At 63.4% G+C, this 115,343-nt stretch carries 111 protein-coding genes and 4 pseudogenes (1 of these 115 running past the window's edge); 70 read left to right on the forward strand and 45 right to left on the reverse strand.

Features of this window, described 5'->3' with window-relative positions; genetic code table 11:
- The first annotated feature begins 277 nt into the window (after positions 1–277).
- The gene (gene hemW / locus EPN51_RS19760) at positions 278–1,450 is read left to right on the forward strand and encodes a radical SAM family heme chaperone HemW (protein WP_293045798.1); all 1,173 of its coding nucleotides are present in this window, start codon (positions 278–280) and stop codon (positions 1,448–1,450) included.
- 4 nt (positions 1,451–1,454) lie between these two features.
- On the opposite strand, the gene EPN51_RS19765 is transcribed toward hemW, so the two are convergent.
- Complete coding sequence (locus EPN51_RS19765) at positions 1,455–2,690, reverse strand: sodium-dependent bicarbonate transport family permease (protein ID WP_293045801.1); 1,236 nt, start codon at positions 2,688–2,690, stop codon at positions 1,455–1,457.
- Between the two features lie 279 nt (positions 2,691–2,969).
- Positions 2,970–3,182: a hypothetical protein gene (locus EPN51_RS19770; RefSeq protein ID WP_293046347.1), complete on the reverse strand. Its 213-nt coding sequence runs from the start codon at positions 3,180–3,182 to the stop codon at positions 2,970–2,972.
- A 344-nt stretch (positions 3,183–3,526) separates the two neighbouring features.
- Here EPN51_RS19770 and EPN51_RS19775 point away from each other — a divergent pair, with 344 nt between their 5' ends.
- Positions 3,527–4,879 (forward strand): salicylate synthase, encoded by a 1,353-nt coding sequence (locus tag EPN51_RS19775; RefSeq protein ID WP_293045804.1) that lies wholly within the window; start codon positions 3,527–3,529, stop codon positions 4,877–4,879.
- A 164-nt stretch (positions 4,880–5,043) separates the two neighbouring features.
- Positions 5,044–6,060: an acyl-ACP desaturase gene (locus EPN51_RS19780; protein ID WP_293045806.1), complete on the forward strand. Its 1,017-nt coding sequence runs from the start codon at positions 5,044–5,046 to the stop codon at positions 6,058–6,060.
- Between the two features lie 346 nt (positions 6,061–6,406).
- Here the strand turns inward: EPN51_RS19780 and EPN51_RS19785 are convergent, their stop codons facing one another.
- The 6 genes and pseudogenes from EPN51_RS19785 to EPN51_RS29055 form a co-directional block, all read right to left on the reverse strand.
- Positions 6,407–7,321: a MerR family transcriptional regulator gene (locus tag EPN51_RS19785; RefSeq protein ID WP_293045809.1), complete on the reverse strand. Its 915-nt coding sequence runs from the start codon at positions 7,319–7,321 to the stop codon at positions 6,407–6,409.
- 14 nt (positions 7,322–7,335) lie between these two features.
- Positions 7,336–8,841 carry an NAD(P)/FAD-dependent oxidoreductase gene (locus tag EPN51_RS19790; protein WP_293045812.1) on the reverse strand — a complete coding sequence of 502 codons (1,506 nt, stop codon included), beginning with the start codon at positions 8,839–8,841 and terminating at the stop codon, positions 7,336–7,338.
- Positions 8,838–9,758, reverse strand: coding sequence for a ferritin-like domain-containing protein (locus EPN51_RS19795; RefSeq protein ID WP_293045815.1), 921 nt, complete (start codon positions 9,756–9,758; stop codon positions 8,838–8,840). The genes EPN51_RS19790 and EPN51_RS19795 overlap by 4 nt, the downstream gene beginning before the upstream one ends.
- Before the next feature lie 24 nt (positions 9,759–9,782).
- Positions 9,783–10,625 carry an SDR family NAD(P)-dependent oxidoreductase gene (locus EPN51_RS19800; RefSeq protein ID WP_293045818.1) on the reverse strand — a complete coding sequence of 281 codons (843 nt, stop codon included), beginning with the start codon at positions 10,623–10,625 and terminating at the stop codon, positions 9,783–9,785.
- Positions 10,626–10,627: 2 nt separating this feature from the next.
- A pseudogene (locus EPN51_RS19805) lies at positions 10,628–11,365 on the reverse strand (alpha/beta hydrolase); the annotation flags it as partial.
- A gap of 132 nt (positions 11,366–11,497) precedes the next feature.
- Positions 11,498–11,746 (reverse strand): annotated as a pseudogene (locus EPN51_RS29055) (acetyl hydrolase); the annotation flags it as partial.
- Positions 11,747–12,158: 412 nt separating this feature from the next.
- Here EPN51_RS29055 and EPN51_RS29060 point away from each other — a divergent pair.
- The 7 genes from EPN51_RS29060 to EPN51_RS19835 all read left to right on the forward strand — a co-directional run bounded on the left by EPN51_RS29060 (position 12,159) and on the right by EPN51_RS19835 (position 19,246).
- Positions 12,159–12,551, forward strand: coding sequence for a lipoprotein LpqH (locus EPN51_RS29060; RefSeq protein WP_366509466.1), 393 nt, complete (start codon positions 12,159–12,161; stop codon positions 12,549–12,551).
- Positions 12,552–12,611: 60 nt separating this feature from the next.
- On the forward strand, positions 12,612–13,793 hold the full coding sequence (locus EPN51_RS19810; protein WP_293045824.1) for a CaiB/BaiF CoA-transferase family protein: 1,182 nt from the start codon (positions 12,612–12,614) through the stop codon (positions 13,791–13,793).
- 162 nt (positions 13,794–13,955) lie between these two features.
- A complete protein-coding gene (locus EPN51_RS19815) occupies positions 13,956–15,338 on the forward strand; it encodes an SRPBCC family protein (RefSeq protein ID WP_293045827.1) in 1,383 nt (460 codons plus the stop codon).
- The gene (locus EPN51_RS19820) at positions 15,335–16,312 is read left to right on the forward strand and encodes a thiamine pyrophosphate-dependent dehydrogenase E1 component subunit alpha (protein WP_293045830.1); all 978 of its coding nucleotides are present in this window, start codon (positions 15,335–15,337) and stop codon (positions 16,310–16,312) included. The genes EPN51_RS19815 and EPN51_RS19820 overlap by 4 nt, the downstream gene beginning before the upstream one ends.
- Positions 16,309–17,292, forward strand: a complete 984-nt coding sequence (locus EPN51_RS19825) for a transketolase C-terminal domain-containing protein (RefSeq protein WP_293045833.1) — start codon at positions 16,309–16,311, stop codon at positions 17,290–17,292. The genes EPN51_RS19820 and EPN51_RS19825 overlap by 4 nt, the downstream gene beginning before the upstream one ends.
- Positions 17,292–17,534, forward strand: a complete 243-nt coding sequence (locus EPN51_RS19830; protein WP_293045836.1) for a lipoyl domain-containing protein — start codon at positions 17,292–17,294, stop codon at positions 17,532–17,534. Before EPN51_RS19825 ends, EPN51_RS19830 begins: the two co-directional genes overlap by 1 nt.
- Positions 17,534–19,246, forward strand: coding sequence for an FAD-binding protein (locus tag EPN51_RS19835; protein WP_293045839.1), 1,713 nt, complete (start codon positions 17,534–17,536; stop codon positions 19,244–19,246). The genes EPN51_RS19830 and EPN51_RS19835 overlap by 1 nt, the downstream gene beginning before the upstream one ends.
- Before the next feature lie 26 nt (positions 19,247–19,272).
- Here the strand turns inward: EPN51_RS19835 and EPN51_RS19840 are convergent, their stop codons facing one another.
- Positions 19,273–19,911 carry a TetR/AcrR family transcriptional regulator gene (locus EPN51_RS19840; RefSeq protein ID WP_293045842.1) on the reverse strand — a complete coding sequence of 213 codons (639 nt, stop codon included), beginning with the start codon at positions 19,909–19,911 and terminating at the stop codon, positions 19,273–19,275.
- A gap of 240 nt (positions 19,912–20,151) precedes the next feature.
- Between EPN51_RS19840 and EPN51_RS19845 the strand changes: the two genes are divergently transcribed.
- From EPN51_RS19845 to EPN51_RS19870, 6 genes are read left to right on the forward strand one after another with little or no spacing between them, the layout of a single operon-like run.
- Positions 20,152–21,825 (forward strand): AMP-binding protein, encoded by a 1,674-nt coding sequence (locus tag EPN51_RS19845; protein ID WP_293045845.1) that lies wholly within the window; start codon positions 20,152–20,154, stop codon positions 21,823–21,825.
- A gap of 51 nt (positions 21,826–21,876) precedes the next feature.
- On the forward strand, positions 21,877–23,349 hold the full coding sequence (locus EPN51_RS19850; protein ID WP_293045847.1) for an aldehyde dehydrogenase family protein: 1,473 nt from the start codon (positions 21,877–21,879) through the stop codon (positions 23,347–23,349).
- 23 nt (positions 23,350–23,372) lie between these two features.
- The gene (locus EPN51_RS19855; protein WP_293045849.1) at positions 23,373–24,212 is read left to right on the forward strand and encodes a mycofactocin-coupled SDR family oxidoreductase; all 840 of its coding nucleotides are present in this window, start codon (positions 23,373–23,375) and stop codon (positions 24,210–24,212) included.
- Positions 24,213–24,261: 49 nt separating this feature from the next.
- Positions 24,262–24,864 (forward strand): LLM class flavin-dependent oxidoreductase, encoded by a 603-nt coding sequence (locus tag EPN51_RS19860; RefSeq protein ID WP_293045852.1) that lies wholly within the window; start codon positions 24,262–24,264, stop codon positions 24,862–24,864.
- A gap of 39 nt (positions 24,865–24,903) precedes the next feature.
- Positions 24,904–25,284: a hypothetical protein gene (locus tag EPN51_RS19865; RefSeq protein ID WP_293045855.1), complete on the forward strand. Its 381-nt coding sequence runs from the start codon at positions 24,904–24,906 to the stop codon at positions 25,282–25,284.
- A 20-nt stretch (positions 25,285–25,304) separates the two neighbouring features.
- Positions 25,305–26,513 carry a cytochrome P450 gene (locus EPN51_RS19870; RefSeq protein WP_293045858.1) on the forward strand — a complete coding sequence of 403 codons (1,209 nt, stop codon included), beginning with the start codon at positions 25,305–25,307 and terminating at the stop codon, positions 26,511–26,513.
- 8 nt (positions 26,514–26,521) lie between these two features.
- Here EPN51_RS19870 and EPN51_RS19875 read toward each other — a convergent pair whose 3' ends face one another.
- The 8 genes from EPN51_RS19875 to EPN51_RS19910 form a co-directional block, all read right to left on the reverse strand.
- Entirely contained in the window at positions 26,522–27,091 is a 570-nt protein-coding gene (locus tag EPN51_RS19875) for a nuclear transport factor 2 family protein (RefSeq protein WP_293045861.1), read from the reverse strand.
- A 126-nt stretch (positions 27,092–27,217) separates the two neighbouring features.
- Positions 27,218–28,135, reverse strand: a complete 918-nt coding sequence (locus EPN51_RS19880) for an SDR family oxidoreductase (protein ID WP_293045864.1) — start codon at positions 28,133–28,135, stop codon at positions 27,218–27,220.
- 23 nt (positions 28,136–28,158) lie between these two features.
- Positions 28,159–29,133, reverse strand: coding sequence for an acyl-CoA dehydrogenase family protein (locus EPN51_RS19885; protein ID WP_293045866.1), 975 nt, complete (start codon positions 29,131–29,133; stop codon positions 28,159–28,161).
- Entirely contained in the window at positions 29,133–30,332 is a 1,200-nt protein-coding gene (locus EPN51_RS19890; RefSeq protein ID WP_293045868.1) for an acyl-CoA dehydrogenase family protein, read from the reverse strand. Before EPN51_RS19890 ends, EPN51_RS19885 begins: the two co-directional genes overlap by 1 nt.
- 93 nt (positions 30,333–30,425) lie before the next feature.
- Positions 30,426–31,325: an SDR family NAD(P)-dependent oxidoreductase gene (locus EPN51_RS19895; RefSeq protein ID WP_293045870.1), complete on the reverse strand. Its 900-nt coding sequence runs from the start codon at positions 31,323–31,325 to the stop codon at positions 30,426–30,428.
- Positions 31,322–32,515: an acetyl-CoA hydrolase/transferase C-terminal domain-containing protein gene (locus EPN51_RS19900; protein ID WP_293045872.1), complete on the reverse strand. Its 1,194-nt coding sequence runs from the start codon at positions 32,513–32,515 to the stop codon at positions 31,322–31,324. Before EPN51_RS19900 ends, EPN51_RS19895 begins: the two co-directional genes overlap by 4 nt.
- Complete coding sequence (locus EPN51_RS19905; protein WP_293045875.1) at positions 32,512–33,651, reverse strand: acyl-CoA dehydrogenase family protein; 1,140 nt, start codon at positions 33,649–33,651, stop codon at positions 32,512–32,514. Before EPN51_RS19905 ends, EPN51_RS19900 begins: the two co-directional genes overlap by 4 nt.
- 3 nt (positions 33,652–33,654) lie before the next feature.
- Positions 33,655–34,788 carry an acyl-CoA dehydrogenase family protein gene (locus tag EPN51_RS19910; RefSeq protein WP_293045877.1) on the reverse strand — a complete coding sequence of 378 codons (1,134 nt, stop codon included), beginning with the start codon at positions 34,786–34,788 and terminating at the stop codon, positions 33,655–33,657.
- 145 nt (positions 34,789–34,933) lie between these two features.
- Between EPN51_RS19910 and EPN51_RS19915 the strand changes: the two genes are divergently transcribed.
- Positions 34,934–35,392: a MaoC family dehydratase gene (locus EPN51_RS19915; protein WP_293045878.1), complete on the forward strand. Its 459-nt coding sequence runs from the start codon at positions 34,934–34,936 to the stop codon at positions 35,390–35,392.
- On the opposite strand, the gene EPN51_RS19920 is transcribed toward EPN51_RS19915, so the two are convergent.
- Positions 35,389–35,880: a nuclear transport factor 2 family protein gene (locus EPN51_RS19920; protein ID WP_293045880.1), complete on the reverse strand. Its 492-nt coding sequence runs from the start codon at positions 35,878–35,880 to the stop codon at positions 35,389–35,391. The two genes, EPN51_RS19915 and EPN51_RS19920, sit on opposite strands and share 4 nt — an antisense overlap.
- 91 nt (positions 35,881–35,971) lie before the next feature.
- Here EPN51_RS19920 and EPN51_RS19925 point away from each other — a divergent pair, with 91 nt between their 5' ends.
- The 7 genes from EPN51_RS19925 (at position 35,972) to EPN51_RS19955 (ending at position 43,847) form a co-directional block, all read left to right on the forward strand.
- Entirely contained in the window at positions 35,972–36,928 is a 957-nt protein-coding gene (locus tag EPN51_RS19925) for a hypothetical protein (protein WP_293045883.1), read from the forward strand.
- A 94-nt stretch (positions 36,929–37,022) separates the two neighbouring features.
- Positions 37,023–38,222: an amidohydrolase family protein gene (locus tag EPN51_RS19930; RefSeq protein WP_293045885.1), complete on the forward strand. Its 1,200-nt coding sequence runs from the start codon at positions 37,023–37,025 to the stop codon at positions 38,220–38,222.
- Positions 38,223–38,252: 30 nt separating this feature from the next.
- A complete protein-coding gene (locus EPN51_RS19935; RefSeq protein ID WP_293045888.1) occupies positions 38,253–38,918 on the forward strand; it encodes a TetR/AcrR family transcriptional regulator in 666 nt (221 codons plus the stop codon).
- Positions 38,919–39,058: 140 nt separating this feature from the next.
- Positions 39,059–40,291 (forward strand): OB-fold domain-containing protein, encoded by a 1,233-nt coding sequence (locus tag EPN51_RS19940; RefSeq protein WP_293045891.1) that lies wholly within the window; start codon positions 39,059–39,061, stop codon positions 40,289–40,291.
- Positions 40,288–41,448, forward strand: coding sequence for a thiolase family protein (locus tag EPN51_RS19945; RefSeq protein WP_293045894.1), 1,161 nt, complete (start codon positions 40,288–40,290; stop codon positions 41,446–41,448). Before EPN51_RS19940 ends, EPN51_RS19945 begins: the two co-directional genes overlap by 4 nt.
- Before the next feature lie 9 nt (positions 41,449–41,457).
- Positions 41,458–42,270, forward strand: coding sequence for an enoyl-CoA hydratase-related protein (locus tag EPN51_RS19950; RefSeq protein ID WP_293045896.1), 813 nt, complete (start codon positions 41,458–41,460; stop codon positions 42,268–42,270).
- Positions 42,271–42,305: 35 nt separating this feature from the next.
- Complete coding sequence (locus tag EPN51_RS19955) at positions 42,306–43,847, forward strand: AMP-binding protein (RefSeq protein WP_293045899.1); 1,542 nt, start codon at positions 42,306–42,308, stop codon at positions 43,845–43,847.
- A gap of 35 nt (positions 43,848–43,882) precedes the next feature.
- Here EPN51_RS19955 and EPN51_RS19960 read toward each other — a convergent pair whose 3' ends face one another.
- Positions 43,883–44,485, reverse strand: coding sequence for a TetR/AcrR family transcriptional regulator (locus tag EPN51_RS19960; RefSeq protein ID WP_293046350.1), 603 nt, complete (start codon positions 44,483–44,485; stop codon positions 43,883–43,885).
- A gap of 137 nt (positions 44,486–44,622) precedes the next feature.
- Between EPN51_RS19960 and EPN51_RS19965 the strand changes: the two genes are divergently transcribed.
- From EPN51_RS19965 to EPN51_RS19995, 7 genes are all read left to right on the forward strand, one after another.
- The gene (locus tag EPN51_RS19965; RefSeq protein ID WP_293045902.1) at positions 44,623–45,852 is read left to right on the forward strand and encodes an amidohydrolase family protein; all 1,230 of its coding nucleotides are present in this window, start codon (positions 44,623–44,625) and stop codon (positions 45,850–45,852) included.
- Positions 45,853–45,942: 90 nt separating this feature from the next.
- Positions 45,943–47,061, forward strand: a complete 1,119-nt coding sequence (locus EPN51_RS19970; protein WP_293046352.1) for a cytochrome P450 — start codon at positions 45,943–45,945, stop codon at positions 47,059–47,061.
- Between the two features lie 141 nt (positions 47,062–47,202).
- Positions 47,203–47,838 carry a cysteine hydrolase family protein gene (locus EPN51_RS19975; protein ID WP_293045904.1) on the forward strand — a complete coding sequence of 212 codons (636 nt, stop codon included), beginning with the start codon at positions 47,203–47,205 and terminating at the stop codon, positions 47,836–47,838.
- 5 nt (positions 47,839–47,843) lie between these two features.
- Positions 47,844–48,800 (forward strand): VOC family protein, encoded by a 957-nt coding sequence (locus tag EPN51_RS19980; RefSeq protein WP_293045906.1) that lies wholly within the window; start codon positions 47,844–47,846, stop codon positions 48,798–48,800.
- A gap of 160 nt (positions 48,801–48,960) precedes the next feature.
- Positions 48,961–49,698, forward strand: coding sequence for an FCD domain-containing protein (locus EPN51_RS19985; protein ID WP_293045908.1), 738 nt, complete (start codon positions 48,961–48,963; stop codon positions 49,696–49,698).
- Positions 49,698–50,801, forward strand: a complete 1,104-nt coding sequence (locus EPN51_RS19990) for a Rieske 2Fe-2S domain-containing protein (protein WP_293045910.1) — start codon at positions 49,698–49,700, stop codon at positions 50,799–50,801. Before EPN51_RS19985 ends, EPN51_RS19990 begins: the two co-directional genes overlap by 1 nt.
- Positions 50,802–50,911: 110 nt before the next feature.
- The gene (locus EPN51_RS19995; RefSeq protein WP_293045912.1) at positions 50,912–51,676 is read left to right on the forward strand and encodes a GntR family transcriptional regulator; all 765 of its coding nucleotides are present in this window, start codon (positions 50,912–50,914) and stop codon (positions 51,674–51,676) included.
- Between the two features lie 152 nt (positions 51,677–51,828).
- On the opposite strand, the gene EPN51_RS20000 is transcribed toward EPN51_RS19995, so the two are convergent.
- The 6 genes from EPN51_RS20000 to EPN51_RS20025 all read right to left on the reverse strand — a co-directional run bounded on the left by EPN51_RS20000 (position 51,829) and on the right by EPN51_RS20025 (position 57,720).
- Complete coding sequence (locus tag EPN51_RS20000; RefSeq protein WP_293045915.1) at positions 51,829–52,527, reverse strand: hypothetical protein; 699 nt, start codon at positions 52,525–52,527, stop codon at positions 51,829–51,831.
- 15 nt (positions 52,528–52,542) lie between these two features.
- Positions 52,543–52,794, reverse strand: a complete 252-nt coding sequence (locus EPN51_RS20005) for a hypothetical protein (RefSeq protein ID WP_293045918.1) — start codon at positions 52,792–52,794, stop codon at positions 52,543–52,545.
- A gap of 188 nt (positions 52,795–52,982) precedes the next feature.
- A complete protein-coding gene (locus EPN51_RS20010; RefSeq protein ID WP_293046355.1) occupies positions 52,983–54,254 on the reverse strand; it encodes an acetyl-CoA C-acetyltransferase in 1,272 nt (423 codons plus the stop codon).
- Positions 54,251–55,399 carry an acyl-CoA dehydrogenase family protein gene (locus EPN51_RS20015; protein ID WP_293045921.1) on the reverse strand — a complete coding sequence of 383 codons (1,149 nt, stop codon included), beginning with the start codon at positions 55,397–55,399 and terminating at the stop codon, positions 54,251–54,253. Before EPN51_RS20015 ends, EPN51_RS20010 begins: the two co-directional genes overlap by 4 nt.
- A gap of 66 nt (positions 55,400–55,465) precedes the next feature.
- Positions 55,466–56,557, reverse strand: a complete 1,092-nt coding sequence (locus tag EPN51_RS20020; RefSeq protein WP_293045924.1) for an acyl-CoA dehydrogenase family protein — start codon at positions 56,555–56,557, stop codon at positions 55,466–55,468.
- Positions 56,554–57,720: an acyl-CoA dehydrogenase family protein gene (locus EPN51_RS20025; RefSeq protein ID WP_293045927.1), complete on the reverse strand. Its 1,167-nt coding sequence runs from the start codon at positions 57,718–57,720 to the stop codon at positions 56,554–56,556. Before EPN51_RS20025 ends, EPN51_RS20020 begins: the two co-directional genes overlap by 4 nt.
- Before the next feature lie 146 nt (positions 57,721–57,866).
- Here EPN51_RS20025 and EPN51_RS20030 point away from each other — a divergent pair, with 146 nt between their 5' ends.
- On the forward strand, positions 57,867–59,039 hold the full coding sequence (locus EPN51_RS20030; RefSeq protein WP_293045930.1) for a thiolase family protein: 1,173 nt from the start codon (positions 57,867–57,869) through the stop codon (positions 59,037–59,039).
- 7 nt (positions 59,040–59,046) lie between these two features.
- On the opposite strand, the gene EPN51_RS20035 is transcribed toward EPN51_RS20030, so the two are convergent.
- Genes EPN51_RS20035 through EPN51_RS20055 form a run of 5 tightly spaced genes read right to left on the reverse strand, consistent with a single transcriptional unit; the run spans position 59,047 to position 64,460 of the window.
- On the reverse strand, positions 59,047–59,445 hold the full coding sequence (locus EPN51_RS20035; protein ID WP_293046357.1) for a thioesterase family protein: 399 nt from the start codon (positions 59,443–59,445) through the stop codon (positions 59,047–59,049).
- A 38-nt stretch (positions 59,446–59,483) separates the two neighbouring features.
- Entirely contained in the window at positions 59,484–60,947 is a 1,464-nt protein-coding gene (locus EPN51_RS20040) for a class I adenylate-forming enzyme family protein (RefSeq protein ID WP_293045933.1), read from the reverse strand.
- A gap of 9 nt (positions 60,948–60,956) precedes the next feature.
- Positions 60,957–61,988 carry a hypothetical protein gene (locus EPN51_RS20045; RefSeq protein ID WP_293045936.1) on the reverse strand — a complete coding sequence of 344 codons (1,032 nt, stop codon included), beginning with the start codon at positions 61,986–61,988 and terminating at the stop codon, positions 60,957–60,959.
- A 34-nt stretch (positions 61,989–62,022) separates the two neighbouring features.
- Positions 62,023–63,240, reverse strand: coding sequence for a CaiB/BaiF CoA-transferase family protein (locus EPN51_RS20050; protein ID WP_293045939.1), 1,218 nt, complete (start codon positions 63,238–63,240; stop codon positions 62,023–62,025).
- A complete protein-coding gene (locus EPN51_RS20055) occupies positions 63,237–64,460 on the reverse strand; it encodes an acyl-CoA dehydrogenase family protein (protein ID WP_293045942.1) in 1,224 nt (407 codons plus the stop codon). The genes EPN51_RS20050 and EPN51_RS20055 overlap by 4 nt, the downstream gene beginning before the upstream one ends.
- A 375-nt stretch (positions 64,461–64,835) precedes the next feature.
- Between EPN51_RS20055 and EPN51_RS20060 the strand changes: the two genes are divergently transcribed.
- From EPN51_RS20060 to EPN51_RS20105, 10 genes are all read left to right on the forward strand, one after another.
- Positions 64,836–65,627, forward strand: coding sequence for an enoyl-CoA hydratase-related protein (locus EPN51_RS20060; RefSeq protein ID WP_293045944.1), 792 nt, complete (start codon positions 64,836–64,838; stop codon positions 65,625–65,627).
- 11 nt (positions 65,628–65,638) lie between these two features.
- Positions 65,639–66,520 (forward strand): amidohydrolase family protein, encoded by an 882-nt coding sequence (locus EPN51_RS20065; protein WP_293045946.1) that lies wholly within the window; start codon positions 65,639–65,641, stop codon positions 66,518–66,520.
- Between the two features lie 20 nt (positions 66,521–66,540).
- Positions 66,541–67,434 carry an SDR family oxidoreductase gene (locus tag EPN51_RS20070; RefSeq protein WP_293045948.1) on the forward strand — a complete coding sequence of 298 codons (894 nt, stop codon included), beginning with the start codon at positions 66,541–66,543 and terminating at the stop codon, positions 67,432–67,434.
- Positions 67,427–68,275: an enoyl-CoA hydratase-related protein gene (locus tag EPN51_RS20075; RefSeq protein WP_293045951.1), complete on the forward strand. Its 849-nt coding sequence runs from the start codon at positions 67,427–67,429 to the stop codon at positions 68,273–68,275. The genes EPN51_RS20070 and EPN51_RS20075 overlap by 8 nt, the downstream gene beginning before the upstream one ends.
- Entirely contained in the window at positions 68,268–69,056 is a 789-nt protein-coding gene (locus tag EPN51_RS20080; RefSeq protein WP_293045954.1) for an enoyl-CoA hydratase-related protein, read from the forward strand. The genes EPN51_RS20075 and EPN51_RS20080 overlap by 8 nt, the downstream gene beginning before the upstream one ends.
- A gap of 6 nt (positions 69,057–69,062) precedes the next feature.
- A complete protein-coding gene (locus tag EPN51_RS20085) occupies positions 69,063–70,253 on the forward strand; it encodes an acyl-CoA dehydrogenase family protein (protein WP_293045956.1) in 1,191 nt (396 codons plus the stop codon).
- A gap of 94 nt (positions 70,254–70,347) precedes the next feature.
- Positions 70,348–71,466, forward strand: coding sequence for an acyl-CoA dehydrogenase family protein (locus EPN51_RS20090; RefSeq protein WP_293045959.1), 1,119 nt, complete (start codon positions 70,348–70,350; stop codon positions 71,464–71,466).
- Positions 71,467–71,685: 219 nt separating this feature from the next.
- Entirely contained in the window at positions 71,686–72,951 is a 1,266-nt protein-coding gene (locus EPN51_RS20095; RefSeq protein WP_293045962.1) for a CaiB/BaiF CoA-transferase family protein, read from the forward strand.
- Positions 72,941–74,167 (forward strand): CoA transferase, encoded by a 1,227-nt coding sequence (locus EPN51_RS20100; RefSeq protein ID WP_293045964.1) that lies wholly within the window; start codon positions 72,941–72,943, stop codon positions 74,165–74,167. Before EPN51_RS20095 ends, EPN51_RS20100 begins: the two co-directional genes overlap by 11 nt.
- 171 nt (positions 74,168–74,338) lie before the next feature.
- Positions 74,339–75,085, forward strand: a complete 747-nt coding sequence (locus EPN51_RS20105) for an FCD domain-containing protein (RefSeq protein ID WP_293045966.1) — start codon at positions 74,339–74,341, stop codon at positions 75,083–75,085.
- A 15-nt stretch (positions 75,086–75,100) separates the two neighbouring features.
- Here EPN51_RS20105 and EPN51_RS20110 read toward each other — a convergent pair whose 3' ends face one another.
- Both EPN51_RS20110 and EPN51_RS20115 read right to left on the reverse strand, forming a co-directional pair.
- Complete coding sequence (locus EPN51_RS20110) at positions 75,101–76,309, reverse strand: amidohydrolase family protein (protein ID WP_293046360.1); 1,209 nt, start codon at positions 76,307–76,309, stop codon at positions 75,101–75,103.
- Positions 76,310–76,392: 83 nt separating this feature from the next.
- Positions 76,393–76,968, reverse strand: a complete 576-nt coding sequence (locus tag EPN51_RS20115; protein WP_293045968.1) for a TetR/AcrR family transcriptional regulator — start codon at positions 76,966–76,968, stop codon at positions 76,393–76,395.
- 161 nt (positions 76,969–77,129) lie between these two features.
- Between EPN51_RS20115 and EPN51_RS20120 the strand changes: the two genes are divergently transcribed.
- The 4 genes from EPN51_RS20120 to EPN51_RS20135 are packed head-to-tail and all read left to right on the forward strand — an operon-like array spanning position 77,130 to position 79,945.
- Positions 77,130–77,900, forward strand: a complete 771-nt coding sequence (locus EPN51_RS20120) for an SDR family oxidoreductase (RefSeq protein WP_293045970.1) — start codon at positions 77,130–77,132, stop codon at positions 77,898–77,900.
- A 51-nt stretch (positions 77,901–77,951) separates the two neighbouring features.
- A complete protein-coding gene (locus EPN51_RS20125; RefSeq protein ID WP_293045973.1) occupies positions 77,952–78,728 on the forward strand; it encodes an SDR family oxidoreductase in 777 nt (258 codons plus the stop codon).
- Positions 78,729–78,740: 12 nt separating this feature from the next.
- Positions 78,741–79,478: an SDR family oxidoreductase gene (locus EPN51_RS20130; protein ID WP_293045976.1), complete on the forward strand. Its 738-nt coding sequence runs from the start codon at positions 78,741–78,743 to the stop codon at positions 79,476–79,478.
- 8 nt (positions 79,479–79,486) lie between these two features.
- Entirely contained in the window at positions 79,487–79,945 is a 459-nt protein-coding gene (locus tag EPN51_RS20135; RefSeq protein WP_293045978.1) for a MaoC family dehydratase, read from the forward strand.
- A 22-nt stretch (positions 79,946–79,967) separates the two neighbouring features.
- Here EPN51_RS20135 and EPN51_RS20140 read toward each other — a convergent pair.
- Positions 79,968–80,111: pseudogene (locus EPN51_RS20140) on the reverse strand (SDR family oxidoreductase); the annotation flags it as partial.
- A gap of 55 nt (positions 80,112–80,166) precedes the next feature.
- Positions 80,167–80,271: pseudogene (locus EPN51_RS20145) on the reverse strand (SDR family mycofactocin-dependent oxidoreductase); the annotation flags it as partial.
- A gap of 46 nt (positions 80,272–80,317) precedes the next feature.
- Here EPN51_RS20145 and EPN51_RS20150 point away from each other — a divergent pair.
- Both EPN51_RS20150 and EPN51_RS20155 read left to right on the forward strand, forming a co-directional pair.
- Complete coding sequence (locus EPN51_RS20150) at positions 80,318–80,767, forward strand: zinc ribbon domain-containing protein (RefSeq protein WP_293045980.1); 450 nt, start codon at positions 80,318–80,320, stop codon at positions 80,765–80,767.
- Between the two features lie 200 nt (positions 80,768–80,967).
- The gene (locus tag EPN51_RS20155) at positions 80,968–81,945 is read left to right on the forward strand and encodes a thiolase family protein (protein WP_293045983.1); all 978 of its coding nucleotides are present in this window, start codon (positions 80,968–80,970) and stop codon (positions 81,943–81,945) included.
- 54 nt (positions 81,946–81,999) lie between these two features.
- On the opposite strand, the gene EPN51_RS20160 is transcribed toward EPN51_RS20155, so the two are convergent.
- Positions 82,000–82,887, reverse strand: coding sequence for an SDR family NAD(P)-dependent oxidoreductase (locus EPN51_RS20160; protein ID WP_293045986.1), 888 nt, complete (start codon positions 82,885–82,887; stop codon positions 82,000–82,002).
- A 157-nt stretch (positions 82,888–83,044) separates the two neighbouring features.
- Between EPN51_RS20160 and EPN51_RS20165 the strand changes: the two genes are divergently transcribed.
- Positions 83,045–84,253, forward strand: coding sequence for a cytochrome P450 (locus EPN51_RS20165; RefSeq protein ID WP_293045988.1), 1,209 nt, complete (start codon positions 83,045–83,047; stop codon positions 84,251–84,253).
- Between the two features lie 9 nt (positions 84,254–84,262).
- Here the strand turns inward: EPN51_RS20165 and EPN51_RS20170 are convergent, their stop codons facing one another.
- Together EPN51_RS20170 and EPN51_RS20175 are read right to left on the reverse strand one after the other, a co-directional pair.
- Positions 84,263–84,997, reverse strand: a complete 735-nt coding sequence (locus EPN51_RS20170) for a TetR/AcrR family transcriptional regulator C-terminal domain-containing protein (protein ID WP_293045990.1) — start codon at positions 84,995–84,997, stop codon at positions 84,263–84,265.
- A gap of 88 nt (positions 84,998–85,085) precedes the next feature.
- On the reverse strand, positions 85,086–86,621 hold the full coding sequence (locus tag EPN51_RS20175) for an AMP-binding protein (protein WP_293045993.1): 1,536 nt from the start codon (positions 86,619–86,621) through the stop codon (positions 85,086–85,088).
- 140 nt (positions 86,622–86,761) lie between these two features.
- On the opposite strand from EPN51_RS20175, the gene EPN51_RS20180 reads away from it, so the two are divergent.
- On the forward strand, positions 86,762–88,111 hold the full coding sequence (locus EPN51_RS20180; RefSeq protein WP_293045994.1) for a phenylacetate--CoA ligase family protein: 1,350 nt from the start codon (positions 86,762–86,764) through the stop codon (positions 88,109–88,111).
- A complete protein-coding gene (locus EPN51_RS20185) occupies positions 88,108–88,800 on the forward strand; it encodes a hypothetical protein (protein ID WP_293045996.1) in 693 nt (230 codons plus the stop codon). Before EPN51_RS20180 ends, EPN51_RS20185 begins: the two co-directional genes overlap by 4 nt.
- A gap of 114 nt (positions 88,801–88,914) precedes the next feature.
- Here the strand turns inward: EPN51_RS20185 and EPN51_RS20190 are convergent, their stop codons facing one another.
- On the reverse strand, positions 88,915–90,384 hold the full coding sequence (locus EPN51_RS20190) for an aldehyde dehydrogenase family protein (RefSeq protein ID WP_293045999.1): 1,470 nt from the start codon (positions 90,382–90,384) through the stop codon (positions 88,915–88,917).
- Between the two features lie 173 nt (positions 90,385–90,557).
- Complete coding sequence (locus tag EPN51_RS20195) at positions 90,558–91,307, reverse strand: SDR family oxidoreductase (RefSeq protein WP_293046363.1); 750 nt, start codon at positions 91,305–91,307, stop codon at positions 90,558–90,560.
- Between the two features lie 111 nt (positions 91,308–91,418).
- On the opposite strand from EPN51_RS20195, the gene EPN51_RS20200 reads away from it, so the two are divergent.
- Complete coding sequence (locus EPN51_RS20200) at positions 91,419–91,955, forward strand: PaaI family thioesterase (protein WP_293046002.1); 537 nt, start codon at positions 91,419–91,421, stop codon at positions 91,953–91,955.
- A 57-nt stretch (positions 91,956–92,012) separates the two neighbouring features.
- Here EPN51_RS20200 and EPN51_RS20205 read toward each other — a convergent pair whose 3' ends face one another.
- The gene (locus tag EPN51_RS20205) at positions 92,013–93,311 is read right to left on the reverse strand and encodes a hypothetical protein (protein ID WP_293046005.1); all 1,299 of its coding nucleotides are present in this window, start codon (positions 93,309–93,311) and stop codon (positions 92,013–92,015) included.
- 142 nt (positions 93,312–93,453) lie between these two features.
- Here EPN51_RS20205 and EPN51_RS20210 point away from each other — a divergent pair, with 142 nt between their 5' ends.
- From EPN51_RS20210 to EPN51_RS20230, 5 genes are all read left to right on the forward strand, one after another.
- Entirely contained in the window at positions 93,454–94,581 is a 1,128-nt protein-coding gene (locus EPN51_RS20210; protein ID WP_293046008.1) for an amidohydrolase family protein, read from the forward strand.
- Between the two features lie 169 nt (positions 94,582–94,750).
- The gene (locus EPN51_RS20215; protein WP_293046011.1) at positions 94,751–95,032 is read left to right on the forward strand and encodes an aromatic-ring-hydroxylating dioxygenase subunit beta; all 282 of its coding nucleotides are present in this window, start codon (positions 94,751–94,753) and stop codon (positions 95,030–95,032) included.
- Positions 95,033–95,196: 164 nt separating this feature from the next.
- On the forward strand, positions 95,197–95,763 hold the full coding sequence (locus EPN51_RS20220) for a nuclear transport factor 2 family protein (protein ID WP_293046014.1): 567 nt from the start codon (positions 95,197–95,199) through the stop codon (positions 95,761–95,763).
- A 2-nt stretch (positions 95,764–95,765) separates the two neighbouring features.
- Complete coding sequence (locus EPN51_RS20225; protein ID WP_293046017.1) at positions 95,766–96,572, forward strand: SDR family oxidoreductase; 807 nt, start codon at positions 95,766–95,768, stop codon at positions 96,570–96,572.
- A gap of 59 nt (positions 96,573–96,631) precedes the next feature.
- Complete coding sequence (locus EPN51_RS20230; protein WP_293046020.1) at positions 96,632–97,675, forward strand: LLM class flavin-dependent oxidoreductase; 1,044 nt, start codon at positions 96,632–96,634, stop codon at positions 97,673–97,675.
- 11 nt (positions 97,676–97,686) lie between these two features.
- Here the strand turns inward: EPN51_RS20230 and EPN51_RS20235 are convergent, their stop codons facing one another.
- The gene (locus EPN51_RS20235) at positions 97,687–98,307 is read right to left on the reverse strand and encodes a TetR/AcrR family transcriptional regulator (RefSeq protein ID WP_293046022.1); all 621 of its coding nucleotides are present in this window, start codon (positions 98,305–98,307) and stop codon (positions 97,687–97,689) included.
- 162 nt (positions 98,308–98,469) lie between these two features.
- On the opposite strand from EPN51_RS20235, the gene EPN51_RS20240 reads away from it, so the two are divergent.
- Positions 98,470–100,131, forward strand: a complete 1,662-nt coding sequence (locus EPN51_RS20240; RefSeq protein WP_293046025.1) for a class I adenylate-forming enzyme family protein — start codon at positions 98,470–98,472, stop codon at positions 100,129–100,131.
- Between the two features lie 2 nt (positions 100,132–100,133).
- On the opposite strand, the gene EPN51_RS20245 is transcribed toward EPN51_RS20240, so the two are convergent.
- Complete coding sequence (locus EPN51_RS20245; protein ID WP_293046365.1) at positions 100,134–100,907, reverse strand: enoyl-CoA hydratase/isomerase family protein; 774 nt, start codon at positions 100,905–100,907, stop codon at positions 100,134–100,136.
- 230 nt (positions 100,908–101,137) lie between these two features.
- Between EPN51_RS20245 and EPN51_RS20250 the strand changes: the two genes are divergently transcribed.
- From EPN51_RS20250 to EPN51_RS20260, 3 genes are all read left to right on the forward strand, one after another.
- Positions 101,138–102,232 carry a serine hydrolase domain-containing protein gene (locus EPN51_RS20250; RefSeq protein ID WP_293046028.1) on the forward strand — a complete coding sequence of 365 codons (1,095 nt, stop codon included), beginning with the start codon at positions 101,138–101,140 and terminating at the stop codon, positions 102,230–102,232.
- Positions 102,233–102,310: 78 nt separating this feature from the next.
- A complete protein-coding gene (locus tag EPN51_RS20255; protein WP_293046030.1) occupies positions 102,311–103,114 on the forward strand; it encodes an enoyl-CoA hydratase-related protein in 804 nt (267 codons plus the stop codon).
- Between the two features lies 1 nt (position 103,115).
- Positions 103,116–104,732 (forward strand): AMP-binding protein, encoded by a 1,617-nt coding sequence (locus tag EPN51_RS20260; protein ID WP_293046032.1) that lies wholly within the window; start codon positions 103,116–103,118, stop codon positions 104,730–104,732.
- 242 nt (positions 104,733–104,974) lie between these two features.
- Here EPN51_RS20260 and EPN51_RS20265 read toward each other — a convergent pair whose 3' ends face one another.
- From EPN51_RS20265 to EPN51_RS20275, 3 genes are read right to left on the reverse strand one after another with little or no spacing between them, the layout of a single operon-like run.
- A complete protein-coding gene (locus EPN51_RS20265; RefSeq protein WP_293046035.1) occupies positions 104,975–105,604 on the reverse strand; it encodes a hotdog domain-containing protein in 630 nt (209 codons plus the stop codon).
- Positions 105,601–106,773 (reverse strand): hypothetical protein, encoded by a 1,173-nt coding sequence (locus tag EPN51_RS20270; RefSeq protein WP_293046038.1) that lies wholly within the window; start codon positions 106,771–106,773, stop codon positions 105,601–105,603. Before EPN51_RS20270 ends, EPN51_RS20265 begins: the two co-directional genes overlap by 4 nt.
- A gap of 15 nt (positions 106,774–106,788) precedes the next feature.
- Positions 106,789–107,844, reverse strand: a complete 1,056-nt coding sequence (locus tag EPN51_RS20275) for a phosphotransferase family protein (RefSeq protein ID WP_293046041.1) — start codon at positions 107,842–107,844, stop codon at positions 106,789–106,791.
- A 111-nt stretch (positions 107,845–107,955) separates the two neighbouring features.
- On the opposite strand from EPN51_RS20275, the gene EPN51_RS20280 reads away from it, so the two are divergent.
- From EPN51_RS20280 to EPN51_RS20320, 9 genes are all read left to right on the forward strand, one after another.
- Complete coding sequence (locus EPN51_RS20280; RefSeq protein ID WP_293046043.1) at positions 107,956–108,840, forward strand: helix-turn-helix transcriptional regulator; 885 nt, start codon at positions 107,956–107,958, stop codon at positions 108,838–108,840.
- A 286-nt stretch (positions 108,841–109,126) separates the two neighbouring features.
- Positions 109,127–110,137, forward strand: a complete 1,011-nt coding sequence (locus EPN51_RS20285; protein ID WP_293046045.1) for an alpha/beta fold hydrolase — start codon at positions 109,127–109,129, stop codon at positions 110,135–110,137.
- Between the two features lie 229 nt (positions 110,138–110,366).
- A complete protein-coding gene (locus EPN51_RS20290) occupies positions 110,367–111,659 on the forward strand; it encodes a cytochrome P450 (protein ID WP_293046048.1) in 1,293 nt (430 codons plus the stop codon).
- 43 nt (positions 111,660–111,702) lie between these two features.
- A complete protein-coding gene (locus EPN51_RS20295) occupies positions 111,703–112,518 on the forward strand; it encodes a mycofactocin-coupled SDR family oxidoreductase (RefSeq protein ID WP_293046051.1) in 816 nt (271 codons plus the stop codon).
- A 10-nt stretch (positions 112,519–112,528) separates the two neighbouring features.
- Positions 112,529–113,134 (forward strand): nitroreductase family protein, encoded by a 606-nt coding sequence (locus EPN51_RS20300; RefSeq protein WP_293046054.1) that lies wholly within the window; start codon positions 112,529–112,531, stop codon positions 113,132–113,134.
- A gap of 10 nt (positions 113,135–113,144) precedes the next feature.
- Positions 113,145–114,194, forward strand: coding sequence for a phosphotransferase (locus EPN51_RS20305; protein ID WP_293046057.1), 1,050 nt, complete (start codon positions 113,145–113,147; stop codon positions 114,192–114,194).
- Positions 114,195–114,231: 37 nt separating this feature from the next.
- Positions 114,232–114,678: a nuclear transport factor 2 family protein gene (locus EPN51_RS20310; RefSeq protein ID WP_293046060.1), complete on the forward strand. Its 447-nt coding sequence runs from the start codon at positions 114,232–114,234 to the stop codon at positions 114,676–114,678.
- Positions 114,679–114,884: 206 nt separating this feature from the next.
- A complete protein-coding gene (locus EPN51_RS20315; RefSeq protein WP_293046063.1) occupies positions 114,885–115,295 on the forward strand; it encodes an OB-fold domain-containing protein in 411 nt (136 codons plus the stop codon).
- 2 nt (positions 115,296–115,297) lie between these two features.
- Positions 115,298–115,343, forward strand: partial view of a thiolase family protein gene (locus EPN51_RS20320; protein ID WP_293046066.1) — the 5' portion only. It continues 1,100 nt past the right edge of the window; the window shows 46 of its 1,146 coding nt (coding positions 1–46); the start codon lies at positions 115,298–115,300; the stop codon falls past the right edge of the window.

Below are 115,343 nucleotides of genomic sequence, written 5' to 3' on the forward strand. Positions count from 1 at the left end.
CGATGGGTTCATTAACAGCCACCACCCGAACCCTGGGGCAGAAGTGTCACCACCAAAACCGCCCAAACTATCACCGATGTCCTGACACAGAACTGTCACCGATGTCTTGGTAGATGACAAGGTCAAATCTCGGTTCACGATGATTAAAAGTCCCCGGACAAACGGGGTGGGGGTCCTGCGCAACCGGATCCTGGATCGGGAGATCAGGATGCGCCGATCGCCGGCGCGGGCCGGATCGACGGTCCCGTGCCCACCGCCGGGCGTGGGATCATTTGGCATGGCCATTCGCGAGGAGCCGGTCGACCTGCCCGACATGCGGGTGAGCGCCGGGCGGCCGTTTGGCATCTACGTGCATGTGCCGTTCTGCGTAACACGTTGCGGCTATTGTGATTTCAACACCTACACCCCGGCGGAGCTGGGGGGCGTCAATCCCGACGCCTGGCTGAGCGCGCTGGGGACGGAACTGAAACTGGCGTCCGCGCGGCTACAAGCGCCGCCGGTGAACACCGTGTTCGTCGGAGGCGGGACGCCCTCGCTGCTCGGCGGCGCCCGCCTGGTGACGCTGCTGGACATGGTGCGCGAGCACTTTCCGCTGGCAGCAGATGCCGAGATCACCACCGAGGCCAACCCCGAGTCGGCCTGGCCGGACCTCTTCGACGCCATCCGAGCGGCCGGCTACACCCGGGTGTCCCTGGGGATGCAATCGGTGGCGCCGCGGGTGTTGGGGGTCCTCGACCGCATTCACACACCGAACCGATCGGCCGCCGCCGCACGCGAGGCGCTGGCCGCGGGATTCGAGCACGTCAGCCTTGATCTGATTTATGGAACTCCGGGGGAGTCCGACGACGACCTGCTGCGGTCGGTCGACACGGCTATCGCCACCGGCGTCGATCACGTCTCCGCGTATGCGCTGGTGGTCGAGGAAGGCACCGCCCTGGCCCGGCGAGTGCGGCGCGGTGAACTGGCCGCTCCCGACGACGACGTGCTGGCGCACCGCTATGAATTGGTCGACACGCGACTCTCCGAGGCCGGCATGTCCTGGTACGAAGTTTCCAACTGGTCGCGCCCGGGTGGTGAATGCCGGCACAACCTCGGCTACTGGGATGGCGGGCAGTGGTGGGGAGCGGGACCGGGCGCGCACGGGTTCGTCGGCACCACCCGCTGGTGGAATGTCAAGCACCCCAACGCATATGCCGAGCGGTTGTCGGCGGCCGCGCTGCCGGTGGCGGGATTCGAGGAGCTCGGCGCCGAGACGTTGCACACCGAAGACGTGTTGTTGAAAGTCCGTCTGCGCCAAGGGCTTCCGGTAAGTGTGTTGAGTTCCGCCGAGCGGGAACGCGCCCAGGGCCTAGGTGCCGATGGTTTGTTGGTGTCCGGCGGCGACCGCTTCGTCCTCACTCCGCGCGGACGGTTGTTGGCCGACGCGGTGGTGAGGACGCTGCTGGGTTAGGTCGCTAGGTCGCTGGGAACCAGTGCCCGACAATGCGGACGATCTCGATATAGAGCGGGATTCCGATGGTGACGTTGTAGGAGAACGTCAGACCCAGTGAGGCGGCCAGCGGCAGGGTCGGGCTGGCCTCCGGGATTGCCAGACGCTGGACCGCCGGGACCGCGATGTAGGACGACGCGCCGCACAATACCGCGAACAGCACGTATGTTCCCGGCTTGAAGTCGGTGTGGGTGAGGTAGGCGTAGGTGTGGGCGGTGATGATCCCCAGCGTTGCGAAGATGTTTGGCGCCAGCAGACCGAAGACGATAAATCCGGGGCCCGCCGAGCGCAGGTCCTTCAGCTTGCGGGAGGCCGTCATGCCCATCTCGAGCAGGAATAGGCAGAGCACGCCCTGGAATGCCAACACGAAGAACTTGTCGTCGGCGGCAACGACCTTTTCGCCTTGCAGACCACTGACGAGGCCGATGATGATTCCGCCGAACAGAAGGACCAGCCCGGGGTTGAGGAAAACCTCTTGCATGAGCTCGCGGGAGAAGAAGGGCGGTTTCTTGCCTCCCGGGGTTCGGTCGGCCTCCCAGTCCGGATGGTCGAGCCTTTCCATCGAGAGCTCCAGCTCCTGCTCGATGCCGCGTTCGTGCTCGGCCTCAAGGCTTTGGCCATGCGGGGGCATTGCCGCGGTACCGGGACCGACTCCGACCTTGACCGGTGGCGTGTAGCCGGCCTCGTTGGGCATGTACCCCGCCGAGTCCATGCCCCGATGCCGCAGTCGCGCTACCAGATACAGCGCCACCAGACAGCCGGGAACCTCCATGACGGCCAGCATGACCGGCATGTAGGCATCGAATACCAGGTTGACGGCGGCCAGGACGGCCACGCAGGTGGCGAATGTTCCGGCCGAATCCGAGCCGTAATAACCGGCGACCGTCGCCCGGTCGACACTCTTAAGTGAGGTCAGCCAGGTCAGCAACAGGTAGGCGATGCAGCCGATCACGAAGTTGAGCACGAAGCCCACCACCATGAATCCGACAATGGCCCCGACGCTGGAGGCGTTGACGTTGGCGAGTTCCTCACCTCCGTGCCAGCCGATGGCCAGCAGCAGGTACATGGTCAACCCCTGGTAGATGACGTAGGGGAATTCGAACCGCACCTTCAGGACGGGGATCAGAAACCCGAAGTAGAAAAACAGCAGCAGCGGCTTGAAGAGGTTGTGGGTGAAGTTATGCCAGAACTCTTGCAGCATCGATGCCTCCGTTGTTTGGGCCCGTGATCTACGGGGAGCACCGTCGCAAAGCGCGGCAACCACGAAACATCCCGAGGATCGTCAAGAACCTAACGCCGACGGTGCCGCCCTGCCACTCGAGAGCAAAGTGGCGAAATCCGGCCCACCGCGCGTCCTTGTCGCGGTATCGGTGCAGGTCGAAGCGATTCTGGCGAGACGGAATCCGTCGTTCGACGACCAGGCGGTGGGAGTGAGTCTGATGTGAATGTGCTGTGCATTTACTGTGTAGTCAATAATGGATCAGCGGGTGGCCCAGTTAAGGGAGGGCCTGACCCCGGCTCCCTTTTTTCGGTGGGTCACCGACAGCCAGGCCGATGGCGAGTAGTGCGTCGTGATTTCCTCGAAACCGTCGATGCGCGAAACCGAAAGCACACCGGTCTGTTGATTGATTTCGAGCTCGTCGCCTTCGCTCGCATGGACTTCCTCGCCATTGGAAAGCCGGATGATGAACACGTTGTTCCTCCAATCCAGCGGATCCAGGCGGGCGGGCAGTGGTGCTAAGACGAGTCTCGCGGCCAGGGCCGCTCGTTGCGCAACCACGACGTAAACGGTTGGGAAACGTTCGAAGTGGCGAGCCTCACAGATGGGCGGTGCCGACCGGTCCGCGGCAACCGGCGGCACCTCGCCTAGCTGCGCGAACGCGGCGGCCGGGCCGACGCGTCGAGGTGTTCCGGCGGGTGACCTCGGATCGGATCGGGCTTTAACTCCGAGGGAGTTTTAGCTGAATGCGCGAATCAGGGGCAACTCGATGGGATCGGTTGCGCACAGCTACATAGGTTAGGCTACATTTACTAACCGTGACCGAGGTCAGCGTCGAGACAAGTCCCGCCGGCTCTGCATCGCCGTCGTTCCCCCTCCCCGTCCATATCGACCCGGCGGACCTGGCGGCCGAACTGGCCGTGGTGCTGTCCGAGCGCGTCGGGGAGGAGTATCTGCTCTACGAGCGCGGCGGTGAATGGGTCCTGGCCACCGGTGTGCGCGCCATGATCGAGCTGGACAGCGACGAGCTGCGGGTGATCCGCGATGGTGTGATTCAGCGCCAACAGTGGTCGGGGAGACCCGGGCCGACGCTGGGTGAAGCCATCGACCGGCTGTTGTTGGAAACAGACCAACTCTTCGGCTGGATCGCCTTCGAATTCGGGGTCTATCGCTACGGGCTGCAACAGCGCCTGGCGCCGGGAACTCCGTTGGCCCGGGTGTTTTGGCCCCACGGTCGCATTGTGGTGTCCCGGGAGGCGGTCCGTCTGTTCGATGCGTCGGCCGACCACCGTGACGTGGTGCTGGGCGTGCTCGGCGACGGTGTGCCCGCTCTCCGCGACGCATCAGCGGTCGACGTCGTCGCCGACCCCTCGGACTACCGCGATCGGGTGGCGTCGGCCGTAGGAGAGATCGTGGCGGGCCGCTACCACAAGGTGATCCTTTCCCGCTCTCTCGAAGTGCCTTTCGCGCTCGATTTCCCGTCCACCTACCGGCTGGCCCGTCGGCACAACACCCCCGTACGGTCGTTTCTGCTGCGGCTGGGCGGAACCCGTGCCGTGGGCTACAGCCCCGAACTGGTCGCTGCGGTTTGTCGCGACGGCGTCGTGGTGACCGAGCCGCTGGCGGGCACCCGCGCGCTCGGTCGTGGCGCGCTGCGTGACCGCGAGGCTCGCGACGACCTGGAGTCGAACTCCAAAGAGATTGTCGAGCACGCGATTTCGGTGCGGAGCTCGCTGCGAGAGATGACCGAGATCGCCGAGCCAGGCACCGCGGTCGTCACCGATTTCATGACGGTGCGGGAACGAGGGAGCGTGCAGCACCTCGGATCCACGGTCAGTGGGCGCCTGGGTACGTCGAACGACCGGATGGATGCGCTGGAAGCGCTGTTCCCGGCGGTCACGGCGTCGGGCATTCCGAAAGCGGGCGGAGTCGAAGCGATCATGCGCCTCGACGAAGGACCGCGTGGGCTGTATTCGGGTGCGGTCGTGATGATTTCAGCCGACGGCGGGTTGGATGCGGCGCTGACGCTGCGCGCGGCCTACGAGCGTGACGGTAAGACCTGGTTGCGGGCAGGTGCCGGCATCATCGAAGAGTCCACGCCCGAGCGCGAATTCGAAGAGACATGCGAGAAGCTGTCCACGCTCGCGCCGTATCTGATCGCGCGCCAGTAGCCGCCTGATCGCCTGCCGGCCCTGGTAGCCGGTCGCCTGGTCACGATTCGGCCGTAGGGACCTTCGGCCCTATTTGGCGACGACTGCGGCGTGGCATCTTTATGTAACCGCATGACACAGTAATATTGCGTGTTACTGGCCATCACAGATAACTGGGAGGTTCCGTGTCCAAGGACCTGACTAACCTGCAGCTACTGCAGGAGCTCGAGCCGGTGGTCGAGCGCCTGCTCAACCGCCACCTCTCGATGTTCAAGGAATGGAACCCACACGATTACGTTCCCTGGTCGGACGGCAAAAACTTCCACGCATTGAACGGCCAGGACTGGGAGCCCGGGCAGACCCAGTTGCCCGACGTCGCGCAGGTGGCGATGGTCCAAAACCTGCTGACGGAGGACAATTTGCCGTCCTATCATCGCGAGATCGCGATGAACTTCAGCATGGACGGTCCGTGGGGGCAGTGGGTGAATCGGTGGACCTCGGAGGAGGCCCGACACAGCACCGCGTTGCGCGATTACCTCGTCGTCACCCGCACCGTCGACCCGGTGGAGTTGGAAAAGCTACGGCTCGAGCAAATGACCAGAGGCTTCAGCCCCGGGCAGAACCAGCAGGGTGATATGTTTGCTGAGAGTCTGTTCGACTCGGTCATGTATGTCTCGTTCCAGGAATTGGCCACCCGGGTCTCGCACCGCAACACCGGCAAAGTCAGTAACGACACCATCGCCGAGCAGCTGATGGCCAGGGTGTCGCATGACGAGAACCTGCACATGATCTTCTACCGGGACGTGAGTGCGGCGGGCCTGGACATCGCACCCAATCAAGCGATGAAGTCGGTGCATCGGATTCTGCGCAACTTCAGGATGCCCGGATTCACGGTGCCCGAGTTTCGGCGTAAGGCGGTCATCATTGCCGTCGGCGGTGTCTATGACCCGCGCATTCATCTTGACGAAGTGGTCATGCCGGTATTGAAGAAGTGGCGCATCTTTGAACGCGAAGACATTACCGGCGAGGCCGCCCGGATGCGCGACGACCTCGCGCTACTGGTCAAGGAACTCCAGGACGCCTCCGAAAAATTCGACGAATCCAAGCAGCGCTACCTCGAACGCGAGGCGCGCAGGACCGAGAAGATCACCGCCAGCAAAGTGCTTAAAACGAAGGGCACATTAACGCTGAGTGGACACTGAGTATGGTTGTGCGCAGGCCAGGGCAATAGCTGACCCCACAGGTAGACCTAATTCTCAATGTCTACTAAACGGTTGGTAGCGAATATCGGCCATTCTCATGTTTTTTCCCGGTGCGGCGCTTAGCATCTGTCCCAACTTCAACGGGATGGAGTATTCGTGTCTGGTCTTAAATCGAAAGTCATTCTTGCCGTGATGCTGGCGTTCACTTTCCCCACGGCCGCGAGCTGTGTGGCGACTGTCGGATGCGAGCCTGCCCTTACTTGCACCCTGGGTTAGCAGCCGAATGTCTTGAGTTGCGCGCTCACGGCGCGAGGCGGCCGAGGACAATCCCGAAAGCCACAGCCGCTCAGGCCGACGAGCTCGACTCCAGATAGTCCGCCAAGATGCGGCTCACCAGCGACTCGATATTGGCTTCGATCGACGATGCGAGCGTGGCGGTGACCGTTGCCACCGCTTGAGTCCGGAAGCGCACCAGCATGGTGATCAGCTCGGCGATTTCGGCATCGGCCGGCAGCGGCTCGCCGGGCTTGATGCGGTCCAGCACGTGTTCGGCACCCGCGCGCACCAACAAGTCGCTGATCTTGTCGATCTCCGGAACAATCTGCTCGTGCAGGTCGATGAGCTTGTCGAATTCGACGCCATAGCCGCGGATCTCGTTGAACGCTTCGATCAGTTTCGGGCGGGTGATGGTGGCGCGGGGCCCGTCAGTCCGGATCACCGCAAGCGCCACCAGGCGCTCGAACGCGTGCGCGTCGTCGACGAGTCGCTGTGCGTCGACCAGCAGCATGGTTTCCGGCTTCTCGGTGGTCCACGGGCCCGCGATGGCGGTTTCGAGGCCCAGCACGTCGCCGAGGTTTTTGCCTTCCTCCCACGCGCTCAGCATTTCTCGTACGTGCGCGATGGTATAGCCGCGGTCGAGCATCGAGGTGATCAGCCGCAACCGGGTCAGGTGGGTGTCATTGAACAGCGCGATCCGCCCGACGCGCAGTGGTGGGGGCAGCAGTCCGCGGTCGCGGTAGACGCGGATGTTGCGAGTCGTGGTGCCCGCCAGCCGCGCCAGGTCGTCGATTCGGTACTCACCGGAGTTCGCGGCGCCGTGTGGGTGACGGACCGCGGCGTCGAAAAGCTGTGACACCGCGCCCTCGATGAGTTGGCGGTATTCGCGCGATTGGCGCCGCACGCGTTTGGGCGCGCGCCGCACGTTGTGCAGCACGCTGGCGATGGTGCCGGGCTCGGGTCGCGACGCACGCTCGGTTGCCATGTCAGTGCGGCGTCTCAGGCGGGCCGGGTGGCGTGCGTCCGGGCGTGACGCGCCACGGCCTGGTAGTCCTCGTAGCGGAAATCCCTCATCTGGCGACGATACTGCGTGGCGAAGCCGGGATACATCGACCCGTTGAATCCGTCCTTGGTGAGGTACCAACTGCGGCAGCCCGACATCCAGGTCGTCTTGGTGAGCCGGCGTTGAATGGCCTCGTTGTGGTGACGCTGAACCTCTTCGCGCACATCGAGGTAACGCAGGTCGTCGTTGAGGATGGTGGTGATACCGCGGACCGCGTAGTCCAGCTGGCCCTCGATGTAGACGAGCAGCGAGTTGTGCCCGGGCCCGGAGTTGGGGCCGGTCATGACGAACAGGTTCGGATAGCCGTGCACGTTGATGCTCTTGTAAGCCTGTGCGCCACCGGCCCATTCGGCGGCCAGCGAGCGGCCGGGGACGCCGGTGACCGGAAACGGCGGACCGGTCAGATGCACGTCGTAACCGGTCGCGAACACGATGCAATCGAGGTGATGCTCGATGCCGTCACTGGTGCGAATGCCGGCCGGGCTCAACGTGGCGATCGGCCAGTCGATGAGCTTGCAGTTGTCGCGTTGCAGCGCCGGGTAATAGTCGCTGGAGACCAGCATGCGCTTGCAGCCCGGCCTGAAGTCGGGCGTCAGCTGGCGCCGCAGCCACGGATCCTTCACCTGAGCGCGCAGGTGTGCCCGCCCAAGCCGGGCGATCACCGACGTCAGCGGCGTGTCCCACACCAGCGCGGTGGCGCTGACTTCGTGGCCCCAGTACAGGGCCTGGCGCGCAAGCTGTTGAGTGGCGGGGACTTTGGCGAACAAGGATTGCACGGCCGGTGGGGTGGCGACGTCCAGGCGCGGCAGCACCCAGCAGGGCGTGCGCTGAAACACCTTGACGAACTCGGCCCGTTTGACCAACTCGGGGACGATCTGGATCGCGCTGGCGCCGGTACCGATGACCGCGACTCGCTTGCCCGCGAAGTCGTAGTCGTGATCCCAGCGGGCGCTGTGGATCTTGTGCCCGCGGTAGCTGTCCAACCCTCGGAGGTCGGGGAAGCTGACATCGGATAGCGGGCCGGAAGCCAACACCACGCTGCGGGCGCGAAATTTCTTGCGGTTCTTGGTGGTCGCGGTCCAGACGCCGGTTTCCTCGTCGAAGGTCAAGTCCTTGACTTCGTGGCCGAACTTGATGCGGCCGCGGATGTCGAACCTGTCCGCCATGTCCTCGAGGTGGCGATGGATTTCCGGTGCGGGAGAGTAGGTTCGCGACCAGGTCGGGTTCTTGACGAACGAGTACGAGTACAGCAGCGACGGGACGTCACAGCTGGCACCGGGATACGTTGTGTCGCGCCACGTTCCGCCGACGCGGTCGGCACGCTCCAGCATCACGATGTCGCCGACCCCGGCTTCGGCCAATTGGATCGCCGCGCCCAGTCCGGTGAAGCCGGCTCCGACGATGAGCGCCGCGTGGGCACGGTTGTTGGTGGCCATGCTCACGCCGCCGGCTCGTGGGTGAGTTCCCCAACCCAGGTCGGTACCGACGGAAGCAGGGGCCGCGGGTATCGGTCGGAAAGCCACACCATCGAATTCGCCAGCAGGTGGTAGGGGTGGCGTGGATTTGTGACCACTCCGGCGTAGCGCCTCAGGAAACGATAAGTCGGTACCCGTCTGGTGCGTTCGCCGCGGTCACCAAGCTCCTTGAAGCGTTTCACAGCCCGGTAAAGCCGCTCGGGCTCCATACCCATGGCCGTGATCTCGTTGCGGATTCTGTTGATCAGCGGTGCACCCATGATCGCACCGATGATGAGACCCGGAGTGGCATTGTGACCGACGAAGTCGATCAGCAACCGCCGGATCTTCGCATGCCCGATCATGTCGAGAACTTCGAAATCGACGACCAGATGGCGTGATTCGTCATTGTTGATCTTCTCGAAAACCCGGTGACAAACAGGGTCGTGCACCTCGTCGAGGAGGAATTTCAACAGGGCGCCGTCCAGTGCGACTTCGAGCATCGGAATGACGGTGCCGAGCAGAGACAGTGGCATGTCGTCGGCCCAGCGGTCCAGCCAGTCGATCGCCAGTCGAATGTTCACGTTCGGCTCGGGAATCTCACCGTCGGTGAGCATGCCCCAGCGTTTCATCAGCGCCAGTTCGGCATTGGCGTGACGCTGCTCCTCGGCGTGGAAGTAGCGGTAGATCTCGGCGATGGTCGGTGTGGGTGCTTTCTTCGCCAGCGCCGCGAAGCCCCTGGCGCCGATGTTCTCGATCCAGCACAGGTCGGCCATGAACGCCTTCAGCTGTGGCCGCCGTTCAGCACCGATCATTTCGGCGCCGGGCGCGTCCCAGTCGATATCGGCGAGTGCCCACTGCCGGTCTTTGATCTTGGCGAGCATGGCTTCCATGTCGATGGCCACCGGGAGCTCCTTTGCGTTCGGTGTTCAGGGCAGGTTGATGCGGGAGAGCAGGCCGGCCGTGCGCGTATAGGTCTGCGGGGCAAGGCTTTTGATGTTCCAGCCGATCTTGGCGTCGACCTGCGGCATGCAGTACAGCTCGCCACGGTCGTGTGTGTCCAGGCAGATCCGCGCTACCTTCTCCGCGGATAATCCGGTCCAGCGCATCAATTTTGCGGCAAGTTCGCTGGATTGTTCGCTGATGCGGCCGGCCTGGAGAATGTTGGTCTTGACGAAGGTCGGGCACAGCACGGTGACTCGCACCGGTGTGCCGGCCAGTTCGGCGGCCAGGGTCTCCGATAGTGACAGCACACCGGCCTTGCTGACGTTGTAGGCGGCCATCCCCGGAGCGGCGCCGAACGCCGCCGCCGAGGCCACGTTGATGATGCCGCGGGGCGTGCCGGACGGCTCGGCGTCGCGCAGGATTGGGGTGAACACGTGGCAGCCGTGGATGGGCCCCCACAGGTTGATCCCCAGGGTCCACAGCCAATCATCCAGCGGCGCATCGCCGATGGCGGCACCGCCGGCGCCGACACCGGCGTTGTTGATCACCAACGTGGGTGGCGCTCCGAACCAGGTCTGCGACTGCTCGGCCAACGCCTGCACGTCGTCGAATCGCGATACGTCACACCGGATTGCTGTCGCCTTGCCGCCGTACTCGGTGATCGTATCGGCCGTCTGTTGGGCCGCGGTCTGGTCGATGTCACTGCACACGACCGCGCCACCGCGACGGCCGAGTTCGACGGCGAAGGCGGCGCCGATGCCGCTTCCGGCGCCGGTCACCACCGCCGTGGCGCCGCGGCTGATTTTGGGCTTGTTGAGTCCGAACATCGTTAGCGGGCCTCCTCGGCCAGGGCGCGGGCATCCTGCAGGGCATGGGTTATGAATCGCGCGACATAGGCCATGGCCTTGGCGGCCTCGGGGGTCATGCGCGGCAACGCCTGGAAGACGTGCACCTGATGGGGCCAGATCTGTAATTCGCATCTGCCGCCGGCGTTTCGGATGTCGTCGGCGAGTTGGCGCGCGTCCCCTTGCAGCATCTCGGCCCCGCCGGCCTGGATCAGGGTGGGCGGAAGCGCAGGGCCGCCCGCGACGTCGAGCGTCAGCCGCTGATGGGTGAGCTCGACGCCGCCGTGGTAGAGGCCGACCAAGCGGACCGCGTTCGCCACCCGGGTGGCGGGGTCGGGGCGTATCCGTTCACGCGCGAGTGACAGCGCGAACGTGAGGTCGTACAGGGGAGACAACAACACTTGTGCGGCAGGGTGATTGGCGGCGACCTCGGGTTGCAGCAGCAGGTCGACGGACAAATGACCGCCCGCCGAATCGCCGGCGATCACGATCTGTTTCGGCGGTACTCCGCAGGTGTTCACCAGCCAGTCCCAACCCGCGCGGACGTCGTCGGCCGCGGTGGGGAAGCGGTGACGCGGGGCCAGTCGGTAGTCCACGGAGAACACCGGCAGGCCGGTCAACGACGACAGCCAGGATATCAACCGCCGGTGCGTCTTTGGCGAACACACGGCGTAGCCGCTGCCGTGCACGTAGTAGATGGCTTCGGTGACGGTCGACGAGCGAGCTCGCTCGCGAGAAGAGCCGGCGCCCATCGGGTTAGTGACGGTCGACGAGCGAGCTCGCTCGCGAGAAGAGCCGGCGCCCATCGGGTTAGTGACGGTCGACGAGCGCTCGGTTTCGCTGGTGGGCGTTCGCGGCCCGTACACCCATTCGCCCTTGACTCGGCGGCCGTCGGGCAGCCTGGTGTCGACCGGTTCGACCCGAGTGCACGCGAGCGAAGGCCCGAGGGTTCCCATGATCCCGGCGATGATCTGGCGCGATAGCCATAGCCCCCAGGCCCGCTCGGGCGGAATCACGTTGGTGATCGGCCGCAGCGTATACGCACTTACCGCCGCCGCGCCGCGGGATCGCAACGAGCCACGGGCCGGAACGCCGTCCGTCATGCAATGCAGTCAATACTAAATGGTGACATTAGTCAATGGCAGCTTTTAGCGCAGCATTGGGGAGCTCGACGGCATGATGCTTGCTCATCAGAAACCTGCTTGGCCAAACGCAACGCTATTTTTAGCTTGATACTGCGGACACCCGAGCGAACGCCCATCCCGTCGGTAGCGAGCAGTCGGTCTGGAAACCTGCTGCCGACAAGTCGTTGCGATAATCGCCGCGTCGATAAACATCGTGGAGGGTGAGGCGGCGCGGCCGATCAGAACCGAGCCATCCGCACCTTCGTTGTTGATGGGGTAGCGGCGCGGCAATAGAAACGGTTATATAATTTATCGCTTATACCTACGCCCGAAATGCGAGGCCCCGATGCATCGACTTACTGGTTTGTGGGTGGTGGCGGCGCTACTTGGAATGACTGCGTGTTCATCAGGTGTGCCTCGCGCTGCATCTCCACCTCGAGCACTAGCGCCGGGGACCATTGATGTCGCCATCAATGGGCAGACTGTGAATACTCCACGACACGCCGGGTGCACCCGGGTCGGCTCGTATACCGCTGTGGCAGCGGGCGAGGGGGACTCGAGACTGCGCGCCATAGCGAATGACGCGGTCGGGATCAAGGCGGTTTCGGTCGAGATCACCAACGTCGGAGGCTTTACCGGTTCTTACCTGCTGAACCTGCAGGGAGATGCTGAGGCCCGGGTGGCAGGCTCGACGTTCCAGATATCTGGGGTGGCCAATGGCTACGATACCGCGCGACCTTCCTTCCGAGCGACTGGCGACTTTCGTATCCAGTTCGCGTGCTGACGCCGATGCCGTGACAGGGCGGCCGACAGCGCCGCTGCCAAAGTCAATGTCGAGCAACCCATGAAAGGCAACGACAAAATCATGGACGGTTACACGCCTCTGCGCGGAGTCAAGGTGCTCGATTTGGGCATTCTGGTGCCCGCCGCGCTCACCTCTGGCAAGTTAGCTGCGCTGGGCGCGGACGTGGTCAAGGTCGAGCAACCGCCGATCGGAGACCGCATCCGACTGATTCCTCCGTACGCCGACGATATGCGCAGCCCTCAGCACATGGCCCAAAACTGGGGCAAGCGCTCCATTGGCGTGGACGTCCGAACCGTCGAAGGCCGGAACCTGTTGCTGCAGTTGATATCGGTCGCCGACGTGGTGGTGGAGAACCAGTTGGCCGGCTTCTGGGCTGAGCACGGTGTGGACTTCGCGCGCCTACGCGAGCAGCGTCCGGAGTTGATTGTCTGCTCAATCACCGGCTTTGGCCAAACCGGTCCATGGGCAAGTTTGCCATCCCACGGGCTGAACATGGACGCCCTGGGCGACACGCTCAACGTGGACTGGCGCGATGGACAACCCCACCGCGGCTGGGCGTTCACCAGTTGGGGAAACGAGCTTGGCGCGATGGCCGCCGCGATGGCCATATCTGCCGCGTTGGTGTCCGTTCGCTCCGGTGGCGCCGGCGAATGGATCGACCTGTCTTGCTGGGATGCGCTGGTCGAGTCCCATCGGACAGAACTTGCGATGGCCACGAAGACCAATACTCCGTTTTCCTTGCGCGAGACACCGTCGCAGGCGTTGTACGACACGTACCTTGCCAGCGATGACCGGCTGGTCCTCCTGGGCGCGCTTGAACCCAAGTTCTGGCGCCGATTCTGTGAGGGAATCGGTCGCTCGGATCTCATCGAATGGCATGACGGCACCGAGATCGCCTTCGGCGATAACCAGGCCGATCTGCGGGTCGAGCTGGCTCGAGAGTTCGCCAAAGAGGCCTCGCACGTATGGCTGCAGCGATTCCTCGATTGGGATGTTCCTGGTGGTCCGCTCTACGACGTGCCCGCGATCATGGGTACGACGCACTACGCTGAACGGGCGATCGTCTCGGGCGAGCCCGGCGAATGGCCAGTGGTCGCCACGGCGGTCCGTTGGCATGGTTCGGATAGTCGGGCGGGGCAGGGGCTGGCGCCGCCTCCGGACTTCAACGAACACCAGCGAGACGTCCTTCGAGACTGGTTGCACACCGCTGATTCTCAGTAAGGGTGGCGAAACCAGGCGGGGTGCCAAATCCATCGATTGCGCTGGCGCGGTGGCACCTTCGCGATCGGTAGCACCGTTGCAGGCCTCCGTTGACAACCGTCTGCGCTACTATACAGTGATCACTGTATAGTGTGTGATGTACAACACCGCCAAGGGGAAGATGTGACTGACCTGACTAAGCCACCGGCGACGCGGGAAACCGTCGCCGGTGTCACAAACGGCGCCGTTCGTGACGACTTCGTTCCCAAAGAGCCTTATTACCAACCGAAGTACATCGCGCTGGAAAAGGAACGGTTGTGGCCGAATGTGTGGCAAGTGGCCTGCCGTCTGGAGGAGGTCCCCAACCCGGGTGACTACGTCACCTACGAAATCGCCGACGAATCGATCATCGTGGCACGGTTGGATGCCACGACGCTCGCCGCTTATTACAACGTGTGCCAGCATCGGGGTCGTCGCCTCACCGAGGGGTGTGGCAATGCCAAGAATTTCTACTGTCGCTACCACGGGTGGCGGTGGAACCTGGACGGCACTCCGCGCGAGGTAGTCGACCGTGACGACTACAAGGGGGCGATCCAGGATCCCGAGATCACGCTGAAGACGGTCAAGGTCGACACCTGGGGTGGATTCGTCTTCGTGACGATGGAGGGTTCCCCGCAGCCGCTGCGGGAGTATTTGGCCCCAGTGCCCGAAATCTTCGACGGCTACGAGTTCGAGAAGATGCGCTACCGCTGGTACAAATCGGTGATTCTGCCCTGCAATTGGAAGATCGCGCTGGAGGCCTTCAACGAGGGTTATCACGTTCAGGCGACGCACCCGCAGTTGCTGCGGTTCACCGATGACTGGACGGTCAGCGAGGCATTCGGCAAGCATGCCATGTTCACCTACCCACCGGATAACCGTCCGCTGGGCTTCCCGTCCAGGCGCCTAGGTGGTGAGGTTCCGAAGGATCTCCGTAAGGGCTTGGTCGGTTTCATGGAGTGCATGGAGCGCGACCTGCGCGCTATCTACACCACGCGCGACGCCGAGGCGGCCAAGCGACTGCTGACTGATGTCCCCGAAGACGAGGACCCCATGGTGGTGCTCATGCAGTCGATGATCTTCCAGCGGGAAGCCGCCATCGAGGACGGTGCGGGGTGGCCGGACGGGCTGACCTTCGAAAACATCGTTCGCGCCGGCATCGACTGGCACATGTTCCCCAACCTCATCGTGCTGCCGTACATGGACGGCGCGCTGTGGTATCGGTCGCGGCCCAACGGCGACGACCCGGACTCGTGCCGCTTCGATGTCTGGTCGCTAGCGCGTTACGCCGAGGGCAAGGAGCCACCGCTGCAGCGAGAGTTCTTCTCGCACTGGGAAGAACACGACGACTGGGGCGGCATCCTGCCGCAGGACTTCCAAAACCTGCACCATGTCCAACAGGGCATGAAGTCACGAGGCTTTACCGGCTCGAGGACGAATCCGGTTCAGGAGCGGCCGATCTCGAATTTCCATCGGGTGCTGCATGAGTATCTCGAACCGACCGACGCCACGGAGGGCACACGATGAGCCAACCCGCCGCCGAGACACTTCTCGACATCTTCCGCACCGCATCACTTATTAAGCTCGTCGATGAACGGATCCGAAGTCTGTTGATGTCCGGTGAGATCGCGCTGTCGTACTACTCACCGCGAGGACAGGAGATCGTCGCAGCCGCGACTGCGGCCAGTCTGCGGCCAGAGGACTACGTCGTCACCACCTACCGCGGAATCCACGACCAGATCGCCAAGGGTGTGCCGTTGCGTCTTTTGCTGGCCGAATATTTCGGGAAAGTCACCGGTTCGTGCAAGGGCAAGGGCGGCCCCATGCATGTGACCCACCCCGAATCCGGCGTCATGCTCACCACCGGCATCGTCGGCAGCGGCTTGCCCATCGCCAATGGCTTGGCCCTGGCGGCGGTGCTGCGTGGTGAGCAGCGGGTCGTCGTCACTAACTTCGGCGACGGCGCGAGCAACATCGGCGCATTCCATGAGGCGCTCAATCTCGCGTCGCTCTGGAAGTTACCAGTGATCTTCCTGTGCCAGAACAATGAGTACGCCGAACACACGTCTTACGCGAACGGCACCAGCTGCGCCAACGTCGCAGATCGTGCGGTCGCTTACGGCATACCTGGCGTGACCGTCGACGGCAACGACCCGGCGGCAATGTATGAGGCAGCCGCTGACGCGATTTGGTCGGCGCGCGCAGGGAATGGCCCGACACTGTTGGAGGCCAAGACCTTCCGATTCATGGGTCACTTCTTTGGTGACGACGGGAGCTACATCGACGAGCAGATCATGGCGGATCGAATGGCCAAGGACCCCGTTCCTGCACTGCGTCAACGACTCATCGCCGACGGTCACGCCGACGAGACGGCATTGACCGCCATCGAGGACGCGGCGCGTCAGCAGCTCGATGATGCGCTCGAATTCGCGAGGAATAGTGAATACCCGGATGTCTCCGAGCTTGGCCACGACGTCTATGCAGAGGAAGTACTGGTATGACAACACAATCCATCACGTTCGCCCAAGCGTCGAACCTGGCGCTCGACGAAGCGTTGTCTACCGATGATTCGGTGTTCCTGCTCGGCGAGGACATCGCCGACTGCGAGGGCGGCGGTGTCGCCAAGGTGACAGCCGGCCTGTCCACCAAACACGGTGTCCACCGAGTTCGCAGCACCCCGATCAGTGAGCAGGCGATCGCCGGCGCGGCCGTCGGAGCCGCTATCGCCGGAATGCGACCCGTCGCCGAGATCATGCTGGCTAACTTTCTCTCCGTGGCGATGGACCAGATTGTCAACCACGCGGCAAAGATTCGCTTCATGTCCGGAGGCCAGACCGGCGTCCCGCTGACCATTCGCTCCATGAGCGGGGCAGGCATGAGTTCGGGTGGCCAACACTCAGACATGCCCGAAGCCTGGTTCGCCCACGTGCCGGGTCTGAAGGTGGTCACGGGCTCGACGCCGGCTGAGGTCAAGGGTCTCCTGCTGTCCTGCATCTTCGACGACGACCCATGCATTTTTATCGAGACGATGCCGACGTACTGGGACAAAGGGCCGGCTCCGGAACCGGGATTGCGAATCCCATTGGGCAAAGCCAACGTTGTGCGGGCGGGATCTGATGTCACCGTGATCTCCTACGGTCGGCCCGTTGCCCAGGTGCTGGCGCTCGCCGAACGCCTTGGCGGCGAAGGTATCAACATCGAAGTCGTTGACCTGCGGACAATTTCACCGCTCGATAAGCGCACAGTGCTCGAGTCGGTCGCTAAAACGGGACGCGCGGTGGTGGTGCACGAAGCCGTCGAGCAGTTCGGGGTGGGGGCGACAGTGTCGGCGCTTATCGCCGAGGAACTGCACGGCACGCTTCGCGCACCCGTCGCGCGGGTCGGTTCGCGTAACTGCCCGGTCCCGTTCAGCCGGCCACTCGAGCAAGCGTTCATGTATGACGATGAGCGCATCGAAGCGGCGATTCGGAAGGTGATGTGATGCCGCTGGTTTACCGCATCAAGATCCCGAAGCTGGGTATGGCGGTTGATGAGGCGACGCTGTCGCAGTGGTTGGTCGCCGATGGTGATCGCGTTGAGACCGACACCCCGATCTACGTGGCGGCCACGGACAAGGTCGAGCAGGAGATTACCTCTCCTGTGGCAGGCACGATTCGGCTCATCGGCGAGATCGACCAGACCTACCCGGTCGGTACGCTCGTCGCCGAGATCACGGCGGACTGATGGCTGGCGACCGCCAGGATTGGGACGTCGTTACGGACTGCGTCATGGTCGGCAGCGGCGGCGGCTCGATGTGCGCTGCACTTGCCGCCGATGCGGCCGGCCTGCAGACGTTGGTGCTCGAAAAGGCCGACGTGATGGGCGGATCTACCGCCATGTCCGGCGGAATACTCTGGCTCCCAGACAACCCCGTCTCCAGGCGAACCGGTGTTCAGGACAGCAGGGCCGACGCTCTTCGTTACTTCGCCAACCTGGTCGGGCACGACTTGCCCTCAACCTCGGAGGCGCGTGTCGCGGCCTTCCTTGATGCCGTGGACCCAATGGTGGAGTTCCTTGAGGCACAGGGTATCCCGTTTCGGCACTGCGAAGGCTATTCGGACTACAACGACGAATTGCCCGGGGGTAAGGCCCGTGGTCGCTCCATCGAGACCGAGCTGTTCGACACCACCCAGCTGGGGCCCTGGCAGCGGCGGCTGCGGGTTAGTGACACGTTGCCGGCGATCCCGATGTTTACCAGTGAAGTCGCCCCTGTCGTACTCGGAGGCCGTACCCTGCGGTCGGCTTGGACCGCCGTCAAGGTAGGCGCCCGAATGGCCGGGGCGGCGACGCGGCGCCGCACGGTTTATGGGTCCGGGGTCGCTCTGCAGGGTTGGATGCTGTTGGCCGCGTTACGTGCCGACATCCCGGTCTGGACGTCCACGCCAGTGCAAGAGCTGATCACCGATGACGGTGGACGCGTGGTCGGCGTAACCGCCACACGTCACGGCAAGTTGGTGCGCATCCGCGCTAACCACGGGGTCCTGATCAACGTGGGCGGGTTCTCCCATAACGAGGCGATGCGCGGCAAGTACGGGCGTCAACCCGCATCGACGAAGTGGACGGTCGCCAACCCGGGCGACACCGGCGAGATCATCGAGGACGCGATGCGCCTGGGCGCGGCAACGGGGCTCATGGACGAAGCTTGGTGGATTCCCAGCTCGGTCCAACCGGACGGATCGCCTCTTTACGCCGTTTACGAGCGGTCCAAACCGCACGCGATCATGGTCGACAGCTCCGGACAGCGCTACACCAACGAAGCCGCTTCCTACATGGCTGTCGGGCAGGCGATGTACGAACGCAATAAGGACGTTCCCGCAGTGCCGAGCTGGTGGGTGATGGACAGTAACAACCGGCGTCGGTACATGTGGGGTTTGTTCCCTGGCGGCTTCACGCCACGAAAATGGCTGTCAAGCGGCTATATCCGGAAGGCCGACACGCTCGAAGGGCTTGCGGTGCAGTGCGGGATCGACCCAACGGGGCTGAGCCAGACCGTCGAGCGGTTCAACAGCTTCGCTGTCGACGGGAAAGATCCTGACTTTCACAAGGGCGAACGCGCCTACGACCGCTACTACGGTGACCCACGGACGAAACCCAATCCTTGTGTCGCACCGGTGAGCAAGCCGCCTTTCTACGCCGTCGCACTCTACCCCGGCGATGTCGGCACCAGCGGCGGCCTATTGACCGACGAGCATGCCCGGGTCATCGATCGAGACGGCCAAGTCATAGGTGGGCTTTATGCGACCGGCAACTGCACCGCGTCCGTCATGGGGCGCACGTATCCCGGTGCGGGTGCGAGCATCGGCGCCTCCTTTGCGTTCGGTTGGATTGCCGCTCAACACATTTTGAATGCCCGACAACCTGGCGATCACCGCAAGGAGGCGGTCGGCCAATCCTAGCGGTTGGCATCCCTGTCGGCGTGAGGTCAAGTGTTATCACACTGCTGCTGCGCTGGGCTGTTGCCCGCTCCGCGTACGACGAACGCCGCGATTTCATCGGTCAGTCGCTCGCCGACCCCAAAGAACTCCGGCCCGAGTTGGGCCGCGCCGACAACCATGGCGATCGCAAAGCGCACGGACAGCTGGGGATCCATCACCGGCTGGATGCCCCGCTCGGCGTGGTGGCGGCCGACCTGCATGACCAGCGCGTCGAGTTGCTCGTGGATGAGCAACCGCGCGTCGGCGCCCGGATGATTGTCGGGGTGGGAAGGGCGTGTGGCGCTGATGAAGCTCATGAGGTCGAGGTGGTCGCGACACAGCTGAAATAGCCCGCTGACGTAGCTGTGCGCCAGTCGCTCCGGTTGGCGCGCGGCGGTCGACAACAATGTCCAGTCGGATATGTATTGCTGGACGAACTCCACGAACGGCTTGAGTACAGCCTCCTGAAATATCGCGTTCTTGGAGCCGAAATGACGGAACAGCATCGACTCCGAGACGCCGGCTTCGATGCTGATCTCACGAGTGCTGGTCGCGTCGAAGCCTTTGCGGTGAAATAGCTTTCGCGCAGCACCCAGCATCAGGCCTCGGACCTGCGCGCTGGATCTACGCGATCGGGTGTCTGGCATTTATCTGCTCGTTCCTAAGCGAGTGTTGCTCGCTTGACGTTAAATCATTTAACCGTTAATGTGGCCGGAACCACAAGAATTTAGCGGAGAATCCTTGGGTGAACCAGGTCAGCAGTTGACACAGCGGCGGTCCCCGGACGCTGCCAATGTGCGGCTCGCCCGGATCTCCGGCCGTTGCCATAGGAGAGTCGCCGACGCGGCGATGAGCGCATGCCGCAGGTCGTAGCGAGGAGAAGCGTGATGCAAATCATCGATCCACTGGGGTGCGTCGCCCACCGCATCCCAGTCGACGTGTTGCGTATACAGGCGGAGACCATCGGCGATCGCCCCTATCTGATCGACGACGACGGCGAGCTGAGCTTTGGGCAGGTCGACGACCTTGCCAGTCGCCACGCGGCGGGGTACTCCGACCTGGGCGTGGGCAAGGGCGACACCGTGGCGATCCTGATGGAAAACTCCACCGCGCTGGCGGCCACGACCTTCGGTATCAACAGGCTCGGAGCCGTCTGGTCCCCGGTGTCCACCGAATATCGGGGCGAGTGGCTGCGCGAACTGCTGACCGCGATCGGTTCAAGGGTGCTGGTAGTCGATGAGCACCTACTGCCCGAGGTTGCTCGATGCGGTGAACTGCCGTTCGAGCACATTGTGGTCCACGGTTCTACCACCGATTGGGTCGACTCCGGCGACTTCGCAGATGCGGCGATATCCGAATTGAATGACTTTGCCAGTTGCCAGCCCCACAAGTCGCGTATCAAGCTGCACCACGGTGAGACGAGCGCGGTGCTATGGACTTCGGGCACCACCGGGCGATCCAAAGGTGTCATGCAGCCGCATGCGGTGTGGACGCTGTGGCCGCAACGTCATAACACCGTATACCGCGACGGGGTCCTTGACGGGGAATCCTTCTACTACTGCATGCCGATGTACAACTCGGGCGCCTGGATCATGAGCGTGTATCCGGCATTGATCACCGGTAACCGTTCGGCGCTGGACAAGCGGTTCTCGGTGTCGAACTTCTGGGATCGGCTCCGCCACTTCGACGCCAACCACACGATGACTCTGGGCACCATGCAGGTCTATTTGTTTGGTCAGCCTGAGCGCGACGACGACGCCGACAACCCGCTTCGCACCCTGGTCATGAATCCGGTGATCCCGCAGATCTTGCGCCCGTTTATGTCGCGTTTCGGAATCCAAAGAGTCGGAAGCGGTTTCGGGCAGAGCGAGGTCATGGGCGCGACGTTTTATTCCTCGGATTACGACTTGAAGGTCGGTTCATCGGGCTACACGCTCGACGACGACCTGGTCGAGACGAAGCTGCTCGATGACAATGACGAGGAGGTCGGCACCGACGGGGTGGGGGAGATCTGCGTGCGGCCGCGGGTGCCGTACTCGATATTCACCGGCTACCTGGGTCAGCCCGAGGAAACGCTGCGCACATTTCGCAATATGTGGCACCACAGCGGCGATCTGGGCCGTCGCGACGCCGACGGCGAGATCTTCTTTGTCGACCGTAAGAAAGACTCGCTGCGCCATAAGGGCCGCAACACATCAACGTTCGAAGTCGAGCACATAGCGCGCCAATTCCCTGGGGTGGCCAATGCCGCGGCGGTGGGTGTCACCGTGCCGGAACTCGAGCACGAAGAGGAGCTCATGGTGGTATTGCTGCGCGAGCCGGGCACCGACGTTGATCCGTTGGAGTTCTGCAAGTTCATGGACGACAAAGCGCCGTATTTCTTTGTTCCGCGCTTCGTCGAGGTGGTCGACGAGTTTCCGACGACGCCGACGAACAAAATTCAGAAGTTTCTATTGCGCGACAAAGGCGTCGGGTCTGCTACCTGGGACAGGACTGTCCAGTCCACCGATTGGCAGCCGACCAAGCCCCCCAAGAAACCGGCAGCCACCGGAACGGTGTAGTGGCTACCTGTCGGACTTGCCTATGGGAGGCGTGGAAGTGGAGGCGGATAAATGACTTTGGTGATGCCGGCGCCTGTCGAGGAGCTGCCGACCCCGGCTTTGTTGATCGGCGACCGTCGAATTACCGAAGGCAGCGGGGGCACCTTCGAACACGTTTATGCCGCGACGGGTCAACCGACGGCGCAGGTGCAACTAGCCGGGGAGGCGGACATCGACATGGCGGTCGCGGCAGCCCGTGCTGCCCTTGCCGGCTGGCGGGCCACCCCGGCCGATCAGCGCCGCACCGCGTTGGCCGCCATGAGCAGATTGATCGCCGAGAACATCGAGCGGCTTTCGCGGCTGAACACGCTCGACAACGGCACCGCGCTGAACATTGCCAAGGCTCAGAACTACATGGCGGTCGACCTGTTCGCTTACAACGCGGGATGGGCCGACAAGGGCGGCGGACAGGTGCACGAGACGTGGCCCATTCCGGCGCTCGACTACAGCCTCGACGAGCCGTACGGCGTGGTCGGCATCATCATCCCCTGGAACGGCCCCATCACCGCGATCGGGCAAACCGTTGCCCCCGCCTTGGCGGCCGGCAATTGCGTCGTCGTCAAACCCCCTGAACTGGCGCCATTTTCGGCGTTGGAGATGGGCCGATTGTTTGCCGAAGCGGGCTTCCCACCGGGGGTGGTCAATATCGTGCCGGGCGGCCCAGCGGCCGGCGAGGCGCTGGTGCGTCACCACGGAGTGGACAAGGTCCACTTCACGGGCAGCGGTGCGACCGCCCGGAAAATCATCCACAGTGCTGCCGACACGCTCAAGCCGTTGGGGCTCGAGCTCGGTGGCAAATCTGCGGTGCTGGTCTTCGACGACGCCGACCTCCCTGCCGCCGTGCAGACCGCGTCGGGGGCGATCACGCTCAACCTGGCCGGGCAGGGCTGCATCTGTGGGACGCGAGTCATCGTGCACCGCAATATATACGACCATTTTGTCGAGGAGCTTGCCGCCGGCGTGCAAGCGATTCCGGTCGGCGATCCGATGGATTCCGCCACGCTGATGGGCCCTGTGGTCAGCCGTGCCGCGTGTGAACGGATCATCGGCGTCATCGACGACGCAAGGGTGCACAAGTATGGCCGGCTCGTCACCGGGGGCACTCGGCTCGGCGAGGACCTCGCCGACGGATTTTTCATAGCCCCAACGATTTTCGTTGATGTTGACAACTCCTCGCCGCTGGCCCGCGACGAGATCTTCGGGCCGGTGCAGACGGTGATGCCGTTCGATACCGAAGAGGAGGCGTTGGCCCTGGCCAATGACACGAATTATGGGTTGGCCGCATATGTCCATACCGAGAATCTGCGTCGCGCCCACCGTCTCAGCAACGCACTTGAGAGCGGAATGGTCTGGGTCAATGGGGGATTCGGGATTCCGTCGTCGGTCCCGTTCGGGGGAGTCAAGCAGAGCGGATACGGCCGCATCGGAGGCCGGCGGGGCATCGAGGAGTTCACCAGACCGAAAAACGTCTGGATAGCACAATAGATCGGCCGCGAAAGGATCGTTCGATGGGACGTGTGCAAGACAAGGTGGCGTTCATTACCGGGGTGGCGCGGGGCCAGGGCCGCTCGCATGCGGTGCGTCTGGCCGAAGAGGGCGCCGACATCGTCGGCATCGATCTACTGGAGCACGAACCTTTCGCCCCCTACCCGATGGCCACTCAGAACGATATGGACGAGACGATGGCCCTGGTCGAGAAGACCGGTCGGCGCATGCTTGGCATCAAGGCCGACGTGCGCGACCGGGCTGCGCTCGTCGGCGCCGTCGCAGCCGGTGTCGCCGAATTCGGCCGACTGGACATTGTGGCCGCCAATGCGGGTATCTCCCCGACCGGCGGGATGACGTGGGAGGTTCCCGCCGAGGAGTGGGAAGCCGTCATCGACATCAATCTCACCGGTGTGTTCAATACCGTGGCCGCGACCGTGCCCGCCGTGCTGGCGGCCGGCAACGGTGGGTCGATCATCTTGACGAGTTCGGGTGCGGGCCTCAAGTACGTGCCGAACCTGGTGCACTACAACTCCGCGAAGGCGGCGGTCGTCGCGATCGGTAAGACGTTGTCCAATGAGCTTGCCGCCCAACAGATCCGCGTGAATGTGATCGCCCCGGGCACTGTGAACACGGCGCTGATCAGTGAGAACAAGGCGATGTTCAAGCTTTTTCGCCCCGACCTCGAAGAGCCGACGATCGAGGACGCCGAACCGGTCTTCACGATGATGATGCCGATGGGCAAACCGTGGGTGGAGCCGAACGACATTTCCAACGCGGTGCTTTACCTGGCCAGCGACGAATCGCGTTACGTCACAGGCATCGTGCTGCCCGTCGACATGGGCACGCTGAACCGGCCTTGACCGTATCGTCCGTGCCGGCGAAGTCGGCCCGTTTGAGGAATAACTTGTGATGACAGAGAACGCCTCGACGCCGAGCACCGGCATCGACGTGGGCGTGTACTTTGATCTGCGAAATCCGCACCAGTGGCGGCAAAACCCCTCTCGGTTATACGGTCTCACCCTGGAGGTGTGCGAGGAAGCCGAACGACTCGGCGCGTCATCGTTGTGGTTTTCCGAGCACCACTTGTTCGACGACGACTACCTGCCCAGCCCGCTGACCTTCGCCGCGGCCGTCGCCACGCGCACATCGCGAGTCCGATTGGGCACGGCGATCGTTATCGCCCCGCTGCATCACCCGGCCGAGATCGCGGAACAGAGTGTGATGGTTGACCTTTTGTCCGATGGTCGATTGGATCTGGGCTTGGGAGCCGGATACCGCATACCCGAATTCGACCTCTACGACGCACCGATCAAGACGCGGTACCGCGACACCGACGCCGCCGCACGTGCATTGCGCAAGCTGTGGGCTCCGGGTGGAGTGCGACCCGGTCCGGTGCAGGCCGATATCCCGATCTGGATGGGGTATCAGGGGCCCAAGAGCGCCCGGCGCGCAGGGCTTCTCGGTGAGGGCTTGCTATCCGCCGATGCAGCGTTGTGGGAACCGTACTCTTAGGGGCTGGCCGAAGGCGGTCATGCGCTGCAACGTGGTCGCATGGCCGGCGGTATTCAGGCCTGGGCCAGCGAAGACCCGGATCAGGACTGGCCGGTCGTGTCCAGACACCTTCAACACCAATTGGATTCCTACCGCGCCCATATGGTGGAAGGTACCAATCAGCCGAGGCCCAAAGCGGTCGACCTCGACCGGCTCGTCAACGTCGATCGGCCTGGACCGCTGGGATCCTTTCACTATGGCACGCCGGAGTTCGTCGCTGAAGAAATCCGCCGCACCAGCGAGGGGGCGCCGGTCGAGACCGTCTTTCTCTGGGCGTCGATCGGTGGCATGCCCGATGATCTGGTCGCTCGCAACGTGGAAACCATTTGCACCAAGCTGGCTCCGCTGCTCTCGTCTTCGAGCCGGACGGCGGCCCGGTAGGAACACCCAAAGGAGCATCAATGCTGTCGACCGACCACGGTCAGCTAGCGTACGTCGACACCGACAGCGCGAACTTCACGAGCGACCCGGTCGGCGCGCTGCGAGATGCCGGCGTGACACACGGTATCGCCCGGGGTCCGCATGGTGTCGAAGTCTTCGGGTACACGAAGGTACGTGAGCTGCTCGCCGACAAGCGGCTGCGTCCGCCCAGCGCCGAGTACTACCAGGGTCGCGGTGCCACCGAGCCGGTGTTGGAGTTCATTCGCGACGGATTGTTGTTGATGATGGATTCGGCGCGCCACGAGAAGATCCGCCGGGTGATGGTCAAGGGGTTCAAACCGCAGACCATCGAGGCTAGTAGACCGATGATGGCTGCCTTTGCCGGGGAACTTCTCGACCGCTTGGCGCAACGCGGGCGCATGGAATTTGTCGCCGACTTCTCGCACCGCTATTCGATCGGCGTGATCGCGCGCTACATCGGCGTTGCGGCACAGGACATTCCGGTCTTCGAACACGCGACAGTGGAGTTACGGGTGCTCGCCGAAAACCCGATGACCCCGCACGTGCACAAGCTTGAACGTGCGCTGGCGGACTTGCGCGTTTATACCGAATGGCTCGTCGAGGCCAGACGGCGTGACCCGCAGATGGATTTGATCAGTGACCTTGTCGAAGCCCAGCGCAGCGAGGACGGCATGACCGAGACCGAGCTCGTCTGGGCCGTCGCCAATGTATTGCTGGCGGGCCATGACACCACCCGATACCAGCTGGCGTCATGTGTGCGAGCACTTTTGGAGGCTGACGCATGGGAAGACGTAGCGCGGGATCCCGAGTTGATTCCGCCGGCCGTAGACGAGGGTATGCGGCTGTGGCCGGTCACGGGGCGGGTGGTGCGGTTGACCACGGAGCCACTTGACATCAATGGTGAACACTTCGGGCCTGCCGCGCCAGTGGTATTGAGTTTTCACGCTGCTGGGCGTGACCCGGAGATGTACGACCACCCCAACGCTATGGACTTGCATAGAGAAGCCCGGTGGGACATCGGTTTCGGGCGCGGCCCTCATCACTGTCTGGGACATGCGGTCGCCCGTGTCGAGATGTCCGAAGCACTCAAGGTTCTCACCCAGCGGCTGACCGATGTTCACTTTGACGGAGAGGTGAGCATGCCCCCTGGGACAGCGGCATTCATGCGTGGCCCGGAGCAGATGCCGCTGAGATTCCGGTGGCGCTGAGGAACCGGCTAGACCTCTTGCTCTTGGGTCGCTGCGCCCCTGTTACCGAGCAGTGGGCGATCATAGGAGATATCGGCACGGGTGCGCTCACTGGGACCGGTCGAATTCATCAGCTCGACGAACTCCTGCGGGAACTCGATCTCGCCTAAAGACGTGGTTTGTTCGTTGAGACAGACCCGGCGCACGATTCCCCATCTCCCGTCGCGCTTTTCGAATCTGTCGATGTACCGTCCGAACGACAGCGTCGGGGGTCCGATGCGATTGTCTCCCCAGAACATGTAGTAAGTCTCGCCGTGCGCCACGTCGCCGTCGAGCTCGAGCACGGTGTTGGTGAGGATGTGGTGGTGCTGACGCTGGTTTTCGCCGTGATAGCCGATCGCCCAGTCGCAGAACTCCGCCGGGCCGGCGGTCGCCACCCCATGCTCGTCAACGGCATCCGGGTGGTAGGCAGACTGCATCAGCTCTTTGTCCGCACGATCGACGCCGCGCGTGTAACGCAGCAGGCAGTCATGGATGTCTTGCCGGTCCTTCGCCTCTTTCAGGAAGGCGACGAGATCGGGTGTCAGCGTGGTCTCCACAGTGCGGACCTCCCTATTACTCAACACATTCGGCTATACAGTGCACACTGTACAACGGTGATCCTCAACCATCGAGCTTTTGACGTCGGTTACGCAAGCCGCCGGCGTATCGCAGGCACACCCACGTCAGTGCGTCGTTTCCTCCGCTGACCAGAACACCGAGGGAACTCCCTCGATCTCAGCTCTCATGCCGAGAATCCCGACTGGCTGCTGACGTTTGATCAGATCGTTCGCGAAGGCTTCTGCGACCGCATCCTCGGTCCACTGGTCTTGGGTTAAAACTGGCAAGAGGACACACGGATGGGTCATGAGCGCAAGCTGGGGGCCCTCGATCCGGACGGTCTGCCCAGTCACTGCCGACGCGGCGTCCGACAGGAGATAAACGACGACCGGCGCGTTGGCTTCCGGTTCGGGCTGTGTCCCCGGGTATTGCGGCAATTCGTGTTTGTTCAGATATTCGGCCACGATGGCCGACATCCGCGTTCTGGCTTGCGGTGAGACGGCGTTGACGCGCACCCCGGTGCCCTGCAGCTCCTCGGACCACGCATAGGTCACAGAGGCGACGGCGCCCTTGGTGGCTCCGTAGAGGCTCATGAGCGGGATCCCCGCGTGGGCGCCTGAGGTGATATTGACGATGGACCCGCCGCCCTGGGCGCGCATCCGGCGGGCCGCGGCCGAACCGCACAGTAGGGTTCCGATCACGTTGGTTTCCACCAGCAGCCGCAGTTCAGCATCGTTCAATTCGTCGACAGTGCCCATCCGAAAAATGCCGGCGTTGTTGACCAGTCCGTCGATGCGACCGAACTCCTCAACACGGCGCTGCACCATCCGATCGCAATCGTCGGGCGACCGCACGTCACCCGGTTCGGCTACCGCTGCGCCGCCGATCTGCTTGATGGAAGTCACTGTGTCCGTTGCGATGTCACCGTCGATGTCGTTGACGACGACGGTGGCCCCATTGCGCGCGCAGGCCAGCGCGTAGGCCGCTCCCAGGCCTCGCCCGGCGCCGGTGATGAGGACCGTCTTGCCGGACAGCATTGCCATGTCTTCGCCTTCCGTCGCACTGCCTAGCCGCAGCTGACGATTGTCGGTAGACCGTCGTCCTGACGAGAGCGCTCGAACAGCTGCTCGGCGAGCTCGGCCTCCAGCAGTGCGTAGGAGCCGCACAGGGAATCGAGTTGCATTCCGCGGCGGACATAGCGGTGCAGCTCGTGTTCGGCGGTCACGCCGATCGCGCCACAGACCTGTAGCGCCACGTCGGCAACCGCCCGATGTGCTCGCCCCGCGGCGGCTTTCGCCGCCTGCGCCGACACGGTTCCACCGAATCGCCACGACTCGTTCAGCAGCGCGCGGGCGCCTTCCAGCTCGGCGAACGCTTGGGCCAACGCGTGCCGGGGCGACTGAAAGGACCCGATCTGAGCGCCGAATTGGGTTCTGGCGGTGACGTGTTCGATAGCGAGCCGCAGCGCCTCGTCGCCGAGGGCGATCAGTTCGGTCGCCAGGGCACGGCGGGCCGCCCCGAGGGCATTGGTCCAGTGCGCCGAACCCTCGGTCACGGTAGGCGGAATTGGCCCGGTGACCGACGTCCAGTGCACGGATGGATCAAACGTGTCGAGACGACGGCAATCCAACTCATCGGCGTTGAGCACGGCCAGCGACACGTTGCCCGCGTTGGGAATTGCCACCGCCAGGCGACCTCGGGGGGTGCCCGCAACCATTCCGCGGACTTGGCCGGCGTCGGACTCGTCGCCGTCGAGTGCGGGCAGCACGACGCCGTCGACGGCACCCAGCACGGGTGTGATCTCGGCAAGAATCACCCGGTCGAGGCAGTCGGTGGTGGTCAGGTAGCGGCCTTGCGCGCGAAACAGCAATTCGCAAGCGGCAATCGGATACTCCGTCTCAATATCGGACCAGCCCAACTCGGCCAAACGCTCACCGATCGCGACGTGTTCCTCACGCTGCCCGAGCTCGGCGAAGAGCCGAAAAACGGCTTCCTCGACCAGCGTCCATTCGGAACCGGTGGTATCGACCGACGGGTTCATCAGCGCCTCTCCTTCGGAAGTCCGAGCAGGTGGTCGGCGATGATGCCGCGCTGGATCTCGGCGGTGCCGCCCATGATGGTGGACGCCCGCGTGTACCACCATTCGGCCCGAACGGCGTTGAGCCGTTCGGGATCGCCGTCCGTGCCGGCGATGAACCAGTTCCGGCGCAAGTCCAGGATGAGGTCGTTGACCGCTTTCTCGGCGTGCGAGGCCAGCAGTTTATCGACGCTGCTGCCCGGTCCGACCAGCGTCCCGCTCGCTAATTTGCGGACGGTGGCCGCGCAGCGCGCCTGCGCGCTGAGCACTGCTAGGTAGACGCGGGTGAATCGAACGCGTTGCTCCGCGGTCGAACCGCGACTCGTCATGTCCGCGCGTAGCTTGCCCAGAGCCACAAGAGCTTTGGTCAGCGATGCGTAGCTGTAGGTGCCCCGCTCGTACTGCATCAGATGCATGGCGACACCCCAGCCGCCGTCGACATCGCCGACCACCCGATCGCGTGGCACCCGCACGCCGTCGAAGAACACCTCCGCGAGTTCGCGGCGGCCGCTCGCGAGCGAGATTGGTCGCACCGTGACACCGGGGCTGTCGGAGTCCACGAGGAAGGTGGTCAAGCCGCGATGGCGGCTCTCGGGGGTGCCGGTGCGGGCCAACACGAGGAATCTGGTGGCAGTCGGGCCCTGGCTCGTCCAGATCTTTTGGCCGTTCAGAACAAAGCCCTCCGGCCCGTCATCGCTGGCGCGGGTGCGCAGGGTGGCCAAGTCGCTGCCCGATTCGGGCTCGGAGAATCCTTGTCCCCACCACTCTTGGCCCCGCAGATATCTCGGCAGATACTGGCTGGCGATTTGCGGTGAGTACTTCAACAGGACGGGACCCAACACCTCCAGTGTCCAGTGCTGGGCCGGAGCGGGAAGCAGGGCGCGGGCCAGCTCTTCGTAGTACACCGCGCGGTGGAGAGCGGTTCCGCCCAGGCCGCCGGCCTCGGTAGGCCACCCGTAGCGCGACCAGCCGTTCTCGTAAAGTCGGCCGAGAATCGCTGCATCATGGGCAATCTCGTCTTCGACCGTGCTGAATGCGGCTGACCGCCATTGCGTGATCCAGTCGGTGTCACGTAGGAAGGCGCGCAAGCCGTCTCGGTAGTGGGCGACATGCGCGACGTAGTCGGTGCATTGATCGTGAATGGCGCTTGCCGAAGTTGTCACGGGATACCTCCCACATATCAGTGACCCAATAAAGCGTTAGATCATTGAGCTGTAATTATATACCATAGTGGTCTAGATTTGGATCTGGTTGGGCTACTGGCCTCCAAGGCCTCGTGGCGCGACGCCCCACAACAGGCTGGCCGCTTGTCCGATTTCACCGAATTCCAATGTCGCCCCATTCCGGGCCTGGTACCGCTGCGGGTCTTCGGTGAATCCGTTGATGCGGCTCAGGTTGGCGCCGTTGATGCGTAGGATCTGCCCGGTCAGCCAGGAGGACTGGGGTGACTGCAGCCAGGCCACCACGGGGGCGCTGCGGGACGGTTCAAGGGCGGGGTCGGAGGCGCGCGGCCCGCTGAAGAATTCCTCACTGAGCCGGGTCACCGCCAACGGCGAGATGGCGTTGGCGGTCACCTGGTACTTACGCATCTCCAGCGCCGTCGTTACAGTGAGGTTGGCGATCGCGGCTTTGGCTGCGCCATAAGCGCTTTGACTTACGTTCCCCCATAATCCCGCTCCTGACACCGTGTTGACGATGCGGCCGGTGACGCTTTGGCCCGCTTTGGACTGTGCGCGCCAGTAATCACAGGCATGTTTGGTGACGGCGAAGGTGCCTTTGAGGTGGACGGCGATGACGGCGTCCCAATCGGCTTCGGAGGCGCCGGTGATCATCGCGTCGCGGACGATGCCGGCGTTGTTGACAACACCGGTCAGTGTGCCGAGTGTCGACACCGCGGTCGCGATCATGTCGGCGGCCTCATCCCACACGGTCACCGAGCCGGTGTGGGCGACGGCCCTGCCGCCCCGTTGTTCGATCTCGGTGACCACGGAGGCTGCGGGACCGGTTCCGTCGCCGGCGTGTCCGTCGCGGCCGACGCCGGGGTCGTTGACCACGACCACGGCGCCTTGGTCGGCGAGTTCGAGGCAGTGCGCGCGGCCGATGCCCCGGCCGCCCCCGGTCACCAGCACGACACACCCGTCCAGGGGTTTGGTCACTGTCCTTCTCCTTTTTCGAATAGCGAGCAGATCAGCTTTGTGCGCTCCGTCCAATCCGCGCGTCGTAGATCCGCGTAGCCGTCCTCCGTGACCACCACGTCGACGTTGTGGGCTGGCGTCGACGCCGGACGGCTCAGCTTGGCGACCAGGGGTGTGCGCCCGTCGAGGCGTGACGGTACGGCGATGATCGAAAGGCCTTGTCGGCTCAGCCGGCCCGCGGCGCAGTAGTCGGGATGGCCGCCGATGCCGCCCACGACCTTCTCACCGGACCCTTCGACGTTGATCTGCCCGAAAGGGTCGATTTCGAGGGCGGTGTTGACCGCGATGAACGGATCTCCACCAGACAGGCGGCTGATGTCGTGGGTGTAATCGATGCCGCGCAGGATCGGCCTGGTGTCGGCCCATTCGTAGAGTCTGTCGGTGCCCATCAGGTAGGTCGCCGACGGGCAGCCGGCCAATAGCCCGTGGCAGTCGAGGTCGACTACAGCGTCGGTGAGCAGGCCGGTGTCGATCTGCAGGGGAACCTGAACATTGCGCAGCAGAGCGGTTCCCAGTTGGCCGGGTCCGTACTGTAGGCGCGCCCCGGGCGGGACGAGCCGCAGGACCTGCTCGGCGAGCGCGTCGTGCAGCGGCTCGGGTTCTTTGGTGGCCAGTTGCGCGGGGCCGTCATCGGTGTGGGCCGCGATCCGAACGCTGTGCGATCGCACCGGCGGGCATGCGCTCGCCGACGGACCGGTGTCATCCAGGACCGCTAGCACCGGCACCCCGCTGTCGGCGAGCTCGGCCTGCCAGGACACCTCGGTGCCAAAATGCAGCGCGCCGTCGCGTTCGACCAGGCGGGTGACCAGCAAGTCGGGACGCAGCGGACCGTTCAGCAACGGCGAGATGGCGGCCAGGCTGGTGGGCACGTAACGCGCGCCGCCGGCGAGCACTGCGCGGACCCCCCAGCCGGGCATCAGCGCGATTACCTCGGTGAAGGCGTCGACCTCCAGGCCCGGTAGTGGGGTGGGGGACCAGCCCAAAACCAGTCGGATGCTCCCGATCTCGCGTGCCGCATCACTGAGCGCGCTGCATACGTCGGTGCCGTCGTCGAGGCTGCGCAGTGTGCCGACTCCGTCGCCAAGCGCCACCGTGCTTCCCGGGCGAAGGGCAGCGCGCAGGGTGGAGCCGAACCCGCTCGTGACGCTCACCGCGGCTCTTTGGGCAACCCCAGTACGCGCTCACCGAGGATGTTGCGTTGGATCTCGCTGGTGCCACCGAGGATCGTCTGAGCTCGGCCGACCAACATCGCGTGGACCAACTCGTTTTCGGACGGGTCGACGCAGACATCGGTGCCGAGCACCTCGGTGGCCATGTCGCCCAGGTCGCGGTCGGTCTCCGAGGTCATGAGCTTGAGTACCGAGAATGACGGCGAGGACAGGTCGCCGGTGTCGACCGCACGCTGCCAGGTGAATCGGAGCAGCCACATCCGCGACCACAGGCGCGTCAGCGAGCGGCTCACCACGGGGTCGAGCAGGTCGCGTTCCCGTGCGGCGCGCACCATCCGCTCGTGCAGCTTGAACATGCCCACGGCCTGCGACCCGAGGGTGAGCCGCTCCCTGCCCAGGGTCACCATGGCGATGGCCCAGCCCTGGCCGACATCGCCGATCAGCGCGTCGGCTCCCAGCTGCACCCCATCGAGGAATACTTCGTTGAACTTGCTCTCGCCGTCGAGTTGCTTCAGTGGACGCACGGTAACGCCGTCGCCGTTCATCGGGACGACGAACATACTCAGTCCGCGGTGCGAGTCGCTGCCGGTGCGCGCAAGCAGCAGCCCGTAGTCGGCGGAGTTGGCGGCCGAGCTCCACACCTTCTGCCCATCGACGCGCCAGCCGCTCGTGGTTTTCTCGGCCTTGGTGCGCACGCCGGCTAGATCCGAGCCCGCGCTGGGCTCGGAAAACAGCTGCGTCCAGACGTGATCCCCGAGCCGGATCGGCTCGAGGTACCTACTCTTTTGAGCATCGGTGCCAAACGCGATCAGTATGGGTCCCGCCAGGTCGATGGCGGTGATGGCCAGCTGACGCGGGACGCCCGCGCGGGCGCACTCCTCGGCGAAAATCGCCTGAAAGGCCACGGAGGCGTCGGCGCCGCCGTATTTCGTCGGCCAGTGCAGGCACGCGTAGCCGTTGGCGGCCAGATACTTGTGCCACTGGCGGCCTGGTCCGATGTCGGCGGCTGTGGGTGTCGGACCGTAGTTGCGCAAGCCTTCCGGTCGCGGCGCATTCTCGAGGAAGTGGCGGATCTGTTTGCGCAAGGCGGCCAGGTCTTCGGTCTCTGGTGTGGTCATGCTTCAGACCGCCAGCAGCCCGGAGAGTTCGGTCAGCCGGTCCCAGTGCGCGCCAGGCGTTCCGAAGAGGACTTCGTCGGTGCGCGCCCGTTTCAGGTACAGGTGCGCCGAGTCCTCCCACGTGAATCCGATTCCGCCATGGATCTGGATGTTCGCGTGCGCGGCGTCGCGCAGCGCCTCTGAGCAGACCGCTTTGGCCATGCTGGCCCGCCACGAGCTTTCGGCGCCATCGTCGTCGGTGGCTTCTAGCGCCGCCTGGGCGGCTGAGCGTGCCCATTCCAACGACAGCAGCATGTCCGCGCAACGATGCTTGATGGCCTGAAATGAGCCGATGGGCCGGCCGAACTGCTGGCGTGTCCGGGCGTAGTCCGTGGTGATCTCCACGATGCGCTCAAGGGTGCCGACCTGTTCGGCTACCAAGATGGTGAGCACGCGGTTTACGTTGCGGTCCAAGACCTTTCCGAACGGCTCATCGGGCTCTAGTCGGATCGCCGCGGCATCGTCGAGGATGATCGTGGCCATCGGCCGGGTGCCGTCGAGTGTTGTTTCGGTCTCTGCGGTGACGCCCGCGGCGCCGGTGTCGAGCAGGAACAGCGCGGGCGCGTCGTCGACCGCGGCGACCACCACCAGGTCGTCGGCGGCCGCGCCGTGCAGGACGTGGCGCGCCGAGCCGGTCACGTGCCAGCCGTCGATTCTTCGCGCCGTGAAGCTGATGGCAGAGGTCGTCCATAGGCCGCCGTTGCCGACGAGTGCCACCGCGGCGGTACGCTCTCCGTCCATCAAAGCTGGCAGTCGCGCTGTCAGCACACCGTCGTCAGCGGCGTCCACCAGCAGGCCGGCCGCCAGCACGAAGCTCAGCAATGGAACGGGAGCCAGCACGCGACCCAGTTCGTGGGCGGCCACAGCCAAGGCGGGCGTTCCGTAACCGGCCCCCCCGCAGCTGGTTGGCATTGCCGCAGCGGCGATGCCAACCTGCGAGCACAACGCCGTCCATAAACCCGCATCGAAACCTCTTTGCCGGCCGCTGGTTTCGAGTGCGACCGCGCGAAGTCGTTCGGCGCTGAGCAGCTTGTCGCACGCTGCGCGCGCCGAGCCCGCCAGGTCTCGTCGCTCGTCGTGTGACAACGCTGTCGGCATCGTTGACCTTTCGCCCGCTCGCGGGTCTCGTCTGGGCGACGCGATTGCGTGTTCTGACGGATCGACACCGCCAATGCGTCTAGCAGCTAATCAGTATATACATTAATACGATATTGAATAGCCATCTGCTGGAACGGGGTATCCGATGAAAACGATTCAGTCAATCGACGACGCACTGGGCGCCGTGGGTGAGGAGCTTGGCGTCAGCCGATGGATCGAGGTCGATCAGGCCAGCATCAATGCGTTTGCGGACGTCACCAGGGACCACCAGTGGATTCATGTCGACGTCGAGCGGGCCAGCAATGAAAGCCCTTATGGCGCAACGATTGCGCACGGATTCCTGACGGTCTCGCTGGTGCCGGGGCTGAGCAAGGACAACTATGTCGTCCAGAACGCCAAGATGGGCATCAATTACGGTTTGGACAAGGTTCGTTTCCTCGCGCCGGTGAAGGCGGGAAGCCGCATTCGGGTTCGGTCGCAGTTGGTGAAGGCAACTCCGGTCGGCGACGACGTCGTGAATTTGACCTTGCGCCACACCGTCGAAATCGACGGATCGGATCGACCCGCAGCGGTGGCCGACCTGATCGCGCGCTATGTGTTCTAGTCCTCGCCGGGCCCGAGTGTGGCGCGTAACCCGTCGAATTCGATGACGCGGCCGGTGAGCCCGGCTGGCTTGCCGAGCGTGCGGGGCACCAGGCGGCGCCGACTAAACCGCCAGCCGTCCCGCAGGCGCACGAGATCGTCGTCGTAGATTCCCAGGAACTGGATTCCGCGTCCATCCGAGCTGCGGCGGGCCCATTCGGTGATGGGAAAGCGGGCGAACGCGCGGTCGCCGTCCACCCTGACCAGCCCTAGATGCACGGTCTGAAATACGAAGTCCAGTCCGGCGATGGTCGACTTGACCACCGCGGCAACTGCCGCCGGCCCGACGGCGTCTTCGGTGGTCGGCGATTCCAGCACGCCGTCCGGGGCGAACACTTGCACCGCTTCATCGACGTCGCCACGCGAGACGGACTCGGCGTACCCGACCGCCAGGTGTTGAATCGCGATGATGTCTGCGGCCTGACCGGGTGTGGGCTCGGGGATCAGCATGGAGCCTTACGCTACCGGAGTATTGTTCCGGAGTGGTATGTATTTAGCCGACGCGGTGGAAAGTCTTTGGTGCCGCGGGAAGGAACGCGCGATGAGTGGTGCGTCGGTCTACCCGAGAGGCTCGTTCGGTAAGACGCCGGTGGTTGCCCTGACCGACCACGACTGGGCGCCGCGCAACTACGAGGAGCCCTTCATGGGCCTCTCGCCGGCAGGTCAACACATCTGGGGTTCGCTTCTGATCGACGGGCGCCGGGTGGTGCCGATCAGACAGATTCAGAACGAGCTGGCGGTGCGGCTCGTCTTGTTCACGGGGGATGAGGGTGATGACCTTACGCTGACACGGCCCGCCCGGGTGTTCACCGGAATCGGTGAGCTCGCGGGGCGTGATGGGTTGTGGGGGATGCACGAACCGGGTCGAGCCGACGGCTTCACCTTTGCCTCCGGCGGAGGTCATGCGACTTGGCGGGAGCCGGGCACCATCGCGGTGAGGGGCGAGGCCCTGGGTAATGCGATCCAATTCGCCATTCCCGACGCGCAGGAGCCCTTGGCATACCAGGCTCGGTTTTTTGCCGTCACGGATGCGTCGACCCGGCACATTGTCGGTGTGTTCGGTCACGAGCAGGTCTACATGCGACCCGGTCGTGGCTGGTTCGAAAGCACGTATATGCGTGAGCTCGAACAGATCTGGATCGTCTTCGTGACAGTGTTCGCCGACGGCAGTGTGGTGCACGGCCACCTTCTTGTCGGTAGGCAGAACTTCAGTCTGGCCGCGCTGCAGGCGTCCAATGGCTGGTCGCTGACTACGCCAAAAATCAATTGCCTGACACTGGATTGCGACGGGTCGGGATTTCCCGAACGGGTCGTCTTCGAGGTGGACGATGGGTCGCAGTGGACGTTTCGCCCGCGCGGTGGTTCGGGCGGTCGCATGTCGCTGGGGCCGCAAGGTCCACGCTGGCGCGAGGGCGTAGTTACCGAGGCGGGGGAGAGTAGGGAGATCCTGTTCTCGCATTCCTGGGCGGAGGTTTTCACGGATCGGTTGAGCCGGTGAGATGAGCGGCGCCGCCGCCTGCCTGGGGGCCCGCAGTGATAAAGTACCAATGTGGAATAATATTTGGTTTGGCGATGGGTGAAGGAGTGGCACGATGGCCCTGATTCAAGACACGGTGGGTTCGCTGCCGTACAAATTGATCGATTTCGACCAGCATTCGTATGAGGCCCAGGACTGCTTCACTCGGTTCATGCCGGCGTCGAAGCTGGACACCGCGGTGCGCCTCATCGACACCCCGAGCGGGCATAAGGCACTACTCGCCAACGAACGTATCGTTACCGCCTTCGAAACCGACCCGGACAAGGCCTACGTGCCCGGGTCGCTGGTAGAGATGCTTCGGCAGCGAGCCTCGGGGGAGGCCAGCGACGCCGAACGCTTCTTCGAGGACATTCAGGTCGAATACCTCGACAAGGATGCGCGCGTCAAGCAGCTCACCGAGCAGCAGATCGAACGGTCCATCATGTACCCCGGCGGGTGGGCGCTGATGGCGGAGGCTTTCCTCGACGGCATTGATCCGCTTTATGACAACTTCGAGTCGTTCAACAAGTGGATCAACGAAGACTGGGGTTTCAACTACAAGGACACCATCTACGCGCCCGCAATGTTGTCGTTGCGCGACCTCGACCGCGCAGTCGCGGAGCTGGACCGCGTGCTCAACGATGGTGCGCATTTCATTTACCTGGCGGCCGGCCCGGCCTACGGACGCAGCCCGGGTGATCCCTATTTTGATCCGTTCTGGTCGCGGGTCAACGAGGCGAAAGCCGTTATCTGTTATCACATTACAGAATTTCACTACCAGCAAGAGGTGGCCTCGCACTGGGGCTGGAAGGTCGGCCCACCGTTCCAGTTCTCGGCATGGCAATGGCAGAACACCTACGGTGAGCGACCGGTCACCGACGCCTTATCCGCGCTGATTTTCGACAACGTCTTCGGCCGATTCCCGAACATCCGAGTGCTGACCAGTGAATTCGGTGCCTCATGGGTGCCCCACTTCATCCAGCACATGGACAAGAGCCGCGGAATGGCCCGGCTGGGTCCGTGGCTGGGAGGGCCGCTCGACGAGCGACCCAGCGAAATCTTCAAGCGCCACGTCAACGTGGTGCCCTATCCCGAGGACAACACCGTTGCGCTCGTGGATGCGCTCGGTGGTACCGAGGCGTTGGTGATGGGTTCGGACTGGCCTCACGCCGAAGGATTGCGTGAACCCGCTGAGATGTACCTCAGGGTGGAAGGGCTCGGTGACAAACGACGCAAGGAGTTTGTGCGTGACAACGGGCTTGCGCTCTTCGATTGACGATCGGCGCAGTGCGGCTGCGGGATCGACGTGAGCGCCCCGCGTGGTACGCCGCCCCAGGGTCGTAACGGCCGTATTGTGTCGGGCATGCAAAACGGCGAAGCCGGCGAACTTGCCGGCCCTGGGCGCCCGCGCGACCCCTCAACCGAGGAGCGCGTTTTTGCAGCCGCCAAGCAGGAACTCGCCGAGCGGGGATTCGAGGCGTTCAGCATGCGCAGCGTGGCCCGCCGTGCGGGTGTGGCGCGGCCCAGCCTGCTGTTGCGGTGGCCCAACCGTGACGCCCTGATCCTCGACACCCTTGAGCGCCTTGCCGAATGGCCCGCCGCGGAACCAACGGCGAGTGTCCGTGCTGAAGTGGAAGCCATCGTTGCTCGCGTCTGCGAGCTGATGGAACACGACATGCTCGCGATCCAGCTGCGCCTGATCGCCGATGCGCCGCGTCATCCCGAACTGTTCACGGCGTTCCAGCGCAAGATCATGTCTAAAGGCGGCAGGCGGTTGACTCGACTGCTACAGAAGGCCGTGACCGAGGGTGAATTACCCGCAGCCACCGATATCCGTTGGGCCGCTGATGCTCTCATCGGTGTGATCTTCATGCGCACCATTCGCGCGCCCGGGCAACGGCCCCCCTCTGCGGCGGCCCAGCGAAGCATCATCGACGCATTCTGGACGACCTTGGCGCTTGCCGACAGCTAGTTCGTACTACCGGACGTCGTCGGTCACCGGTGCGCGGGTCCCAGCGCGTGAGGTTTTTGTACCTTAATGGTATAAATATATGCACTGTATCAACGTCATTGCCCGAGCGGCTGGCGCCGCACAAATCCCGCGAGGATCGCATGGCAACTATCGCGTCTATCGGAACCTATCTACCGCCCTGGCAGCAGGGCACCAGACGCATCAAGGGCCCTGACGAGGACACGTTGACGATGGCGGTCGCGGCAGGCCGCGCCGCCGACCCTGTGGCCACCGCACGCCGGGTCGTCTTCGTGTCGCGGAGCTTCCCGCTGCTCGAGGGTGGCAACGGCGCCGTCTTGCTCGCCGGATTGTCGCTGCCTGCCGACACCCCGCTGACCGAGGTGCTCGGCGCCGCGCCCGCCGTTCTGGACCAGATTGCTACGGCGCCCCCGGGCACCCTGGTTGTTGGCGCCGACGACGTCGACTCAGCGATGGGCGGGGGCGCGGTCCTCATCGGAAACGGAGACGACGGCGCGACCCTTCGGCCGGTGACAAGGCGGACTGGCAGCCTGCCCATGCTCGCCCGTACCGACGACGGCTCCCGCCACGAATATGTCGACCCGCGCCTGCAGCGGGAAGTCGGCATCGTCAAGACAGCCGAAGCGCTGAGCCTGCCGGAACCCATCGAGGTCGTGGGGGTCGCCGGCACGTCCGCATCGGTCCTCGCTCGCCGCTTCGACACCTCCGCGGCGATCGCACAGTCGTCGTCCTCGGCGGCGGCGGTGATCCGGTTGATCGCCGACGTGCTCGCGGGGGAGAAGTCCGGATGGATTGTCGCAGTGGAGCAGTCGACGGTTGTGATCGCCGACCTGGCGCAGACCGATACCGCCTCCACGATCGGTCGTGATGAGCAACCGGCGCGCGAGCTGCCCGCCACCGCGGTGGCTGCCGGCACCGGCATACCGATTTCGCTGCCGGCCTACGCGCGCGCCTTCGAGCCGAAGTTGCGTTGGCAGGCCGCGGTGTTCGACGAACGTCCTGGCATCGATGCGACACCGGTGTTCCCGCCGCGCATGCGCGTCGACCGCGCCGGTGCGCTGGTCAGCGACTACCGGTACGAACCACTGCCACGCACCGGCACCGTGTACACCCAGACCACCGTTCGCATTCCGGTGCCGGACCTGCCCAGTCCCTACTCGCTCGCGGTGGTGCAACTGGATGACAGTCCGGTGCGCGTGCTGCTGAAGATCACCGGCGTGCCGGCGGGTGAGGCGACGATCGGGCAGACCGGCTCGATTGTTTTGCGCAAGATCGCCACCCGCGCGGGCATACCCGACTACGGGTACGCCTTCTGGCCGAATCGCCACGACGATCCACGAAGGGTGTCACCATGAGAAACGTCGCCATCGTGGGGGCAGGTATGACCCCATTTGCTGAGCACTTCGATCTGGGCATCAAGGATCTCGTGCCCATGGCATACGCCGAGGCCGTCAACCGGATCGATGAGGGCATCGATGCGGGAGATATCCAAGCCGCCTGGTTCGGCGAGCTGTCCACCACCGACGGCTTCCCCTCCGGGATCCTGGCCGACACCCTGGACCTGGTCGACATTCCGGTGACGCGTATCGAAAATGCTTGTGCGACAGGAAACGACGCCATCCGCAACGGCACCCTGGCGATCGCTTCGGGGCTGTATGACGTCGTGCTGGTGGTTGGTGCCGACAAGGTGCGGGAGACCGCGTCCAACACCACCTTCTGGGAATGGGCGGCGATGACGCGCGACAACGCATGGGACTACCCGTTGGGATTGGTGGCGCCGGCCAATTTCGCGTTGCATGTCAACCGGTATCTGCACGAGTCTCCGGCCACCAAGGAACATATGGCGATGGTGGCGGTGAAAAACCACTTCCATGCCGTCAAGAACCCGAAAGCCCAACTGCGCTACGAGATCACCGTCGAAAAGGCGCTGTCAGCACCGATGGTCGTTGACCCCTTCGGACTATATGACTGCACGCCGCAGAGCGACGGGGCCGCGGCGGTGATCCTGGCCGCCGAGGAGGTCGTCGACCGCTATACCGACCGGCCGGTGTGGGTCCGCGGCGTCGGGCTGGGGATGGACAGAGTGATGCACCAACACAAGAACGACATGACGAGCTTCCCGCCGACGGTGCGGGCCGCCAAGTCAGCGATGGCCATGGCGGGCGTAACTCCGGCCGACATCGATGTGGCCGAAGTGCATGATTGCTTCACCGGGGTCGAGCTGATCAGCTATGAGGACCTGGGCTTTGCCGGACGGTTCGACGCATACAAGCTGATCGAATCCGGTGACACCTACGTGGGCGGCTCCATCCCGGTCAACCCCAGCGGTGGGCTGAAGGCCAAGGGCCACCCGCCGGGAGCGACCGGTGTGGCTCAATGCTATGAACTGTTCAATCAGCTTCGTGGTGAGGCCGAGAATCAGGTCGACAGGGCGCGAATTGCCCTGGCCCACAACATCGGCGGTCCGACTGCGGTCTCGGCCGTCACCATCCTTTCCTCCAACAAACAGTAGCGGGAGATCATGACCACCAGCGAAATCGCCACCCTGCCGAAATACGAACAGTTCGCGCCCTCACTTCTGGTCGAGAAGGTCGGCGCCGTGCATCTGGTAAAGATCAATCGCCCGCAGGCGTTCAATGCCGTCGACGAGGCTTTGCACCACGCGATGACCGGTATCTGGCGCGCGTTGCTCGCTGACGATGACGTTCGGGCTGTGGTGATCACCGGTGTCGGCAAGGCCTTCTCGGCTGGCGGGGACATGGTGATGTTCGGACGACTCATAGAAGACCCCGTGGCCCGGGCCCTTCAGATTTCCGAGGCGCGAACGGTGTTCACCGATGTCATCAATTTCGGCAAGCCCTTGGTTTCGGCGGTCAACGGTCCTGCCGTGGGACTGGGGTGCTCGGTGGCGCTGCTATCGGATCTCGTGGTGATGGGTGAGAGCAGCTACCTGGCCGATCCCCATGTCGCCGTGGGACTTACCGCCGGGGACGGCGGGGCGGCCATGCTGCCGTTGCTTGTCGGCATGATCAAAGCCAAGGAATACGTTCTGCTGGGCGACAAGATAACCGCGTCGATCGCCAAGGAGCTCAACCTGGTCACCAAAGTCGTCGCCGATGATGCGGTGCTCGACGAAGCTCTTGCCCTGGGTGAGCGGCTGGCAGCGCTTCCGGCGCAAGCGGTCCGGTCGACGAAGGTTGCGATGAACATGCATCTGAGCCGGGCGGTGCTCGGCGTGCTGGAATATGCGCTCGCCGAGGAGTTTCAGTCGTTCACCACCCCGGAGTTCAACGAACGCGTTGCAAAGTTCCGCAGCCGCTCGTCACAAAAGTAGCGGGGCGCGGCGGCGATAAAGTTGTGGGCCCGACTATGAACCCGCCGGCTGAGGCCGCAGGCATGACGCTCGGCGACATCGTGTCGGGCAATGCCGCCAGATTCGGCAATGTGGTCGCGTACCGGTCGGGTGACCGAACAATCAGCCACGCCCAGTTGCATCAGCGCGCCGCACAACTTGTTTCGGCGATGGTCACCGCGGGAGTGCGTCGGCAGGACCGGGTCGTGATTGTGGCGCGCAATCACATCGGGTTCGGCGAAGTGCTTGCGGCGTGCTACCTCAGCGGGATCATCGCCGCTCCGATCAGCGTGCGGCTGGCGGCGGGCGAAATGCAGGATGGGATCAGGCGAGTGTCCCCGTCGCTGGTCTTCTGCGACGATGAGTTCGCTCCCACGGTTGGTGCCCTGTTGCCCGATGGATGCCAGACCGTCGTCCTCGGACCCTCGAGCGAGCCGAACCACATTGCCTACGAGAGGTTCTTGCGTTCAGGCGATTTGGTTCCGTCCGCGCTGGTCGCCGAACCCGGCGACATCGCTTTGCTGCTGTTCACCAGCGGCACCACCGGCGCCGCGAAATGCTGCATGCTCGGCCATCGCGAGTTTTACCGTGTCGCTCATATCATGAACGCCGAGATGCGCAGCGGCGCCGATGATCGCGCGTTGATCAATATGCCGATGTTTCACGTTGGTGCCCTGGCGATCATCGCCGGGATCCACGCCCGGGGTGGGACGGTGGTATTGCAGTCCCAGTTTGATCCCGCTGAGGCGCTGCGCCTGATCACGACCGAAGAGATCAGTGTCTTGCACCTGGCCCCGGTGATGTTGCAGCGCTTGGTGGATCAGATGGAGTCATCCGGCCAACTGACGTCCGTCCGCACCGTGCTCTACGTCGCGGCCCCGATGACCGCGCCCATTCTGAGAGCGGCGATGGCGATGTTGCCGGGCGCCGGATTCGTCAATCTCTACGGCCAAACCGAGGCCATAGTTTCCGGACTGCCCCCCGAATCGCACTGCGCAGACGCGCCCGCGGCGCTTCGGTCGGTCGGGTTCCCCTTTCCCGGCGTGCGGCTGCGCATCGTCGACGATCACGGAAACGACCTGCCCGACGGACAACCCGGGGAGATCGCTGTGCGGTCGGACACGATGTTCCGCGGCTACTGGGACGATCATGCGGCCACGCTCAACACCATCCGTGACGGATGGTGCTACACCGGCGATGTCGGACGCATCGACGAACACGGGCTGCTTTTCCTGGTCGATCGGAAGAAGGACGTGATCATTACCGGCGGCGAGAATGTGTACTCGCCCGAGTTGGAGGACGTCATCGGTGAGGTCGAAGGCGTCGCGGCCTGCGCCGTGGTTGGCTGCGCTGACCCGCGCTGGGGTGAGGCGGTATGCGCTGTGGTGGTCGCCGCGCCCGGTACGGTCGTGACGCTTGAGGTGCTTCAGGACGCGGTGCGCCGAAAGTTGGCTCGCTTCAAGGTTCCTCGCAAGCTCGTACTGCTCAATGAGCTGCCTCTGTTGGCGAGCGGCAAGGTGGACAAGAAGCGGCTACGGGCAATGGTCGCGCAGCACTGACACGAGAGCGATGCGCCACCGGTGCCGCGGATCGGCTAGTGGTGAGCCAGGGTGCTGATCATGTCGGCCAGCGCGGCGATCGCTTCGTCCTTTTCCACCGGCACGGCCTGCATCTGTACCGCATGCCAGGCCCGGTCGAGCATGCCGAGCGCCGCGACTCCAACGACTTCGGGTGAATGCTCGCCCGGGCCGACGATTGCTTGCCCGAGCTTGAACGATGAACGGGCGACAGTGCGGTTTCGGGAGCGCCGGAACGCCTCATCGTCTGGGGCGGAGTGCCACGCCGCCAACACGAAAGCGCCATGGCGGTCCATGAACTCGAAATATTCGCCGATCCACGCGCGCAGTTCCGAAAGGTCGAACGGCCGCGCGAGTGCTTCGAGCCGCGACAAGACCGCCATCACATCGCGGTAGGCGTTCTCGCCCAGGACGGCAAAGACTTCCTGCTTGTCGCGGAAATAGGTGTAGAAACCGGCGCGCGAGATTCCGCACGCCTCCGTGATTGCGTTGATGGGCGTCCCGGCGTACCCGCGTTGGAGGAACAGCTGACGGCTGGCGTCGAGGATCAGGGCGCGCGTTCGCTCGCCCCGGCTGGCTTCCAACGCATCGATCGGATCCCTACCCTGAGTCACGGTCACGGCCACCACCCTAAGTGACATATCTGTCACGTTGCAATTAACAAGTTAGTAGCCGTGATTGAGGTTCCATCTGCCTAGCACTTGACACTTATGTCAACCCGGGCCAAGCTCAAAGGACGCGATTTAGGGAGCCAACGATGAAGCCGTCAATCGAGGCACCGATTTTCGATGCTGACCAACACATGTACGAGATGCCGGACGCCCTCACGAAGTACCTGCCGGAGCGCTTCGCGAAGGCCGTGCAATTCGTCCAGGTTGGCAGGCGCACCCGCATCGCGATCATGGGCAAGATCACCGAATACATACCCAACCCAACGTTCGAACGGGTCGCCGCGCCGGGTGCGCATGAAAAGTTCTATTCCGGGCAGAATCCCGACGGGCTGACGTTGCGCGAAATGCAGGGTGCTGCGATAGAGGCGCCGGCCGCAACTCGCAATCCCGCGGACCGCGTCAAAGAACTCGACCGCCAAGAAGTGCGGGAGGCGTTGGTCTACCCGACGCTTGCCAATTTGGTGGAGCACTCGGCGGCCGAGGACCCCGAGCTGACCATTGCGATGATCCACACCCTCAACCAGTGGATGCTCGAGCACTGGCGGTTCACCTACGACGACAGGTTGTTCATGACGCCGGTGATCAATTGCGCCGAGGTCGACAGCGCGCGTCGGGAGCTGGAGTACCTGCTCGATCACGGAGCCAAGGTCGCACTGATCAAACCTGCACCGGTCAAGGGGTTTCGCGGCTGGCGCTCACCGGCGCTGCCCGAATTCGACCCGTTCTGGCGTGACGTCGAATCCGCGGGGCTGCCGATCGTGTTGCACGCCAGCCAGCCGCCGCTCGACGGGTACATCAACCAGTGGGAACCGCCGGATACCAACAGCTTCATGGAAATGAGCGCCTTCCGGTGGGTGGTACTGGGCCACCGCGAGGTCGCCGACATGATCACCAGCCTGATCTGCCACGGCACGCTGACCCGATTCCCGCGTTTGCGGATCGCGAGCGTGGAGAACGGTAGTTCCTGGATCCATCCGTTGTTCCATGACCTGCAGGACATCCATGCCAAGATGCCGCAGAACTTCGAAGAGCATCCGCTCGACGTGTTCCGCCGCAACATCTGGGTCAGCCCCTTCTGGGAGGGTTCGGTAGCGGACGTCGTCGCCACCGTCGGATGGGACAAGGTGCTGTTCGGCTCGGACTACCCGCACCCGGAAGGCCTTGCGACGCCGAAGGGTTTCTACAAATACGCCGAGGGCATGGACGAGCGCCGAACCTACGACTTCATGGGCGACAACGCCCGCCGGTTCATGGGTTTGCCCATCGCCAATCCCAGCCCCGACGCCATGAAGCCTCCGCAGCTGGCCAGCGCCTGAGCGGAGATCGTCACTCCACGAGACAACAGGAGGCGAGGTCAGGTGACCAAGATTGAGAGTGTGCCGGAGGTCGAATTCAACTCGTTGCCGATGGCAGACGATCGCAAGGTCGGCTGGGATAGCCTGCGAGAACTCGGGCCGGTGGTGCTGATGGACGGCTGGTACTACCTCACGGATCGCGCCGACGTGCTGCACGCCCTACGGAGTCCCGAAGTCTATTCATCCAAGAAGGCTTTCGACACTCTGGGCAGTCCCGTTCCGCTCGTACCCATTTCGTTCGACCCGCCTGAGCACACTCGGTTCCGCAAAATCTTGCAGCCGTTCTTCAGCCCGCACGCGCTGGGCGCGATGCTGCCCGCGCTCCAACAACAAGCTGTCGGCATGATCGACACCATCGCAGCACAAGGGCAGAGCGACGTCGTGGCCGATATCGGCATTCCCTATCCGTCGCAGGTTTTCCTGACGCTATACGGTCTCCCTCTGTCCGACCGCGACCAACTGGTGAAATGGAAAGACGCCGTCATCGAACTGGCCGACAGCGGCACCAATTTGGAAGGCCACGATCTAACCCCGGCGCTGGAATTGTTCAGCTACCTGACCAACACGATCAACGAACGCCGCGCCAATCCAGGCTCGGACATCTTGTCGCAGGTGCTTACCGGCGAAGAGCCTCTCGACGACAGCGAAGCAATCGGACTGAGCTTCTTGTTCGTGCTCGCCGGGCTGGACACCGTCACGGCAGCAATCGGTTTCGCGTTACTGGAGCTCGCGCGCAAACCAGAGTTGCGATCGGCACTGTGTGCTGATCCCGACCAGATAAAAGTCTTTATCGAAGAGGTCGTCCGGCTCGAGCCTCCCGCACCGATACTGCCGCGGATGACCACCGAAGAGGTCATCGTCGGTGGTATTACGCTACCGGCCGATACGCCGGTGCGGCTGCTGATCGCAGCCATCAATCGCGATAACAGCGACTCGACATCGACCGACGATGTCGTCATGGACGGCAAGGTGCACCGGCACTGGGGCTTCGGCGGCGGCCCCCACCGATGTCTGGGGGCGCACCTGGCGCGGATGGAGCTGAATCTCATCATCAAGGAGTGGCTCTCCCGGATACCGGAATTCACAGTTCGACCGGGCTTCTCGCCGCGGATCGATTTCCCCGCCAATACGTTCTCGCTGGCCAGTCTGCCGCTGTGCTGGGACAAGTAGGCAGGCCTAATGACGAGGACACCAGTTGCCCAAACGCTATTCAATCCCCTCCGCAGCGCGCCTTTGAGGCGCTGGTGCTATGACGGCGAATCCGAACCATACGTGATGCTCGATGTTCGCAGCGACATCTGGCGCTGACCAGTGACAGTATTTGTTTCCGACGTCCCCGCCAGTACCGCGGTGCTCTGCGTGGAGTGCCAAAATGGCGTGCTGGGAATCGATTCCGTACTACCGGCACTGGCCAAGGACTGCGGGGCCCTTGTCAGCAACGTGCGGCGGCTGCTCGGTGCCGCCCGCGCTGTGCGTGCGCATGTCGTCCACGCGACGTACGCGGGAGCGTTGGGGGCACATCCCGTAGGTACCGCCAGGATTTGGCGGACGTTGGCCCCGGCGACCGCCGAGTGGCAACCCGGGTCGCCGGCCACACAGGTCCTTCCCGAACTATTGACCGCCACTGATGTCGTATTGCCGCGTCACCATGGGCTCTTCCCGACGCGGGACTCTGAAGTGATACCGATGCTGCGGGGTCTGGGAGTGCGGACCGTGGTGCTGGCCGGGGTCTCGTTGAATTTGGCCCTTCCGCACACCGCCGCAGACCTGACCCAAGCTGGATTGCGCGTCGTCGTTCCACGCGATGCGGTCGGTGGCACTCCGCTCAGCTACGCGAGACAGGTGCTTACCCACACGATGGCGCTGCTGGGCCCGGTGACCGCCGTCGATGAACTCATCGCCCAGTGGAATGTCGACGGCCGACAGCCCGAGCCGTCGCCGCGCTGATCCAGATGAGCACTGCCGATTTGGCCCGCCGCTTCCTGCACGTCAACCTCAACACGACCGACGCCGAAGTCGCACAACGGTTTTTCGTCGACTGCCTGGGGCTTCGGCTGCAGATGCGCACCGACCCGGAGTCCCTGACCGACGGTGAGATCCTCGGTTTATCGGGCAAGGTTCGCGTGGACGGCCGGTTCTACTACGACAGTCGAGGCCCCCGCAGCTCCTGTGCTATCGAACTCATCGAATGGCTGGATCCCGCCACCACCCCTTGCGCACCGCCGGGCGCGGCGTCAGCCGGGCTGATCGCTTTGGGTTTCCTCGTCGCCGATCGCGTCGGGGTCGTCGAAGCTCTGTCCCACAACGGTTTCCGTGTCGCTCGATCCACCGCCACCGGCTTCGTCACCGACGCACCCGCCACGCTGGTGATCGGTCCTGACGGTGTGACCGTCGAAATAGGGGACCTGCCGAGCGCGTCGAGAGGACCGGTGCGTTTCGCCGGGTTGCACATCAGCTGCGTTGATCTCGCCACGTCGCTGGCCTTTTACACGGGCATCGGATTCGTCCAGCTCGACGAAATCGCAACCCGAACAGTTCGACTGCGTGACATTGGGGTCGACCTCGACGGCAGCGACGACGTGCTGATATGCCCGATCGGGCTGCCTGAAGATCACGTTACGGCGAAAGTGTGCCTGACCCAGCGGCTCACGCCCGGCACGTCGTTGATTCTCAAGCAACCGAATCAGCAGGGGCTTTACCGCTGCGCGTTACGTGTAGAGAGCACCCAAGGTGCCATTGCAGCGACGACCGACACCATTACGGTGCGTGGACCGCTGTGGTGTCCCTTGCCCGGAACCCCCATCGATGGGCTCAACGTCGCCTTCCTGACCGCTCCCGAAGGCGTCGTCATCGAGTTCGTCGAACGACCGTTGTCACACTTCGCGCCCCGCACCGCCGAACTGGGCTGAGCTGCAGGGACTTAGCTGCAACACCGCGGCAGGAGAAAACTGCTGCGGCCTTACAGATAAATACATCGATGTTTTATCCAGAAATACGGCTTGCTAACAGGAGAATGCCTGGATAGACTCTAGATAACAGCTAATAATTTACCTGATATGGGGACCAACGTTGAGTGTTGCGGCACGTAAAGCCGGGGTTGCTCCGCTGCGCTCAGCGGCAGGCCAGACGCTGGGTTCTGCGCTCGCGCACCGCATCGAGCAGCGGATTCGCATGGACGGCTGGCCGCCGGGCCGGCTGATCGGTTCGGAGTCCGGCCTGTGTGAAATATTCGGCGTCGGAACAGCCACGGTGCGAGAAGCCGCGCGAATCCTGGAGGCCCGCGGCGTGGCAAAGGCCCGCCGGGGGCCCGGCGGCGGATTATTCGTGACGCAGCCAGAACAGTCCTTGGTCACCGACGCCGCCCGGCGCTATCTCAGCCACGTCGGCGTCGACCGCGGTGAGCTGTTCGAAGTATGGATGGCCCTTGAGCAGCTCGCGATCGGCAAGCTGGCGGCCTCCATCGATCACGCTGGCGCGGCGCGGCTTCGGGATCTGCTGGATAAGGAGGCCCTCGATGCTCCGCGCGTTTGGCAGCAGTTGCCCAACATTCACCTCGAGATTGCCCGGCAGTCGGGCAATGCCGCGCTGGAGCTGTTCATCCGGGTCTTGTCCGAACTGACACTGCACACCTACGGCGCCAGCGAAGACCCGAGGCGCGCAATCGGTTGGCTGCACGCCCGGCACGTCGAGATCGTCGACGCCATCATCGCCGGCGATGCAGCCCTCGCCCAGCTTCACTTGCGTGAATTCATCGCCGCGGTCAAGCGGCAGGACTTCGGCCCCGCTATCGAACGAGAGGAATCATAATGGCGAAACCCGCCCTGTCAATGAAGCCCACCGGTTGGTTCCAGGTCGCCTGGTCGGCCGAGATCGAGCCCGGTCAGGTGCACCGGATGAAGTATTTCAACGAGGAGCTGGTCGCCTGGCGGTCTTCGGATGGTGTCCTTACGGTGATGAACGCTTACTGCGAGCACCTGGGCGCACACCTCGGGTACGGCGGGCACGTCAAGGAGGACCGCATCGTCTGTCCGTTTCATGGCTGGGAATGGAATTGCGAGGGGCGCAACGTTTGCATTCCCTACCAGGATCGCCCCAACAAGGCCAGGCGCATCCCCACGTGGCCGGTAGTCGAACGCAATGAGAGCGTCTACATCTGGCACGACCTGCACGGGCGTGAACCCTACTTCGACGTGCCCAGTGTCTTCGAGGCGTATCACGACGGCCGTAGGGCCGAGGACTACTACCTCGCCTATCCCGAGGGCTGCCTGATCCGTGAGCGCCTTGAACTGCATCCGCAGTACGTGATGGAGAACGCAGTGGACTTTGCGCATTTCCAATTCGTGCACCGCGCGGCGTTCACGCCTGAGTTCAAACGTCATGAGTACGACGGAGCAATCGCGTACGCCGATTTCGAGATGCTCTTTGGCGGCACGAAAGACAAGACCGTGCTCACCCCAAATGGTGCTGTACAGGGCGGAGTGCAAGCCATCAACGTAGGCATTGGGATTGGGTTCGCAAAGTTCTGGGGTCCTGACAATATGCGTACGATCGTCACAGTCACCCCGGTCGATGAGGAGACAGCTGACATTCGCTCGTCGGTGTGGCTCGATCGACTTCCCGGAGATAGCAGTCCCCACCAACCGTCCTCCCTCGAGCGCCGCCAGCGCATGGCCAACAATCAGGTCCTCGCTGACATCAACATTTGGGAGCACCAGCGCTACACCGACCCGCCCGCACTGGCGACTGCAGAGGGGAAGGGCTTCCGCATGATCCGCCGATGGGCGATGCAGTTCTATCCCGAAGGGGAACTGGGCAGTGCCAGCACCCCGGAACTGCAAACCGCGGGAACGGAGGCTGATGCCGATGCCCCCGAGAACGAAGCCCGCAGCACTTCCACCGTGTCCGTATAGCGCTATCGGCGACGGGGGTAGCTGGCGGAAACGTTGACGCTGTCGCACGTCGCCACAAGCATTCGCCGTGCCTGCACGGGAACCTCGACCTGGGTAGCTACTGTAGAGCGGTGTCTGAGAATGCACACGATAGCGGGGAGCCACCCGATCGGGCCGCGCATGTCATCGCAAGGCAGTTGCGCCGCCGCATCATCCGCGGTGAATTGACCGAGGGTGAGACTTTGCCGAGTGAAACGGAGCTGATCCAGCAGTTCGGCGTCTCACGACCGACATTGCGTGAGGCGATCCGGGTGCTTGAGTCGGAATCGCTCGTCCTCGTTAAGCGGGGCGCTCGCGGCGGGATCGAAGTCAGTGTCCCGCGGGTAGAGACTGCCGCCCACTACGCCGGCCTGCTGCTCGAATACCAGCAGGCGACTTTGGCCGATGTGTTCGGGGCGGCCGCAGCGATCGAAGGCCCGTGCGTGGCGATGCTTGCGCGTAATCGAACAGCCGATGACTTGAATCGATTGCGGGAGGCGGTTGCCGGCGAACGTGCTCTGGGTAAGGCGCCGGCAGACCTGCTCGAACGGCAAAACGACTTCCACCGTGTGCTCATCGAGATGGCAGGCAATCAAACGCTTACCGTGCTCAGTGATGTGTTGCGCCACATCATCGAGGTCGCTACCGAGCGATACGTTACCAACCCCGCGTTCGGTGGAGCCGATAAGAATCCCGCCGCCAAAGCGGCCACACGGACCCACGAGAAAGTTATTGAACTGATCGCGAATAAGGATGCGGTGGGGGCAGAAGCGCTGTGGCGCAAGCATATCCTGGCCACCAGCGCCCAGCTGAGACGTTCGGGTGTCGCCAACTCGGTGCTCGATCTGCTGGGGTAACAAGCTCAGTCATCGTACTCCGTCGCGCTAGAAACCTGCCGATTCGGGCTAGCGGGCGGTGACTTGCAGAACCTCCCTCGATAGCCTTGGGCGCGAGCGTGATTCGAGCGTTCCATCCCTTCCATAGCGCGGGTCGCCCTCGACGACCGTAATCAGCGGCACCAGCGTCGTTTGTCCACGGTATACAGGTAGGGCAGGACGAATATCGGAGACAGGTAGAACAGGTTGAACAGCCACCAACCCATGCCGAATTGCGAATTGGCCATCCGCACAGGGAAATCAAGGCTCATCGCGGTGGTGTAGCCAACCCAGAGCATCAGATACAACCATCCAGAGATTTTCATGAAGTGCAGGCCCCAGGTCCTCATTTGGAGGAAGGCCCAGGCGCTGACCGTTCGCATCGGCATCACGATGAACACCGCGAGCAGCTGCCACATCTTCTCGCCGTGATTCTCCACGCCACCCAAGGCCCCCTGGTTGTAGTGGTAGAAGAAGGCGCCGTCGAAGAATTTGCCGTAGCCGGTGATGAACGTCTTACCCAGTGTTGAGTTGTGGGCGAAGGTATCCATCGACCACGGCATGAAATTGATCATCCCGTCGATCATGCAGAACGTGCCGATAACGGTTGCCGCCCAAGGCCGAACGTTGGTGCCGGCCTTGACCGAACGCCGCAACTTATAAAGCCCGATGAACAGCGGGATCGCCCCAAAGGGGCCAAGGAGCATCGTGCCCGTCAGCAGAATGCCCGCCGCAAGCCAGCCGTCAGCGGGCTCGGTCCACCTGGAATCTCGGTCTGGCGAGGCTTGGTCATCGCCGAGATCCGTAGCGGGGTAGTGGTGTTCAATGGTCATCGACGCAGACCTCCCTCAAGACCAACCGAACCTGATCAAGATGATGGGAAACATCGCAACGCACTCAACGATCAAGCCCACTAAGAGAAGAAAGCAGACATAAGTCAGGATCCGGTGCAAGGTTGCGACGCCCTTCTCGGCCTCACCGTTTGCAGTGTCCGGGGCCTTTTCGGCCGGAACGAGACGGCTGCCCAGAAACCACCATCCCGCCACGATGAGCAAGTCGGCGACGGCCATTCCCAACAAGATTCGGGCGTCGTGCAGCACGGGGACTCCTACCGGTACTGGATTGCCTGAAACGCTTGAACGGTGAGGATGGTGATGAGCCAAATCCCGGTGATCAGAAAGAAAAACGCCACACCAGCCATTCGCGCTTTCACCGTCGCACCTCCTTGAATCGGGACTGTACCCGCCCGACTGTACGGTGTAAAGGTCTCGCTGGTCGTGACGTTGTATCAGTCGGCGAGCCGCTCGAGCACCATCGCCATCCCTTGGCCGCCGCCGACGCACATGGTTTCGACGCCGACCTGGGCGTCGTGAAAACGCAGGGAGCTGATCAGCGTGGTGGCGATCCTCGCACCCGTCATGCCGAAGGGATGGCCGACGGCGATCGCGCCACCGTTGACGTTCAGTTTGTCAGCGTCGATGCCGAGTCGGCGTTGACTCGCCACCACTTGGGCGGCGAAAGCCTCGTTGATCTCGAACTGATCGACGTCGGCCAGCGACATGCCGGCATTCGCCAAGGCCTGGCGCGTCGACTCGACGGGGCCAAGTCCCATCACTTCCGGCGACAGTGCGGTGACCCCGGTGGCGAGGATGCGCGCCAGGGGCTGGATGTCGAGTTGCTGTGCGCGGTCGGCGCTCATGACGACGACGGCGGCCGCGCCGTCGTTGAGCGGGCAAGCGTTTCCGGCGGTGACGCTGCCGTCGGGCCGAAACACCGGAGCCAGCCGGGCGAGCGCGTCGACGGTGGTGCCGGGCCGTGGGCAGTCGTCTTTGTCGACCACGCTGCCGTCGTCGAGCACATAGGGCGTGATCTCGCGCGCCCAGAAGCCGGACTGGATCGCGTGCTCGGCTCGCTGCTGGGCCCGTGCCGCATAGTCGTCCTGGTCGGCACGGCTGACGCCCTCGAGCTGGGCCACGTTCTCTGCGGTCTGACCCATTGCGATGTACACATCGGGTAGCGCGCCATCGTCTCGCGGATCGCTCCACGTCGGTGTCCCCGCGCCGACGCGCTGGCCCGTGCGCGATTGCGCGTCCTTGAATCGGGGATTCACCCAGGGATTGGCCGACCGGTCCCGGGGATCGCGGGAGTCGTCGACGGGCGGGCTGTCGCTGGTGCCGCGTCGGGACCGGCTGACGGTCTCGACTCCGGCGACGACGAACGTGTGCCCTTCGCCGGCGCGGATGGCGTGCATCGCCATCCGGATTGCCTGCAGGCTCGACGCGCAATAGCGGGTGACGGTCGTGGCGGGCACGCTATCCCAGCCGAGCAGGACGGCGATAACGCGCGCGATGTTGAAACCCTGCTCACCGCCGGGCGCTCCGCACCCCACGATGAGGTCGTTGACGGCCGCGGGCTGCAGCTGCGGAATCTGTTGCATCGCAGCACGAATGGCTGCGGCGCACAGGTCGTCGGCGCGGACGCCGGTCAATGAACCCTTGAAGGCGCGGCCGATCGGCGTGCGCGCGGTCGCGACGATAACCGCGTCGCTTGGTCGGCTCAGAAGCCCATCCCCCTGCCGACGATGTCCAGCATGATTTCGTTGGTGCCGCCATAGATTCGCTGCACGCGTGAGTCACGCCAGATGCGGGCGATCTCGTATTCGTTCATGTAGCCGTAGCCGCCGTGCAGTTGCAGGCAGCGGTCGATGATCCGCCACTGCGTTTCGGTGGACCACCATTTGGCGCCGGCGGCCTCGTCGGCGGTCAGCTCGCCACTGTTGACGGCCATGATGCACTTGTCGACGTAGGCCTGCATCACGTCCAATTCCGTTCGCATCTGGGCGATCGCGTGTCGGTTGACTTGGAAGGTGCCGATCGGCTGACCGAATGCTTTGCGGTCACGGGCGTACTGAAGGGACAAGTCCACAGCCCTGCGTGCGGATGCCACGGCGTGGATGGCGATGCCGAGCCGCTCCGCCGGTAGGTTGCGCATCAGGTGGTAGAACCCGCGGCCCTCTTCGCCGATCAGGTTCTCCGCCGGAACCCGGACCTCATCGAAGATGAGTTCCGCTGTGTCCGCGGACTTCTGGCCGATCTTGTCGAGTTTACGTCCCCGGTCGAATCCCTTCATGCCGGACTCCACCACGATCAGGCTCAGCCCCTTGTGGGGTTTGTCGGCGTCGGGATTGGTGCGACACACCACGACCACGAGGTCGGCAAGCAGTCCGTTGGAGATGAACGTCTTGGTTCCGTTGATGATGAAGTCGTTGCCGTCGCGGCGCGCGGACGTCTTGACGTTGGCCAAGTCCGAACCGGCGCCCGGTTCGGACATTGCGATGGCGGTGATCAATTCACCCGACACGTATCCGGGTAACCAGCGCTTCTTCTGCTCGTCGGTGGTCAGCTCGGAGAAATACCCGGCCAGGATGTCGTTCTGGACGCCTAAGCCGATCCCGACCGCCCCGCTCAGCCAGAATTCCTCGTTGACGATCGCGTTGTAGCGGAAGTCTTTGATGCCGAGCCCGCCGTATTCCTCGGGCATCTCCCAGCCGAGGAGCCCGAGTTTGCCGGCTTCCAGCCATGCGTCGCGATCGGCGTAGCCCCGCTGCTCCCACTCGTCGGCGCGCGGCGCGCAGACGGTCTCGAAGTACTTCCGCGCGGTCGCGCGGAACTCGTCATGTTCTGGCTCAAAAATGTCTCGGCGCACGATATTCCTCCGGATCAGAGGTTCGGTGTCGGTGGCCGTGCCGTCCGACAATCAAACAGTTCAATACTATAACTGTTTGTCGTCGTTCCGCACAAACGTCGAGCTGAGCTCGGTGACGAATTCCCACACGTCGGATTGGGAGTCCAGAGCCATTTGCCCCAGAGTGTGTTGCCATTGCCGCGCGGAGCCGAATTCGGACCGCCAGGCCAGTGCGCGGGTAGTGAAATGGCGCAACCGATGGTCGAGGGTAAACCCGATCGCGCCATGCACTTGGTGCGTGTTGCGGGCGACAAGGGTTGCGGCGCGGGCCGATTCGATCTTGGCGACCGCCACGGCGAACCGCCCGTGCAGCGAGCCGAACCCATGGGTCGCAACCACATCCGTGGCGAACTGCGCCGCGGTCTTGGCTACCGACACAGCGCCGGCGGAGCTGGCGATCAGCGTCTGCACCGCCTGGAATTTGGCGATCGGGCGGCCGAACTGCTCGCGTTGCCGGGCGTGGTCACATGCCAAATCCAAAGCCCGGGTCAGTGCGCCGCAGGTTTGTAGCGCGCGCGCCAGAGCGCCTCGCAGGCGGAATTCCCCGGTCGGGGCGCGTTCGATTGCCCGATATTGGTCGGCCGCCAACGGTCGATCGAGCGATAGTTGCCCGACAGGCTGGCCGGCGATATCGGCGTGGGAGCGCACGGTCGCTTGGTCGCGCGGCACGGCCGCCACGAAGTCGTCGCCGACGATGACGATCAACTCGGCGTGCTCCGCCCAGGGCACACCATCCACCGGCGATACCAGTTGTCCGTCGTTTAGCCGCTCGCTGGAAATCGCCGCGGTCATCGCCCCGGAGGCCACCGGCAGGTCGGCGATACCGAGCAGCCACGATGCAAGCAGATCGGTCTCGGCCAGCGGCACAGGCGCGGCGTGGTAACCGCCGCTCTCCAGGGCCACGGCCAATTCGCGCAGCCCTGCCCCGCTTCCGCCATGGGACTCGGGGGTGCTCAGCAATGTCAGACCGGAGTCGGCCAGCGTTTTCCATAGGTCGGGATCGAAGGGCACGCCCACCTGCTGGACGTCCAGCATCGGTTCAGTGCTGGACGCGAATATGTCGTCGGCGAGCTCACGCAGGGCACGCAGGTCGGTGGAGTCGTCGGTCGCTGCTGTCATCGCAACCCCAATCCGCGGGCGACGACGCCGCTGAGGATTTCGTTGGTCCCACCCCGCAGCGTGAACCCCGGCGCATGCAGTATGCCCTCGGCGAGTAGGCGAGACAGCTCGTCGTCGGCATCGACCGCCGGCTGAACCGAGCTGGACTCGGCGGCCACATCGATCACGCTCGCCTCGTAACGGGTGCCGAGGTCTTTGACGGCTGCGGCCGCGACACCGACAGACTCGCCGCGGCTGAGTGCCCCCGCGACAGACGCCGATAGTTGTCGCAGCGCGGCCAGTCGCGAGATGAGGTCGCCGAGTTCGCCCGCGGCGCAAGTAAATTCCGCGCCGTCGCGGGTGCGCAAGTCACGCGCCAGTTCGTCGAGCAGCGGTTGGGTGGACAGGATTCGCTCCGGGCCACTGCGTTCGAATCCCAGCTCGGAGGTGACCTGCTCCCACCCATCGCCGATATTGCCGAGCACCATGTCATCGGGCACGAAGGTCTTGGTCAGTACTACCTCGTTGAAGTGGTGCGCACCGGTGAGCAGCTTGATCGGCCGGATTTCGATGTTCGGCGAATCCAGCGGCACCACGAACTGGCTGAGCCCCTCGTGTCGCTTGGCGGGATCCAGCTCGGCGGTCCGGGCCAGCACCACGAACGCGTGCGCGTGGTGCGCGCCGGACGTCCAGACCTTCGTGCCGGTCAATTCCCATCCGCCGTCGACGCGCACGCCTCGGGTGCGGACGCTGGCGAGATCGGAGCCGGACTCGGGCTCGCTCATCCCGATCGCGAAGAAGCATTCGCCCTTGGCGATGGCGGGCAGGTAACGCTGCCTCTGAGTCTCGTTGCCGTACTTGAGTAGTGACGGGCCGGCCTGGCGGTCAGCGACCCAGTGCGCCGCGATCGGGGCACCGGCGGCGAGCAGCTCTTCGATGACGACGAACCGCTCGACGTGGCTGAACCCGCCTCCTCCGTATTCACGAGGAAGTGTCATGCCCAGCCAACCGCGCCCGGCCAGGCGACGACTGAACTCCGGGTCCCAGGAGGAGATCCAGGAGTCCACCCGTGGTGGCCAGCCAAACTGCGCGCGGTCCTTGACAAGAAACTGACGGACCTCAGCGCGCAGACGTTCGGTAGACGCAGGCAGTGGCCGATATGGCGGAACTAGTGCGGTCGCCATTGGCTACCCCTCCTGCGCGCACGCGCGGTCGTAAACCGTTTACTCATTCAGACGATAGCTTATGCTGCCCGGCCCGGCCCCAATGACTACCAGATGTAGGTTATAAATTAAACTGCTTGGATTCCAGCGAACAGGAGGCAGTGGAGATGCGTGATGCGGTTATCACCGCGGCGGTGCGATCACCGATCGGCAAGCGCAACGGCGGACTGGCGAATGTGCACGCCGTCGAACTGTCCGCCATCGTGCTCAACGAGTTGGCGGCCCGCGGCGGCTTGGATCCGGCGTTGGTCGACGATGTCCATTGGGGCAACGTCATCAGCATCGGGCAGCAATCGGGCAACATCGGTCGCATGGCGGTGCTGGCCGCCGGGTGGCCGGAATCTGTGCCCGGCTTCACCGTCGACAGGCAGTGTGGGTCTTCACAGCAGGCCATTTCGACAGCGGCGGCCGCGGTCATCTCGGGGCAGGCAGATGTCGTCATTGCCGGTGGAGTCGAGATGATGTCCGGGGTACCGATGGGCGCGGCGTCGGTGCCGGGTACCGGTGAGATGGGCGGCCCCGCTGTCGAGCGATACGCGGCGGCGCTGACGGCGCCGGGGTTCAACGGGCGGTTCAATCAAGGTGCCGGTGCTGAACTGATCGCCGAGCAGTACGGCCTTTCCCGCACCCAGCTCGATGAATACTCGATCGAATCCCACGAACGGGCGGGTGCTGCGCAGGACGACGGGTTGTTCGCCGAGGAGATCGTGCCGGTGAGTACGGAGGCCGCAACCGTCACCACCGACGAGGGCGTGCGCCGCGGTTCGACGGTCGAGAAACTGGCCGCCCTGAAAGCGCCGTTCATTGAGAACGGCAAGATCACCGCGGGTAACGCGTCTCAGATTTCCGACGGCGCCGCCGCGGTGCTCATCACCACTTCCGAGCGCGCCAAGGCTCTGGGTATGACCCCGATTGCCCGTATCCACACCGCGGTGTGTACCGGTGACGATCCGGTCAAAATGCTCACCGGACCGATACCGGCGACCCAGCTTGCTCTCAAGCGTTCGGGCCTGTCGATCGACGACATCAGTTATTTCGAGGTCAACGAGGCTTTCGCGTCGGTGCCGCTGGCGTGGCAGGCGGCCACCGGTGTGGCCCGCGAAAGATTGAACCCGGTGGGCGGCGCGATCGCGCTCGGCCATCCGCTGGGATGCTCGGGCGCACGCCTGGCAACCACGTTGATCTACCAATTGCGACGCACCGGTGGCCGATACGGGTTGCAGACGATGTGCGAAGGCGGTGGCACCGCCAACGCGACGATTTACGAATTGATCGACTGACGCCGCGTTACGACACGGCCGGGTCGGTGCGAGCTTCCAGTGATGCTCGCTCGTCTGTCGACCACGGACGGGTACGGGTGCGGTCGGTGCGCATGACCACTTGGACGGTCTGAACGGTTGCGCAGCGCTGTCCGTGAATCGTGGAGATGACGCTCGTGGTTGTCAGGCTGCTGTTGCCGACAGCGGCAACCGTCGAGGAAACCTCGAGCACGTCTGACTCGAACACCGGATGGTGATAGTCAACCGCGTTGCGGACGACGACTATCCAATCCCAAGCATCCGGTAACACGGCCTTGAGAAAGCGGTTGCGCGCTTCTTCGGCATAAACCAGAAAGACACTGTTGTTCACGTGCCCGACCGGATCGAGGTCGGTCCATCGTGGTTCGATGCGAATGTTTCCGGGCACAGGCAACTTGTCCTCCGTTTGTCCAACATTATGATTAATCATTTGTGCGCCTGGGTGGTTGGGGTTTCACGGGCCTGGCTGGAGAGGCGGTCTCGCTGCAGCTTCCCGCCCGCGGTCCGGGGCAGTTCGTCGACAAATTGGTATTCTCGTGGCCGTTTGTAGGACGCCAGCCGTGTGCTGGCCCAATGATGCAGCGCTTCGGCGGTCAGTCCGGGCGCCCGGGAGACTACCAGCGCGACCGTGGCCTCGCCGGTGCGCTGGTCCGGCTGTGCGACCACGGCGACCTCGTCGACGTCGGGGTGAGCAAGCAAAACTTGCTCGACTTCTGTCGGAGACACCTGGAACCCCGATACTTTGAAGATGTCTTTGAGGCGGTCGACGATTCGCACGCGGCCATCGGTGGCGATTTCAACGAGATCGCCGGTGGCAAACCATCCATCCGGCAAGAAAGCGTTTGAGTCTGTACCTACGTAGCCGGCCGCTACGCTGGGGCCCCGTACCTCGAGTTCGCCTGCGGCGGTGATCCGCAGCTGCGTCCCTTCGGTGGGATAGCCAGGCGAGTCGAGGCGCCAGCGCTCGGGCTCGTTGACCGGATTGAACGCCACCATCATCGCCTCGGTCATCCCGTAGGAGCACAAGAACCCCACCCCGGTGCGGTTGGTGATCTTCTGCGCGAGGTCAACAGGAACTGCGCTGCCACCCCACATGAAAAACCGCAGGGACGAAAAGTCTTCGGCGCGAAGGTCGTCTCGGTGGGCCAGTCGGTGGGCGACCGCTCCCGCGATCGGCCAGATTGTCACCCGTGCGTCTGTAATGTGGCGCAGCGATTCGTCAAGGTTGAACCGACGAAACAGGGTCATCTCGGCGCCGACGCTCAGCGCTGCCGCACTCATCGTGGCCCCAAAAATGTGACACAGCGGAAGTGTGATCTGCAATCGGTCGTCGTCGGAAAGTCGGAGATGGTGCCGCAGCTGTTCCACACCGCCGCAGAGACTTTCGACGGTATGGACCACGCCTTTGGGCAGCCCGGTCGTGCCGGAAGAGAACGGGATGTAGAGGGGCATGCCGGGCGACGGCGCGGTTGAGGGCGGGCGTTTCGGCGCCGCGTCGAGCAGCGAGTCCGTTGGGACGGCGATGTGCAGGCGTGCGGCAACATCGGTAAATCGCGATACGTACACCGCCGCGGTGGCTGCGGCCGCAGCCAAAGCCTGCTCGATTTCGACCGGGGTCCAGTAGGGGTTCGGCGTGACGAACACGGCACCGAGCCGGGCGAGGGCAAACTGCGCAATGAGATACTCCGGGCAATTGTCGACCAGCAGCGCGACCCGGGTGCCCTCGGCGACGCCGGCCGCCGCCAGACGGTCGGCGGCGGCTTCCACCGCGGCGTGCAGCGCACCGTACGTCCAGGTCTGGCCCTCAAATTGCAGGCCGACCCGCGTCGGCCACCGCGCGGAGGCCCTGGTCAGGTAACCGGCGTAGCCGCCCTCGTAGCGGCTGCTCATCGACCCGAGCTACCGACGCCGCGAATTGCCCGCGGCCGGGACCGTTTCGCCCCACGCCATCCACACATCTGGCATGCGGGTGTCATCAGCGCGGTGAATGCGCCCTTCCTGCTGCGGGTTCGGCATGTAACCCAGGCCGCGCATGTGCCCTTCAGGATCCGGCTCACATACCCAGTCAACGCCGTCGATCGTGTAGGTGATGCCGTCATGCCAATACCCATCGGCGGCGCGGGCGATGTTGATGTCCATCGAGGAGGCCGATGTGACCGAGCCGTCGCTGTGTGCGGTGACGCCGACATGAAAATCTCGCTGCCCGAACAGAAAATGGCCGATCTCGCAGCTGCCGTCGTCCCAGTGGTTCGCCCATGAGTACCACGTGAGGTATTCGGCATCGTGAAGCGGATCTTTATCCATGTAAAGCCGCCCACCCGGATACATCCACGCTTCCTCCCAGAACAGGAATCCGCGGGCCGGCTTTCCGACCACCAGCCCGTCGACCAACCACGTCTGGCTGATGTAGAGCAGCGAGGCATCGCGCCCGGGCAGGTACCACTGCAGTGGTGAGGCCGCCAGGGCACCCGACATGTCGATGACGCCCTCTTCGGTGTACCTGAAGTTCTCCTTGTTGAGTACCAAGCGCATCGGCTGCCCCTCGGCGTCGGGTGCCGAGGACAGCGTGGCGGTGCCTTCGTCGGTCAACTCGGCCTGAACGGCGGCACTGTCCACCGCATAGCGGGCCTCCTTGCGCAGCTGCATGCCCTCGCGTCCGGTCCCGGTGTTGAGCAGAATGTGCTTGCCGCCCAGAGACTGCCGACCGTCCTCGCGGGCGTCCGGAGGCGTTGCCGCGATCCGTCGCATGGTGCTGTACAGGGTGCCGTCCTCGTCGCGGAGGGTTCCCCAGATGTATCCGGCCTCCCGTTGCAGGCCCAGGATCGATTCGTTGGTGACGAAGTCGTTGGGGTCGAAGTCTCGACCGGAGGCCAACGCGGCGTGATTGAAGGTGCCCGACCGAACCGGGCCGGCCAGGGTGGGGGTGTTCATATGGTGACCTTCCTACTGATGGCGGACAAATCTTCTAGATCGCGTGGCAGGCACGCAGCTTGTCGATATCGGCGTCGGATTTGCCCAGGACCGACGTCAGCACTTCGTGGGTGTGCTGGCCGAGGCGGGGCGGTGCGGCATAGGAGTCCAGCGGAGTGGCCGAAAAGCGAATCGGATTGGCCAGCAGGTCCAGGCTATTACCGTTAGAGTCCTCGATCGTCCTGCGCACCTGACGGTGCTGGATCTGGGGGTTGGCGAACACCCCGTCCATCGTGTTGACCGGGCTCACCGGGACGTCCTGGTCTTCCAGGCACGAGATCCAGTGCGCCGCCTTGCGTTCAGCGAAGATTTCGTTGAGGGTTGACAGCACCAGGTCGCGATTGGCAATCCGTGACGAGACAGTGGCGAATCGGGGATCCGTTGCCAGTTCCGGGCGTCCGACCGCCGTCGCGAGACCGGTCCATTGCCGAGCGGTGGAGGCCACGACGAAGATTTCGGCGTCGGCGCATTGAAAAGCCTGTGAGGGGATGCCGCCGAAGCCGCCGTTGCCTCGTCGCGGAGCCGCGACCCCCGAAACGAGATAGTTCTGCGCATAGTGTGACAGTGCAGCCACACCGCAGTCCAAAAGTGCCAGATCAATGAATTGGCCTGTGCCACTGATGGCATCGCGGTAGTGAAGAGCCGCGAGTATTGCTGACGAAGCGTAAAGTCCGGTCAGCACGTCGACCATGGAAACGCCGACTTTCATCGGTCCGGCTCCGGGCTCACCGTCGGGAACGCCTGACACGCTCATCATTCCGCTCATCGCCTGAAAGACACCGTCGTAACCGGCGCGCTGCGCGTACGGACCGTCCTGTCCGAATCCGGTCACCGAGCAGTACACCAGGCGCGGGTTGCGCTCGCAAAGTCCCGGGTAGTCGAGCCCGTATTTTGCGAGCACGCCACACCGGTAATTCTCGATGAGCACATCGGAGTGTTCCGCCAACTCGGCGATCAACGTCGCCCCCTCGGGCCGCGAATGGTCGATGGTGATGGAGCGCTTGTTGCGATTGGCGCTGAGATAAAAACCTGACTGGTTATCGTCGGGCTCGCCGAAAAAGGGCGGGCCATATTGGCGGGCGTCATCGCCGACACCGGGCCGCTCGACCTTGATGACTTCTGCACCCAGGTCCGCTAACAATTGAGAAGCTAACGGGGCAGCGAGGATTCGACTTAGGTCAAGCACTCGTGTGCCGACAAGCGGACCACTCACGACACTGCCTTGGGTTCACGGGGGAGCCCGAGCACCCGCTCGCTGATGATGTTCTTCTGGATTTCGCTGGTGCCGGCGTAGATTGTCTCGGCCCGCGCGCGGATGAAGGCGCGTCGCACACTCGTCGAAGCCGAGTCGGGCCCCGATCCCCATTCGGTACCGAGGAGCGCATCGGAGCCCAAAATATCCATGGCGACTTCGCTGAACTGTTGGTGCCATCTCGACCAGTAGTACTTTCCGATAGACGCCTCGGGACCAAACTTGCCGTCCCGCAATGCCGCCGATAGCGACCGTAAGTTGTTGTACGCCATAATCTGCAGACCGATGTAGGAGTCGACGAGTTTGTGTCGCAGTATCGGATCAGCGCTAGCATGTCGATGCCGGGCCAACTCCAGGACTTGGCTCATCTCTCGTCGGAACGAGAACTGATAGTTGAGCACTGACGTGGCCCGCTCATGGCCCAGTGTGGTCATCGCTGCGCTCCACCCGTCGCCCTCGCTGCCCAGGACGTTGTCTATTGAGGTGCGGGCGCCGTCGAAGAAGACCTCGTTGAACCCGCTGTCACCCAACATCGTTCGGATCGGAACGATCTGCACACCCGGCTGGTCGAGTGGAATGAGCATATAGGACAGCCCGGCATGACGCACCGACCCGGGCTCGGTGCGCACGATGGCGAAAATCCAATCTGCGTGTTGGGCGAATGTCGTCCAGATTTTCTGACCGGTGATGACCCAGTCGTCGACATCGCGTTCGGCGCGTGTGGAGATGCCGGCCAGATCAGATCCCGCGCCTGGCTCGGAGTATCCCTGACACCACACCACCTCCGAGCGGGCCATCGGAAGTAACAGTCGCGTCTTCTGCTCCCCGGTACCGTGGGCCAGCGCGGTCGGGGCCATCAAGGTCTCACCGTGGAAGGCGGCGCGCGGCGGCGTCTGAGCCTGAGCGCATTCCATTGCGAAGATGATTTCTTGGGTCATTGACGCGCCGCGTCCGCCGTACGTCGCAGGCCATGACAGACCTAGCCAGTTACCTCTGCCCAGCTCGCGTTCCCAGGCTCGCCGCAACGCCCAATTGTCGTCGTCGTCGGGTCCGCCCCGATCGGCGGTACCGACGAAGTCGCCGGTCAGATGCTCGTCAAGCCATGTGCGCACCTCGTCGCGGAACTCGACGTCGGCGCGGGACAACGGTAATGACGCGAAGCTGTCCCCAGGTGCAGGCATGGCACTTATAGTACAATGGTTTATCTGATTAAACGAACGCGGATGGTGCTGACGCCGTCCGCCGGGGTCAAGGCGCCGATCCTGATTTGGTTCGAATAACTCCAGATCGTGATGTTCAAAGCCGATCCAGCCTTCAGGGCAGAGGAGTACACCTCAGTCGGCGGGGAAGTCGACCGAGAACACCGGAACACCGACGGCGATGACTCGCCCGAGTGGTTGCACACCACGCGCAGGGTCATCGACGTCCGACGGACCTGCTAGCCGTCCGCCCCACTCGTATCGTATAGTGCAATGAATTAGCGGATTAGAGGTCCCTCCCAGTGACGGCTTGCGGGACCGCCGCGGCGCGTCCTGGCCGGAGGGAAACATACGCACATGGAAGACCTGCAGTGGTCGGTCAATGACGGAATCGGTGTCATCCGGCTCAACCGTCCCCAGGCCCGCAACGCCTTCACGTTCGAGATGATCCGCGAGTGGACGCGCTTGCTCCGCAATGCCAAGAACGACGATGCGCTGCGGGTAATCGTGTTGACAGGCGCGGGGGACAAGGCGTTTTGCTCGGGAGTCGACCTGTCGTCGATCTCCAACGCCAACCCTGACCTGACCCCGCTGCAGCGTAAGAGCCAATTGCACGACGAAATTCACCAGGTCGCGCTCGCGCTGTCCGACCTCGACAAACCGGTGATCGCATCCATCAACGGCGTCGCCGTAGGTGCCGGACTCGACATGGCGCTGATGTGTGATCTACGGATCATGTCGACAGCGGCCCGGGTGTCCGAGGGTTACGTCAAAGTTGGCCTCACGCCAGGCGACGGCGGTGCCTACTATCTGCCACGGATCGTCGGCACCTCAAAGGCACTCGAGCTGTTGCTCACCGGCGAGTTCATCCACGCCGAAGAAGCGCTACGGATCGGTCTGGTCAACCGGTTGGCGGCTCCCGAGGACCTTGCAGCGGAGACGGAACGGTTCGCCCGTTCCATCGCCGACCAACCGCCGGTTACGGTGCGGATGATCAAGCGTGCCACCTACCAGTCCGCCGAGGTCGACTTGCGCACCGCGCTGGATCTGATCTCGTCGCATTTCGCGGTGGTCGCGGCCACCGAAGACGCAGCTGAGGCGCTGGCGGCCATGAAGGAAAAGCGTCAGCCCCATTACATCGGCCGATGAGGACGACATAGATGAGCACCGACCGCGTCGACTCCGTCGATGTCTTCGACGCCTGGATCAACCTGCCCTATCTGCCGGGCGAGGTCACCCCCGACCCTTCCGTGGTCGCTCGCTTCAAGCGCGGCAACAGCGCCTATGAGGGCGGTGAAACGATGACCGATGTGATCGCCGAGATGGACAGGCTCGGTATCGCCGGTGGGGTCTTGTCCAAGGCACCGCGCGACATCACTCCACCCTTCGTGCACGGTACGAAGACGGGGGAGAAGGTGCTTCGCGAGACGTGCGAGCGTCTGGCCGGGATCCAGGCCGATCATCCCGGGAGATTCGTGACCAGCGTCGGGGTGGATCCCAGGCTTGGCTACGAAGCGGCGCGCCATGTGCGAATTGCCTCGCGGGAGTACGGAATCAAGTGTGTGCGCATCATTCCGATGTTCACCGGGATCGCGATCGACGACAAACTGGCATATCCGCTCTACACCGCGGCCTGCGATGAGGACGTGGTGGTGTCGATCAATGTCGGGGTTCCCGGGCCGATGAAGCCGGCAAAGCTGCAGCGCACCATCCTTATCGATGAAGTGGCGCTGGCGTTTTCCGATCTGAAGATCGTGATGAGCCACCTGGGTGACCCGTGGATCTCGGAGACGGTCGCGATGCTGCTCAAACATCCCAACGTCTATGCCATGACCGCGGGGTGGGCGCCGAAGTACATCCCCGAGGAAATCGTACGGTTCGCTGAGCGACGTAATCCACGAAAGCTGATGTGGGCTTCCGATTATCCGATCCTCCCGTTCGAGCGCACGATCACCGAAGGCAGGGCGCTGCAGCTGACGGGTGACTCGCGAGCCGGGTATCTGGGGGCGAACGCACGCGCGGTGTTCGGTCCACCCCACTGACATCAAGGAAAGGAATCATCATGGGTTTGCACGACGGACGCGTCGTCGTGGTCACCGGCTCCGGCGGAGGGATCGGGCGCGAGCACGCGCTCGAATTCGCGCGCCAGGGCGCGAAAGTCGTCGTCAACGACCTGGGCCCGGTCGGCGACGTCGTCGACGAGATCAAGGCCTTGGGGGGTGACGCTGTGGCCAACAACGACGACGTCTCCGACTGGGACGGTGCCGGCCGGCTGATCCGCACGGCGCTGGATTCGTTCGGCGATTTGCACGTTCTGGTGAACAACGCCGGCATTCTGCGGGACAAGATGTTCGTCAACATGGACATCGACATGTGGGATGCGGTGATCAAGGTTCATCTGCGCGGCACATTCGCCCCCACCAAGCACGCGGTAGCGTACTGGCGCGAACAACACAAAGCGGGTACGCCGGTCGACAACCCCCGCATTGTCAACACGTCGTCACCGTCTGGTCTTTATGGCAATGTGGGGCAATCCAACTACGGCGCGGCCAAGGCGGCGATCGCCTCGTTCACCGTCATCCTGTCCGACGAGTTGGCACGGCTCGGCATCACCGTCAATGCCATCGCGCCCAGCGCGTTGACACAGATGACGCAGGGCCTCGACGCGTACGTCGCTGCCATGGCAGAGATCAAGGGGCGAACCGGATTCGATGCGGGTTCGCCGGCCAACATCGCCCCGCTTGTCGTGTGGCTGGCCTCCCGGCAGGCCGCCGATGTCACCGGTCGCGTTTTCAACGTCAAAGGCGGTGGTATCTCGGTCGCCGAAGGGTGGGTAGCCGGGCCCGGGATCAGCCGCGATGCGCGCTGGGACCCGGCCGAGCTGGGTGAAGTGATTCCGGGTCTGCTCGCCGAGGCGCGGCCCAATTCCGATGGCTCAGGCAAACCGCGTGCCTGACTCGGCCAACGGAATCCGCGTTGAGCGGGCCGACCGCATCGGTACGGTGTGGCTGGATCGTCCCGACCGCGGGAACGCGTTCACCTCCGCGATGCAAGACGAGTTGCACGCGCAGCTGGACGCGCTCGACCGCGACGAAAACACCCGTGTCATCATCGTGACCGGTGCCGGCCGATTGTTCTCTGCGGGAGCCGATATGGAGCCCGGCGGCTCCACCTTCGCCTTCGACGACACCCAGCATCGACGCGCCCGGGCCACCATGGGCGCGCGGCCGCGGCCGTGGCGGTTGCGCACCCCGATTATCGGAGCGCTCAATGGATCGGCGGTCGGCATCGGGCTGACCTTCCCGCTGCAGTGGGACATCCGGATCGTCAACGCGGACGCCAAGTATGGGTTCGTTTTCACCCGGCGCGGTCTAATACCAGAGCAGAACTCGTTGTGGCTGCTGCCCAAATTGGTGGGGGTCGCAACCGCGATGGAGCTGTTGTTGACCGGACGGTTGTTCAGCGGTGCCGAAGCACGCGAGCTCGGTATCGCGACAGAGGCCCTGCCCGCTGATCGGGTTTTGGCCCGCGCGAACGAGATAGCCCGCGACATCGCCGCCAATACCGCACCGGCCGCGGTCGGCGCAACCAAACAGTTGCTCTACGAGATGCTCGGCGAAGATGACCGTGAGCTCGCCTTCTACCGCGAATGGGAAGTCTTCCGCTGGATGGGGCGCCAAAGTGACTGTGCCGAAGGGGCACAGTCTTTCCTCGACAAGCGGCCGCCCCAGTTCACCGGGTCCAAACATGCGGCGCTGCCCGAATTTGTCGGAGGTTGGGGAAGCTCCAATGACTGACACCGTGCTCTACGATGTCGACGACCGAGGCGTGGTCATCGTTACGCTGAGTCGCCCCGACCGGCGCAATATGTGGACGGCACAGATGGAGGCCGAGTTCTACAGCGCACTGGACCGTGCCGTCACCGACGAGGCGGTACGGGTGATCGTGGTGACCGGTGCGGGCGATTCTTTCGTGCCCGGCCTCGATCCGACCGTGCTGTCCGAGGTCTCGAGCGGCGCACGCTACGCGGCCAACCGCCGTCCGCAGACGTATGCGACTACCATTCCCAAGCCGATCATCGGTGCCATCAACGGAGCGTGTGCGGGTATCGGCCTCGCGCAGGCGCTCAACTTTGACTACCGGTTCGCAGCCGCCGGCGCAAAATTCAGCACCGCCTTCGCCAAACGCGGGTTGCCGGCGGAAGACGCCACCGCCTGGATGCTGGTCCGCTTGGTCGGGCCGGCACACGCCTTCGACCTGCTCGCCTCAGGACGTGTGTTCCTCGCTGAGGAGGCCGCTGAACTCGGTGTGGTGCAACGGATCGCGCAGCCAGGCCAGGTTGTGAGCGACGCTGTGGCGTTCGCCCACCAGCTCGCCGCGACCGTATCGCCGGTCGCCTTGGCCATGATCAAGTCTCAGATCTGGCGCGATTGTGAATCGACGATGGAAGCCGCTCGTGTTCGAGCCCAGTACCTGTTGACGCTTGCCAAAGCGCAACCCGACTTCGTCGAAGGGGTCAACAGCTTGGCCGAGAAGCGGTCACCGTCCTTCCCGCCATACTCCCCACTCAATATCTAGGCCGCCATGGATTTCGATATAGCCCCTCGGTACGCGGAATTCCGTGAGGAGGTGCGCACCTGGTTAGCCGAGCACCTCGTTGGTGAGTTTGCCGCGCACCGCGGCGTCGGCAGCCCGACCGATGACACCGCGTGGGATGTGCGTGTGGCCTGGGAACGGGAATTATCGTCGGGCAATTGGCTCGGATTGAGTTGGCCGGTTGAATATGGTGGCCGTGGAGTGGGTTTGGCCGAAGAGATCATCTTCGAGTACGAATACGCCCGCGCCGCAGCCCCGGCGCGCGTGAACACTCAGGCATTTGAGCTTCTCGGGCCTACCCTGCTGGCTTTCGGTACTGCAGAGCAAAAGCAGCGCTTTCTGCCCAAAATACTTGCCGTCGAGGAGATGTGGGGCCAGGGATTCAGCGAGCCGGATGCGGGTTCGGACTTGGCGGCGGTCCGCACCAGGGCGGTCGTTGACGGTGCCATGTGGCGCATTGAGGGGCAGAAGGTGTGGACCACATTCGGCCATCATGCCGATTGGCTTTATGTCTTGTGCCGGACCGACCCCGATATCTCATTGCGGCACAAGGGCCTGAGCCTGTTGTTGGTGGATGCCGATCAACCCGGCGTGAATGTTCGCCCGATCGAGAACATCGCGCGGTCAACCGAATTCAGCGAATGCTTCTTCAACGGTGCCCGCACCGGATCTGACATGATCGTCGGCGGCGTCGGCAACGGGTGGCAGGTGGTCATGGCGACACTGGGCATGGAGCGCGGCAGCGCTCTGATGCCGATGCAACTGGCCATGCAGCGCGAGGTCGCCGATCTGGTCGATGCGGCCAAAAGTTGTGGCGCCGTCGATGACCCGTGGATCCGCCAGCGGCTGGTCGACGCCTATATCGGAGTCAGCGTGATGCGGTCGTTGAACCTGAGGGTGATCTTAGATCTGTTGGACGACAATGCTGCTCAACCCGGACGGGCCACCGCCGCCGTGGCAACCAGCGGCAAGCTGTTCGCCTCGGCGCATCATCAGCGGATGGGCGAGCTGGCTATGGACATCTTTGGTGCGCAAGCGGTGTATGACGCCGCTGCCGGGGCCGCCGCGGAGGCGCGCAAGCTCTTCCTGCTGTCACGGGCGGAGACGATTTATGGCGGTACCGCGGAAATCCAGCGCAACATCATCGCCGAGCGTGTCCTCGGGTTGCCCCGGACATAGATAATCAGTTCAAATATGTTACTGTTTATCGCCAGGGGCGCGGCGCGTTGATCGCCGAGCGTCAGGATCATTGACGACAATTGGCAGGCGGCACATGGCGCTGATTACCACGAGTGACCAGGAGGTATTGCGCGACGTCATGCGCGCGTTTCTGCGAAAGTACTCTTCGGAAGCCGATGTCCGCGAGCAGATGGACAGCGATCTGGGATATGACCAGCAGGCATGGGAGACCGCCGCCGAACAGATCGGGATGCAGGCGCTGGCCATCCCCGAGGAATTCGGTGGCGCCGGCTGTGCATTCGACGAGTTGGCCGTGGTCCTCGAAGAGACGGGGCGCACCCTGTTCACCGGGCCGGTGCTGGCCAGTGTTGTTCTGGCCCCCACGGCCTTATTGCTATCGAAGGACCAGCAGGCCTGCCAGCGATATTTGCCGGGCATCGCCGATGGCTCACGCGTGGCTACTGTCGCGATAAGCGAGGATGCCGCGGTCTGGAATGAATCCGACATCGCGGTGACGGCCGTTCCGTCGGGGGATGGGTGGGCTCTCACCGGTACCAAGCGTTACGTGGTGAATGGCGCCGAAGCCGACCTGGTTTTGGTGGCAGCGCGCACGGACGAAGGCGTGTCACTGTTTGCGGTTGACCATGGAGTCGCCGGGCTGACGATCGAACAGCTGCCGGTGATGGATTTGACGCGCCGCATCGCGACGCTGCAATTTGACCGGTGCCCGGCTGTCCTCGTGGGTGAAGAGGGGGCAGGTTGGGCGCCTCTGTCGGGGCTGTTCGACCACGCCATTGCTGCTTTGGCGTGCGAACAGGTGGGCGCGGCTGCGGCAGTACTGGAGTCAACCGTCGGGTACCTCAAGGTGCGTCATCAGTTCGGGCGTCCGATCGGGTCTTTCCAGGCGCTCAAGCACCGCTGTGCAGACATGCTCGTCGAGCTCGAATCGGCCCGATCGGCGGCGGCCTATGCCAGCGCAGCGGTCTCGGCAGGCGCAGACGATGTTTCCGTGGCTGCGTCGATCGCCAAGGTTTATTGTTCTCAGGCGCTGTATCACATTGCTGCCGAGAGCATTCAGATGCACGGTGGCATTGGCTTCACCTGGGAGCATCCCGCCCATCTGTACTTCAAGCGGGCGAAATCGGCTGAGGTGCTTTTCGGATCCCCCGCAGCGCACCGGGAGCGGATTGCCCAGCTGCTCGGCATGAGTTAGGCGATCCGGTCACACTGCCTGCGAGGGTGATGCGCACCGGCGCTACGACATCACGAACTCGCTCCTACCAGCTCATTGCTTCGACGGGCTCAACGCCCGGCAACTTCGCGGATAGGCATCGCCATGCCCGATCCTGTCTTCCTCAGCACCGCCATCGCGGCCTGTCGTATCGCCAATCAGGACAATAATCTATCTTGATAGCAATCGGAATGGAGGCCAATGAACAACGACCAGGATGCGCTGCTGTCCGGTGTGCGCGTGGTGGAGTCGGCGTCTCTGCTCAACGGTGACACCCTGGGGATGCTGCTCGGCGACTTGGGTGCGGACGTGATCAAGGTGGAGAGTCCAGGACGCGGCGACTACCTGCGCGACTTCATGGGTCAGATCACGGCGCACAACAGCCCGGCGCACCTGCAGGTGAACCGCAATAAGCGCAGCGTCGCCGTCGACGTCCGCACCGACGCCGGCCGCGATGCGTTTTGGCGGCTGCTCGAGAGCGCTGATGTGTTCGTTGACGGCAACGCCGCCGGGGCCATGGATCGACTGGGCATCGGCTATGACGCTCAGCGACAACGTAACCCAGCCATCATCTACGCCAGCGTGACCGGATTCGGGCTACTGGGTCCCTATAGCAAAATTCCGACGCATGGCATGTTGATGACCGCCCTGGCGGGGGCCAACCCGGTCGCCCGCGGCGAAGACGGTTTCATGCATCCGATCCCCCCGTCGGGGTTGGGGGGAGCCGAGATGGGTGGAGAGGCTACGGCCGCGGCCGCGGTGCACGCGGCTCTACGAGTCGCTGCCGCTCTGTTCGCGCGGGAACGGACGGGCAAGGGCTGTCATATTGATGTGGCGGGTTCGGATGCCGTCATCGCCCAGGCGCTGGCCGCCGTGATCTATAAGCTCAACGATGCTCGGCTCACCGAGCGTGACTCTTTGCCGACGATTGACGGTGGAGTATGGAAGGGCGCCAAGTACCAGTTCTACGAAACTCGTGATGGCCGAATGGTGATTCTGGCCGCGATCGAGGACAAGTTCTGGGCGAACTTCTGCACAGCCATTGATCGGCCCGACTTGATCAGCTCTTCGGTGTCCTCCGCGGGCGGGGTCGACTTCGGCGGGGACGAGACGGCCCTGCGGGATGCACTGATCGCGGTGTTCGCCTCGCGAGATCAACAAGAGTGGGTCGAACTCGCTGCGAGACATCGTTTTCCCCTTGGCCCTGCGCCCATCACTCTCACAGAGATGGCCGCTGACCCACACATTTGCGCGCGGTCGATCATTGTCGAGGCCGACCACCCCGATGCCGGTCCCTTCACCTACGTGGGTTCTGCGGCTGTCATCGACGGACAGCCGTTTCGAGTACGCAGGCCTGCGCCAGCCCTGGGGGAGCACACCACACAGGTATTGAGCGAGATCGGTTATGACGGTGACGAATTGGAGCTGTTGCGCGCGGGGATATCATCGGTGGCCAATGAGTGGTGACCAGCTCGATCCGTCGCAACAGCCCACACACGGCGACGGGGTGCTCGCGGGTATCCGTGTGCTGGACTTCGGTAAGCATGTCGCCGGCCCGTGGTGCGCGGCGCTTTTGGCCGATCTGGGCGCGGAGGTGATTCGCATTGAGCGGCCCGGCGGGGGCGATGACCGCTACATCGCCCCTGTAGCTGAAGATGGCTCCGGGGCAATGTATCTCGTCTGTAACCGTGGCAAGCGGGCCATTACTCTAGCGGCCCATCGTCCAGAAGCGACGCAGATCATCGACGCCCTGGTCGGTTCCGCCGACGTGGTTGTCGCCAATTTGCCCGCGGCGACGCGGCAACGGATGGGACTTGACTGGGAATCGCTACATGCGCGGCGCCCCGGCGCTGTGCTGGTGACAGCGACGGCGTTTGGTGATGAGGGTCCCTACGCGGAGCGGATCGGTTTCGATGGCACGATCCAGGCGATGAGTGGCGCGATCGCGCTGTCGGGACAGCCCGGGTCTCCGACACGATGCTGGGTCCCCTACATCGACTTTGCGACGGGAAGCTTCTTGGCAATGGGGGTGCTCGCCGCACTGATGGCGCGCATGGGCAACGGCCTAGGTCAGCACGTCGACGGCTCGCTGCTCAACACCGGCTTGTTGATGGGTAACCGCGAAACCGTCGAAGCCCAGGTGCTCGGTATTCGGCGCGAGCCCAGTGGAAACCGGGGGCAGACGTCGGGACCTTTTGACATCTTTGCCACCGAGGACGGTTTCGTGATGGCATCGGTGGTGGGAGATCGCCAATTCGAGCGCTGGTGTTCACTAGTGGATCGCGAGGATTTGCTGCACGATGAGCGGTTCAGCAACGACACCGACCGTGGACGACATGGAAAGGAACTGAGCGATATCTTCGCCAGTTGGTGCGCCGGGGTGACGACCGAAAAGGTGATCGCCGAGCTGTCGCGCGCGGGCATCGCCGCAGGGCCGGTCATGCGTCCTGAGGACCTGCTCGACGACCCCCAAGTGCGATTTGCCGAGCACCTGATCGACGTGCCGTACCCGGGGATGGCACAACCGGCACCCATCGCCGACTTTCCGGTCAGGTTGTCCGGTACGCCTGGCCGGATCCGTGGCCCCGCGCCGACACTGGGCGCCGACACCATCGATATCTTGTCCGAACTCGGGTTCGATCGCGATCGCATCGAGCAGTGGCGCGCCGACAGAGTGATCTGAACGAATCGAATGTGGGTACCGTCTTGAGACTTTCGTCGCGATTGCACCGGCGACGACTCATCACAGGCGACAAAGCACTATAATAAGTCAAATTATTCGGACAGATAGAATCCTTATCTAGCGGCGTCGGCCGCTATGGGCAGCGGGAACTGAGAGGAACGGTGCGCCGCAATGCGGACTTCGACGATAGTCAAGGTTCCCAAGGCCAGCGAACTTGTGGCCGCCAATTTGCGGCGTCGCATCATTACCGGGGACCTGAAGCCCGGCGAACTGTTGCCGAACGAAGCCGTCTTGATGGGAGAATTCGGGGTCTCGCGACCGACGCTTCGCGAAGCCTTCCGGATCTTGGAATCGGAGGCCATTATCACGGTGCTGCGTGGTGCGCGCGGCGGCGGCCGCGTGCTCGAGCCCGACGGCGCCGTCGCTGCTCGCTACATGGGTATCCTGCTGCAGTACCAGGGCACACCGCTGAGCGACGTGTACCGGGCCCGCACCGAGATCGAGGTCTCAGCGGTGGGAATGTTGAGCACCGTGCGACGCAAATCGGCCTTGCAACAAATCGAGGCGTTGGCGCACGAGGCCGAGCCGCTCATCGAGGATGACGATGCTTTTGCCGAACACGATCTGCAGTTTCACTCCGCAATCGTCGAGGCTGCGGGCAATACCACGCTGGCGGAGCTGAGCAAGATGCTGTTCCAGATCATCGAAGCCCACAACGCGATGTACATTGCCACCCACCCCCGCGGTTTCAGCAGCCCGGTCAACAAGCAGGCCCAACGTGCCTATGTGCGTCTTGTCAAACTGCTCAACGAGGGTGATATCGAAGGCGCTCAAAAACATTGGCGAAGGCATTTGGAGGCCGTCGAAACCTACATGGTTGGCGAGGCCGATTCGACCCTGGTCGAGGTGTTGTCCTAGGGGCCGGCCGCCTGACTAGGTGCCGTTGATCAGCGCCAGCCCGTTGTCGCGCAGGAAAGACTTGCGCCGCTCGTCGCCGAGGCCGGCGACGCGCGAGTACATGTCGGCAGGCTCGCGAAGTCCTTCCGCGTGCGGCCAGTCCGAGCCCATCAGCAGGCAATCAACAGTGCCCAACCGCTCCGCCAACGACGGGGTGTCGTCTTCGGGATAGGGCACCACACGGACGTGCTTTTTGAAGACATTGCTGGGGCGTTCCGTCAATTGACCGCCTAGCCACGGACCGCCGCGCGCCATGCCCCGGCTCTTGTCCATGTGCCGAACGAAATGCGGGACCCACTCCGCACCGAACTCACTGACCAGCACCTTGATGTTCGGGAAGCGTCCGAACAAATTGTCGAAGATCAAAGCCGACAGAGTGTCGGTGATTGGGCGTTCGCCGTAGGTGTTTTGCCACTGCCATGCCGAGAACTGGAACGGCGGGCCAAGCCTCCATCCCCAGTCGGTAGCGACGTGCTCCTGGTAGTGGAACTCGGTAATGTGATACGACACAACCACTTTGGCCTCGTTAATGCGGGCCCAGAACGGGTCAAAGTACGGATCTCCGGGCGAGCGGCCATAGGCGGGGCCGGCGGGCAACAGAATGAATCGCGCACCGGCATTTAAAACACGGTCAAGCTCTGCGCACGAGCGCTCGAGGTCGCGCATCGACAGCACAGCCGGTGCGTAGATCGTGCCTTTGAACTCGAATCCCCAGTCCTCGTCGATCCACCGGTTCAACGCCACAATGTTGTCGTACAGAACCTCGGTGTCTTTCAGATAGGCCTCCGCCAGCAGGCTCCAGCCGCCGGGGTACATGATCGACTTCTCGATCTGTTGCTCGTGAAGTTGGATCAGCCGTTTGTTTCTGTCCCGGTACTCGTCCTGGATCGGCTCATAAAACCGGTCTGCGTCGCTGGCATCACCCGACGCGCGTTGCTTCAGCATTTCCACCAGCGATCCCGGGACATACGCCTCGTCGAGGTCGTTCTCCAGTGCGGTCACCAGGCGATCATTCGCGAGCAGAACTTTGTGGTCATAGCCCGCAGCTCTGATGGTGCGCACCGCGGTGTGCAGCTTGTTCTTCGGCATGAATCGGGTGAACGCGTCTTCGGCCTCATAGGAGTGCTGGTCGAAGTCGGTCATCAGGTAGGGCAGCGTTCCGACCGTGTTTTCGATAATGGCCATTGCTATTCCTCCCACGATCAGGCCTGACGTCCACTCTCCGAGAGAATCTATCAAGTTGCGAGAATCTCTCGCAAGTGGCGCGGCTAGTGCGTGGTCGCGTCGGCGAACATGCGGCGGGTGGTGTCCGCTATATCGACCGGCTCGGAAGCCGACTGCCATTGCCAGAGCGCTGCAGCCAGGCAACCGACGGCGAGATTAGCCAGCAGCACATGCCGTCCGTTGACGTCCGTCTCGTTTTCGGCAGCGAACTGCCTGGCCAGCGCGTGTTCCCAGCGGAGCCGCATCCGCATGCTGCGCGGCTCGAGTTCGCGCGTGGTCATCACCAGTCGGGTCACTCGCTGCGTTTCGGCGTCGGCGTCATGCAGGTAGTTGTGTGCAAATTCGGCGACCGGTCCGGCCAGCGCCTCCAGTGTTTGGGCGCGACCTTGGCGGGCGGCAACGAGATTGACCAGGCCATCCACTGCATCGCGTTCGCTGACGAACAGGACTTCCTCTTTGGACCGGAAGTGGCGAAAGAACGTGGCCGGTGAGACTCCGGCGCGCTTTGCGATCTGTTCCACCGTGGTGGCCGAGTAGCCTTGCTGTTCGAACAGCGTCAGTGCTGCGGCTTCGATGTCTCGCTTGGTGCGGGAGCGGTTGCGTTCGCGCAATGACGCCATGATCGCTCCCGTTCGGCTCGGTGTTTTGATAACTGCTGGTGAACCATAGCAACGATCCACGCGAGGGTGCGCTCCGCTCCGTTGATTTCTAATATGATTGAATCATTTAACTAATGAGGCGCAGAGCGCTGGCGGTAGCCGATCAGACAGGTGGACGTCGCATGGGCACAACCGAACACGGCGGCCGAGTGGCCCTGGTCACTGCGGCCGCGGGTCAGGGCATCGGCAAAGCGATCGCAACGCGGCTTGGTGCCGACGGCGCGACCGTTATCGTCACCGACTCCCACCCCACGCGTGTCGTTGCGGCGGCCGCGGAGATCGCCGAGCGGACGGGCGCCACCGTGCATGCCAAACGACTTGATGTTGGTGTGCGCGAGGATATTTTGGAGGTGACCGATTGGGTCGCGCGCGAGGTCGGTCCGATCTCGATCTTGGTGAACAACGCGGCACACAACGAGATGGGGTCGATCTTCGACTACGAGCCCTCGAGCTGGGATCGGGTGATCGCGGTGAACCTCAGCGGGCCGTGGCTGCTGTCAAAGTCTGCAATGACCCAGATGCGCGACGCGGGCCGTGGCGGCGTCATTTTGAATGTTTCGACGTATGCGCCCGATCTGGGCGGGCTCGGTTTGGAAACGCCGTACGCGGTATCCAAGGGCGGCCTCAACGTGCTCACCCGGTGCTGCGCTCACGAGGGCGGCCCTTTCGGCATCAGGGTGAACACCTTGGCCATGGGCGTGGTCACCGGAACTCGATTCATCGATGTCTTGCACCCAGACATCAAGGCCGAGCAATTGCCGAATTCACCGTTAGGGCGGTTGCCGGACGTAACCGACATCGTCGAAGCGGCGGCATTCCTGATCTCCGACAAGTCGAGGGCAACGACCGGCGAGACACTCAACATCGCAGCGGGCATACACATGCGCTACTGAGCACGGGTACCGAACAGAGATCGAAAACCGAACCTCATCAAAGGAGAACGCATGATACCAACCCGGTTTCGAGGCAGCTCAGCAATCGTCAGCGGCGGAGCGGGCGGCCTGGGGGAGGCGGCGGTGCGTCGTCTGCATGCCGAGGGGATTGCTGTGGTCATCGCCGACTTGGCGCAGGATAAGGGCAAAGCGCTCGCTGCGGAGTTAGGCGACGCAGCCGCCTTCGTCGAGACCGACGTCACCGACGAACGCGGTGTCTTAGCGGCGATCGACACCGCACGGCAGCTGGGCACGTTCCGGTACTCCGTTATCGCTCATGGTGGGTGGGGCGTGGCGCAGCGGGTGGTGCAACGCGACGGCAGCCCGGCAGATTTGGACGGATTCACCAAGACGATCGGTCTGTATCTCACAGGTACCTACAACCTACTTCGGTTGGCGGCCGCTGCCATTGCCACGGCCGAACCGATCGACGAGGAACGTGGTGCGGTGGTGATGACTGCGTCAATCGCCGGGTACGAGGGCCAGATCGGCCAGAGTGCCTATGCCGCAGCCAAAGCCGGTGTCATCGGATTGACACTTGCCGCTGCGCGTGATTTGGGTTCGGTGGGGATAAGGGTCAACACGATCGCCCCAGGGACGATGAAAACTCCGCTGATGGAATCGGTTGGCGAAGAAGCACTGGCGAAGTTCGCGGCCTCGGTGCCGTTCCCGAAGCGCCTGGGTACTCCCGCGGAATTTGCTGACGCGGCGACGTTTCTGTTGGGGAACCGCTACGTCAACGGCGAAGTGTTGCGGCTGGACGGGGCGCAGCGCTTTGCGCCTCGGTGAAAAGGAGTTCTGATGTCGTCGACAACCTCGGCACTGGTGACTGGAGCGTCGCGCGGCATCGGCCTTGGCGTCGCAACCCGGCTGGCTCAGCGCGGATTTGGCCTGACCATCGCCGGCCGCAACGAGGGGCGACTCAGCGAGGTGGCTTCCATTCTCCACGCGCATGGCGCGGCCGGCGTGGTGTGCATGGCGGGTGATGTTCTCGACGACGGCTATCTGACGCAACTCCTCGAAGCACACGTGCAGCGCTACACCACGCTGGACGCACTTGTCCTCAATGCCGGTGCGGGTTCATCGGGTTCGATCGCCGATTTTCATCCAAAGCGTTTCGATCGACAATTCGCAATCAATCTGCGCAGCGCATTCGTTCTGATCCAGCTCGCCCTGCCCGTGCTGCGGGCTACGGCATGCGCTGGCTCCCAAGGAGCGAAAATCGTTGCGATGTCGTCGATAACCGGATTCTATGCCGAGGAGGGACTCTCGGGCTATGGTGCGGCCAAGGCGGGCTTGATCTCGTTGTGCCGCTCGATCAACCTCGAAGAAAATGTCAACGGCGTCCAGGCCACGGCCGTTGCGCCGGGTTTCGTCGACACCGACATGACCGAGTACAAGCGCGGGGTGCTCGATAAGGAGCAGATGATTCCGGTCGCCGATGTCGTCGAAGTGGTCGACATGTGCCTTCGCCTATCTCGGCGATCTGTCGTCCCCGAAGTGGTCATCGCCCGTTCAGGAAGCCTACTGAGTGCTTAAGGAGAACAATGCGAATCTTCAGTTCCGCCACCGAGATCCTCGAGGCGGTCGGCGAGGAGTTGGGTATCAGCGAATGGGTCAATGTCACCCAGGACCGGGTGCAAACTTTTGCTGACGCTACGGGTGATCATCAGTGGATTCATGTCGACGTCGAACGGGCCAAACGGGAATCGCAGTTCGGGGGGCCCATCGCCCACGGGTATCTGAGTCTGTCGCTGCTGCCGATGCTGGGCTGGCAGATTTATACGATCGAGGGTGCCAAGATGGGCATCAATTACGGGTCGAATAAGGTGCGCTTTCCGGCCGCGGTACCGGTGGGAGCCAGGGTGCGGCTCCGTTCGACACTACACAGCGCCGAGCAGATACCCGATGGAACGTTGCAATTGATCGTCAACCAGGTGCTCGAGATTGACGGTCAGCCGAAACCGGCTGTGGTCGCCGAGACCATCAGCCGAATCGCGTTCTGACGACGCGTCCCGATCGAGCCCCTCAGGCGCCGCCGGTCAGCATCACCGTCTGACCGGTCATGTATTTCATACCGTCGGAAACCAGTGCGACCACTGCCCGACCGATGTCGTTTTCGGCATCGCCCATCCGACCCAACGGAAATGCTTCTGAAGCACGGTCGTCTAGACAGGTCGACTCGTTCGACCAGGTGATTTGCATCGACCGGCAGCGCGACGCCGGTGACGACGTCTGCACCCTCTTCGGCGAATCGCACGCAGTGGGCTCGCCCCTGTCCGCGCTCGGCGCCGGTGATGAACACAACCTTTCCCTCTGGGCGTTTGATCATCTGTCTGTCCTCGCCGGTACCGGTCTGACAGTGTAAAGTCAGCTCGATGAGCAGGCTCGATATGTCGAATGATGAACTCGTGGAACGATTTCCCGGTGAACCAATCACTCACGACAATAAGGCGCATTATCTCGGACGCCTTGAGCGCCGGTTGCTCATCAACCGATGCGATGCCTGCGGGACCTGGCACCATCCGCCCCGGTCCCTTTGTGCGGAGTGCTGGTCGTCGGACGTGACCGCCACCGTTGTGTCGGGTGCGGGCACGATCGCACTCGCGATTTTCCTGCACCAGGGTCCACCGGCGGAGGGCGTCGACTACTCCGCGCCGTACCCGGTTGTCACGGTAGACCTTGATGACGCGCCCGGGGCCCGGTTCACGGCAACGGTCGTTGATGCGCCTCGCGAGGATATCGTGATCGGCGCACGCGTGGCATTGGACTGGACAGAGCGCCACGGCAGCCCCATGCCAGTCTTCCGAATCGGAGAAATTGCGTGAAATCGACGAACGCGGTTGCGAATCCCCTCAGGCATCGGGTCGCGATTGCCGCAGCGGCCAGCACTGGATTCACCGCCACCAACTCTGAACGCACGCAAACCGGATTGGCGGCGCAAGCGTGTATCGACGTCATACGTCAGTGCGGGCTGACCGCTGCCGACATTGACGGGCTGTGTGGTTCATGGCCCACGACGGCGGATTTGCAGAATACGCTTGGGATCCCACGCACCACGTGGACGGCCAACCCGTTGATCCCGTTCGGCAATCACCTCGCCGCTGCTGCCGCTGCCGTGTATGCCGGTCTCGCCAACGTGGTCCTCGTCTACCACGCGGCATACAGGATGGCATGGAATACGGCTTCCTCGATGCGCGACCCATTTCGTCGCATCGCCACACCTGGACTTGCCGACCCACACCCGGGGCCAGAAACGATGGCGGCCTCGGTCGGCTACGCCGGTTGGGCATCCCGGTATGTACACGATTATCGGGTACCCAGGGCTGCGCTCGGCAGGGTCGCGCTCAACGATCGCTCCAATGCCGCGCGAAACCCTCTCGCGGCGTTGCGAACCCCTATCACCATGGACGACTATTTGGCGGCTCGAATGATCCGCGAACCGCTGTGTCTGCTCGATATGGATCTGCCGGTGGATGGTGCGGACGCGTTCATCGTGACGAGCGCGGAACGGGCGAGGGATATGCCGTTTCCTCCCGTGCTTATCGATGCCGTGGTGCTGGGCCAGTCGGACCGAAACGACGAGGACCAGATTCGCGGGTTGGACCACCACGGTCAGCAGGTCGTCGTCGACACGCTGAAGGCGAAGAGCGACTTCTGGATTGAGGACACCGACGTGTACTTCCCCTACGACGGCTTCTCGATCCTGGCGTTGAACTGGATCGAGAACACCGGGTGGTGCGGACGTGGGGAGGCGGGTGATTTCCTCGAGGAGCATTGGGATGAAACCACCAACCGTGTGTTGATCAACGGCCGGGTACCGATAAATCCGCACGGCGGCTCACTGTCCGAAGGCGCCACCCAGGGATCGGGGCACGTTCGCGAGGCGGTCCACCAGTTGCAAGGTCTCGCCGGCGAGCGCCAGGTACCCGACGCGCAGCGCGCGTTGCTGACGCCCGGCGGATTCTTCTTCAACGCTCAAGGTCTGACGTTGAGCCGAGGGTGACGAGTCACCGTGCCGAGTGCTGCCCAGCCGCTGGCTGCGTCCGGACTCGCACGGTTAGCGATCGATTTCGTTCCGGATATCCTCCGGCAGAACGCCTTCGGTGATGTCGTCGCCGCCGAGGTCAGTGGGGAAGATGATCGACGTGCGGGCGAAATTGCCACCGTCCGCGGACGCGATGGTCTGTCCTGACATGTACCGCGACTCGTCGGACACGAGGAACAGCGCTAGGTAGGCGTTGTCACGGATCACCGGTGGCTGTTCAAGACGTAGAGGCATCGCTCGCTTATCCGGGTCCCAGGGCGTCATCTCCTCGTAGGACTTGCCCAGTACGTCCGCTTCGGGCCCCATCGCGAAGTTGACCGACATGCCGTGGACGGGGCAGAGCGCGTTTGCGCGGATTCCAAATTTACCGAGCTCAAGCGCTGCTGCGCGGGTCAAACCGTTGGCGGCTGCTTTGGATGCCGTGTACATCGGGAAACCTGGGTAGGCGTTGAACGACGCGGCGGACGAGGTGGCGAGTAGATTACCGGTCTCCCCGTTGGTGACCATCCACTTCGCTGCGGCGCGCCAGGCCAGGTAGATGCCCGTGACGTTGACCGCGAAAATGTTGTCCCAGTCCGCCAGCGCGGAGTCAACGAACCCGCTCATGCCGAACCCGGGCTCGGGGATACCGGCGTTGGCCCACATGACGTCGATGCGCCCGTGGGCCTCCACGGTCTCGGCGACGAGCCGCTCCATATCGGATTCGCTGCGTACATCGGCGTCGGTGGAAGTTGCATTTCCGCCTTCAGCGAGAATTTGTTCGGCGACAGCCTTCGCGCGGCCGGGTACGACGTCGCTGGTGACGACGGTAGCGCCTTCTGAGGAGAACAGCAGGGCAGACTCCCTGCCGAGTCCTGAACCCGAGCCGGTGATCGCGATGACCTTGTCCTTGAGCCGCATGTGATGTCCCATCCTTGGTGCGCGAAGCGATTGTAGCGCAAAAACCGATAAATCATCTGCCTGTTTTGGCAGCCCGGCCGTGCCTGATGTTAGTGTGTGTCCAATTACGTTACATCGTAAGGTTCGCTGACTACAGCCGGTGCAGAAGGTGGGAATGATGACGGACACAGCAGAAAAGAAGCGGTTCGACCCGCGCTTGGCACCGCTGACGCAGCAGGTGAAGGACATGCGGGAACCGCAACCCATCTACTATCGTCTGGCCAACGAGGTGAGAGCCGAAGTGGTCGAAGGCGTTTACACGCTGTACCGCTTGTCCGACATCCTCGCTGTCAACCGGCACCCTGAGGTTCTCGGTGCCGGCGGTCAAGGCGGCTCGTTCGGCAACGACGGCGCGCTCATCCCGCTGGAGATTGACGGTGAAGATCACCGCAAGTGGCGCCGCATCCTGGACCCGATGTTTGCCCCGAAGCGGATCGCGTTCCTGGAGGATCAGATCCGCGCGCTGTCCCGAGAGCTCATCGATTCGTTCGCGGCGAAGGGACGCGCGGAACTCCACGATGCGTTCTGCGTGCCGCTACCCAGCTTGACGTTCCTTCGACTCGTGGGCGCGCCGGTCGACAGGCTCGACTTCTTCATCGAGTTCAAAGACGGCGTGATCCATCCGCAGGGTGATACCCAAGAGGAGATGGAGGCCAACATGATGGTGTCGGCCGCCAAGATCTACGAGTTCTTTGTAACTTTTCTCGCTGAACGGCGCGCAGAGACGGGCGAGCGGGAGGACATCGTATCGCAGCTGATCCATTCCGAGTTCGACGGACAGCCACTGACGGACGAACAACTGGTCAACGTCATGTTCCTGTTCATGTTCGCCGGATTGGACACGGTGACGTCCTCGTTGTCCTGTATTTTCGCCTGGCTGGGCGCGCATCCCGAGGAGCGCGACCGGCTGGTGGCCGATTCTTCGCTCATCCCGCTCGCCGTCGAGGAACTACTCCGGTACGAGTCGCCGGTGCCGTCCGGGTTTCGATACGCCGAGGCTGACATCGACCTGGGTGACGGTCTGGTCATCCCGAAGGGCGCCGCGATCCACGTGGTGTGGTCGTCAGCGAATGTCGACCCGAAAGCTTTCGACGATCCATTGAGCGTCAAGCTCGACCGTGGCCGCATCAGCCACATCGCCTTCGCCAGCGGCACGCATCGTTGTCTTGGCTCGCACTTGGCTCGCATGGAGCTTCGCATCGCCGTCGAGGAGCTCCTGAAGGCCGTTCCGGATTTCACCATCGACTCCGAGGCACCGCTCGAGTTCAACAACGTGGCCGTGCGGGCTGCGCTGCAACTGCCGATCAAGTTCACACCGCGCGCTTAGCGCCGCCAGCTAGCGCGCTGATCTCCCGCGGGCCGACTTCGGGATGGGTTTCGGTGGATTCTCTAGCTGCACGCGTAAACCCGCGATGAGAGTATCGATGCCATATGCGAAGAAGTCTCGACCCCGCAGCTGTGCGAGGTGGGGGATAAGCGAACTCAACGGCTCACCGAGTTCGGGATTGCTCGGCCACTCATCGTGCCCGCCCAGCGTCTGAACTTGATAGCGACCAAAGAGATACGTGTGAATCATCGCGTAAGAAAGGAATACCCGAGGGCCCTCGAATCCCGCGTCCACCAGAATCTGGTGGATCGCGCTCATCAGCGACAAGTCGGTGTGTGTCATACGCTCGAGGAGCACGCTGGCCACTCCCGGGTGGTCGTGCAGTCGGGCATCGATATTTTCGAGGACCGTGCGCAGGCGTTCGTCCCACGAGCCGGCGGACCGCGGAGGAATCTCTACCTCTGACAACAACTTTCGCGCAACAAGCTCGAGCAGCTCCTGCTTGTCATGGACATACCAATAGGGGGCCATGGCGGAACGGCCCAACTCTCGGGAGAGTCGGCGCATCGACAAGGCCTCCAAGCCCTCAGCCCGGATGATCGTCAACGCGGCTTCGACAATCTGATCCTCGGTCAGCGTCGGAGTCTTTCCGCGGCGAGGCGCGGAGTTGGCGTTGATGGAGCTGATGGTCGTACCCGTCCCGGTCGGTGGAATCCAATCAGATGATGTTAGTCGACCCAGCACGCGTTATGACGGTCTACATCGAGGCGGCCCGACTTCTCACGTCAGATACCGTGGCGGTGTGATGGGCTGTCAGTGACATTCACGAAGGTTAGCCGCGAACGTTGATGCCGCCCGGATAACCGCCGCCGCCGAACATCCTGTCGAGCGCGTCGTAGTCCGTGGCCCCTCCGCTGCGGGGCAGCGCGTCGATGAATTCAACCGTCTTCGGCTTCTTGTAGGAGGCAATGCGTGCTCGGCAGTGCTCGATGATCTCCTCGGCGCTGACGGTCGCGCCGTCTTCGAGTGTGACAACCGCCTTGACCGATTGCGTGAAACGGGCATCGGGCACGCCGATGATTGCGGCCTCTTTGATCGCAGGATGGCTAGTCAGGCAGGACTCGACTTCAGGTGGGTAGATATTCTCGGCCGCCGACTTGATCATCCTGGTCATCGTGCCGATGAAATGGATGGTGCCGTCGGATTCACGACGTCCGCAGTCCGTTGTATGCCACCAACCGTTTCGCATGCGGGCGGCATTGACTTCCGGCCTATTCCAGTACCCGAGGTGGACGGTGTCCCCCTTGATCGTGATCTCGCCAGTGCTGCCATTGGGGACCTCGGTGCCCTCCGCATCGACGATGCGAACCAGACTCATGGGGGAAGGCCGTCCCGAATTGCCGATTCCTCTGCCGCCGAAGGCATTCAGCACAGCCAGGCCGGTTACTTCGGTCTGCCCGAATCCGCCGCCGGACGCGCTCCAGGCTGTGGTGTCGGGCGGCAGCGCATCCCCCCATACCGGCGCGAGCGCGCCCGCGCGCAGGCAGGAGATATCGAGCTTGCGGGATTCGTTGAGGGCCTTCATCTCGAGGATCGTGGGCGGCATCAGGAATGCCGACGTGACGCGCTCGGTGGCAATGATATTGAGGAGCTCGTCGGCCTGCACGCGGCGAACGTAGACGTTAGTGCCACCTGCTACGAAAACCGGCATCGCGTCGAACTGGAAGTTGCCGATGTGGAACAGCGGCCCGGAATTGATAAAGACACTGTCATTGCTTGCGCCGGTCACCGGTCCGGTGACGGTGGCCATCGCGATCAAGTTGCGGTTGCTCAGCATCGAGCCGTTGGGGCGACCGCTGATCGCGGCGGTATAAATCACGAAGACTGCGTCGTCCGGTTCGCTGGCGCGCGCGACCGGATTGTCGCCGGCAGTCGCGAGGAGGTTCTCGTACGCGTCTGCCGCCTCTGTATCGTGCTGAATCCACGTGGCCGAAGTACCGGCCAGCGACCGAGCGGCCTCGACGCGATGACCAATTTCCTCCTGTTGCCAGACGATGACCTTCGGGTCGAAGTCGTCGATCACAAATGCGAATTCCTCCGCGGACTGCCGCCAATTCGCCGCGCAGATCATGGCACCCAGACGCGAACACGCGATCATCAGTTCGAGGAAGCGGAACGATGTCTGCGCCAGCCACAGCACCCGATCGCCCCGGCGGACACCGCGCTGTGCCAGCAGACGGGCGGCGCCGTCGACTCGGCCGTCGAGCTCCGGCCAGGTCAGCCGCACCGAACCGTCGATCACCGCGACCTTGTCCGGGTACTGGCGACGGTGCTCAGCGCAGACGTCAGAAAGTGTGACACCGGGCATGGGGTCCTCCGCTCGGTTAGGTGAATGCGCATAATTATCTACCACTATGGGCTGTGGTGGACCTCACGTTACAGTGTAACGTCAGAGGCGCGCCGTCGGCCCACGCCAATACGGCAAGCGTGCCCGAACGAAGGAGGATCGTGACCGTCCAATCCGACCCGACCTCGGCCTCAATCGGTGCGGTCGACTCACCAGGACAGTATCTGCAACACGAGATCGAGACGGCTCCGCGCGAGGAGATCACTCGGTGGCAGGAGCAGCGGGTCATCGAGCTCGTCGCCTACGTCTGGGAGCGCGCGCCCTTCTATCGGGAGTTGTGGTCGGAAGCGGGCCTTTCCGGCCCTGGGGACGTTCGTTCCCTCGCGGACTTCAGCAACAAGATTCCCACGTTCGGCAAGTCCGATATCCGCGAATACCGCGCCCGGACCGGTGATCCATTCGGCGGTCTGTTGTGTGTCGACCGGTCAGAACTGACGTCGATCACATCAACGTCGGGTACCACATCGGCGCCCGAGCCCTTGCCGGAGATCTGGGAACAGAGCCCTCCGTTGCCGACGATGTCGACGCGTTCAATCTGGGAACTCGGCCTTCGGCCCGGCGACCGCGCGCTGGTTCCGACCGGGACGTTCCGCAATTACATAGCCCGTCACTACCACGCGCTTGGTCTGATTCCGGTGTTCTGCGATTGCTGGATCGGTCAGGGTGAGCGCGTCCTCCAGGCGATCGAGCGGCATCAGATCGCCTACATGCAGCTGTTCCTCCCCACGGTGATGGAATTCGAGCAACTCGAACCGAAGTACGACATCGCCAAGATGTTGCGATCGCTCAAGGGTGCCTCCTTTGCCGGCCAGCCTCTCGGCGCAGTGCTCTCGCGAAAGGTCAGGATCGACTGGGGAATCAATCTCATGACCTACACCAGTGCCGGGGACACGGGGACGGCCTGGGAAGGCGGCGAGCACGACGGATACCACTTGCAGGAGGACACGGTGTATCCGGAGTTCCTCGACCCACAGACCGGTGAGCCGGTGGCGGACGGCGAGATTGGTGAGCTTGTCGCGACGGACCTCGATAATCCTGCGGCGCCCTACATCCGGTTCCGCTCCGAAGATTTGGTGCGCATGACGCGGCAGCCGACACCGAGCGGGCGCACCCACGCGCGCACATGGGTGGTGGGGAGAGCAGGCGACGAGATCAAGGTGGGCGCCAAGGCGCTCGTGCTGTCGGAGATATGGGCCCTCGTCGAATCTCTGCCGGAGTGTGGCGACGCCCTGTTCCAAGTGGTCAAGTACGCACCGACAATGGAGATTCTTCGGGTGCGCGTCGGTTATGCGCCGGACCGCACCGGAGACGTGAACGAGTTGCACGAACGCGCTGTTGCCCTCCTGGTGAAGGAACTCGGAGTGAACGTGGAAGTGGAGATGATGACGGTCGACCAGATCCTGGCCACCAGTACCAGTGTCGCGAAGTTCCCGAGGACGGTGAAGGCATGAGCCGCGCCACGATGCTCGCGGCGACCAAGGACCTTCCGCGCCCGCCGCTGTACGGTATCGCGTCGTGTCAGGTTGGTACCGAGTTCCGTGACTTCGAGATCGGATGGGATGAGGTCGAGCGCGACACCGACTGGGCAACAGCCGTATTGCGTACAGCCGGGCTCACCAAGGGCGACTTCGCCATCACCACCATGATGAGTTGGGAGGACGCCTGGTCAGCTCCGGTGATCGACGCACTGCGACGGCTCGGCGTGGTATTCCTGCCGGCCGAGGTCTTTGGCTGGGACGCAAAACGTTTCGTGTACTTCGCTCAGGCGCTTGCGCCGAAGGCGATCATTGGACTCGGTGCTGAGACGCTGGACGGCATCGCCCAGTTCGACGCCGATGCGGGCGAGCTGCTGTCTGGTATCCCCATGGTATGGGCCCGCGAGGACGCATATCCGAAGCTCGCGGAACTCGGCGTTCCAGCTCATTCGTACGTGCGGCTCGGACCGGCGCTCGCGCTGGGGCTGCCGGGCGTGGGAACCGTTGTCAATTCCGCGGAATGGTCGGTGACGTCTGACGATGGCCGTTTGATCGTGTCCACCGCGGGAGAGCGTGCATCGATGTTCAGGGAACTCGATACGGGCATTCGGGGAAGCGTCGGGCGAGTCACCGAGCACGGTGTGCTCGTCAACTTCGAGTCCTGAGGCCGGCCTCACCCGAGTCGTCGAATGCGCTGCCGGGGCCGCCCTATCGCTCGGAGCCGACCCCGCCGCAAAGCAGCAACATCGCCGGATCAGCGTCCGACGCCAGGCCGTCGTTTAGACGTGCGGGCTGGCGATGGTCTTGACGCGAAGGTATTCGCGGAAGCCCTCGATGCCGTGCTCCGAACCGACACCGCTGATTCCCCAGCCGCCGAAGGGTGCGTCGGCCGCGAGGTAGAAGGACATGCCGATGTTGACAGTGCCGGCACGCAGCCTGTTGGCTACCCGCCAGGCTCGCTCCTCATCGGAGGACTGGACGTACGCGCTCAAGCCGTAACGCGTGTTGTTGGCGACGCGCACCGCCTCGTCGTCGTCACCGTCGTACTTGACGACGGCGAGTACGGGGCCGAACACTTCCGTCTGCGCCAGCTCCGCGTTCTCGTCGACATCGACGACCAGGGTCGGCTCGTACCAGTTGCCCTTGGGGCGGTCGCCGCGCTTACCGCCGACGAGAACCCTCGCGCCGTCGGCGCGGGCGCGATCGACGAGGCCCTCCATGCGGTCCACCTGCTCCCTGCGGATGATCGGGCCGATGACGTTCGCCGGGTCCATGGGATCGCCCCAGGACAGTCCGCCGAGGGTCGTCTCCAAGCGTTGGACGAGCTCGTCATAGATGTCGGCGTGCACCACCATGCGCGTCGCCAAGGCACAACCCTGACCGCTGTTCGACATGCACATCATCGTGCCCAACATGCAGGTCAGATCGAGGTTGGCGTCGGGTAGCACGATATTCCCGGACTTGCCGCCGAGTTCAAGGACGACTTTGCGGATGCCGTTGGCGGCGCGCTCCTGGATGCGCTGGCCGACACCGGGGGAGCCGGTGAAGTGGAACAGGTCCACGCGCGGGTCACCCGTCAACGCGTCACCGGCGATCGCCTTGTCCGCCGAGCTGATCGTGTTGAACACACCCCGCGGGATGTCGGTCTTCTCCTGTGCCACCTGCGCCATCTTCGCGGCGACAAGAGGGGTGTCGGGGGCGCTCTTGAGGACCACGGTGTTGCCGGTCGCCATCGCGTGCGTGACCTTCCAAATGGCGGTCATGAACGGGGCGTTCCACGGAGTGATCGCGCCCACCACGCCGTAAGGCTCGTATCGAACCCGCCGGTTGCTCTTCATGCCCAGCACCTCGCCCGGACCGAGGTCGCGCTCCCATTCAAACGACGTGGTGAGCTCGTTCCAGAAATCCATGCCGTCGATCATGTAATCGACGTGGGTCGGCCACACCGACGCCGGGACGCCGGCCTCCTGGGTCAGCAGCGTGCGAAAGGCGGGGGCTTCCTCGTAGAGCGCGGCCTGGAGCTGCTCGAGGCAGTGTCGACGGAATTTGTGATCGGTCCCCCACGAGGACTCGTCGAACGCCCGGCGGGCCGCGGTTACGGCGTCGTGGACGTCGTCGGGCGCAGCATCCGCGGCCGACGCCACCACCGAGTCATCGGCGGGATTGATGACGTCGTAGCGCTTGCCCGACTTCGCCTCCCTGAACTCGCCGTCGATGAACAGTCGGCCCTCGTGGTCGGTCTGCGACATGCTCGGCCCTTTCGGATAAATATGGATTGTCGTCATCGCGTGACACGCTGCAATGCAACCGGTCACGGATGATTTTCACTGTAACGTGACCCATCGCATAGTTCAATAATCTGCCTAATTTAGACGGTTACGGATGCGTCTGACGAAGTCATGCATGCCCAGCGGGCGCCGGGCTAGGCGCCGCCGGTGAGCATTACCGTTTCTCCGGTCTGGTAACTCATGTCATCGGACACCAACACGACTACGGCGCGTCCGATGTCGGTCTCCGGATCACCCATGCGGCGCAGTGGAATTCGGTCCAACTGCCGCTGAAACTGTGCCGGATGCCGTTGGCGGAAGTCCTCGGCGCCCGGGGACATGGCGTTTGGGACGACGACGTTGATCCGGATGCCGTCGGGTCCCCATTCCCTGGCTGCCACCCGCGAGAGTCCGCGGATAGCCTCCTTCGCCATCGCATAGGCGCCGAAGGTGCGATTGCCTTCGATCGCTGTCGACGAACCCAGGTTGACGATCGAACCACCACCCCGCTCTTTGAGGTGTGGGTAGGCCGCCTGCATTCCGTAGAACGTCGCTAAAGCCCCTGTGCGATAACATAATTCAACGTCATCATCAGTGAGGTCGATCAGCGGCCGTTGGACCGCCGATTGGGCGTTGTTCACCAGTATGTCGAGGCCGCCAAAGGCGTGGACCGCGGCCGCTACCATGTCATTTATCTGGCCCCGATCGCCGACGTCGCACTGGTGAGCACGTGCGGCGCCCCCGAAATCGGTGATCTCACCGGCCACTTGCAGGCATTTCTCAAGCGTGCGTCCCGCGATGAACACGCCAGCGCCTTCCTTGGCCAGCGCGAGTGCAATCCCGCGGCCAACACCCTGGCCGCCACCGGTGACCACAGCAACTCGCCCGGTGAGACGCGAACCGATGACTCCTTCGGCGTGGGGCATCGATACCTCCTGGCGTAACGGCCGATCCGACCTTACACCGTAATGTAAACCGTGTACGGTCGTGGTCATGCTTAGTGAGAGACAGGGTCGATGAACGCGGGCACACCGGATGCGGACCTGCTGTCGTGGATCGGCACCGACCTGCAGGCGTTGCCCCGCAGTGAAGGTGGTGTCGGATTGTGCGGAGCGTGCATGCCGAATTCGCGGTGCCGTCTCGGTCTAGTCGAGGAACGGCTCGACGAGGATGACGTTCTCGTTTCGGACTTGGTATGTCCATCCGGTCACGAGGGCGGGCCGGGGGTAGCTCATGGCGGATGGACGGCCAGCGTCATGGACGAGGTGCTCGGGCACGTTCCGCTCAACCACAATCAGCTCAGTGTGACCGCGACGATCACCGTCGACTTCCGCAAACCCGTACCCATTGAGCGTCCACTGCGGGCCCGCGCATGGATCGACAAGATCGAGGGCAAAAAATGGTATATCTCAGGGGAACTGGTGTTGCTGCCGGGCAACGGTGTGCTGGCCACAGCGACGGGTCTTTGGATCGCTCGCGACGCCTCGCACTTCGCGCGCCATCGTGCATGGCTGGCTGAGCAGGACGCGGCCGCGGGAACTGTTGCGGACTAGTGCCGGCGTTCGAATCGATGGCACGGGCACGCAATTTGTCCTCGGAGGGGACCTGTTCTAGATCCCCAAGCGCTCGAGCAGGCGTTCGTGGGACAGCGCCGGTCCGCCGAACAGCAGGCTGGCGCTCTGCGCGCGACGAACGAGTGAAGCGACTGATTCGTGCAAGTCGAGAATCTCGGCGACTATACCCGTCGCCCGCACCGCTGCCGCCGAGCAGGCGATGTGCGCTGTTGCCGATGCCGCCGGCGATGGGTTGGACACCGCGTGACGCCACGATGCGTACGCTGCCGCGTGGGCCATTGCGACGTCAGCGGCGCGAGGATCGGCATCGCCGTGACCATCGTGCAGCGTGATAATGGCGGCCTCGATGAGGCCGACCTGCTCGGCGGCCAACGCGGTGGTAGCGCGGTCGATGAGTTGCGACATCAAGCGGCCACCCCCGCCCTCGATGCCTAGAAGAGTCGCGGGCGTGTCGCTGAACGTCGCGCCGAACAGCGGGCGAGACGAATCGGTGACGTCGTGCGGGGCTATCACCAATCCGGCGCTGCCAGCGTCGACGGCGAACAGCGACGGTCCGGCCACCGATCGCCCGATCACGAGCACAACACCTGCGGCATCGGCGGCGGGTACGTAGTTCTTCTCGCCAGTGAGGCGCCATCCGTTGTCGGTCGGCTGCGCACGGGTACGGACCAGAGCGGGATCCCACGATCCAGTCTGTTCAGCGGCGGCCAGGGTGCCGACGACGTCGCCGGAGAGCAGACGCTGGCCCAACCGCGCAGCCTCCTCGCAGCGTGTTACCGCATCGAGGGCCTGCCAGGCCAGACCCAGGCTGGCGAACAACGGAGAGTCGACGACGCCGCGACCGATGGCGCGCATCGCGTCCCCCAGGCCCGCCGCCCCACGGTTGCGCACCAGGCCGGTCCAGTCGGCTGCCGGCACGTACTCGATAGCACGGATTCGACTATCGAAGTAAGCGGTCGTATCGCCCACCGCTCGTTGTGCGGCCTCGTGCGCGCGTTTGGCGAATCGGGTTGTGTCCAACGCCATGTCGAGGTAGCGAGCACGCAGCGGGTTACCGGTGTCGGCGATGAGTTTAGGGCCTAAGACGTCGGCAACGAAAGCGGAGCCGGCGCCGTAGGCTTGTGCCTGCACTGCGTCGGATAGCGAAGCGGGAATGTCGTCGTCTGCCGCGATCTGGCGGGCCGAGTCAAGGTCGACCAGCAAGGCGGCGAGATCCCGCCGGAGCGCCCGGTCGTCCCAGGTCCAGGTGGACCGCATCAGTGCCGTCAACGCGTCGGCGCTGAGCACTGTGTCGAGTTCTGCGACGTCGTAGGTATGCGGGGTCGTGTCCGACATCGGAACCCTTTCGTCGTCAACGTTTTGGCGTTGTCTGCGGCATTCAACGTTACAGTGTATAGTCGACTGCATTGTCGTATGAGGGCAGTAGCACCCGCCGCCCACGGGGACACGTGGTTGGACCTGAAAGGAGTGGCGCGGCATGACCGAAACCATCAGTTCGCCGACGGATCAGCCGATCGGAGTGCCGGAGAAAATCTGGGCGCACTCCGGTGACTCACACGCGATGGAGCCCGAGGACCTTTGGACGTCGCGGCTGCCTAAACACCTTGCCGACCGTGCGCCAAGGTCTGAGCGCGGTGAGAAGTACGAGATCACCTACGTAGACGGCAAACGGCTGGACCGGCAGCTGAACGACTTCATGGATGCGATGCGCCCGCCGGGCTTCAAAGACCTCGACATCCGACTGCAGGATCTCGAGCAGGAGGGCGTGCGGTGCCAGCTCGCCTTCCCCTCGTCGGGGTTCTGGTCGGCGAACATCGATGATCCTGAGTTGTCCAAGGCCGTCGCGCACGCGTGGAATGAATGGTCTCGGGACGACTTCATGGGCCGCCAGAACCGGATCTTCACTCCGGCCATTGTCCCGCTGGTGGACGTCGCCGATACGGTCGCGGAGCTGGAATGGGCGGCGGAGAACGGCTTCCAGTCGATCTTCCTGCCCTGCGGAATGCCCGCCGACCGGGAATGGGGCCTCGAGCGCTGGAATCCGTTGTGGGACGCGGCCGCTGCCAACGGCATGGTGCTCGCCTACCACATCGGCACCGGCGGAGCGACCGTCGTCTACCGCGGGCCCGGCGGCGCGGTCGTGAACTACATGGAGACGACGTATCCGGGGATGAGGGTGGTGTCACATCTCGTGGCGAGCGGGGCGCTCGACCGCAATCCGTCCCTGAAGGTGCTTGTCGCCGAGGGCGGCGCGGGATGGGTGCCGGCCATCGGAGACCGGATGGATGAGGCCTACCGCCAGCACGGCATGTTCGTGCGTCCGCGACTCGACCGCCTCCCGAGCGAAATCGTTCGGGCCCAGGTGTACACGTCATTCCAGCACGACATCAGCGCCGTCCAGGTCATCGAGGACACCGGCTACTACAACGTGATGTGGGGCGACGACTATCCGCATCTCGAGGGCACCTACGGCCACACTCAGGAGACTCTGCATCAGATTTTCGACACCGTAGATCCGCGGATCAAGGATCGCGTGTTGCGCGGGACGTTCGAGGAGCTGTTCGAAGTACCGCCGACCGAAGAGCTGAGCCAGAAGACGAGTTAGCGTAGTCACGCGCCGAGCCGTCGACGCGAGCCTGGCTGCCCGGTTTCGCCGTCTTACTGGCGGCAAGTTCGCTTACCGGTAATGAACGAAAATCATTCGGGCGGAAGGTGAACGAACTCCAGCTGTATGCCGTCGGGGTCGACGAAATCGAACATCGAACCTGACCCAATTGGCACGCGCCGCAGTCGTAATCGGCCACGGTGGTATCGCCGAGCTTTGGGCCGACCCCAACTCGGTGCATCCGCTCGCTCATCACGTCACCAATGTGGTTGTCTACGAGGATGCTTGGGGTGCGGTTCGGGTGAGGTCGAAGGTGCTGGGGCTACGCAATGATGGCAGCGTCGGCAGCGTCACGTATGACGACGTGGTGGAGCGTCGCGACGAGGGCTGGCGCATGATCAAGCGTGTCGCCGTACTTCGTCGGCCGGGCACAATACCGGCCGCAAGCTGAGATCACGAAGGATGCAGTCCCACGGGTCGGTCCAATCCCTACTATTTTTCCGTTAAATACTTATACTATATAGGCATGGGCCGCCCGGATTGCGTCAAGCTTGCGACGTTACTGAATCGCGGGCATGCACGACGAAGGATGCGGCAGAAGCCGATTGGAGAACGGTGACCGATAATCCGATGATTGAGCAGCGGATCCAGCGCATTGAAGACACATTGGCGATACAGCAGTTGCCGATTCGCTACGCAATGGCAATCGACGAACGGGATATTGACACCTGGGTTGACTTGTTCGTGCCCGACGTGCAGGTCGGCAGGGAAAGCGTCGGCCGCGACGCACTGCGCGGTGCGATCGTCTCTATGACCCGAGCGTTCTACCGCTCCATGCATCAGATCGTTGGCCACCGAATCGAACTCACCGACAGCGATCGGGCGGTGGGTAACGTCTACTGCCGTGCCGAGCACGAAGTGGGCGAGCGCTGGGTCGTGATGGCCATCCGCTACGACGACGAGTACCGAAAGCTGGACGGCAGGTGGTACTTCCAGCGACGGCGGGAGCGGCACTGGTATGCGGCCGACCAACTGGAACGACCGCAGCAGGTTGCGTTCTCGAGCTGGGACATGGCTGGCCCGCCGAACCTGCCGCGATCTTCCACCTGGTCTGACTTCTGGTCGGATGTCGACGCTGCACAGGTTACCTCGGCCCCCGTTCAAATCGGCACGAAGGAGTGATGGTGAAGGATCTGTTGGAAGGCAAGGTCGCCGTCGTCACCGGCGCGGCATCGGGGATCGGTCGTGAGTGTGCCAAAGCTTTGGCGCGATGCGGTGCTGCGGTCGCGGTCTCGGATCTCGACTTCAAGGGGGCGCAGGCGGTGGCCGAGGAGATCGGCGCCGACGGCGGCGATGCGCTTCCCGTTGCGGTCGATATCGGCGATGACGCGCAGGTGAAATCGATGATCGAGCAGACCGTTGGGCGCTTCGGCCGACTCGACATCATCCACAACAACGCGGCGGCCACACAGCTTGCCAGCACTCGAGATGTGAACGTGGCCGACGCGGATCCCGCTGTCTGGGAGCAGACGCTGCGCATCAATGTCATGGGCACCATGCTCGCTACCAAGTTTGCACTTCCGCACTTGATCGCAGCTGGTGCGGGGAGCATCATCAACACGTCTTCGGGGGCGGGGCTGGCCGGCGACATCGGCCACACCGCATACGGGGTGTCGAAAGCAGGCATCAACGCCCTTACTCAATACACCGCAGCGCAATACGGCAAGGCCGGAGTGCGGTGCAACGCCGTCGCTCCGGGATTGATCGTCACCCCGGCCACAGAGGACACCTTTGCCGGTCCCATGGGCGAATTCATGTTGAAGCACCATTTGACGCCGCGGCTCGGCCGTCCCGCCGACATAGCCGCGTTGGTGGTTTTCCTGGCCTCGGACCATTCCGCCTTCATCACGGGGCAGGTTCTCAGCGTTGATGGCGGGCTCAACACGCACCAACCGCAGTTGGCCGACGTGCGGCAGTTCCTTGACGCCTGAGGTTTATTCGCCGACGCACGCTACGCAACGATTTGATGAATCATGATCAGAAATCTCTGGTGTCCGTGACTATGCGTGAATCGATCACCCGCACATCGTCTCTCAACGTCGGTCTCTATTTCGATCTGCGTAATCCGCCCCAGTGGGCGCAGGATCCCGCCAGGCTGTACGGGTTCACACTCGAGATGTGCGAGGAGGCCGAACATCTCGGCGCATCGTCGGCGTGGTTTTCTGAGCACCATCTCTTCGAGGACGGCTACCTCACCAGCCCGCTGACGTACGCTGCCGCCGTCGCGGCACGGACCAGTCGGTTGAGGTTGGGCACGGCGATCGTGATTGCGCCGCTTCACAAACCAGCGGAGATCGCCGAACAGAGCGTCGTGGTCGACATCCTGTCCAACGGTCGGCTCGATCTCGGCCTCGGAGCCGGGTACCGGGTGCCCGAGTTCGAATTGTTCGACGCAACGTTGAAGGCTCGTTACCGACAGACCGACGAGACCGCGCGTCGCCTGCGCGAGTTGTGGAGCCCAGGGGGTGTTCGTCCTGGCCCCATCCAGAAGTCCATCCCGATCTGGATGGGCTATCAAGGTCCACAGGGAGCGCGCCGGGCGGGCCTGCTCGGCGAGCGGCTGTTGTCGGCGGATGCCGCCCTCTGGGCGCCCTACGCTGAAGGCCTGGCGGAAGGGGGTTACTCGGACTCGGATGGCGTCATGGCAGGTGGAATCCAGTGCTGGACATCGGAGGACCCCGACCGCGACTGGCTGGTGGTGAGTAAACACCTTGCGCATCAGTTGAACTCCTACCGGCGGCACATGGTCGAAGGAACGGACACGCCGACACCAAAGCCGGTCGACGTGGACCGGATGATCGAGGACGGTCGGAGTGGTCCGCTGGGTTCGTTCATATACGGAACACCTGAGCAGGTGGCCGAACGGATTCGTGCTTACACCGCTGGAGCTCCGGTGCACGAGGTGTTCCTATGGGCCTCCATCGGGGGCATGCCCGAGGATCACGTCGCACGTAACGTCCAGACGATCTGCAACCGTTTGGCGCCCTTGCTCAGGACCGACGGACATCGCTCGAATCAGTCCGAGCCGACTTAGATCTGACCGGCCTAATGACTGACGCCATAGAGCATGTAGTAGGTCAGTTGATCGACGATCTCCTGGCGCGATGGGCGTTTCCCCTCGGCGAAGAAGAGTTCGGCGTGTTCGATCGACGACAGGACCAACCCGAATGTCAATCGGACCGTCGTGACCGGATCACGGGTCGGCAGACCGTATTCCGCCGTGCCGTCCCTGACGGTCTCCGCGAGTCGGGCGAACATCGCCTGCAATCGCGCCGCTGCCGCGGGGTGATGGGCTTGGGCACTCAGGAGGGCGACCACGAGTTGACGATTGTCGTCGAAGAATCCGTACAACAGCTCGATGTATCCGCGGCCCAGCTCGAACATCGAGTCCCCGCTCAATCCGTGGCGAGCCCAACGGTTTACCCATGCGTCAACGAACGATTCAAACGGCGCCAGAACCGCTTCGTCGAACAGTCCCGACTTGCTGCCGAAATGGCGGAACAACAAGACTTCGCCCACTTGCGCGCGTTCACTGATCTGCTTGGTAGTCGCACCCGCATAGCCGAGTTCGGCGAAGACGTCGCGCGCGGCAGCCAGCAGGCGTGCGCGCACCTCGTCGCCGGAACGCCTCGTGCGCGTTGGGCGTCCCGCTCCGGTCGTGGTCATACGAGCTCCTCACCGCCGCGTCGTCGAAAGGTGACGTTGCCACATAACCCTGGACCCTCTGGACATTGACATTGAAATCCGGCGGCTTTATACAGTGAATACTATCTAACTGCATACTATGGGACGGCTACGGCTTCGTAGCCTAAGCGACAGGATCCGACAATGAGCGACAGTGCGGCTGCCGGGACGGACGTGGTGGGCCGACACGGCGTCGCCGCGGACGTGCCACATGGCGGTCGCGCCTACGTGGCCGGCGTCGACGGATTCACAGTGACCAGCGAGACCGTGGGACAAGCGCTTATGCGGCTGGCCGACGAGGCCGCCGAGCGCCCCGCGGTAATGTGGACGACCGATCGTGGCGCCGCAGAGCTCACGTGGCTGGAACTGTGTGACCGGGCCCGCCGTGGTGCGGCGATTCTTTTCGAGTTGAACCCCCGCCGCGAGCGCGTGGCCATCGCGGCGTTGAACTCGGTGGAGTGGATCGTAGCGATGTTCGCGTGCGCCTTCGCCGGTATGCCGATTGTCCCGATCAGCGCGTCGGGTTCGGATGACGAGACACGGCATCAACTCGACCACGCTCGGGTGGGCGTGGTCTTGGCGGCGAGATCGGCCGGGAATTACCGCGTGCTCGACAGGATGAACGCGCTGGCCGCTTCTCTGGAACGACCGCTCGTCGTGCGTGACATTGCCGACCTCGGTTCAACCGTGCTGGCGAGCCCGACGGCAGTGTCGCCTACCGATGAGCTTCTGGTGCAGTTCACCTCTGGCACAACGGGTCGGCCCAAGGCGGCCAGCTTGTCCCACCGTGCGGCGCTCAGCTGCGGTGCGGTCTTCATGCGGGCCGTCGGTTGTTCAGAGGGCGATCGGTTTCTCAACCCCCTGCCGCTGCACCACGTTGGCGGGTCGGTGACGGGCCTGATTGCGGTGCTGGCCATCGGGGGCGCCTACATCCTGGTGGAACGGTTTAGCCCGCAAGCGGTGCTGGATGCTCTGCGCCAGACTCGACCCTCCATAGCGGGGTTGGTGCCGACGATGATGATCGACCTGCTTGCGTTGCCTGACGTTACCCCGGCCGATTTCGCAAGTCTGCGTACGGTCATTGGCGGCGCGGCCGCGGTCGACCCCGCGCTGATAGCGCAGATGGAGCACCGTCTGGGCATCACCATGATCGGGTCTTACGGACAGAGTGAGGCACCCGCGATGACCGCCTCGTCACGTGAGGACTCGCCGACGGTGCGCACCCAGACGCTAGGGCGCTGTCTTGCCGGTCGAGATTTCGCCATACGCGACCGTGCCGGCGCGATCACGGCGCTGGGCGAGATCGGCGAGCTATGCGTACGAGGGCCGTTGACGATGTCGGGATACTTGCGGCCCGAGGGCGGCGTCGACCCCGCGGTCGACGCGGAGGGCTGGCGACCTACCGGTGATCTGTGCTCGATGGATCACAACGGGGTGATCAGCTTTCACGGACGCATTCGCGAGGTGGTGATCCGTGGCGGTCTTAACGTGTACCCCGCGGAGGTTGAGCAGGCGATCTCGACACACGAATCCGTCTCGGAGGTAGCGGTTTTCGGGATTGCCGACAAGCGGCTGGGCGAGCGGGTGGTGGCCGCGGTGATTCCAACCGGAGGTGGCGCGGTGGATGTGGATCAATTGACAGCGCTTGCCGCGGAGAGGCTCAGTTCCTACAAGCGGCCGGCCGAGTGGCTTGTGGTCACGTCGCTACCTCGCACGAGCACGGGCAAAGTGCGCAAGCACCTGCTGCGCGAGTGGTACGAAAACGGGACTCTGGAGGCCAACTGCGCAGCCACGCCAGCCGGCTGAGTTCATCTGGCAGATCGCGCCTTCGCCCCGGCTACCGCCTCGCGATGCTCGCCGGAGTGCATGCTGCGCAGTTCCGCTTGCACCGCCGACTCGAACGCCCGGTCGAGCTGATAGTCGAGGTAGCCGTTGAGTGCGCGCTTTGTATCCTGCAGCGCCGCAGGCGGAACAGCTGCCAGGCGCTCCGCTAGCGCGATGGCTTCGGTCAGCAGGTCAACGGCGGTCACCACGCGCGACGCGATTCCCACCTGCACGGCGCGTTCGGCGGGGATGCGTTCGCCGAGGAACAGGTACTCCTTGGCGCGGCCGAGCCCCACAAGAGCGGGAAGGGCTAGGCCGCCGTCGCCGGGAACGAGGCCCATCCGCAGATGCGGGTCGGCGAGGAAGCTGCCTTCGGCCAGTAAAACGATGTCGGAGAGCACCGCCAGGCTGCAGCCCAGTCCGACCGCGGGTCCGTTGACCGCCGCGATGACCGGAACCGGGCAACGCACCATCCCGGTGATGATTGCCCGCGTTTCAGAGATTGTTTGCGAGCGCATCTCCGCGTCGTCAATGTTCTCCTGCATGTAATCGAAATCGCCGCCGGCGCTGAAGCATTCGCCGGCACCGGTGAGCACGACGGCGCGGACATCGTCGTCGTCAGCGAGGTCTTGCCAGAGTCGCGCCAGCGATTGATGCATGACCCGGTTTATCCCGTTACGGTGCTCGGGCCGGTTAAGCGTGACGATCCGGAGGTGACCGACCGCGGTCACCATGACCTCGGGTGCGAGGCCATACAGGTTCTTATCTGGCACGGTTGAACTCCTATCGCCTGGATGTCGCCTCGCCGGGGGGCACTTCGACAGCGATCCCGTCATCACCCGGGCATCCGCCAGCTAAACGTGTACAGCGTAAAGTAGCATCGTTCTTCGATTCCGATGAAAGCAGTGTCGATGACCCTTCGCGTGGAGCTGATCAAACCCGTTCCCGTTGATCGCCGCCGACACCCCGAAGAAACGCCGGCGGGACCATGAGCGGCTCCAAGCCGGATGACCGCCGCATCGGCTTGCTGCTGCAACGGTGCCGCCTGGAGGTGGACAACGGAACTTTGCCGTCCGCACAGGTTGCCGTCTACGTGGCGGGCAAGCAGTACGCTTTCGAAACCTTCGGTGCGGCTGCGTCTTCGACGCGTTACGTGCTGCAGTCAGCGGGTCGGACCGTGGTCGCTGGGGTGGTCTGGAAGCTCATCTCGGAGGTACTTCTCGATGTCAGCCGCACTGTTGCGTCCTACATACCCGAGTTCGGAACCAACGGCAAGGACGTGGTGACCGTCGAGCAAGTGCTTACCCATGTGGCAGGGTTTCCGCTTGCCCCACTGGGCTATCCGCAGATGCTGCGCCGCGAAGAACGACTCGAGGCATTCTCCCGGTGGCGCCTGACTTCCGCACCCGGCGAGGTCCTGCAGTTTCATCTGACCTCTGCGGCGTGGGTGATCGCAGAACTATGCGAGCGGGTGACCGGAGTGCCCATCGCTACCTATCTTCGCGATGTGTTGACAGGCCCACTGGGCTTGAACAGCATCGAGATCGGGCCGCCGGTGCGCGACCAGCACAATGTGGCACCCTTCGTCCAGATCGATAGATCTGACAGCAATACCCGTAACCCCTGGGGGCCTTGGTATCTGGCAGATCCGCAGATCCTCGCGGCGGCTGAGCCGAGCCACTCCATAGTGGCGACGGCTGCCGACCTGGCGGGCTGGTATCAGGCATTGATGTATTCGCCGCTCTGGCGTCGCGAGATGGTAGACGATGCCCTACGCATACGCATCACCTTGCCGGTGACCGGCGAACGTGGCGGAACCCCCAGTGTGCCCGGAAATCTCGGTCTTTTCGTCGTGGTCGTCGGTGACGACGGACTGTCGCGAGGTTTTCTGCCGACCGCCACGGGACCGCGCACCTTTGGCCACGGGGGAGCGCCTTGTCAGATCGGCTTCGCGGATCCGGACACTGGGCTGTCATTCGCGTTCCTTACCAACGGCTACCCGGCCTCCGGCTACGAACAGAGCCGTGTGGGCTTGAATCGCATCATCAATATCGCCAATCTAGCGGCCGACCTCTTCGACTGACAATCCGGTGGAGTCACATATGTCATCAACGTTCCGGCAAGACAACTCATTTAGAACCCTCGGCGAAGCCGACCGATGATGCCCCAGCCGGCGCATGCGGTGTTCGATCGTCCCGCCGCGGCGATCGCGCGCATCACCATAAATCGCCCGAATCGACTGGGGGCGTACACCCCGCGTATGTGCGCGGAGATTCTCGAATCTGTGGAGAATGTCCGGCGCGACGACACGATCCGGGTGTTGATTCTCACCGGCTCGGGACGCGGCTTTTGCACCGGCGGTGATGTGTCTCCCGATGGCGGCTTCGATGAGGTGCTTGCCCAGCAGAATGGCCGGGCCCGCGAGTTGCGCGAGGACTCACACGCGGTCGTCAAGGCCCTCTATCACCTCGACAAACCGGTGATTTGCGCGATCAACGGGATCGCGGTCAACGGTGGCTTGGCATTCGCGCTGGCATCCGACATCCGGCTCGTCGCGCGAAGCGCCCGGCTCGGCGATACGACCGGCCGTGTCGGTCTTCTCCCCGACGAGGGCGGTGCATGGCTCTTCCCGCGAACGATGGGATACGACAAGGCATTTCGCATGGTCGCGCTGTCCGAGATGTACACCGCCGAGGAGGCGGCCGCGCTCGGATTGGCAACCGCGGTCGTCGACGACGACGACCTGGACACCCGCACGCTGGAGCTGGCCGAGAAGCTGGCCGCCGGCGCACCGCTGGCGTTGCGGACCGTGAAGTTCATGATGCGTCGCGCCCTGGACGGCACCCTGGATTCGGCGCTCGGGGACGCGCAGCAGGCCGTTTTATGGTTGGGTGCCAGCGCCGATGCGCACGAAGGTAAGAGCGCTTTCCTCGAACGACGGCCGCCGCGTTTCACGGGCCGCTGACATGACCACGTCGACCGCCGTGATTGACGGACGTACGGTACTGGACCGCTTTCGTAATGCCGTATCGACGATGCCCACGCGTCCGGCGGTCATCTACTTCGGCACCGTGCTGAGCTTGGCCGACCTCAACCGCGCCAGCGACGAGCTGGCCGCCTGCCTGCATGCGCAAGGGTTGGCCCGAGGTGACCGCCTGGCGTTGTACCTGCAAAACATGCCGCAATATCTGATAGGTCTGCTCGCGGCCTGGAAGCTGGGCGGGATCGGTGTACCGGTCAACCCCATGCTGAAAGCCAACGAGGTCGGGAAAATCCTCGACGACGCCACCCCACGAATTCTCATCGCGCTCGACGAACTCTGCACTGGCGCGTTGCGGCAGATGTTGGCGCGCAGCAGTGTTCGTCAAGTCATTACGACCAGCGCTCTGGACTGGGCCGGCGATACCGATGCCCGGGTGCTTCCCGCTGAGCGTGCTGCCGTCCCTGACGGCGCCGTCGATCTCATCGATCTCCTCGACCGGCACGCCGGCGAAGTGCCACAGGCCTTTTCGCCGGAGCCCGACGACGTCGCGGTCATCACCTACACCTCGGGCACGACCGGCGTGCCCAAGGGCGCGATGAACACCCACCGAAACGTCGCCGTTGGTGGAGCCGCCTACTGCGACTGGTTCAGCCTGAGCAGCGCCGATATCGTTCTCGCGGTAGCTCCGTTGTTCCATGTGACCGGCTTGACCGGGCACATCGCCTGTGCGCTCAGCGCACCGGCGCCTCTTATCCTGTGCTACCGATTTCACCCCGACATGATCGTGCAGGTCATTCGACGGCACCGGCCGACGTTCACCGTCGCCGCGATAACCGCGTTGATCGCGCTCGTCGACAGCGACGCCACCCGCGACGATCTCGCGAGCCTGACCAAGATCGCCTCCGGTGGTGCGCCGGTTGCGATCGGTGTGGTCGAAAGATTCGAACATCGGTTTGGCGCCTACATCCGCAACGTCTACGGCATGACCGAGACGACATCGCCGGTGCTGGCGGTGCCCCCGGCCGGTCGTGCCCCCGTCGAGAAGCGCACGGGCGCACTGTCGGTGGGTGTCCCGGTGCTGTCGGCGCGTGTGGCGGTGCTCGACGACGAAGGGGCGCAGATCGGACCGGGCCAGATCGGCGAACTGGCCGTCGACGGCCCACAGATCGTGCCCGGGTACTGGCGTAATGCCGAAGCCGGCGCCGAGGCCCGGACCGGCAACTGGTTCAGGACAGGCGATGTCGGCTACGTCGACGATGGTGGCTGGTATTACCTGGTGGACCGCAAGAAGGATGTGATCATCGCCAGCGGCTTCAAGGTATGGCCGCGCGAGGTCGAGGATGTTCTGTACTCGCACGCTGCAGTGCTAGAGGCCGGTGTCGTCGGGCGACCCGATCCGTACCGTGGCGAGTCGGTGGTGGCGTATGTCTCTGTGCGCGAAGGGTTTACCATTGAGCCCGGCGAACTCGTGCAGTTCTGCCGGGACCGGCTTGCCGCATACAAGTACCCGCGCGAAATCGAAATCGTCGACGCGATTCCCAAAACCGTGACGGGCAAAATCTTGCGCCGTAACCTGCGCGAGACCGCCGCGGGCGGCTAGATACAGAGCTCCACGACTTCGGCGTCAGCATCGAAGGTGCGGCGGATCCACTCGCGCAGGGTCTCATTATCGTAGCCAGGCAAAGCTTTTCCTCCATCTGCAACAGCGGGCGACGGATCCGCCGCGTTCGGCGGCCCTAGTGTCAAAGCCAGTTCCCCGCGATGAAGTCAGTGCAACCTTAGTGTGTGGTTTGGTGCGGCATGAATTAAAGAAATGCCGGGTGTCCGGCGACGGTTCGAGTTTTAACGACGGTAGATGGGCTCGTCGCGGCGCCCGGCCGCGCTGTGCACCCCGACGGCTGAGGCGGTCACCTTGCCGTCGTGACGAATCTCCGCGCAGGTCAAGAACAGATCGCCGGTCTGCCCGGCGGTGTGAGCCCACAGCTCGAGTGGTTGCCCTATCGGCGTGCGCCGGCGGTAGGTGGTTGTCAGAGTCTGGGTGTATCCGACGCCGCCGGCGGCCAGCACCGCAAGGTTCGCGAGTTCGTCGAGCAGGGCCGCGATAACGCCCCCGTGAGCGCAGCCGATCGGGCCCGCATGAACGGGTGTCAAGGTGACTGTGCCTCGGACTTGGTTTTGCTCACACCATACTTCACTGTTTCCGGCGGTGGGATTCAGTTCGCCCAAAATTGGGCTGTAGGGCACGGTTTTGCGCAAATCCGCGGCATCCCAGACCAGCGTCCCGTCCCCGGGTGGAGCCAGCTGCTCTACCGCGTAGGGCCCATGCCAGGCATGCTCGTCCAGCGCGGACTGCGCCTGCTTGAGCAGCACGCGCACCTCGCTGAGCACCTCGGGCGGGGGCGCCGCGGCAATTCGAGCGGCGACCGCCAGCTTGTGGACTTCGCGTACCAGGGCCGCCATGTCGTCTGTCATCCGAGCATGTCCTCGGTAATCCCGTAGCGCGGTAAGGCGCCGACCGCCCACGGCTCCATCACCCCGTACCCCCGCTCGTCGCCGCAGGTGCATTCGACCGGGATCTCTTCGCAGCCGTACAGCTCGTCCAAGACTTTCTTTTCGCGTAGGTCCAGACACTCGCCGCCGACGTCGAGCGGACCGCGGTATCCGCCTTGCCACCAGCCGCGGAAGCCGAAGTACCCTCCGCCGCGGAAGTAGTAGACAAGATCGCGCCATTCGCAGCGGATTTCGCGCTTGGTTCCGTCTTCCAGACCGACCTGTGCCTGAAGTGATCGCGCGCGGCGTGAATTCGGCCAGAAGTCAAATTCGAGGTCCAGCGCGGTGATTCTGAGCCGGGGCCGGGAATCTTCTGCGAAAACAACGAACCCCTCCGACGATCCAGTGCTCGACTGCACCGGGCGCCCACCGGGTCCCTGGGTGAAAGTGGACGACAGCGCCCACGTCCCGAAATTGAAGTTGAGGTAACCGTGCAGTACGCCGTGTGGCTGAGCGGGGGATGGTCGCAGGCCCGATTCCGCAGCGGCGGTGGGATCACTGAACCAGAACGCTCCCGGATGGGGAACACCCGTCATCGCCCGAATGCCCCAAGATCGGTCCTTATAGGCATAACTGCGTTCGGGGTCGAGACGATAGGTGCGGCCTTCGACGGTGACTTCGCCGCCGGCCCGGCCGGGTTGGAAGTATCGGATGGTGTGATTGCCGGTGATGCCCCGGTCTCGCCGCACGCCCGGCCTGCCGACGATCGGCGAGAAATCGCTTTCGAAGGTCACATCGAAACTGATGTCAAGCTCGTTGGCGGCCAGCGTAACTCGATTCTTGCTCGGCGGTGTCACCACCTCCCAGGCCACCGGACCGACGACGGTGCGATCGATGTCGGGGCGCAGCTCGCGCGATGCGCGGACGTTCCACTGTCGCCCCGGTACCGCGACGCCGGCAAAAGCGTCCATCACATCGCGGTTGGTGTACTTGCCGATACCGACGGCGATGAGAACTTCGCCGGACGTGTCGTAGGCGACGATGTAACCCTTTTCGGTCCAGTTGCGGTCTGTGGTGGTCACCTGCTCGAAGCTGGCAACCGCTTGATGGTGGAGATATTCGTCCGCCGCGGTCAACACGACATCTGTCATGGTTTTCCTTTCTAATCAACGAAGCAGCTCGGCAAGCCGCCGCGTTGCGACGTTGTCGCACAGGTAGTTCGGTGGGAATTGCAGTTGGGGAGGGCTCAGCTGCACGGTGAGCGCCAACATGGCGGCCATCCGCAACCCCTGCACAGCGCGGTGGAACTGCAAATCGGTGATCGGCGCGTCGGTGCGGCGCGCGTAGTGCGCGATGGTTTCGCCGGGGTCTGGCAGACCCGTCAGTCGCTGAACGCCGTTGAGTTCCGCCACCACCTCGTCCACGAGCAGAAAGTAGGCGAGGTCACCTTCCGGTGGCCCGATGTGGGCCAATTCCCAGTCCAGCACCGCCGCGACGCGGCCGTTGCGGTAGATGATGTTGCCGGGCCGCGCGTCTCCCCAGCACAACGAGACACGCAAACCGGATGGTATGCGAGACCTCAGTAGCCGCAGCGCCTCGTCCAGGATGGGTACCTGCACGCCGACGCGGTTCAGTTGTGACTCAATGACATCCAGTATTCGGCGGACCGACGCCTCGCCGGTCAGGTGATGGTCCAGTTGCGCCGGGAGCGCCAGCTCGTCGGGCCGCAGCAGGTGCAGGTCCGCCATCACGTCCACGGCGGCGAACCACATCGCCCGGCGGCGGTCGAGGGTCGCCTCGAAAAACAGGCCGTGCCCGTGGAATCCAGGACGGAATCCGGAAGCGACCTTCCCATCGACACGACGCATCAGATAACCGGGTACGCCGAGGACTTCCGGATCATCGATGTACCAGATGACTTCCGGTACCGGCACCGCAGTACCGTTCAACGCGGCCATCACGTCGTACTGGAGGCGAAGGTCGTAATCGGGAAACAGGCCGCCCTCGGCGGTCTGTGCCCGCAACACCAGCTCGATGCGCCTGGTGCCGCCGGGCCCTTCCCAGGTGAGATCGGTGAACGCTGTGACGTTGGAGAAGCCCGAACTGGCCGGAACAAATGGGGACAACGCGACCGACCTCGCGTCGGGCAATACTCGCGAGATCCACTTCACCAGGCGGTCGCGCCGCTGCTCGAGCAGCTCGACGTCAGAGTCGTCAGTCACGCGCGGTGCCCGTCACCAAGGTCGCAGTCATGTCGAATTGAGTCTGAGGTCGTGTGCCTACGCTGACAAGAACCGAGCCACTGGTACCACTCGCAGTGGTAGGAAAACAACATGGCGAGCACGACATCCGAATCCGATCAGCGACGTCATGAACTGGCTGATTTCCTGCGGTCGCGCCGCTCCCAGGTGCGACCAGAGCAGGTCGGCCTTCCCGCGGACGTGGGCCGGCGCCGGGTGAGGGGTTTGCGCCGGGAGGAGGTCGCGCACCTATCGCGCGTGAGCTACAGCTGGTACACGCGTCTCGAGCAAGGGCACGACGTTCACGCCACAGCCGACGTCATCGACAGCATCGCGGTGGCGTTGCAACTGAGCGAAGGCGAACATCGTCACCTGCGTCGGCTGGCAGGCTTGTCGCTGGGGCAACGCAACGAAAATGCGCTCGCCGTCGACGACCCCATCGGCAAGCTGCTGGAGCGCGTGTTGCCGGCGCCCGCTTATGTCGTTGATTCTCGTTTCGAATACCTCGCGTGGAACGACGCGTTGGCCGCGGTGTTCTGTGATATCGGTGCATTGCCGCGGACCCGCAGAAACGTGCTGTGGGCGACGTTTGCAGTGCCCGGTGTGCGACGATCGCTGGTCAATTGGGAAGAGCACGCGCGTCAGGTGGTCGGTCAGTTCCGGGCGGAGGCAGCGGCGCATCCCGAGGATCAGCGGTTCGCCACCATGGCCGCCGAGCTGAACGCCGCGAGTGAGGAGTTCCGGCGTTGGTGGGTGGCGCACGAGGTCGTCCTGGCCGCAGCCGGCCAACAGTCCTTCCGCCATGCGGGCGTGGGATTGCTTTCGACCGATCTGATTCAGCTGCGGCTGATCGATCGCCCGTCATTGAAGGTCGTCGTCCACCAGCCGTCGACGGACGAGGACGAGCGTAAGCTCGAAGCGCTTCGTGGGGACGCTCATTGGGGTGCGGCTGTCAATCGTGATGCGTTGCAGCCGTAGGCCTGCATTCGCGTCGAACTTGCTTACGCTTTCGCCGCAGCGTGTCAGTGAGATGCACTGCTGCACTTTGCCATCCCTCGGAAGCAATCAGGACTGCGCCTTCAGGTGCGAAGCCGGATCCTGACTCGGTATTGGATTACCCATGGTGGACTCATTGGCTCTGGAAGCTGCGCCGCCGGCGGGAGTTCAAAATACCTAAAAATAATTTAGCGATTTACTGTGCCGCTGACACGTTCTTACGCTGTAACGTGACGTCAACAACTGTGCCTGCAGCGAGGAGTTCAGCGTGAGCACGTTAACCACATCCGGGCCTGTCCGGGCCGAGCTCGTGGTCGAAGTTTCGGATAGCTGCGAGGTACCCGGTGCACTGAGCGTCGCTGCCACCGTCTTCCTTCCTCCGGCAGAAGCGCTTGCCGACGGTGCGACCGTCCTCTACGCGCTGCCCGGGGGCGGCTACAGCCGCGGCTACTACGACATGCACTTCCCCGGTCACGCTGACTATTCGCAAGCCGAGCATCACACAGCGCGCGGTCTGGTGCTCGTCGCGATCGACCATCTCGGAGTGGGACAAAGCACGCCACAAGTCTGCGACAAGGTTCGGGTCGAGGATATCGCTGCGGCTAACCACGCTGCAGTACAGGCAATCTCGAACGCCCTCGAAGAGGGCAACGTCGCGCCAGGGTACCCGCCGGTGCGTATCGCCCGTCGTGTCGGGGTCGGGCAGTCGATGGGCGGGGCCGTAACGCTCATCATGGCCGCCGCGCATCGCACCTACGATGCGATCGCAATTCTGGGTTTCAGCGGCATTCATACGGTGCTTCCCTTCCCGGACGAGATCGAGTCCAGTGACGTTGCCGCACGGGCTGGTGTCCACAGCAGGCAGGAAGACGTCGCCGAGCAGTCCGTTGCCGAAACCGCCAAGTTGATTCCAGGATTCTTGTATCCGTTCTTTTGGTCCGACGTACCCGCGGACATTGTGCAAGCCGACATCGGCGGAAGATATCCATTCCGTGAGAAGGCCCCTGCCTTTGGCAGCGCGACGGTGCCCAGCTGCGCTGTTGCGATGTTGTCAGCCGGCTACGTGGCAGCCGAAGCCGCCGCGGTTCAGTGCCCCGTGTTCATCGGCCTCGGTGAGCGCGACACCGCGGCAAAGCCTTTGATGGAACCGTCGGCATACGAAAAGTCCACAGACATAACCCTTTTCATCTGTGAACAGATGGCGCACATGCACAACTTCGCCTCTTCGCGACGCAAGCTGTGGGACCGTTTGACCGGATGGTGCCAGGCACTGCCGTGAACTCGTGGATCGTTGCGCTGTCGCATTGTTCTCGCGGCCGGAAGTGCGTCGCGACTATTGACAGTTCGGCGCGACCCGCCTATACAGTGATTACTTACTAGTGGGTGGCCCGCACCAAAGATGCGTACCTTCTAGCCATGGAGGGTGCGGCCTGTCGTCTGGGCATTTTGCGCGTGCGATTAGCAGCGCCAGACCGATGGGGCACCGCCCTCGGACGGAGGGACAAACTATGACGGACATCGAATCAAGAATGGCGTCACGTTTCGACCACCACGATCCTGAATTAGCCAGAGACGGTGTGCCCCAGAAGGTTTACCGGCATCTACGCGAAAAGTGCCCATTCACTTGGTCTGATGCCTACGAGGGTTTCTGGGTTGCCTCGACGTATGCCGACATCGAGGACGTGATCCGTGACCCGGACACCTTTGCATCGGCGGGTGGCATCTTGATCCCTGATCCCTCTAATCAGATGTCGCCGGAAGACCAGCAGGAGCGGATCGAGATGCGAAGAGGCGTCATCGGACCTCCCGTGTCGTATGACCCTCCGGTGCACACACCGATCCGCCGCAAGCTCGAGCCGCTCTTCTCTCCTGCGGTGGTACGCGAGCGTGAGGACTACATCCGGTCTGTGGCAGATGAATGGATCGATTCGTTCATGGCCGATGGACAGTGCGACCTAATTACACAGTTCTGCGCGCCCGTGCCCACGATCGTCGTTCTGAATTGGTTAGGCCTGCACGATGAGGACTGGAAGGTTTGGTCGGATGCCGTGCTCGATCAGTTCAGCCGCCCCGGACAGTATGGTCCGGACATCTCGGCGGTCGATCTCGGGAAGTTGTTGGCGATCCTGCACGATCGCCGCGACCACCCCGGCGACGATGTCGTCACGGCGATCACCCAGATCCGCGTTGATGGCGAACCGCTCCATGATCTCGAGATGGTCTCCCTACTCGCTCAGCTGGTGTTCGCGGGCCTAGACACCACCACCAATGCGACCGCCAGCACCTTCGTGGAGTTGTACCGTCGCCCCGAGCTGCGCGAGGAGCTCGCCAACACCCCGAACCACGATCGACTGTGGGCCAGTGCAATCGAAGAATTTCTGCGCTACACCTGTCCCATCCAGGGCTTCAAACGGACGGCGCGCAACAAGTCCTCGGTGGCCGGACGAGCGATCGAAGCCGGCCAGCGCGTGTACATGATCTGGGCCTCGGCGAATTTCGACGAGCGTGAGTTCGATCGTCCGGACCTCGTCGACATCCGCCGTACCACGAATCGGCATATGACATTCGGCCGCGGGATCCACCGATGCCTCGGTTCGCACCTGGCTCGTCTGGAAATGAAGGTGATGGTGCAACAAGTCTTGCGGCGCCTCGGGGATTACACCGTGGACGAGTCCAAGCTCCGGCTTCACCACGATGTCGGGATCGCCTACGGATACGAGTCTTTGCCTATCGAGTTCAATCCGGGGGGCGGTAAGCGGAGCGGCGCCGGCGACGTCCCGACATCGGTTTCGGCGAGCTAGGGCGCTTCAGTGCAACGCAATCGGATGAGATCGGAGTGTAGACATGGGCTTGCTTGACGGGCGGGTGGCATTCGTTACCGGCGCGGCGCGCGGGATGGGGCGCAACCACGCGGTTCGGCTGGCACGCGAAGGGGCTTCGGTCATCGCGGTCGACGTCGCGGCGCCGGTGTCAACGCACAACGGGTATCCGGCGGCCACGGAAACGGATCTGAAAGAGACTGCCCGGCTCCTCGAAGCCGTAGGGCGCCCGCACTTGGTCGAGGTGGCCGACGTTCGTGACTCCGCGGCGCTGAACAATATCCTGGCCGATGGCGTGGCCCGGTTTGGTCAACGCCTCGACGTCGTCGTGGCGAACGCCGGAATCAATAATTGGGGCCGGTTTTGGGAGATGCCCGACGATCAGTGGCAGACCATGATCGACGTCAACCTCACGGGCGTCTGGCGCACGATGAAAGCTGCCGTGCCGCACATGCTCTCGGCTGGTAACGGCGGCTCCATCATTACCATCAGCTCGGTGGCGGGGCTCAAGGCGTTGCCCAGCCAGTCCCACTACACGGCCGCCAAACACGGTGTGACCGGTCTGACGAAGGCCGCCGCGATCGAGTTGGGGGAGTACAACATTCGGGTGAATTCGATTCACCCGTGGGGTGTCTCCACCGCGATGGCAGAGGATCCATTTATCGAGAAGACCCTCACCGCCCACCCGAACTACCTCATGTCGTTCGGAAGTGTGTTACCCGCTGTGCTCACTGCCGACTCGGACGATATCTCCGATGCCGTAGTCTATTTGGCATCCGACCTGTCGCGTGCGGTCACCGGTACTCAGCTGACCGTCGACATGGGCGCGACGAAAGTCTGAGGAAACAGACGTGGCGGACTTCTTTTCAGTGATCAACGCCCAGCGTGCGTGCCGGCGCTTCGATCCGGACGCCAAGGTGGCCGATGCAGACGTGGAGCGGATGCTCGACGCGGCGGTGCATGCACCCAGCGCGGAGAACACCCAGCCCTGGCGCTTCGTGGTGGTGCGGAATGAACAGGCGCGAATTGATCTGGCCGCTTGGTGGACCGAGACGTGGCAGGCGGGCGGCTCGCAATATGCGCGCCAGGTAGCCACGGACGCGATGTTCGCCGACCTTGAGTTTGCCGTCGGGCCTCAAGGTTTCGCCGCTGCGCCGGTCGTTGTCGTGGTGTGCCTGGATACCGAGAAGGTCCTGGAGGTTTTCGCCCAGTCATCCATCTATCCCGCGGTGCAGAACCTGTTGCTGGCGGCCAATGCCCTGGGGTACGGATCGTGTCTGACCACCGGCTTGACGCTGTTCGGGGTGGAACGGGTTCGTGAGCGGCTGGGCCTGCCCGAAACGATCACGCCGATGGCGGCGGTCTATATCGGCAAACCCGCCATCGCGCTCAAGCCGCCGCGGCGACGGCCGGCACAGGAAGTGACCTACCGTGAGCGCTTCGGCGCCCCCTGGTGAATGGGGATCGATGACCGTTCGCGTGCCGCGGCACCCCAGTGACATCACCGCTGCTTGGATGTCGGAGGTGTTGGGGGCAGAGGTCGCCCAGGTGACGATCACCGAGACCATCGGCGGCACCGCAACCAAAATCCTGCTGCGCATCGACTACGCCGGCCCCACCGATCTGCCGACGACGATGTGCCTGAAGGCCGGCATGGGCGAGCACGCGCCGTTCATGGCCCAAGTCGGGATCTACGCCACCGAAGCGCTGTTTTTCCGTGACGAGGTCAAGCGCAGCAACGTTCATGCACCGCAAGCTTACTGGGCCGACATCGACGACGAACTGTTCGGTGCAGTTCTGATCGAGGACTTGAGCCGCCCGTCGGTCCGCTTCTGTTCAGGCCGTTTCCCGTTGAGCGCCGACGAAGCGGCTTCGGTGCTGGACAATGTGGCATTACTGCACGCTGGATGCTGGAACAGCCCGTGGCTGGAAACCGCCGACTGGCTGGAGCACTTCGCGAGTCCCAACAGCAAAGGACGCGCGTACTTTTCGATGCTTGGACTCGATGTGGTCCAACAGTTCATCGACAACCGTGCGGACATGCTTCCGGCCGAACTGAACCGAGCGCAACGATGCATCGACCTCTTCTGGGGTTTCGTCGCGACTTCGGAAAAGGGGCCGCAAACGCTGTTGCACGGGGATCTACACGTCGGCAATGTGTACTTCGACGGTGCGCAAGCGGCGATGTGCGACTGGCAGGTTCTAGGCCGCGGATCACCCGCCTTCGACCTGGCTTATTTCATCGGCTCGGCGCTGACGATCGAAGAACGACGAGCGGCCGAGCGTGAATTGTTGCGCCACTACCTCAACGCCCTTGGCGCCGCGGGCGTTGCCGACGTACCCGGTGAGGACGAGCTATGGCTGCTGTACCGCGCCCACATGGCCTACGGATTGATGGCATGGCTGACCAACCCCGAGGCGTTTCAGGCGGGCGACATCATCGCCCAGGTCATCCCGAGATTCGCAACTGCCGTAGTCGATCTCGATACCGCGCAGGCCGTCGGTCTGACGCAATGACCGCCCTGCGCCCCTACGACCCGATTGGGAGAAACCTATGAGCGCACCCATCGACACCCTTTGTTCATATAGAGAAGAGCTTGTACTACGGCATATCGACGCCGAAAACCGCAACGACGCTGATACGGCACTTGCAACTTTCACCCGACCCAAGTACGACCTCACAGCGGTCGAAGGTCCGGTGATCGAGGGGAAAGGGCCCGTTCACGATCTCATCGCATCGTTCGGCACCTCGCTGCCATCGATCAACTACGTCGCGCGTCACATTCACCACGCCGACCACGCCGTGATCGTCGAATATCAGATCACCGGACGGCATGACGGCGAATACAACGGGATTGAGCCCACGGGTTCCGTTGTCGACTATCCCGCGATCGCGGTATACGAGTTCGATGGGCCGGATCTGGTCTGTGAACGGATGTACGTCAACCTGCGTGGCCTCGAAGCGCAGCTTCGAGGTATGGGTGGGCAGACAACCGCCTAATCGGTTCCTGGAGACTGACCGGAGCAGGAATACCACGCATGAGGGGGGCGTTGGCCGATCTCGAGCTGCTTGACGGTAAATTATTTAAACGATAACGTACTGATCAGTGCCTTCTCGCGGGAAGTTAGGTATGCCTGCGGAAATGGGCCTCGCGCCAGTCGAGGTGCGCACCGTTGACCCATCATTTCGGACGAAAGTGTCTCAAGTTGAGCGCCAGCAAGCAGCAGCCTGTCGCCGAAGGACTATTCACCTGGCCTTCTGACGAACCTCAGCTCATCGGATCCGAGCGCGACGGGCGGTATTCATTTCCCGCACGGCCCAACGAGAATCAGGTCCTGCTGAAGCGGCGCGGTACCTTGTGGGGCTTCACCACTCAGCAGTTCCGGCCGCCCTCGCCGCCCTACGACGGCGACGACACGGCCGAGACGTTCGAACCTTACGCGCTCGGTTACGTCGAATTGCCTGGGCAATTGATGGTGCAGGCGCGATTCACCGAGTCCAGCTCCGACAAGTTGACGATCGGTCAGCAGATGGAACTCAGGGTTGTCCCTTACACCGTCCGTCCGGACGGTACCGAGATCCTTACCTTCGCATTCGCGCCAGTGGAAGGGAATTAATGATGACCGGCGTTGCGATTGTTGGTGTCGGCCTACATCCTTTCGGGC

It is taken from the genome of Mycobacterium sp. (genome assembly GCF_004298145.1).
Lineage (GTDB): Bacteria > Actinomycetota > Actinomycetes > Mycobacteriales > Mycobacteriaceae > Mycobacterium.

Excerpts from the sequence above, each read along its gene's own strand:
- EPN51_RS20280 (WP_293046043.1), top strand. The coding sequence starts at position 107,956 with ATGGCGAGCACGACATCCGAATCCGATCAGCGACGTCATGAACTGGCT.
- EPN51_RS20190 (WP_293045999.1), bottom strand. The coding sequence starts at position 90,384 with ATGTCGCAGACCGACCACGAGGGCCGACTGTTCATCGACGGCGAGTTC.
- EPN51_RS19980 (WP_293045906.1), top strand. The coding sequence starts at position 47,844 with ATGAGCACTGCCGATTTGGCCCGCCGCTTCCTGCACGTCAACCTCAAC.
- EPN51_RS19950 (WP_293045896.1), top strand. The coding sequence starts at position 41,458 with ATGACCACCAGCGAAATCGCCACCCTGCCGAAATACGAACAGTTCGCG.
- EPN51_RS19925 (WP_293045883.1), top strand. The coding sequence starts at position 35,972 with ATGAGTGGTGCGTCGGTCTACCCGAGAGGCTCGTTCGGTAAGACGCCG.
- EPN51_RS19920 (WP_293045880.1), bottom strand. The coding sequence starts at position 35,880 with ATGCTGATCCCCGAGCCCACACCCGGTCAGGCCGCAGACATCATCGCG.
- EPN51_RS19810 (WP_293045824.1), top strand. The coding sequence starts at position 12,612 with ATGAAAGGCAACGACAAAATCATGGACGGTTACACGCCTCTGCGCGGA.
- EPN51_RS19915 (WP_293045878.1), top strand. The coding sequence starts at position 34,934 with ATGAAAACGATTCAGTCAATCGACGACGCACTGGGCGCCGTGGGTGAG.
- EPN51_RS20090 (WP_293045959.1), top strand. The coding sequence starts at position 70,348 with ATGGCGCTGATTACCACGAGTGACCAGGAGGTATTGCGCGACGTCATG.
- EPN51_RS20310 (WP_293046060.1), top strand. The coding sequence starts at position 114,232 with ATGAGCGCACCCATCGACACCCTTTGTTCATATAGAGAAGAGCTTGTA.
- EPN51_RS20030 (WP_293045930.1), top strand. The coding sequence starts at position 57,867 with ATGCGTGATGCGGTTATCACCGCGGCGGTGCGATCACCGATCGGCAAG.
- EPN51_RS20270 (WP_293046038.1), bottom strand. The coding sequence starts at position 106,773 with ATGACAGATGTCGTGTTGACCGCGGCGGACGAATATCTCCACCATCAA.
- EPN51_RS19850 (WP_293045847.1), top strand. The coding sequence starts at position 21,877 with ATGACTTTGGTGATGCCGGCGCCTGTCGAGGAGCTGCCGACCCCGGCT.
- EPN51_RS20095 (WP_293045962.1), top strand. The coding sequence starts at position 71,686 with ATGAACAACGACCAGGATGCGCTGCTGTCCGGTGTGCGCGTGGTGGAG.
- EPN51_RS20210 (WP_293046008.1), top strand. The coding sequence starts at position 93,454 with ATGACCGAAACCATCAGTTCGCCGACGGATCAGCCGATCGGAGTGCCG.
- EPN51_RS20000 (WP_293045915.1), bottom strand. The coding sequence starts at position 52,527 with ATGACCATTGAACACCACTACCCCGCTACGGATCTCGGCGATGACCAA.
- EPN51_RS20060 (WP_293045944.1), top strand. The coding sequence starts at position 64,836 with ATGGAAGACCTGCAGTGGTCGGTCAATGACGGAATCGGTGTCATCCGG.
- EPN51_RS20255 (WP_293046030.1), top strand. The coding sequence starts at position 102,311 with ATGCCCCAGCCGGCGCATGCGGTGTTCGATCGTCCCGCCGCGGCGATC.
- EPN51_RS20115 (WP_293045968.1), bottom strand. The coding sequence starts at position 76,968 with ATGGCGTCATTGCGCGAACGCAACCGCTCCCGCACCAAGCGAGACATC.
- EPN51_RS20070 (WP_293045948.1), top strand. The coding sequence starts at position 66,541 with ATGGGTTTGCACGACGGACGCGTCGTCGTGGTCACCGGCTCCGGCGGA.
- EPN51_RS20160 (WP_293045986.1), bottom strand. The coding sequence starts at position 82,887 with ATGCGGCTCAAGGACAAGGTCATCGCGATCACCGGCTCGGGTTCAGGA.
- EPN51_RS19965 (WP_293045902.1), top strand. The coding sequence starts at position 44,623 with ATGAAGCCGTCAATCGAGGCACCGATTTTCGATGCTGACCAACACATG.
- EPN51_RS19910 (WP_293045877.1), bottom strand. The coding sequence starts at position 34,788 with ATGCCGACAGCGTTGTCACACGACGAGCGACGAGACCTGGCGGGCTCG.
- EPN51_RS19940 (WP_293045891.1), top strand. The coding sequence starts at position 39,059 with ATGGCAACTATCGCGTCTATCGGAACCTATCTACCGCCCTGGCAGCAG.
- EPN51_RS19835 (WP_293045839.1), top strand. The coding sequence starts at position 17,534 with ATGGCTGGCGACCGCCAGGATTGGGACGTCGTTACGGACTGCGTCATG.
- EPN51_RS20080 (WP_293045954.1), top strand. The coding sequence starts at position 68,268 with ATGACTGACACCGTGCTCTACGATGTCGACGACCGAGGCGTGGTCATC.
- EPN51_RS20260 (WP_293046032.1), top strand. The coding sequence starts at position 103,116 with ATGACCACGTCGACCGCCGTGATTGACGGACGTACGGTACTGGACCGC.
- EPN51_RS20040 (WP_293045933.1), bottom strand. The coding sequence starts at position 60,947 with ATGAGCAGCCGCTACGAGGGCGGCTACGCCGGTTACCTGACCAGGGCC.
- EPN51_RS19955 (WP_293045899.1), top strand. The coding sequence starts at position 42,306 with ATGAACCCGCCGGCTGAGGCCGCAGGCATGACGCTCGGCGACATCGTG.
- EPN51_RS19845 (WP_293045845.1), top strand. The coding sequence starts at position 20,152 with ATGCAAATCATCGATCCACTGGGGTGCGTCGCCCACCGCATCCCAGTC.
- EPN51_RS20265 (WP_293046035.1), bottom strand. The coding sequence starts at position 105,604 with ATGACAGACGACATGGCGGCCCTGGTACGCGAAGTCCACAAGCTGGCG.
- EPN51_RS20200 (WP_293046002.1), top strand. The coding sequence starts at position 91,419 with ATGAACGCGGGCACACCGGATGCGGACCTGCTGTCGTGGATCGGCACC.
- EPN51_RS20295 (WP_293046051.1), top strand. The coding sequence starts at position 111,703 with ATGGGCTTGCTTGACGGGCGGGTGGCATTCGTTACCGGCGCGGCGCGC.
- EPN51_RS20025 (WP_293045927.1), bottom strand. The coding sequence starts at position 57,720 with ATGGCGACCGCACTAGTTCCGCCATATCGGCCACTGCCTGCGTCTACC.
- EPN51_RS20055 (WP_293045942.1), bottom strand. The coding sequence starts at position 64,460 with ATGCCTGCACCTGGGGACAGCTTCGCGTCATTACCGTTGTCCCGCGCC.
- EPN51_RS20305 (WP_293046057.1), top strand. The coding sequence starts at position 113,145 with ATGACCGTTCGCGTGCCGCGGCACCCCAGTGACATCACCGCTGCTTGG.
- EPN51_RS20235 (WP_293046022.1), bottom strand. The coding sequence starts at position 98,307 with ATGACCACGACCGGAGCGGGACGCCCAACGCGCACGAGGCGTTCCGGC.
- EPN51_RS19990 (WP_293045910.1), top strand. The coding sequence starts at position 49,698 with ATGGCGAAACCCGCCCTGTCAATGAAGCCCACCGGTTGGTTCCAGGTC.
- EPN51_RS19785 (WP_293045809.1), bottom strand. The coding sequence starts at position 7,321 with ATGGCAACCGAGCGTGCGTCGCGACCCGAGCCCGGCACCATCGCCAGC.
- EPN51_RS20110 (WP_293046360.1), bottom strand. The coding sequence starts at position 76,309 with ATGGCCATTATCGAAAACACGGTCGGAACGCTGCCCTACCTGATGACC.
- EPN51_RS19855 (WP_293045849.1), top strand. The coding sequence starts at position 23,373 with ATGGGACGTGTGCAAGACAAGGTGGCGTTCATTACCGGGGTGGCGCGG.
- EPN51_RS20185 (WP_293045996.1), top strand. The coding sequence starts at position 88,108 with ATGAGCCGCGCCACGATGCTCGCGGCGACCAAGGACCTTCCGCGCCCG.
- EPN51_RS20150 (WP_293045980.1), top strand. The coding sequence starts at position 80,318 with ATGAGCAGGCTCGATATGTCGAATGATGAACTCGTGGAACGATTTCCC.
- EPN51_RS19865 (WP_293045855.1), top strand. The coding sequence starts at position 24,904 with ATGGCCGGCGGTATTCAGGCCTGGGCCAGCGAAGACCCGGATCAGGAC.
- EPN51_RS20065 (WP_293045946.1), top strand. The coding sequence starts at position 65,639 with ATGAGCACCGACCGCGTCGACTCCGTCGATGTCTTCGACGCCTGGATC.
- EPN51_RS20250 (WP_293046028.1), top strand. The coding sequence starts at position 101,138 with ATGAGCGGCTCCAAGCCGGATGACCGCCGCATCGGCTTGCTGCTGCAA.
- EPN51_RS20120 (WP_293045970.1), top strand. The coding sequence starts at position 77,130 with ATGGGCACAACCGAACACGGCGGCCGAGTGGCCCTGGTCACTGCGGCC.
- EPN51_RS19840 (WP_293045842.1), bottom strand. The coding sequence starts at position 19,911 with ATGCCAGACACCCGATCGCGTAGATCCAGCGCGCAGGTCCGAGGCCTG.
- EPN51_RS19945 (WP_293045894.1), top strand. The coding sequence starts at position 40,288 with ATGAGAAACGTCGCCATCGTGGGGGCAGGTATGACCCCATTTGCTGAG.
- EPN51_RS20125 (WP_293045973.1), top strand. The coding sequence starts at position 77,952 with ATGATACCAACCCGGTTTCGAGGCAGCTCAGCAATCGTCAGCGGCGGA.
- EPN51_RS20045 (WP_293045936.1), bottom strand. The coding sequence starts at position 61,988 with ATGAACACCCCCACCCTGGCCGGCCCGGTTCGGTCGGGCACCTTCAAT.
- EPN51_RS19830 (WP_293045836.1), top strand. The coding sequence starts at position 17,292 with ATGCCGCTGGTTTACCGCATCAAGATCCCGAAGCTGGGTATGGCGGTT.
- EPN51_RS20020 (WP_293045924.1), bottom strand. The coding sequence starts at position 56,557 with ATGACAGCAGCGACCGACGACTCCACCGACCTGCGTGCCCTGCGTGAG.
- EPN51_RS20175 (WP_293045993.1), bottom strand. The coding sequence starts at position 86,621 with ATGCCCGGTGTCACACTTTCTGACGTCTGCGCTGAGCACCGTCGCCAG.
- EPN51_RS19820 (WP_293045830.1), top strand. The coding sequence starts at position 15,335 with ATGAGCCAACCCGCCGCCGAGACACTTCTCGACATCTTCCGCACCGCA.
- hemW (WP_293045798.1), top strand. The coding sequence starts at position 278 with ATGGCCATTCGCGAGGAGCCGGTCGACCTGCCCGACATGCGGGTGAGC.
- EPN51_RS20100 (WP_293045964.1), top strand. The coding sequence starts at position 72,941 with ATGAGTGGTGACCAGCTCGATCCGTCGCAACAGCCCACACACGGCGAC.
- EPN51_RS19860 (WP_293045852.1), top strand. The coding sequence starts at position 24,262 with ATGACAGAGAACGCCTCGACGCCGAGCACCGGCATCGACGTGGGCGTG.
- EPN51_RS20165 (WP_293045988.1), top strand. The coding sequence starts at position 83,045 with ATGACGGACACAGCAGAAAAGAAGCGGTTCGACCCGCGCTTGGCACCG.
- EPN51_RS20130 (WP_293045976.1), top strand. The coding sequence starts at position 78,741 with ATGTCGTCGACAACCTCGGCACTGGTGACTGGAGCGTCGCGCGGCATC.
- EPN51_RS19905 (WP_293045875.1), bottom strand. The coding sequence starts at position 33,651 with ATGACCACACCAGAGACCGAAGACCTGGCCGCCTTGCGCAAACAGATC.
- EPN51_RS20085 (WP_293045956.1), top strand. The coding sequence starts at position 69,063 with ATGGATTTCGATATAGCCCCTCGGTACGCGGAATTCCGTGAGGAGGTG.
- EPN51_RS20205 (WP_293046005.1), bottom strand. The coding sequence starts at position 93,311 with ATGTCGGACACGACCCCGCATACCTACGACGTCGCAGAACTCGACACA.
- EPN51_RS19885 (WP_293045866.1), bottom strand. The coding sequence starts at position 29,133 with ATGAACCCGTCGGTCGATACCACCGGTTCCGAATGGACGCTGGTCGAG.
- EPN51_RS19765 (WP_293045801.1), bottom strand. The coding sequence starts at position 2,690 with ATGCTGCAAGAGTTCTGGCATAACTTCACCCACAACCTCTTCAAGCCG.
- EPN51_RS20240 (WP_293046025.1), top strand. The coding sequence starts at position 98,470 with ATGAGCGACAGTGCGGCTGCCGGGACGGACGTGGTGGGCCGACACGGC.
- EPN51_RS20105 (WP_293045966.1), top strand. The coding sequence starts at position 74,339 with ATGCGGACTTCGACGATAGTCAAGGTTCCCAAGGCCAGCGAACTTGTG.
- EPN51_RS19930 (WP_293045885.1), top strand. The coding sequence starts at position 37,023 with ATGGCCCTGATTCAAGACACGGTGGGTTCGCTGCCGTACAAATTGATC.
- EPN51_RS19870 (WP_293045858.1), top strand. The coding sequence starts at position 25,305 with ATGCTGTCGACCGACCACGGTCAGCTAGCGTACGTCGACACCGACAGC.
- EPN51_RS19880 (WP_293045864.1), bottom strand. The coding sequence starts at position 28,135 with ATGGCAATGCTGTCCGGCAAGACGGTCCTCATCACCGGCGCCGGGCGA.
- EPN51_RS19825 (WP_293045833.1), top strand. The coding sequence starts at position 16,309 with ATGACAACACAATCCATCACGTTCGCCCAAGCGTCGAACCTGGCGCTC.
- EPN51_RS19970 (WP_293046352.1), top strand. The coding sequence starts at position 45,943 with ATGGCAGACGATCGCAAGGTCGGCTGGGATAGCCTGCGAGAACTCGGG.
- EPN51_RS20135 (WP_293045978.1), top strand. The coding sequence starts at position 79,487 with ATGCGAATCTTCAGTTCCGCCACCGAGATCCTCGAGGCGGTCGGCGAG.
- EPN51_RS20290 (WP_293046048.1), top strand. The coding sequence starts at position 110,367 with ATGACGGACATCGAATCAAGAATGGCGTCACGTTTCGACCACCACGAT.
- EPN51_RS29060 (WP_366509466.1), top strand. The coding sequence starts at position 12,159 with ATGACTGCGTGTTCATCAGGTGTGCCTCGCGCTGCATCTCCACCTCGA.
- EPN51_RS19800 (WP_293045818.1), bottom strand. The coding sequence starts at position 10,625 with ATGTTCGGACTCAACAAGCCCAAAATCAGCCGCGGCGCCACGGCGGTG.